Here is a 114,764-nt window from a genome sequence, read left to right as displayed (position 1 = left end):
CCGTCGCGCGTCCGTGTGCGCGTCCTGCGGCGCGGGAATAGCCCGGACCGGGTCGCCGTTGCACCAGTCAGAGAAGTTGAGTTGAAGCGGCTCAGGTTCTCTGCCACGATCCATCTCGCGCGACCGCCTGCGGCGATCGCGCCCACGAACTCTCCCGCACGTACTCGTCCCGGCCGGCACGGCCGGCCCACCAGGAGGTAGCAGCACATGGCTCGAGCAGTCGGTATCGACCTCGGCACCACCAACTCCGTCGTCGCCGTCCTCGAGGGCGGTGAGCCCACGGTCATCGCGAACGCCGAGGGTGCGCGCACGACCCCCTCGGTCGTCGCCTTCGCCAAGTCGGGCGAAGTCCTCGTCGGTGAGGTCGCGAAGCGTCAGGCGGTCACCAACGTCGACCGCACCATCCGCTCGGTCAAGCGCCACATGGGCACCGACTGGAAGACCTCGATCGACGACAAGTCGTTCACGCCGCAGCAGATCAGCGCGTTCGTGCTGCAGAAGCTCAAGCGCGACGCCGAGTCCTACCTCGGTGAGACCGTCACCGACGCCGTCATCACCGTCCCGGCGTACTTCTCCGACGCCCAGCGCCAGGCCACGAAGGAGGCGGGCGAGGTCGCCGGCCTCAACGTCTCGCGCATCGTCAACGAGCCGACCGCGGCGGCGCTGGCGTACGGCCTGGACAAGGGCGATGACCAGACCATCCTGGTCTTCGACCTCGGTGGCGGCACCTTCGACGTCTCCCTGCTCGAGATCGGCGACGGCGTCGTCGAGGTCAAGGCGACCTCCGGCGACAACGAGCTCGGCGGTGACGACTGGGACTCCCGCGTCGTCGAGTGGATGGTCAAGAAGTTCAAGAGCACCGACGGTGTCGACCTGAGCAAGGACAAGATCGCCCTGCAGCGGCTGCAGGAGGCCGCCGAGAAGGCGAAGATCGAGCTGTCCTCCTCCAGCGAGACCTCGATCCACCTGCCGTACATCACCCACGGCGAGTCCGGTCCGCTGCACTTCGAGCAGAAGCTGACCCGCTCGGAGTTCCAGAAGGAGACCTCCGACCTGCTCGAGCGCACCAAGGCGCCGTTCCGCAGCGTCGTCAAGGACGCCGGCGTCGACGTCAAGTCCATCGACCACGTGGTCCTCGTCGGCGGCTCGACCCGCATGCCGGCGGTCGCCGACGTCGTCCGCGAGCTGACCGGGCGCGAGCCCAACAAGGGTGTGAACCCCGACGAGGTCGTCGCGCTGGGCGCGGCGCTCCAGGCCGGTGTCCTCAAGGGCGAGGTCAAGGACGTCCTGCTCCTCGACGTCACCCCGCTGAGCCTCGGCATCGAGACCAAGGGCGGCGTCATGACCACCCTCATCGAGCGCAACACCACGATCCCGACCAAGCGCTCGGAAATCTTCACGACCGCTGACGACAACCAGCCGTCGGTGGAGATCAAGGTCGCGCAGGGTGAGCGTCAGATGTGGGCGCAGAACCAGCCGCTGGGCAACTTCGAGCTCACCGGTCTGCCCCCGGCCCCGCGCGGCATGCCGAAGATCGAGGTCACCTTCGACATCGACGCCAACGGCATCGTGCACGTGTCCGCGAAGGACCAGGGCACCGGCAAGGAGCAGTCGATGACCATCTCCGGCGGCAGCGCGCTCAGCAAGGACGACATCGAGAAGATGGTCAAGGACGCCGAGCAGTACGCCGAGGAGGACCGCAAGCGCCGCGAGGCCGTCGAGGTCCGCAACCAGGCGGACGGGCTCGTGTACTCAACGGAGAAGTTCCTCACCGACAACGACGACAAGCTGCCCGAGGACGTCAAGACCGAGGTCCGCACGGACGTCGACGCGCTGAAGGCCCTGCTCGAGGACGAGGAGGCCGACGCCGAGTCGATCCAGGCCGCCATCGCCAAGGTGGGCGAGTCCAGCCAGAAGATGGGCGCCGCGATGTACGCCGACGCCGAGGCCCAGAGCGCCGAGGGCGCAGCCGCCGGTGACGAGGGTGCAACCGCTGCCGACGACGACGTCGTCGACGCCGAGATCGTCGACGAGGACGAGGAGTCCAAGTGACCGACAAGCCGACCGGATCGGATCCCGCGGCACCGGGCTCGCCCGACGGCGTGGCCCACCCGGACACGGCCACGGGTCCCTCGGGCGACCCGCTGGCGGAGGCGGTCGACGCCGCCTCCGCCGGTGGCTCGGGGGCCGACGCGCAGAGCGCTGCTCCTGACGCGGCCGAGGCGCCGGTCGTCGACCCCGGTGCGCCCGCACCGGACGAGGACGGTGGCATCGACGAGCTCGTCGCGGCGCACGACCGCATCGCCGGACTGACCGGCGACCTGCAGCGGCTCCAGGCCGAGTACGTCAACTACAAGCGCCGGGTCGACCGCGACCGCGAGGCCAACAAGCAGCAGGCCACCGTCGCCGCGGCGACCGCGCTGCTGCCCGTGCTGGACGACATCGACCGGGCCCGCGAGCACGGTGAGGTCGTCGGCGGCTTCAAGCACGTGGCCGACTCGCTGGTCCGCGTCGTCGGACAGCTCGGCCTCGAGCGTTTCGGGGAGCCGGGCGAGGAGTTCGACCCGACCCTGCACGAGGCCATCAGCCAGCGCACCAGCGACGACGTCACCACCACGACCGTCGAGCACGTCGCGCAGGCCGGCTACAGGGCAGGGGACCGCGTGGTCCGGGCAGCCATGGTCGTGGTGGTCAGCCCCGGCTGACCCACGCCGGACCCGCCGCACCACCGACTCCGAGACCGCTGAGAGGGGGATCCCGCATGGCCGTCAGTGCCGACTGGGCCGAGAAGGACTTCTACAAGACGCTCGGCGTGGCCAAGGACGCCGCTGCCGCCGACATCAAGAAGGCGTACCGCAGGATCGCGCGGGACAACCACCCTGACACCAAGCCGGGGGACACGGCCGCCGAGACGCGCTTCAAGGCCGCGTCGGAGGCGTACCACGTGCTCTCCGACACCGAGCGACGCAGCGAGTACGACCAGTTCCGCGCTGCCGTCGCCGGTGGTGGCATGGGGGGCATGGGCGGCATGGGTGGCGGCTTCCCCGGGGGACGGCGGCCGACGTCGGGCCCGGGTCAGCAGGGCCAGCCGTTCGACCTCGACGACCTGCTCCGCCAGGGCGGAGGAGCCGGCCCAGGAGGACTCGGCGACATGTTCGGCGACCTCTTCGGAGGCGGTGGTCAGCGTCGCGCACGGCGTACGCCGACCAAGGGCGCCGACGTGACCGCCAGCGCCAGCATCGGGTTCCTGGAGTCGTTGGCCGGCACGACCATCACCCTGCGGTTGCGTGCCGACGGGGCGTGCTCGACCTGCAACGGCACCGGTGGCAAGCCGGGCACCTCACCGAAGGTCTGCTCGGTCTGCGACGGGGCGGGGGAGGTCGTCGACTCCTCCGGTGGCGCGTTCGCCATGCGTGAGGTGTGCCCGAAGTGCCGGGGACGCCAGCTCGTCTACGACACCCCGTGCCCGACGTGCATGGGCTCGGGGCGCACCACCGACTCCCGCACCGTCTCCGCCCGGCTCCCCGCGGGCGTCAAGGACGGCCAGCGCATCCGGCTCACGGGCAAGGGCGCCCCGGGTGAGGACGGTGGACCGGCGGGCGACCTGCTCGTCAACGTCAAGGTGGCGGCGCATCCCGTCTTCTCCCGTGACGGCGACAACGTCGTGGTGGACCTGCCGGTGACCTTCGACGAGGCGGCGCTCGGCGCGACCGTGAAGGCGCCGACCCCGGGTGGGCAGCCCGTCAGCCTGAAGATCGCGCCCGGCACCGGGTCGGGTCGTCGCCTCAGGGTGCGTGGCAAGGGTGCCCCGCGTCGCGACGGCAGCCGGGGTGACCTGCTGGTCACGGTGCAGGTGCAGGTGCCGGCGGCGCTCTCCGACGAGGCGCGCACGGCCGTGGAGGCCTATCGGCGGGCGACCGGGGGCGCCGACGTGCGCGCCGAGGTGCTGGCGGACGGATCCCGCTGATGGCCGGCCGCGCGGGTCAGGGCGGCAGGGGCCGCGCACCGTCGGCGCCCGGCCCCGACGTGCCCGTGTACGTCATCTCCGTCGCCGCGGAGCTGACCGGGCTGCACCCGCAGACCCTGCGCACGTACGACCGCATCGGACTCGTGTCCCCCGGGCGCACGGGAGGGGGCGGGCGTCGCTACTCGCTGCGCGACCTGGAGGTGCTGCGCGAGGTCGCCGAGCTCACCGCCGCCGGCATCGGGCTGGAGGGGGTCAAGCGCATCCTCGACCTCGAGAACCAGGTGCTCGCCCTGCGCAGTCGCAACACCGAGCTCCGCCGCCGTCTCGCCGAGGTCGAGACCGAGCTGGTGGATGCCGCCGACGTGGTCACCCGACTGGCCGGGGAGCTGCGTGCGTCGGAGGAGGAGTCGACCAGCCGGCTCCCGGTGCTGCGCACCCGGACGGTGCTCACGCGCTACCAGGGGCCGTTCCCGGAGCTGTGACCCGGTGCGCGGGAGCCGGTCTCGCACGGGCTTGATATGCACACGTGCGCATGTAACGATGTCTGCATGAGCAGAGAGGTCGGGGGCCCCGACGGCTACGCGGCCGTCGCGGAGGTCTTCGCCGCTCTCGCCTCACCCGTACGCGCAGCCATCGTGCACCGCCTCACCGAGCGCGGATGGACGGTGGGAGAGCTCGCCGCCGAGCTCGAGGTGAGCCAGCCGCTGGTCAGCCAGCACCTGCGGGTGCTGCGCTCGGCCCACCTGGTCACCCCCACGCGCACCGGCCGTACGAGCACGTACCAGCTGGTCGACGAGCACGTGGCCCACGTGTTCCTCGACGCCTTCCACCACACCGAGGAGTCCCACGCATGACCACCGCCACCGAGCACCGCACCGCCGAGGACCACCACCACACCCACGGTCCGGGCTGCGGCCACGTCGCCGTCGTCCACGAGGACCACGTCGACTACCTCCACGACGGTCACGTCCACCGCGAGCACGACGGTCACTACGACGAGTGCCTGACGTGCGAGTGCAGCAACTGCTCGGACTCCTGCGCGACGTGCACCTGTGCCGACTGCACGTGCTCGACCTGCAACCACGCGGTGTGCAGCTGCGACGCGTGCGGTGGTGAGCCCTGCGTCTCGTGCGTGTGCGCCGACTGCAGCTGCGAGACCTGCAACCACGCCGCCTGAGCGACGCGCCTCACGCCCCGAGAGGCCGGCCGCACCCGGAGGGGTGCGGTCCGGTCTCGATCGGGTGACGACCACCTTTCCCCGCGGGTGATGACCTCGCGGCGGGGCAGGCACCACGGAGCGGTTGTCTTCGCCACCATGACCTGAGCGGTCCGGCCGTCCGGTGCCGCGCCGGCCGGACCGACCCGCCTGGTCGGCGACGGTCTACTTGTCGCCGTCGGGCGAGACCGCTCCGGCGGGCGTCTGGTGCTCCGGAAGGTCGCCCCGCGCGGCCGCGTCCGGGGTCAGCACCGCGACGCAGAAGTCGTGGCCGAAGGGCGTGAGGTGGATCGAGCGCCGCACCACCTTCGCGAACTTCACCGAGCGCATGGCCTCCAGCACGGCTGGCTGGGCCTCCAGCACCTGGTACGGCTTGGGCGAGCGCAGCGCCTCGCGGCTGAACCAGACCATGCCCAGGCGGTAGAGGTTGTTGAGGTAGCTGGGCACGAAGTCCTCGTAGCGCACCCCGGCGCGCGGGCCGATCATGTTCAGGCCCGGCGCGAGCAGCTCGGAGGAGACCATGCCGACCGGGCCGCCGGTGCGGACGTCGACGCTCGGCTGCGGACCCTCCTTGCACATCAGCACCAGGATCCGCGCCTCGTCGGGCGCGAGCTCGTCGAGGATGCGGGCGTACGCAGGGTGCGCCGTCTCGTTGGACCACACGTCGCGTGAGCGACGCAGCAGCGCCTGACCCTTGGTGCGCAGGTCCTCGGCGTTGACCTGCGTCTGCAGCGTCGCCTCGCTGCGTCCGTTGACCTCTTCGCGGTCCGGCGCGGTGAGCTCGGTCAGCGCTTGCTGCAGGGACATGCCGGTGGCGAGCTGCCTGCCGAGCTCGCCGATGGTGCCGACCGTGACGCCGAGCTCGTGTGCGAGCAGCTGGGCCTCCTCCGGCGAGGTGGCGGCACGGATGAGGCGCCGGGCGACCTTGAGGTAGGTGCGCAGCGACCAGGTGGCGGTGTTGAAGGCGGCCTCCGCGGCCACCCGGGCGACGCCGGGCGCCGAGCGGGTCATGCGGGCGACGAGCATCGGCGACAGCGGGACCGGGGTCAGCGCACCGTCGTCGGCGCCGCCGTCCTCCAGCCTGGCGATGCGCTTCTCGGCCTCTCGCACCGAGGCCTCGCTCGCCTCGGTCACCGGCTCGGTGCGGCCGCGCGTACGCCCCGCGTTCATGCGGCGCCGGGCCGAGGTGAGCTGGCCGTGCTCGCCCACGCCGCCGGGGCCCGGCTCGAGGCCCGGCTCGACGTACGCGTCCTCGGTGCGGCTCACGGCCATGTCCCTACCCCGCTTTCGGCGCGCATGCTCATCCTCACGTGCACGGTGGTGCTCATGCGCTGCTCGCGCCGACGCCGAAGATCAGCAGGTGGAGGAAGCCGCCGGCGAGTCCCATCACGGCGCCGTGGGCGTAGAGCAGCCACTCGTCCTCCTCGATCGCCGACCGCATCATGTCGACGAAGTCGGTGGCCGGCAGCTCCTTGGTGCGGTCGGAGATCAGCTTGCGGATCTTCTCCGCCTGCTGCTCGCCGAACTCCTCGTCCTGGAACGGTGCGATGGTGCGGTCGACGGCCTCCAGGGTGACCGACTCCCGGATCGCGTCGAACTCGCGCTCGCCGACCGCGACGCGCACGGCGCCGCGCAGCGGACCCGCGGCACGGTCGATGGCCGGGCGCAGGGCGGAGGCCATCATCTGCTTCGTGCGGTCGCTGCGCGGCCCCTCGGTGATGAAGCGGCCGATGTTCTCGAGGTTGATGACGTCCTCGGCGATGATCTCGGCGTACACCTCGGCGGCCTCGTCCTGCCGCTTGGGGAACAACCCCTGGAAGGTGAAGGGCCCCACCTTCGTCTTCTCCGCAGGGGAGTAGATCAGCCACATGCCGAGCTTGTTGGTCACCCACCCGATCACCACGCCGAAGACGGGCAGGATCCACCACTGGTGGAACCAGTGGTCGACCACCGCGAGCGGGATGCCGAGGAGGAACCCGAAGATGAAGCCGAAGTTCACCATCAGGTTGAGCTCGCGCTGACCGAAGTCGCGGAAGATGCGCACCACGAGGTCGGGGTTCTTCTCGAAGTGGTCGATGACCATGAGCTTCGGGTCGAGCAGCTGATCGATGTGGATGCCGATCTCGTCGGTCACCTTGCCGATGACCTGCGGCAGCTGCGCCTGCACCCGGTGGTAGACCGCGCGCTTCGCCGGTGTCGGCAGGTCACGCCACAGGTCGGGCCGCTCCCGGCTCATCACCTGGTCGACGATCTCGGGCACCTGGGGGTGGAAGGTCTCCACGATGTGCGCGGCGATCTGGTCGGGCTCGAGCTGCTGGTAGAACTCTGCCGGCGTGCCCAGCTTCGCGATCGCCTTGTCCACGGCGATGGAGCCCATCTTCGCGGCGCGCGCCGGGATGATGCCCTGCCAGCCGAGACCGCCCTGCATGATGCCCGGCACCTCCTGCACCTTGCGGGGCAGCACGCTGGCGAGCTGGCGCATGCCGGGGACGCGCTTGCCGTGGAAGGTCAGCGGGCTGAAGAGCATGATCAGCCCGGTCCAGTTGATGAGCCACCCGACGGTGCCGGTGAACAGCGGCACGGTCCAGAAGAGCAGCCAGTTGACGTCCTGGAAGAACCAGTCGATCGCCAGCACGCTCACGGGGCCCACCGCCTTCCTGGCTCGTCACGGCCGGCCGACCCGGTTGCGCGTCCAGGACAGACGGTAGTGGCCACGGCCACAGTGCGATAGCGCTTTGAGAGGTCCGCGACGGTATCTGCGACGCGATGTCCGACACATGTGTGCTCTCAGCCGTGGACGAGCAGCAGCGCCGCGGTGCCGGCGGACACCGCGAGCGAGGCCACGACCGCTCCCTCGCCGGCCAGCCGGCCGAGCTCACGCAGGCCCAGGCGTACGCCGTGGGCGCGGCAGACGCGCAGCCACAGCAGGGTGGCCACCGATGCCCACGGGGTGACCAGTGGGCCGGCGTCCACCCCGACCAGCAGGGCCGTACGGCTCACGTCGTCGTGCGCAAGCGGCGCCAGGGCGAGGTAGGCGGGGAGGTTGTCGACGGTGTTGGCCAGGAGGGCCCCGCCGGCCGCGAGGGAGACGACGTCGCCGCGGGAGCCGGAGAACGCCTCGCGGACGAACGGCGCCGCCGCGGCGGCGCAGCAGAACAGGCCGAGGGCCAGGGCTGCGGTCGCCCAGGGGGCCGTACGTACGACCAGGGCGGGCCTCGGACGCGTCGGCGACGCCAGCGACGTCCTCACCACCACGACACCGACCCACGCGGGTACCCCGACGACGACCGCAGGCCCCAGAGCGAGGACCACGGCAGCGGAGACGGCGAGCGCCCCGCGCGGGCGAGGTGGTCGCGGTGGGGGCGCGTACCAGCATCCCCGGGGCCGTCGGGGTCAGAGCATCGCCATCCCGGGGTCCTCGAGGACCGCGGCGGTGTCGGCCAGCACCTGGGAGGCCTCGGCACCGTCGACCACGCGGTGGTCGAAGGAGAGCGACAGCTGCATCACCGACCGCGGCTCGAGGCGCTCGTGCGAACCGTCCGGGTCGGTGACCACCCACGGTCGGCGACGCACCGCGCCCACGGCCAGGATCGAGGTCTCCCCGGGGTTGAGGATCGGCGTGCCGCCGTCGATGCCGAAGACGCCCACGTTCGTGATCGTCGCCGTCCCCCCGGTCATGGCCTCGGGAGGCGTACGCCCCGCCCTGGCGGTCGCGGTCAGTTCCCCGATGGCTGAGGCCAGCGCGGGCAGCGCGAGGGTGTCGGCCTGCCTGAGCACCGGCACCACGAGTCCGCGCGGGGTCGCCGCGGCGATGCCGAGGTGCACGTGCGGAGGCTGCACGATCTCCGCCGACCCGTCCTCGAGATCCACCCACCGGGCGTGGGCGACCGGGGTACGGGTCAGGGCGCGCAGGTAGGCGCGAGCCACGAACACCAGCGGGCTCAGCGGGGCCCCGCCGATCTCGGGACGCCGCCGCAGTCGCTCGCGCAGGTCCATCGTCGCGGTGGCGTCCACGGTCGTGAAGAGCGTCGCGTGCGGGGCCGTGAACGCCGAGGCGACCATCGCCGCCGCGGTGTGCTTGCGGACCCCCGCGACCGGCGTCCGCACCTCGCGAGAGGGCACTTCCCGCGAGGGGTCACTTCTCGCGGCGTGCCGCTCGACGTCCTCCCGGGTGGTCACGCGGTCGGGGCCGGTGGCGACGACCTCGCCCAGGTCGACGCCCAGGTCGGCGGCCAGACGGCGTACGGGGGGCTTGGCTCGCGGACGCTCCCCGGCCGCGTCCGGCGCGCCGTGGTCTGGGGTCTGGGGGTGGGTCCCGGGACGGGTCCCGGGACGGGTCCCGGGACGGCGTCGTCGACCGCGCGAGCTCTCGGGCCGCGCGCCGTAGCCGACCAGCGGCTTGGGCTCCCGGGGCTCCCGGGGCTCCCGGGGCTCCTCGGGCTCCTGGAGCTGCGGGCCCGCGTGGCTCGTCCCGGTCGCCGCGCCGATCCGGATGATCGGCGTGCCGACCTCGACGGTGTCGCCTTCGGCGGCCAGGAGCTCGAGGACCTCGCCGGCGTACGGGCTCGGCAGCTCGACCACCGACTTGGCCGTCTCGATGTCGACGAGCGTCTGGTTCTCCTCCACGACGTCGCCCACGGCGACGTGCCAGGTGACGACGTCGGCCTCGGTGAGCCCCTCACCGACGTCGGGCAGACGGAACTCCCGGGCGGTCCCGGTCGCAGTGGTCATCGCTGTGGTCATCGCTGTGGTCACGCTGTGGTCATCGCTGTGGTCATGCCGGTCCTCCCTCTCAGAAGGCGAGCGCGACGTCGCAGGCGTCGAGCAGACGGTCGAGGTTCGGCAGCCAGTCGTGCTCGAGCCGGCTCGGCGGGTAGGGGGTGTCGTGGCCCGTCACGCGCTGCACCGGTGCCTCCAGGTCGTAGAAGGCGTCGGCCTGCACGCGGGCGGCGAGCTCGGCGCCGATGCCGCCGGACTGCGACGCCTCGTGGGCGACCACGAGCCGCCCCGTACGCCGCACCGACTCCACGACGGTGACGTGGTCGAGGGGCGCGAGGGTGCGCAGGTCGATCACCTCGGCCTCGATGCCGCCGCCGGGACCGCCGGGCCCTCCGGGACCGTCGGTGCCATCGGTGGCCAGTCCTGCAGCGGCCTTCAGGGCCGTGGGCACGAGCGCCCCGTACGTCGCGATCGTCAGGTGCCGGCCCGGCCGCACGACGCGGGCCCGGTCCAGCTCGACCGGGTCGGCGGCGCCTGCCGCGGTGTCGACCTCGCCCTTGGCCCAGTAGCTCTTCTTGGGCTCGAGGAAGACGACCGGGTCCTGGGAGCGGATCGCGGCGCGGAGCAGGGCGTACGCCTCGGCCGGCGTCGAGGGGCAGAGCACCCGCAGACCGGGGGTGTGGGCGAAGTACGCCTCGGGCGACTCGCTGTGGTGCTCGACCGCGCCGATGCCGCCACCCACCGGGATGCGGACGACCACGGGCAGCGAGAGGCGACCGTCGGAGCGGTGGCGGTACTTCGCGAGCTGGGTGACCAGCTGGTTCATCGCCGGGAACACGAAGCCGTCGAACTGGATCTCCACCACCGGCCGGTAGCCCGCCAGCGCCATGCCGACGGCGCTGCCGACGATGCCGGCCTCGCCCAGGGGGGAGGTGATGACGCGGTGGGTCCCGAAGTCCTTGGCCAGACGGTCGGTCACCCGGAAGACGCCCCCGAGCTCTCCGATGTCCAGACCCGACAGCACGACCTTCTCATCGGCCTCGAGCTCGGCGCGGAGCGCGGCGTTCAGGGCGCCGACCATGGACATCTGCTCGGTCATGACCGCTCCTCGGACCGGTCGGCCCCGTCGATCCCGTCGGCCCCCGCGACGAAGGCGAGGTGCGCCTCCCGTTGCCGGGCCAGCTCGGGCGTCATCGCGGTGAGCGTGTGGAGGAACGGCTGGTCCGGCGGCGGCGGTGGCAGCTCGCGGCAGCCGCGGCGTACGCGCGCCCCCAGGGTGCGCTCGGCGGCGGCGAGCTCCTCGAGCCACTCGTCGTCGAGGGCACCGAGACCCTCGAGGTGGGAGCGCAGGCGGCTGATGGGGTCGAGTGCCGTCCAGTGGTCGTTCTCGGCGGCGTGGCGGTAGCGCCCGTCGTCGTCGGAGGTGGTGTGGGGGTTGCGGCGGTAGGTGACGGCCTCGATCAGCGTGGGTCCGCCGCCGGCGTGGGCACGGGCCACCGCCTTGGCGGTCACGGCGTGGCAGGCGATGACGTCGTTGCCGTCGACGCGTACGCCCGGGAACCCGAACCCGGCCGCGCGCTGGGCGGCGGGCACGCGGCTCTGGGTGGAGAACGGGGCCGAGATCGCCCACTGGTTGTTCTGGCAGAAGAAGACGACCGGCAGGTCCATCGCCGCCGCCCACACGAAGGCCTCGTTGGTCTCGCCCTCGCTGAGCGCCCCGTCGCCGAGGAACACGATCACGGCGCGGTCGCGCTCGGGGTCGCCGTGTCCGACGTCGCCGTCGCGGACGACCCCCATCGCGTAGCCGACCCCGTGCAGGGTGTGGGCTCCGATGACGAGCGTGTAGAGCTGCACCCCGGTCGCCGCGGGGTCCCAGCCGCCCATGGTCGTGCCGCGGAAGAGGCCGAGCAGGTCCACCGGGTCGATGCCCCGGCAGCCCGCCACGGCGTGCTCGCGGTAGGTCGGGAAGACGACGTCGCGTACGCCCAGCGCCGAGGCGGCGCCGACCTGAGCGGCCTCCTGACCGAGCAGGGAGGGCCACAGGCCCAGCTCTCCCTGCCGTTGCAGGGCGACCGCCTCGGTGTCGAGCCGGCGCGCCAGGGTCATCTGCAGCAGCGCCTGCTTCAGGTCGAGCGGGGCGACGCCCGCCGGCAGCTCGGGCTCGGTGTGCAGGTGCCCGGTGGTGTCCAGGCAGGAGAGCAGCCGGTCGGTGGGGCGAGCGGCGTCAGCGTGGGTGGCTGTGCGCGAGCGGCTCATGGGGACCTCCCGTGGTGTGCGGTGCGGTCACCTGAGCGTGCGGGCCGGCGCGGAGCCGGTCAACGACCGCGATCCGACGACGCGTCAGAACGCGTCGACGTGGCAGAGTGACCCAGCACACAGCACTGGATCATGCGGGCGAGCGCACGATCTCGCCGCGGACGGAGACCGTATGGACGCCATCGACGAGCAGATCCTCGACCTTTTGCGCCGCAACGCACGGATGCCCACGAGCGACATCGCGCGAGCCGTGGGTCTGTCGGCCGCCCCCGTGGGTCGCCGGATCGCGCGGATGGAGGCCGAGGGCACGATCCGCGGCTACGCGGCGATCGTCGACGAGACGGCCGCCGAGGGACTGGAGGCGTTCACGGAGATCCGGCTGACCGGGGCGACGGACACCCACGAGCTCGAGGACATCGTGCGCGGGCTGCCCGAGGTGCAGCAGTTCTTCACGATCTCGGGCGACCCCGACGGCTTGCTGCGCATCCGCGTCCGCAACGTCGACCACCTGCAACGCGTGGTGAACGACCTGCGGCGTACGGGGCTGGTCTCCGGCACCAAGACGCTCATCGTGATGTCGACGTGGGACCGGGCGACCGACGTCTGAGGTCGCTCAGGTGCCGCCGGCCCTCACCGCGCCGGCGCGGTGCAGGGGAGTCCCTCGGTCTCCGGCGACAGGGCCACCGAGGCCGGCTGCTCAGGGGCCACGGTGACGTCCTCCCCGCGGACGCAGACCGTCACGGGCCCCGGTCCGTCCTCCACGACGAGCTCGAGCGCGTCGCTGCGCACGGTGGCGCGTACGCGGGTCCCGCGGAAGGTCAGCCGGAAGGTCAGGGACTCCCAGCCCTCGGGCAGCCGTGGGTCGAAGGTCCAGCGGCCGTACCCGTGGTCGCGGAAGCCGCCGAAGCCGCAGACCAGCGCGTTCCAGGTGCCGCCGGTGGAAGCGACGTGCACGCCGTCGGCGGTGTTGCCGTGCCGGTCGGCGAGGTCGACGAAGAGGGCGGCGTAGAAGTAGCGCAGCGCCAGCTCGGGGTAGCCGACCTCGGCGGCGACGATCGACTGCACGACCGCCGAGAGCGTGGAGTCCCCGGTGGTGATGGGGTCGTAGTAGTCGAAGTCGGCCTTCTTCTGCTCGCGGCTGAACTCCTCGCCCTGCAGGAACAACGCGAGCACCACGTCGGCCTGCTTGAGCACCTGGTAGCGGTAGATCACCAGCGGGTGGTAGTGCAGCAGCAGCGGACGCTTCGAGACCGGGGTGCTCTCCAGGTCCCACATCTCACGGGTCAGGAAGTGTGCGTCCTGCGGGTGGATGCCGAGCCGCTCGTCGAACGGGATCGCCATGCCGGCCGCGCAGCGGTCCCACTCGGCCCACTCCTCCTCGACGAGCCCGACGCGGTTGCGCATCCGCTCGTACGCCCCGGGGCGCCGCTCGCGGAGGAACCGGACGGCCTCGGAGGCCCGGCGCAGGTTGAAGCGGGCCATCACGTTGGTGAAGAGGTTGTCGTCGACGACCGTCGTGTACTCGTCGGGGCCGGTCACCCCGTGGATGTGGAAGGCCGGCTCGCTGTCACCGGTGAGGCCGCCCCGGTCGCTCCAGAATCCCAGGTCGGCCCACAGGCGCGCCGTCTCGACCAGGATGTCGACGGCCTGCTCGTCGAGGAACTCCTCGTCGCCGGTCGCGCCGACGTACTGGCTCAGGGCGTAGGAGACGTCGGCGTCGATGTGGTACTGCGCCGTGCCGGCCGCGTAGTACGCCGAGGCCTCCTGCCCGTTGATCGTGCGCCAGGGGAACAGTGCACCCTTCTGCGCGACCTCCTCGGCACGGTCGCAGGCGGAGTCCAGCAGCCGATGGCGGAAGCGCAGGGCGTTGCGGGCCGCCTGGGGACTCGTGTACGTGAGGAACGGCATCACGTAGATCTCGGTGTCCCAGAAGTAGTGCCCGTTGTAGCCCGACCCGCTGACGCCCTTCGCGGGGATGCCGAGGCCGTCCGCGCGGGCGGCCGCCTGGGCGAGGGCGAAGAGGTTCCACCGCACCGCCTGCTGCACGGCGGGCTGACCGGGGACCTCCACGTCGGAGCGCGCCCAGTAGTCCGCGAGCCACGCCCGCTGGTCGTCGAGCTGTTTCTCGACGCCCTCGACCGCGACGCGGTCCAGCGTGCGGGCGCAGCGGTCGAGCAGCTCGCGGGAGGGCACGACCTCGGCGGTGTGGTAGCTGACGGTCTTCGTCAGCTCGACGGGGACACCGGCCAACGCGTCGACGCGGTAGATCCGCTTGGCCATGTCGCCGTTGAGCTCGTCGTCGTGGACCGCCGCGTTCTCGGTCGTCATCGTGTGGTCGACCGCGACGGCCATGGTCATGCCGCTGCGCGCGCACTTGTAGCGCAGGGAGATGCGCCCGTCGGGCAGCTCGCCGGCCTCCCCCTCGGGCTCGAGCACGCGGCGCGCGAAGCGTTCGCTGCGCCGGGGGTCGAGCTCCTCGATCTGGCGGGCGAGCTCGACGGCCGCCCCACGGTCCGCGTCCTGGCGGTTGAGCAGCTGGGAGGAGATGACGATCGGCGCGTCGCCGTCAAGCATCGTCACCGTCAGCGTCAGCACCGCCAGGTGGCGCTGGGTGAAGGAGACCATGCGGCTGCTCTCGACCAGCACGCGCTTGCCGGCCGGCGTACGCCACAGCACGCGACGTCGCAGGATGCCGTCGCGGAAGTCCAGGGACCGCTCGTAGTCGACGAGGTCGGCGGTCGAGAGCTCGAGCGGCACGTCGTCGACGTAGAGCCGGATGATCTTCGCGTCGGGGGCGTTGACGATCGTCTGGCCGACCTTCGCGAACCCGAAGGCGTCCTCGGCGTGCTGGATCGGCCAGGTCTCGTGGAACCCGTTGACGTAGGTGCCGTTGGCCGAGAAGTCGCGGCTCTCCTCGTAGTTGCCGCGCATCCCCAGGTAGCCGTTGCCGACGGCGAACAGGGTCTCGGTGCGCCCGAGGTCGTCACCCTCGAACCGGGTCTCGGTCAGCCGCCACTCCTCGGCGGGGAACCTGGTGCGGTCCAACGGGTCCTCGGCGGGCGGGGCGACGTGGCTGGCTCCGTGGGGACGCGCGTGCACGTCGGTCTCGTCGGGCCTCACCGGTCGGCCCCCTCGAGGTCGGCCAGCTGCGCGAGATCGGTCACGACCACCTCCGCGCCGTGGGCGCGCAGCGTCTGCTCGCCGGCCCCACGGTCGACACCGACGACGTACGCGAAGTCCCCGGCGGCTCCGGCGGCGACGCCGCTGGTGGCGTCCTCGACGACGACGCAGCGCTGCTCGGCGACGCCGAGGTCGGCGGCGGCGGCCTGGTAGGTGTCGGGCGCCGGTTTGCCCGCGATGCCGCGCTCGCTCGCGACCCCGCCGTGGATGACGACGGGGAAGAAGCGCTCGACGTCGGCGGCGGCGAGCACCTTCGGTGCGTTGCGCGAGGAGCTCACGATCGCCATGGCCGTGCCACGATCGGCCAGCCACTCGACCAGGGCCAGGGAGCCCGGATACGGGTCGACGCCGTCGCGCTCGAGGGCCGCGGCGAAGGCGGCGTCCTTGCGGTTGCCGAGGCCCTTGACGGTCTCCTCGCCGGCCGGCTGGTCACCGGGGTCGTCGTCGGTGCCCTCGGGCAGCTCGATGCCGCGCGAGGCGAGCATGTCGCGGACGCCGTCGTAGCGCGGCTTGCCGTCGACGTGCTCGAAGTAGTCGGCGTCGGAGTAGGGCTCCACACCCTCGCGTCCGTCCAGCACGGAGGAGAAGAGGTCGGCCCAGGCGCGCATGTGCACCTCGGCCGTCGGCGTGATGACGCCGTCGAGGTCGAAGAGGACCGCGTCGACGCGGTCCCAGTCGAGGGCCGGCTCGGCTGCGGACGGGTCGGAGGCCATGCGCCACACCCTAGGAGGTGGTCGTCGTCACGACCGTCTTACGTCTGCCCTCCGGGCGTGATTCTCTGCCCTCTCGGCGGAAGGGGCCGCGAGTGCAGAGTTGAGCGGAATAGACTCAACTTTGCCGAGGTTGATCCGGGTGAGCCTCCCGACCGAGGAGGTCCGGGCACACGAGCTTGCGAGGAGAATCCGTGGACGCATCGAAGTTCACCAGCCGCAGCGTCGAGGTGATCAACGCTGCCCAGACCCTGGCCGTCACCACCGGCAACCCGCAGACCGAGCCGGTCCACCTGCTGGTGGCGCTGCTGCGGCAGGGCCGGGACCCCGAGAAGGGTGTCGCCCCGCGCCTGCTCGAGAAGGCCGGGGCCGACGTACGCGCCCTGGAGCGCGCCGCGGACACCGCACTGGCCGCGCTGCCCGCGGTCTCCGGCTCGACCGTCTCCGGTGGCGCCCCCGCGGGCAACCAGCTGACGAAGACGCTGGCGAAGTCGATCGAGTTCGCCGAGGGCATGAAGGACGACTTCGCCGCCACCGAGCACCTGCTCATCGGCCTGGTGCAGGTCGAGTCACCTGCCCAGAAGCTGTTGGTCGACGCCGGCGTCACCGCCGAGTCCCTGCTCGCGGCCGTCGCCGAGGTGCGCGGGGACCGCCGCGTGACCAGCCAGGACGCCGAGGCCTCCTACGAGGCCTTGGAGAAGTACGCCGTCGACCTCACCGAGCGTGCCCGCGAGGGCGGGCTGGACCCGGTGATCGGCCGCGACGAGGAGATCCGCCGCGTCATCCAGGTGCTGAGCCGACGCACGAAGAACAACCCGGTTCTGATCGGCGAGCCCGGTGTCGGCAAGACCGCCGTCGTCGAGGGCCTCGCGCAACGCGTCGTCGACGGCGACGTCCCCGACTCCCTCAAGGGGCGCCGGGTGCTCAGCCTGGACCTCGGCGCGATGCTCGCCGGCGCGAAGTACCGCGGCGAGTTCGAGGAGCGCCTCAAGGCCGTGCTCGACGAGATCAAGAGCTCCGCGGGTCAGGTCGTCACCTTCATCGACGAGCTCCACACGGTCGTCGGCGCAGGCGCCGGTGGCGATTCGGCCATGGACGCCGGCAACATGCTCAAGCCGATGCTGGCCCGTGGCGAGCTGCGCATGATCGGCGCGACGACGCTCGACGAGTTCCGCGAGCGCATCGAGAAGGACCCGGCGCTGGAGCGCCGGTTCCAGCAGGTGTACGTCGGCGAGCCGAGCGTCACCGACACCGTCGCGATCCTGCGCGGCCTGCAGGAGAAGTACGAGGCCCACCACGGCGTCACCATCACCGACCAGGCGCTGGTCGCCGCGGCGATGCTCAGCGACCGCTACATCACCGGCCGTCAGCTGCCCGACAAGGCGATCGACCTCGTCGACGAGGCCGCCAGCCGGCTGCGCATGGAGATCGAGTCCAGCCCGGTCGAGATCGACCAGCTGCGTCGCGCGGTCGACCGGATGCGCATGGAGGAGCTCGCGCTCGAGCGCGAGACCGACGACGCGAGCGTCGACCGGCTCGAACGGCTGAGGGTCGACCTCGCCGACCGCGAGGAGGAGCTGCGCGCGCTCGAGCAGCGCTGGGAGGCCGAGAAGGCGTCGCTCGAAGGCGTCGGCGACCTGCGCAAGCAGCTCGACGAGCTGCGGATGACCGCCGAGCGCCTGCAGCGCGAGGGTGACCTCGCGGGTGCCTCGGAGGTGCTCTACGGGCAGATCCCGATGTTGGAGCGCCAGATCAGCGCGGGCGCCGCCGCCGAGCAGGAGGTCGCCGACGACGACCGCATGGTCGGCGACAAGGTCGGCGCCGGCGAGATCGCCGCAGTCGTGGAGGCCTGGACAGGAATCCCGACTGGCCGCTTGCTCGAGGGCGAGACCGCCAAGCTGCTGCGCATGGAGGAGGTCATCGGTGAGCGCCTGATCGGCCAGGAGGACGCGGTCGCGGCGGTGAGCGACGCCGTACGCCGGTCCCGGGCCGGCATCGCCGACCCCGACCGCCCGGTCGGCTCGTTCCTGTTCCTCGGTCCGACCGGAGTCGGCAAGACCGAGCTGGCGAAGAGCCTCGCCGACTTCCTCTTCGACGACGAGCGCGCGATGGTGCGCATCGACATGAGCGAGTACGCCGAGAAGCACGCCGTCGCCCGCCTGGTCGGCGCGCCGCCGGGATACGTCGGCTACGACCAGGGTGGCCAGCTCACCGAGGCCGTACGCCGCCGTCCGTACTCCGTGGTCTTGCTCGACGAGGTCGAGAAGGCCCACCCCGAGGTCTTCGACGTGCTGCTGCAGGTGCTCGACGACGGCCGTCTCACCGACGGGCAGGGCCGCACGGTCGACTTCCGCAACACGATCCTCGTGCTCACCTCGAACCTCGGCTCCGGGTACCTCGTCGACCCGACGCTCGACGCGGAGAAGAAGCGCGACGCGGTGATGGCCGTGGTCCGGCAGGCCTTCAAGCCCGAGTTCCTGAACCGGCTCGACGAGACCGTCCTCTTCGAGGCCCTGGGCCCCGAGCAGCTGGCGCCCATCGTCGACCTGCAGCTCGCTGACCTCCAGCGCCGGCTCGACGTACGCCGCATCACCCTCGACGTCGACGCCGCGGCGCGCGACTGGCTCGCCCGCACCGGCTACGACCCGGCGTACGGCGCCCGACCGTTGCGTCGCCTGGTGCAGCAGGCCATCGGTGACCCGCTCGCCCGGCTGCTGATCGGTGGGGAGGTGCTCGACGGGTCCACCGTCGAGGTGAGCGTGCCGACCGAGCCGGTGCCCGGGCAGCCGCTGCAGCTCACGCCGCGCGGCTGACCCCGCCCCGGCGCCGGAGGCGGGAACGATGTGGGGCGCCGTCTGGTGGAATGAGCCGCATGACTCCGGACGTCGCCCAACGCCCGCGACCTGTCCTGATCGGGGGCGTCCTGGCCGCCTTCGGCGGCGTCCTCCTGCTGCTGGGGCTCTGGGACGCGCTGGGAGCGACCGCCTCGGCCGAGGTGCGCCGCCAGCTCGCGGAGCAGCTCGCCGAGCCACCGGCCAGCGGTCTGGGGCTCGACGTCGACCAGGCCGTCACGGCCATGAGGGTCCTGATCCGGGTGCTCGCGGTCGTCGGCGGCCTGTCGGTCGTGCTCGCGGTCTTCACGGTGCTGGGCGATCGTCGTGCGCGCTGGGGCCTCCTCGCGTGCGCCGTGATCGTCTTCATCGGCTCACCCGTCGCCGGGGTCGGCCTGCTCGGGCTCGGGGTCACCCTGGGCACGATCCTGGTCTTCTCCGGGCCGGGGCGCGACTGGTTCGCGGGGCGGCCGATCCGTACGCCCCCGGAGCGTCCGGGCGCGGACACGCGCGGCAGCGCGTCGGGCTCCTCGGACCGGACAGGCACGTCGCCGTCGGTCTTCACCAGCCCGAAGGGCTCACCGCTGGCCACGCCCTCGCCGTCGATCGGCGCCGTCCGGGACCGCACGGCGGAAGCCACGCCTCGTCCCCGCGCGGTGAGTGAGGCCTGCGTGGCGACGTGGATCGGCTGCCTCGCGGGTTTCCTGCTGAGCCTGGTGGTGGTGCTCGGCGCCGTCCTGTTCCGCGACGTCGCCGTCGAGCAGCTCGGTGACGAACCCCAGTTGGCGCAGCTGGGCATCGGCGTCGACCAGGCGCTGGACGGGCTGACCGTGCTCGGGGGGCTGGCGCTGGTCTGGTCGATCGCCGCGGGAGGGCTCGCGGCCGGTGTCTGGCGGGGGAACGAGGTGGCGCAGATCCTGCTGGTGGTCTCGGCCGGCTTCACGATCGTCGCGGGCCTGCTGACACTGCCTCTCGGTCTGGTGAACGCCGGTCTCGCCGCCTTCGTGCTGGCACGGCTGCTGCGCGGCGACGCTCGTGCCTGGGCAAAGGATCGCCCGAACTCCTGACGCGGCCCGGGCCGAAGGACCATGATCGGTGCAAACGATTCCTGAGTGGTCCGAATCGGCGGTGAGGGGTGGAGCACGTGTGGGCTCCCGTGGCGCTGTGCTTCGGGACGGCCGCGCCCGCGAGCCTCGTGCTGCACGGGATCCACCACTCGCTCACCGTCGTCGGCGTGCTCGCGGTGCTGTGGCTGCTCGCGCCGGCCTCCTGGGTGCGGCGCGTCCGTCAGGCCGTAGGCGGGCCCGACCACCGCGCCGTCACCGTCTGGGTCACCGTGGCCGTCACGGCCTCGGTGGCCGCGGCGCTCGTCCACGCCCTCGTCGTCCCGGGGCACCTGCGGCCCGAGGCGGGTGCGGTGCTCGCCCCTGCCTTCGCCGTCGTGGCGGCTCTCCAGGCGGGATGGGCGTACGCGGTCGCCCGGTCGACGAGGAGCGCGGCGACCGTCCCGGCGGCCCTGCTCGTCACAGGCCTGGCTCTCCACGGTGGCGCGCTCGGCATCTGGCTCATGAGTCGTACGTGGGGCCTGCCGACCGCGATCTACCCCGGCCCCGTGCCGGCGTTCGGTGCGCCGGACCTGCTGGCCGCCGTGTGGCAGCTGCTCACCGTCGTCGCCGTCGCGGTCCTGCTGCACGGAACGCGGCGGACGACCGTGCCCGCGGACGCCACTCCGGTCGGCACCCGGGTGGACCGGTGGACGTCGTGGCCCCCGGCGTCGCGGCTGGTCGCCGTTGCGGCGGGGGGCAGCCTCGTCGCGCTGGTCACCGCGGGAGGCCTGCTGTGAGCTGGCAGATCGGCATGGCCGCGAACTCCGTCATCGCCGTCGCCTACTTCGCGATCACCGTCGCCATCGTGCGTCCGCTCATCCGCTCGGGTCAGCTCCGCTCGAACCCGCTCGGCGCCGCGACCGCCGCGATCTTCCTGACCTGCGCCGTGCACCACGGGTCCCACGCGGTGCACATGCTGATGCCTGCGTTCGGGGTCGATGAGGCGACCGGCGGAGCGATGCGGGCAGCCTGGACGCCGGCCCTGGCCGTGTGGGACCTGGTCAGCGCGTTCGTCGCCGTCTACTACCTGACGTTGCGGCGCACGTACTCCTCGCTCATGGCGGGAGCCCAGCTGTTCGAGGACTACCGCAGCCGCGAGCGCCAGGCACTCGAGCTGAACGACAACATCCTCCAGGCGCTCGTGGTCGTACGCATGGCCGTCGAGGTGGGCGACGAGAAACGGGCGCTCGCGAGCCTCGACACGGCCATCGGCTCGGCCAGCGGCATGATCACCGGCCTGCTGGAGTCGGGCGCCGACACCCGGGGACTGCTGCGTCGCACCTCAGCGATCCTCGACGCCCAGAGCAGCAGAGCTGCGGCCGGACGGTCGACAGGTGATTCCGTGCACGACACCGACGGGACGACGGCGTGACCACCGGGACGCAGCTGCTCGACCGCGACGACCTGTCCGAGGGCGCCGGCTCGCCGGCGCTGCGCGTGGTCATCGTCGACGACACACCGGACCTGCGCGAGCTGCTCAGCCTGGCCCTGCGCCGCCGGCAGGTCTTCGAGATCGTCGGCGAGGCCGGCGACGGAGCACGCGGAATCGAGGTCGTCGAGAGCACCCGGCCCGACGTCGTCGTGCTGGACCTGGCCATGCCGGTGATGGACGGGCTCGAGGCGCTCCCCGCGATCAAGCGTCTCGTGCCCGAGGCCGTCATCCTCGTGCTGTCCGGCTTCGGCGCCGACGCGCTCACCGAGCAGGCGCTGGCCGCCGGCGCGGCCGACTACATCCAGAAGGGCATCCCGCTCTTCGACATCGTCGACCGCATCCTCGAGCTCTGCGACGACCGCGGGATGCGCGAGACGCTCGCATCGAGGACCTCGACGCCGTGGTCCGGGGAGGCCCGGGGGGCCCGGGAGGCCCGGGGGGCCCGAGAGGCCCGAGACGCCCGGTCCCCGGCCGAGCCCGAAGCGCCCTTGCTGCCGTTCCCGGACGACGTGGACCCCGCTGCCATCCTGGCCGGGTCCGGAGCGTGCGTGCTCGTCCTCGACGACGACGACGAGGCCTGTGTCCGCTGGTTCAACCCGGCGGCCGCGCAGGTCTGGCACGGTCGCCTGTCGGTCGGCGCCCCGCTGGCCCAGGAGGCCCCTGAGCTCGCACGTCTGGCGCGAGCCCACCGCGACGGCGCCCACGCCTTCGACACGCCGGTCGGGCACCCGTCGCGTCCGGGCACGGCCATGGCGCGCGTCCAGGACGGCCACCTGGTGGTCCTCGCCCGCGGCGCCGACTCCGACAGCGACTCCCACCGCCTGCGTCGCGCCATCGCCACGACCGCCCACGAGATCCGCAACCCCGTCACCGTGCTCGCCGGCGTCTGTGAGGCCTTCGAGGACGACGCCGACCTGCCGCCCGCGTTCCAGAAGCGGTTGCTGGACTCCGTACGCCGCCAGGCCCGCCTGCTCGAGTCCATCACGGCCGACCTGCTCGCCGCGGCACAGGCGGACCGCGGCACCCTGCGGGTCGACCCGCGCGAGCTCGACGTCGAGAGCACCGTCCGCGACATCCTCGCGCCGCACCCCGAGATCCGCCTCGTGGCCGGACGACGCGCTCGCATGTGCGCGGACCCCTACCGCTTCGAGCAGATGCTCTCCAACCTGGTCTCCAACGCCCAGAAGTACGGCGCCCCACCGATCGTCGTCAAGGTCGACGTCACCGCCGACCACGTCGCCATCGCCGTCGAGGACTCCGGCGACGGCGTCCCCGACGCCTTCCGCGACCGACTCTTCACCGAGTACGCCCGCGCCGAGGGCACCGAGGCGCGGGGCACCGGCCTCGGCCTGTTCGTCGTCCGGCAGCTCGCCGAGGCACAAGGCGGGGGCGTCGACTACCAGCCGAGCGTGCTCGGCGGGAGCTGCTTCACCCTGAGGTTGCCCACTGCGTGACGTCAGCCGGGCGCGGGTCCGCCCGGCGAGCACTCCAGGCGGCCCGCCGCGTACGCCTCCGTCAGGCGCCGCACCCCCTCGGCGACCGTCGCCTCGTCCTTGCAGAACGCCCATCGCACGAGGTGCCGCCCGGGTGAGTCCGCGCCGTGCTCGTAGAACGCCTGGGCCGGGATCGCCACCACACCCGCGCGCTCCGGCAGGGCCTCGCAGAACGACCGCCCGTCCTGCCAGCCCCAGGCCGAGACGTCGGTGAGCACGAAGTACGAGCCCTCGGCGCTCCGCACGTGCAGACCGAGTTCGCCCAACCCCGCCACCAGCAGGTCCCGCCGCGACGCCAACGACCGTGCCAGGTCCTCGTGGAACCCGTCGTGGTCGGTCAGGGCCAACGCCACGGCCGGCTGCAACGGCGCGGCGGAGGAGAACGTCAGCCACTGTTTCGCCGCGAAGACCGCGTCGACCAGGTGCGCCGGGCCCGTGGCCCAGCCGACCTTCCACCCCGTCACGTTGAAGGTCTTGCCGGCCGAGCTGATCGACACCGTCCGCTCCGCCATCCCCGGGAGCGACGCCGGCGCCACGTGCTCGCGGCCGTCGAAGACCAGGTGCTCGTACACCTCGTCGGTCACCACGACCACGTCGTGCGCGACCGCCACCCGGGCGATGTCCTCGAGCTCCGCACGCGTCAGCACCGTCCCGGTGGGGTTGTGCGGGGTGTTCAGCAGGATCAGACGCGTCCGGTCGGTCACCGCGGCCTCCAGCGCCGCCACGTCCAGCCGGAAGTCCGGCGCCGCCAACGTCACCGGCACCCGGACCCCGCCCGCCAGGTCGACCGCCGCACGGTAGGAGTCGTAGTACGGCTCGAGCAGCACGACCTCGTCGCCCGGCTCCACCAGCCCGAGCACCGCGGCCGCCACCGCCTCCGTCGCGCCGGTCGTGACCACCACCTGGGTGACGGGGTCCAGCTCGACACCGTGGTGACGGTGCTGATGATCCGCGACCGCCCGCTGCAACGCGGGCACGCCCCGGCCGGGCGCGTACTGGTTGGCCCCCTGGCGCAAGGCCGTCACCGCAGCCTCCAACACCTCCGGAGGTCCGTCGGCATCAGGGAACCCCTGGCCCAGGTTCACCGCGCCCGTGCGCACCGCCAGCGCCGACATCTCGGTGAAGATCGTCGTCGCCGGCACGTCGCGGAGCCGCGACGCGAGCGCGGACGCCACCTGGTCCTCCACCTCGTCCGTCACACCGTTTCGCATGCGTTGGACCGTACGGGGAGAATGCAGGTCATGGGTGACGCGGGCACGACCGACCGACCGCCAGGCACGCGCTCGCGCGGCAGCCGGCTCACCTTCCTCGCCGGCCTGTCGATGCTGCTCGTGGGGGTAGGTCTGCTCGGATACGTCGGCTGGCAGCTCTTCGGCACCACCTACGTCTCGCAGCGGGCCCAGGACGACCTCGTCGAGCAGCTGGAGCGCGACTGGTCGCGCCCGGCCCCGGACCCGCAGGACGGGGGCACCCTCCAGGCGGTCGCGTCCGGCGACGACGGGCCGGCGATCCTGCGCATCCCGGCGCTCGGCGGCGAGTACGCCGTGCCGATCCTCGACGGCGTCGACGAGGCCACCCTCACCGAGGGCCTCGGGCACTTCCCGACCAGCGCAGCCCCGGGCGAGGTCGGCAACTACGCCCTGGCCGGCCACCGCATCACCCACGGCGAGCCCTTCCGACGGCTCCCGGAGCTGCGACCGGGCGACCGTGTGATCGTGGAGACGCGCGAGACCCGTTACGTCTACGAGCTCCTCACCGACCCCAACGACCTCGTCGTGGACTTCAGCCAGGTCTGGGTCGTCGACCCGCTCCCGACCAACCCCTCACCCGGCGGTGTGCAGCCGCCGCAGGCGGACGACCAGCGGTTGATCACGCTGACCACCTGCTCGGAGCTGTTCCACACCGACAACCGCATGATCGCGTTCGGCGAGCTGGTCCGCACGGTCGACAAGGCGTAGGCCCGCGCGGAGTCGTCTCCTAGGCTCCGCTCATGGCCGACCCGCAGACCCGTGACCGCGACCACCTGATCAGCCAGATCGACGCGAAAGCCGTCGTGCGCGGCCGCGTCACCCTCTCCTCGGGCGCGGAGGCCGACTACTACGTCGACATGCGACGCGTGACGCTCGACGCCGACGCGGCGCCGGTGCTGGGCCGCGTGATGCTCGACCTCGTCGCGGACCTGGAGTTCGACGCCGTCGGGGGCCTCACCCTCGGTGCGGACCCGGTGGCCCTGGCGATGCTGCACGCGGCAGCAGCCGCAGGTCGCCGGGTCGACTCCTTCGTCGTGCGCAAGGAGGCGAAGACGCACGGGATGCAGCGGCGCATCGAAGGTCCCGACGTGACCGGCCGGCGCGTGCTCGCCGTGGAGGACACCTCCACGACCGGCGGCTCGGTGCTCGAGGCCGTGGCCGCGCTGCGTGAGGCCGGTGCCGAGGTCGTCGCGGTCGCCGTGGTCGTGGACCGCGGCACCGGGGCCGCGGAGCGCGTCGCCGAGGCCGGGCTGGACTACCGTCACGCGGTCGGACTCGGCGACCTGTCGGTCTGAGCCGACCGTGCATCCCCTCCGGGGGGTCAGTCGCGACGCTCGGTTGCCGGCTGGGCGTGAGCCTGGCGCCGGTGCCGCCACCACTCGATGCTGGCGGGCACAGCCCCGACGAGCAGGATCGCGAGGATCGCGTAGTCGATGTTCTCGCCGATGATCGGGAACTCGCGACCGAGGAAGTACCCCAGCAGCATGATCGAGAGAACCCACACCACGGCTCCGATGCCCGACCACAGCATGAACCGGGCACGGCCCATCCGGGTCACGCCGGCCACCACGGTGATGTAGGTGCGTACGAACGGCACGAAACGGCCGATGACGAGTGCCTTGTTGCCGTGGCGGTCGAAGAACGCCTCGGTCTGATCGAGGTACTTGCGCTTGATGACCCTGCCGTCGCGCGCGTAGAGCCGGGGTCCCAGCAGGCTGCCGAACTCGTATCCGACGACGTTGCCCGCGAACGCGGAGAGGCTCAGGAGCACGGTCGCGGTGAGCAGGTCCAGCTCCATGGGCCCCGGGACGACCGAGTCCTGCGAGGCTGCGAAGATGCCGATCGCGAACAGCAGGGTGTCGCCGGGCAGGAACGGGAAGAACAGCCCGCACTCGACGAACACGATCAGGATCGAGATCCAGAAGAACGCGGACCCGAACTGGTCGAGCAGCCACTGCGGGTCCATCCACCTCAGCCCGTCGATCCCGAGGATCAGCGGCGCCAGGAGAGGCTCGAGCAGGTCCACGCACCGAGGGTAGCCCTCGACCGTACGCATCTGCCGTCGCGTCTAGGCTCAGGGGCGTGCCCGAGGACGAGCGCGCGCCGTACGACCCCATGCCGTACGGGCCGACCGAGGTCGGTGTCGGCCCCTGGCCCGGCGGCGAGGCAGCATGGCCGACGGGACCCGGGTCACAGGTGTACGACCCCGAGCTGCTGGCCGCCGGCGACCGTCGCAACGTGGTGGACCGCTACCGCTACTGGCGGATGGACGCGATCGTCGCCGACCTCGACACCCGCCGACACCCCTTCCACGTCGCGATCGAGAACTGGCAGCACGACTTCAACATCGGGACGATCGTGCGCACGGCCAACGCGTTCCTCGCCGCGGAGGTGCACATCGTCGGCAACCGGCGGTGGAACCGCCGCGGCGCCATGGTCACCGACCGCTACCAGCACGTACGCCACCACGCCGGGGTCCCGGACCTGGCCCGCGACCTCCACGAGCGCGCGGAGCCGGTGACGCTGCTCGGCATCGACAACCTCCCCGACTCGGCCCCGATCGAGGCGCTCGAGCTGCCGCGCCACGTGTGCCTGTTGTTCGGTCAGGAGGGGCCGGGGCTCTCGGCGCAGGCCCGCGAGGCCGTCGACGGCACCTTCTCTATCACCCAGTTCGGGTCGACCCGCTCGATCAACGCCTCCGCGGCGGCAGCGATCGCGATGCACACCTGGGTCAGGCAGCACGCGGACCTGTCCGCCGCCGACGCCTGGCGCGGCTGAGACCGGGCACTAGGGTGGCGGACGACTGCCCAGACATCCCGTACGCCGCTAGGAGCACCGCCGCATGCCCATCGCCACACCCGAGAAGTACGCCGAGATGCTCGACACCGCGAAGCAGAAGAACTTCGCGTTCCCGGCGATCAACGTGACCAGCTCGCAGACCTTCAACGCCGCCATCAAGGGCTTCGCCGACGCCGGCTCCGACGGCATCATCCAGGTCTCCACCGGCGGTTCGGAGTTCTTCTCCGGTCAGGGCGTGAAGAACATGGTGGCGGGCTCGGCTGCCTTCGCCGCGCACGCGCACGAGATCGCGAAGCACTACGACATCCACGTCGCCCTGCACACCGACCACTGCCCCAAGGACAAGCTCGACGGGTTCGTACGCCCGCTGCTCGACATCTCCGCCGACCGAGTGAAGAACGGTCAGCTGCCGCTGTTCCAGAGCCACATGTGGGACGGCTCCGCGGTCGAGCTGGAGGAGAACCTCGAGATCGCGAAGGAGCTGCTGGCCAAGGCACACGCCGCGCAGATCGTCCTCGAGGTCGAGATCGGCGTGGTCGGCGGCGAGGAGGACGGCGTCGACAACGAGGTCAACGAGAAGCTGTACACGACGCCCGAGGACGCCATCGCCACCGTCGAGGCGCTCGGCAACGGCGAGAACGGCCGCTACATGACCGCCCTGACCTTCGGCAACGTGCACGGGGCGTACAAGCCCGGGCACGTGAAGCTGCGGCCGGAGATCCTGAAGAAGGCGCAGGAGGCCGTGGTCTCCCACCTCGGCCTCGAGTCGGGCTCGCGGCCCTTCGACCTGGTCTTCCACGGCGGCTCGGGCTCCAGCGAGCAGGAGATCAGCGACGCGGTCGACTACGGCGTGGTCAAGATGAACATCGACACCGACACCCAGTACGCGTTCACCCGCCCGGTCGTGGACCACATGATGAAGAACTACGACGGGGTACTGAAGATCGACGGCGAGGTCGGCAACAAGAAGGTCTACGACCCGCGCAGCTGGGGCAAGGCCGCCGAGAACTCCATGACCGCCCGCGTCGTCGAGGCCTGCGAGCACCTCCGCTCGGTCGGGAACTCGGTCAAGTGACCCCCGGCCCGGACCTGATGGCCGGCCCTCCGGCCACCCACCTGCCCGAGGACCCGGCAGCGGCCGAGCTCGCGGCCGGCGAGCAGCCGACCGAGGTGGTGCGGGAGTTCCCCGCCTCGCCGTTCGCGTGGGCCGAGCTCGCCGAGCGGGCCCTGGCCGACGACTCGATCGACGACGTGACGGCGTACGCGTACGCCCGCACCGGCTACCACCGCTCGCTGGACCTGCTCCGCCGCAACGGCTGGAAGGGCCACGGGCCGGTCCCGTGGGACCACGAGCCGAACCGCGGCTTCCTCCGCGCGCTGGCCGCCCTGGCGACCGCGGCCCACCGCATCGGCGAGGACCCCGAGGCGCAGCGCTGCCGCGACTTCCTCCGCGACTCCAGCCCCGCGGCGTACGAGGCCCTGCTCGACTCCTGACGGCCTGGCCCACCGGGCCCCTCGAACTGCCACGGGGCACGCGTTGCAGCGCGTGCCCCGTGGCAGTTGCGGCAGCCGAGCTGTGGACGAGGCCCTTCTCCACCGGTGTCGGTTCGCGCGATCGCGAAGACAGGCTTCCCACAGCACGATTCCGCGCATGGACCTCGCACCGGCCGACCTCCTGACGCGCAAGCGCGCCCTCGACCTCGGACTGACCGACGCGCGCCTCCGATCCCTCTCACGGCAAGGCGGACCGTGGATCGCGGTGCGACGCGGCGTGTACGCATGCCGCGCCACCTGGCAGGCGTCCGGTGTGGTCGATCGACACCGCATCATGGTCCGAGCCGCTCTGCTCGGCCGCGACGGCGAGCAGTCCGCCAGCCACGGCAGCGGGGCGGTCGTGCAGGGGCTCGCGGTGCTGCACGCGTCCATCAAGGACGTCCACCTGACGAGCCCCGCTGCCGAACGTACGCGCGCCTCGGCCGGCGTCAGAGTGCACCGCGGCACCATCGACGTGCGCGAGCTGCGCCGTGTCGACGGCGTGCCCGTCCTCTCGGTCGCACGAGTCGTCGCCGACGTGGCTCGCACGGATGGACGAATCCCCGGACTCGTCGTCGCCGATCAGGCGCTCCGCTCAGGGACGACTCGCGCCGAGCTGTCCGACGCCGCCGCGCGACAGTCGGGGTGGCCGGGTGCGGCCTGTCTGACGAGCGTCGTCCGGGACGCCGACGGGCGTGCTGAGAATCCGGGTGAGACGCTGCTGCGAGCACTCGCGCTCGAACTGGATCTCGGCGACGTCGAGTCGCAGTTCCACGTCAGCGACGGCACACGCACCGCCTATGCCGACCTGCGAATCGGCCGCGTCCTCATCGAGTTCGACGGCAGGGTCAAGTACGGGCGTGAGTTCCGACGGCCGGGCGAATCCCCCGAGGACGTGCTGTGGCGCGAGAAGAAGCGTGAGGACTGGCTGCGATCACTTGGTTTCGTCGTCGTGAGAGTGACCTGGGACGAGCTGTGGGGCCGCAGGCGTCAGGAGACGGCGGCGAGACTGCGCGCTGCGATCCTGGGCAGCTCATAGTCGACCGGACCGCTGTCATCGTCGCCGGGCAGAGGTTGCAGCGTGTGCCCAGTACACGATCGAGCGGCCCAGCGGGCGTACGCGTCAGTCGTCCCGCAGGTGCGCCAGCTGGCTGAACGGGCTCCGCGGCCCCCACCCGGCGCCGGCGCCGGTGTCGCGGTCGGGGTCGAGGTGCATCGGGATCGCCCGGCGGTGCAGCCTCCACGTGCGCGAGGTGTACGGGCCGCTGATCTCGCCGTCGGCGGAGATGTAGAACTTGTCGCCGGCGACCGTGACCTCGCGCCCCTCGAGGTAGTCGACGTCGCGGCGCGTGCGGTGCTTGCGACGCACCATGTCCCAGACCATCGCCAGACGGGTGATGCGTCCGATCGAGTGCGACACCATCACGTCGAGGGTGCCGTCCTCGGGGTCGGCGTCGGGGGTGACCTGGTTGCCGCCTCCGACCGAGGGGCCGTTGCCGACCGCCACCATCAGCACGTGGCTGGAACGGTCGGCCACCTGCTCGCCGTCGACGGTCACGTCGAGCCGCAGGATCGGCGGGTTGAGCGCGGAGATGGCGGCGCCGACCGGGTACCCGAAGATGCCGAGCCTCACCTTGCCGAGGCGGGACTTCCAGTCGGCGGCCTTGCGTGAGGCGTGGGCCGAGGCGCCGAGGTGCACCGCGTTGACGACGACGTGGGAGTCGTCGTCGACGATCACGTCGACGGGTGTCGGCTCGGTCTCGACGATGAGACGCGCGGCCTCGTCCGGCTCGAGCGGTACACCGACCCCGCGGGCGAAGTCGTTGCCGGTGCCCAACGGGAGGAGGCCGACAGGGCCGTCGCCGAGCTCGCCACGGGCGTGCAGCCGGTCGATCACGGCGTGGAGGCTGCCGTCGCCGCCGGCGATCACGATGGTGCGTCCGTCGCGGTCGGCGAGCACGTCGTCCAGCTCCTCGGGCGAGGAGGTGCTGACGACCTGTGCCTCACCGGCCGCGGTCAGCACCTCGAGCGCCAGACGCAGCGCGTGCCCGTCGTCGTCGGAGCCTGCGGTGTCGTTCGTGATGACGAGGTAGCGGACCATCCTCTTCATCTTCCCCCGGCCTCCCTGGCGGAACCGATGCGGCGGACGACGTCTGTCACACCGGTCCGGCGCTTGCTAGGGTGCGTTCGCAAGAGCCCGGTGCTGTTGCGCCCGGGCTCTCGTGCTGTCCGGTCGCGGGCAGGTCCGGGCCGACCTGCCGCCTCCTCGAGGAGACAACCAGACATGCCAGCCATCGTCGTGCTCGGCGCCCAGTGGGGCGACGAGGGCAAGGGCAAGGCCACCGACCTGCTCGCCACCTCCGAGACCATCGACTACGTCGTACGCACCTCCGGCGGTCACAACGCCGGCCACACCATCGTCGTGAACGGCGAGAAGTTCGCCACCCACCTCCTGCCGTCGGGCATCCTCACGCCGGGTGCGACCTCGGTCATCGCGAACGGTGTGGTCGTCAGCCCCGAGGCGCTGTTCCGTGAGCTCGACGGCCTCATCGAGCGCGGTGTCGACGGCGTCGAGGAGCGGCTGGTGGTCTCGGCCAACGCGCACGTGATCGCCGACTACCACTCCACGATCGACAAGGTCGCCGAGCGCTTCCTCGGCAACAACAAGATCGGCACCACCGGGCGCGGCATCGGGCCCGCGTACGCCGACAAGGTCAACCGCGTCGGCATCCGCGTCTCCGACCTGTTCGACGCCGCGCTGCTGACCGAGAAGGTCGAGGGTGCGCTCGACATCCGCAACCAGCTGCTCACGAAGGTCTACAACCGCCGCGCGATCGAGGTCGAGCAGGTCGTCGAGGAGCTCACCTCCTACGCCGAGCGGCTGAGGCCCATGGTGGCCGACACCTCGCTGCTGCTGAACCAGGCGCTGGACCGCGGCGACACCGTGCTCTTCGAGGGCGCCCAGGCGACGATGCTCGACGTCGACCACGGCACCTACCCGTTCGTCACGTCCTCCTCGCCGGTCGCGGGCGGGGTCTGCATCGGTGCCGGGGTGGGCCCCACGCGCATCGACCGGGTCATCGGCGTGGTCAAGGCGTACACGACCCGGGTCGGCTCGGGACCGTTCCCGACCGAGCTGTTCGACGAGAACGGCACCGAGCTGCAGCGCATCGGCGGCGAGATCGGCGTCTCGACCGGGCGTACGCGCCGCTGCGGCTGGTACGACGCGGTCATCGCGCGCTACGCCGCCCGCGTCAACGGTTTGACGGACTTCTACCTCACCAAGCTCGACGTGCTCGACAGCTGGGAGTCGATCCCCGTGTGCGTCGCGTACGAGATCGACGGCGTCCGGCACGACGAGATGCCGATGACGCAGGCGGACTTCGCGCGGGCGACGCCGGTGTACGAGCACTTCGAGGGCTGGGGCACCGACATCTCGGGCGTCCGCCGGTTCTCCGACCTTCCGAAGAACGCCCAGTCGTACGTGCTGGCGTTGGAGGAGATGAGTGGGGCACCCTTCTGGGCACTCGGGGTCGGCCCCGGGCGCGACCAGACTGTCGTCCTACGAGAAGGCTGAGCAGATGAAGACACTCGTCCTCGGTTCCGGTGGCCGCGAGCACGCCCTGTGCCTCGCCCTGACGCGGGACCCGGGGGTGAGTGAGGTGCACGCCGCACCGGGCAACCCGGGCATGGCCGAGTGCGCCACGGTGCACGCCGTCGACATGTGCGACGGCGAGGCGGTGGTGGCCCTCGCGAGGCAGGTCGCCGCGGACCTGGTCGTCATCGGCCCCGAGGCGCCGCTGGTCGCCGGTGTCGCCGACGTGGTGCGTGACGCGGGCATCGCGTGCTTCGGACCCTCGGGAGAGGCGGCGCAGCTGGAGGGCTCGAAGGCGTTCGCCAAGGACGTCATGGCCTCGGCCGGTGTGCCGACGGCCCGGGCGGCCCTGTGCACCTCGCCCGACGAGGTGGAGCTCGCGCTCGACCAGCTCGGGTGCCCGTACGTCGTGAAGGACGACGGCCTGGCCGGCGGCAAGGGGGTCGTGGTCACCGAGCTGCACTCGGAGGCCATGGCGCACGCGGCTGCCTGCTCGCGGGTGGTGGTCGAGGAGTTCCTCGACGGTCCCGAGGTGTCGTTGTTCGCGGTCACCGACGGCGAGACGGTCTACCCGCTGCAGCCCGCGCAGGACTTCAAGCGCATCTTCGACGGCGGCGAGGGCCCCAACACGGGCGGCATGGGGGCGTACACCCCGCTCCCGTGGGCGCCCGGCGGGCTCGTCGAGGAGGTGCTCGAGACCGTGCTGCAGCCGACCGTCGACGAGATGAGGCGTCGGGGCACGCCCTTCACGGGGCTCCTGTACGCCGGTCTCGCCCTGACCTCGGCCGGCGTGAAGGTGATCGAGTTCAACGCCCGCTTCGGCGACCCCGAGACGCAGCCGCTGCTCGCGCTGCTGGACTCGCCGCTGGGCTCGCTGCTGCACGCGGCCGCCGTGGGCGAGCTGGCCAACGAGCCGGCTCCGGTGTGGAAGCCGGGCGCTGCGGTGGGGGTCGTGATGGCCGCCGCGGGTTACCCCGGGCAGGTGCGTACGGGCGACCTGATCGGTGGCCTGTACGGCGAGCGCAGCCTCGAGCAGCTCGACGGCGTCGAGGTGATCCAGGCCGGCACGCGCACCGACGGCGACCACCTGCTCACCGCCGGTGGACGTGTCCTGTGCGTGACCGCCGTGGGCGACTCGGTCAAGGACGCCCGGGCGAAGGCGTACGCGGGCGTCGAACGCATCGAGTTCGACGGGGCGCAGTGGCGCTCCGACATCGCCGCCGACGCCTGACGCCCAGAGGGCACACCATCACGCCGAGAGGGCACACAATCACGCCGAGAGGGCACACAATCACGCGGCGATGACGCACCGTAGGCCTCGTCGTGCCGTCTCGCAGCGATCCCGTGGTTTCCCAACGGCCCGAGACAATGGAGTCGGACCCGGCTGGGACAATGCCGCCGTGACCGTCCCCAACGTCCTCGCCACCCGCTACGCCGGAGCCGACCTGGCCGAGATCTGGAGCCCCGAGCACAAGATCGTCCTCGAGCGGCGGCTGTGGATCGCCGTGCTGAAGGCCCAGAAGGACCTCGGCGTCGACGTGCCCGACGGGGCGGTCGAGGCGTACGAGCAGGTCGTCGACTCCGTCGACCTGGCCTCCATCGCCGCCCGCGAGCGGGTGACCCGGCACGACGTGAAGGCGCGCATCGAGGAGTTCAGCGCGCTCGCCGGGCACGAGCAGATCCACAAGGGCATGACCAGCCGCGACCTGACGGAGAACGTCGAGCAGCTGCAGGTGCTCAGCTCGCTGGCGTTGATCCGCCAGCGGGTCGTCGCGACGCTGGCGCGACTCGCGCAGCTGGCCGCCGACCACGACGACATGGTCATGGCGGGCCGCAGCCACAACGTCGCCGCGCAGGCCACGACGATGGGCAAGCGGTTCGCCTCGGCCGCCCAGGAGCTGCTGGTCGCGCTCGAACGCCTCGACGAGCTGACGGTGCGCTACCCCCTGCGCGGCATCAAGGGCCCCATGGGCACCGCCCAGGACATGCTCGACCTGCTCGGCGGCGACGCGTCCAAGTTGGACGACCTCGAGCAGCGGGTCGCCACGCACCTCGGGTTCACCCGGGTGCTCAGCAGCGTCGGTCAGGTCTATCCGCGCTCGTTGGACTTCGACGTGGTCTCGACGCTCGTGCAGATCGCATCCGGACCCTCCAGCCTCGCGACCACCATCCGCCTCATGGCCGGCAACGAGCTCGTCACCGAGGGGTTCAAGGAGGGCCAGGTGGGCTCCTCGGCGATGCCCCACAAGATGAACACCCGCTCGTGCGAGCGCGTCAACGGTCTGGCCGTGGTGCTCCGGGGCCAGCTGTCGATGGTGGGTGAGCTCGCCGGCTCGCAGTGGAACGAGGGTGACGTCTACTGCTCGGTCGTACGCCGCGTCGCCCTCCCCGACGCTTTCTTCGCCCTCGACGGGCTCTTCCAGACCTTCCTCACCGTGCTCGACGAGTTCGGCGTCTTCCCCGCGGTGGTGCAGCGTGAGCTCGACCGCTACCTGCCGTTCCTCACCACGACCAAGGTGCTGATGACGGCCGTACGCAACGGCGTCGGCCGCGAGGCCGCGCACGAGGCGATCAAGGAGCACGCGGTCGCCGTCGCACTGGAGATGCGGCAGGGGTTGGAACGCAACGACCTGTACGACCGGCTCGCCGCCGACCCCCGCCTCGGCCTCGACGCCGAGCAGGTGGAGCGACTGGTCGCCGAGCCGCTGGAGTTCACCGGCGCGGCGGTCTCGCAGGTGCGGGAGGTCGTACGCCAGGTCGAGGCGCACGTCGCGCAGGACCCGGCAGCAGCGTCGTACACCCCCGGGGCGATCCTGTGACGGGCGACCCGAACATCCCCGCCGCCACCCCGATCGAGGGCTGCACGCACCTGCACTCGGGCAAGGTGCGCGACCTCTACCGGATCGAGGCGGGTGAGCACGCCGGCCGGCTGCTGATGGTCGCCTCCGACCGCATCTCGGCGTTCGACTTCGTGCTCGACACGACGATCCCCGACAAGGGCGAGATCCTCACGCGCATGTCGCTGTGGTGGTTCGACCAGCTCGACAGCCTCGTGCCGGGCCATGTCGTGTCGCGCGACCTGCCGCACGGCGTCCCGGCCGAGCTGCGCGGCCGAGCCGTGGTGTGCGAGTCGCTCGAGATGTTCCCCGTCGAGTGCGTCGCGCGCGGCTACCTGACCGGCTCGGGCCTCCTCGACTACCGCGAGACCGGCGAGGTCTGCGGCGTGCCGCTGCCCGAGGGCCTCGTCGACGGCGACCGGCTGGACCAGCCGATCTTCACGCCCGCGACCAAGGCGGCGGTCGGCGACCACGACGAGAACGTCAGCTACGACGTCGTCGCCCGACGGCTCGGCGACGGACTCGCGGCCCAGCTGCGCGACCTCACCCTCGAGGTGTACGCCACCGCCGAGGCCATGGCGCGGCAGCGCGGCATCATCCTGGCCGACACGAAGCTCGAGTTCGGGGCGCGTGAGGACGGCACGATCGTGCTGGGCGACGAGGTGCTCACCCCGGACTCGAGCCGCTTCTGGCCCGGCGACGACTGGCGGCCGGGGCAGCCGCAGCCCTCGTACGACAAGCAGGTCGTCCGCAACTGGCTGCTCTCGCCGGAGTCGGGCTGGGACCGCAGCTCCGGCGCGCGTCCGCCGGCCCTGCCCGAGGAGGTCGTGGCGCGTACGCGTGCTCGCTACGTCGAGGCGTACGAGCGTCTCACCGGGGAGACCTTCTAGTCATGGACCTGCCCCCGATCACGTTCTCGGTCGACATCGCCGCCCCCCGCGAGGAGGTCTTCGCCTACTTCGCCGACCCCCGGCACCGCGCCGACTGGCAGTCCTCGCTCAAGCGCGTGGAGATGCTGGACCGGGGGGAGCCCCGGGTCGGCATCCGGTGGAAGGACCACACGAAGGTCGGCGTGGTCGCCGAGCTGGAGACCACCGTGCAGGAGCAGCCCGAACGCTGGGCCGAGACCGGGTCCTGGCGCGGGGTCCGCGCAGACCTGTCGATGATCTTCGAGTCCTTGGCCGACGGCGGCACTCGGGCGCACGTCGAGGCGGTCATCGCGGGGGAGAAGACGTACGTCGTGCTCGCCCTCGCGGCGTGGCCGGCCATGCCCGTGGCGCTGCGGATGGACGTACGCCACGCCGGACGGATCATCGAGGGTCGTTCCGGCTGAGGTCCGCCGCCACCGGCGAGGCCGCGCGAGACGAGGTTGCAGGACGCGGGATCATGGGGTGTGGCCACCTTCGACCCCCAGACCGCGCTCTACGCCGCCGGGTACGACCCTCACGGGGCCGACGTGGTCGCGTCCACCGTGCGCGGAGAGTACGCATCCGCCCTCGTCGAGAGCCGCGACGACGGCCTCGGGACGCGCCTCGAGCTCTACCGGCGCACCACCGAGGGCTGGCACCGTGTCGCCAGCGGCAACGCCGAGGGCGTCGCCGACGGCATCGCCATCGCCGTCTGGGACGAGCAGGACCACCGCATCGTCCTGGGATACATGAATCCCGAGTCCGAGCCCGGCCCGGCGCCGATCGCCAAGAAGCGGGCCTACCGCGACACCAGTCTCTTCTGGCTGGCCGTGCTCGGCGTGCTGCTGTGGCCCGCCGTGGCTGGGCAGTACGTGTGGACGGGCCCGCAGCCCGGCCTCGTCTTCCTCTCCTTCCAGGCCGTGCTCATCACCGGCATCGCCGTGCTGATCCTGCGACAGTTGCTGCGGTTGTGGCGCGATCCGTCGGAGACGCCGACGAGGGCGTACGTGCTGGCGCTGCTCGGTGTCGCGGCGATCTTCCTCGGGCTGGCTGCCAACCAGCTCGTCTTCGACGACGGGCTGCCGGGCGTCCCGGTCGGGGCGATGAGCCTGTTCCTGGCCGCCAACTGCCTTCTGCTGGCGGTGCGCGAGGGCGTACGCATGGTGCGGCGGCGACGCGCCGCACCGGCTGCACGGACCGCCTCGACGAGCTGACCTGGCGGCCGTGACCCTGCCCGGGTCGCAGCATGGTTGTGTAGCGCAATGACCTCCGCACCTCTCGTCGCGACCAGCAGCGCCGGCGCGGTCGCGGCCGCCGACCACCGCGCGGCGGACGTCGGCGCCCGCATCCTGGCCGCTGGCGGCACCGCCGCCGACGCGGCCGTCGCGACGAACGCCGTCATGGCCGTCTTGGCGCCCCACCTGTGCGGCATGGGCGGTGACCTGTTCGCGCTCGTGCACGAGCCCGGCCGGCCGACCCCGTCGTGCGTCTTCGCCGCCGGACGCGCCGGGTCAGGCGCCGACGCGGCGGCCATGCGGGCCGAGGGACTCACCGCCATGCCGCTCACCGGGGACCTTCGCTCCGTCACGGTGCCGGCTGCCGTCGACGGGTGGCTCCTGCTGCACCGCGAGCACGGCCGCCTCCCGCTCGCCGATCTCCTGGAGCCCGCTGCGGAGCTGGCCGAACAGGGCTTCGGCGTCTCGCCGCTGATGGCGCCGTCCGCTCCGCGCGTCGCGGCGTTGCGCGGGGGCGAGGACTTCGCCGGGATCACCGCGGCAGCTCAGACGATGCGGCGGCCCGGGGTGGCCCGTACGCTCCGCGCCCTCGCCGCCGAGGGCCGCGACGGCTTCTACGGCGGCGAGTTCGGGGCGGGGCTGCTCGCGCTGGGCCAGGAGCTCGAGGCGCCTCTCTTCGACGAGGCCGACCTCGCCACCCCGCTGGCAGAGCTCGTCGACCCCCTGCGCGTACGCGTCGCCGGCCACGACGTCTGGTCGACACCGGCGCCCACGCAGGGTTACCTGCTGCTGTTGGGGCTCGCGGTCGCCGACGCGGCCAGCGGAGGACTCGGTGCCCTGCCGCAGCCTGGCGACCCGGCCTGGGCGCACCTCCTGGCGGAGGCGGCGCGGATCGCGGCGTACGACCGCGTCGACCGCCTCCACGACACCGCCGACCTGGCGGCGCTGCTGGCCGACACCGATGACCTCGCCCGGCGTGCCGGGATGGTCGGTCCGACGGCGCGGCTGGACCTCCCGGGGGCCGCCCGCGACGGCGACACCACCTACCTCTGCGCCGTCGACGGCGAGGGACGGGGCGTCTCGCTGATCCAGTCCAACGCCCTCGGCTACGGCGCGCTGCTGATGGAGCCCTCGACCGGCATCAACCTGCACAACCGTGGCATCGGGTTCTCACTCACCGAGGGGCACCCCGCCGAGCTGCGCCCCGGCGCCCGCCCGCCGCACACGCTCACCCCGGCGCTGGTGACGCGCGCCGACGGCTCGTTGCGTGCCGTCACCGGCACCATGGGCGGCGACGCGCAGCCGCAGATCATGCTCCAGCTGATCAGTCGCATGCTGGGAAGTCAGGACGCCGGGGAGGCCATGGCGGCGGCCCGCTTCCGCTTCGGTGTCGAGGGCTCGGGGTTCGACACCTGGCTCGACCCGCACGCCGTACGCCTCGAGCTCGAGACCGGTCATCCACAGGCCTGGCGTACGGGCCTCGAGGCGCTCGGTCACCCGGTCGTCGAGGCCGACTTCGGCGGCGGGTTCGGGCACGCGGCGACCATCGAGGTCGACGAGCACGGCGTACGCCACGCGGCGGCCGACCCCCGTGCCGTCGTCGGCGGGGTCGCGACGACCTGAGGACCCGGCACCTCCCAGGACGCCGGCGACCTCAGGCGTCGGCGTACGTCAGGTCCTGCGCCTCCGCCGCCGATCCCCGTGCGTCGGTCCCGTGGTCGTCGAGCTCGTCGACGGCGCGCAGGTGTGCCCGACCCGCGACCAGCACCGTGACGGCGGCGAGCACGGCCACGGCTCCCATCCAGAACGGCAGCGCCACCGCGATGTCGCCGAGGGTGCCGGCGAGGAACGGTGCGAGGGCACCTCCGGAGAACCGGACGAAGCTGTACGCCGCGCTGGCCACCCCTCGCTCGACGGGGGAGACCTTCATGACGGCCTCGGTGATGAGCGTGTTGTTCAGGCCGAGGAACGCGCCGGCGACGACCACACCGACCACCAGCACGGTCTTGGAGCCCGAGCCGAGCGCCATGACGGCCAGCACGACGGCGAAGGAGGTGAGCGCCAGCACGATCCCCGCGTACGTGCCCACCCGTCGCTGCACGCGGGGAGCCACCACCACCGAGGCGAACGCCAGCATCAGGCCCCAGCCGAAGAACACCAGCCCGGTGCCCGCAGCCGAGAAGTCCAGCGGGAACGGCGTGAAGGCCAGCAGCGTGAAGAACCCGACGTTGTAGAGCAGGGCGGCGACGCCCAACGTCAGCAGTCCACCGTGGGCCAGCGCCCTGATCGGCGCGGAGATCGGCGTCGGGTCGCCCGCAGGGCCGGCATCGGGCAGCAGCCAGGCCGTCGCGGCGAGCGCGACCGACATCAGGATGGCGACGCCGTAGAAGGGCCAGTGGTAGGAGATCGACCCGAGCGCGCCGCCGAGCAGCGGGCCGGCGGCGATGCCCAGCCCCAGCGCGGCCTCGTACAGGATGATCGCCTGGCCCACCGACCCGCGCGCGGCGCCGACGATCGCCGACAGGGCGGTGGCGATGAAGAGCGCGTTGCCGAGACCCCACACGGCGCGGAAGCCGACGATGCCGGTGACCGAGTCCTGGGTGCCCGCCAGTCCGGCGCCGGCGATGATGATGACCAGTCCGAGCAGCAGGGTGCGTTTCGCGCCGATGCGGGAGCTGACCCAGCCCGTCCCCAGCATCGCGACGCCCATGACCGCGAGGTAGCTGGTGAAGAGCAGCGAGACCTGGGCGGCCGAGGCGTCGAGCTCGTCGGCGATGGGCTTGAGGATGGGATCGACCAGGCCGATGCCCATGAAGGCGACGACACAGGCGAACGCCACGCTCCAGACGGTCTTCGGTTGACGCCACATGAGGGACCCCTTCGTCTCGACTACGACTCAATAGTTGCTCATAACAACTAGCGTGGCCAGCAGAGGTGACGCCGTCGTGAGCGAGATCATGCCGCCGCGCGACGGGCGGCGCAGGCCTGTCCGCCCCCTGGGGTGGCCCGATAGTTTGGGCCCCCCGTGACGTAGGACACGCTGTATCCAGCGGTCTTCACCAGCCCGTGTACGTAACCCACGCCAGGAGGCACTGTGCTCAACCTGTCCATCTTCCTCGAGGACTCCGCCCGCAAGTACCCGGAGCGTGAGGCTGTCGTCCTGGGTGACACCCGACTGACGTACGCCCAGGTGAACGGTGCCGCCAACCAGGTCGCGAACCTGCTCGTCTCCCGCGGCATCCAGCCCGGCGACAAGGTCGCCCTCTCGTGCGCGAACACGCCGCACTTCCCGATCGTCTACTACGGCATCCTCAAGGCCGGCGGTGTGGTGGTGCCGCTCAACGTGCTGCTGAAGGCACGCGAGGTCGCCTACCACCTCACCGATTCAGAGGCGAAGGCCTACTTCTGCTTCCAGGGCACCCCCGACCTCGACATCGGCGTGCAGGGACACAAGGGCTTCAGCGAGGTCGACGGCTGCGAGCACTTCTTCATGATCACGGCCGACCCGTCCGCGGACTCCCCGGTCGAGGGCACCGAGACCATGGCGCAGGCGACCAAGGACCAGTCGCCGCAGTTCGAGTCGGTGCTCCGCCAGGAGAACGACGGCGCGGTCATCCTCTACACCTCCGGCACCACCGGTCAGCCGAAGGGTGCGCTGCTGAGCCACAACAACCTCGTGCTCAACGCCCTGACCGGCAACCGGCTCTTCGACTCCAAGCCCGCGACCGACAAGCACCTGGTCACGCTGCCGCTGTTCCACTCCTTCGGCTCCTCGGTGCAGATGAACGCCGGCTTCTCGATGGCCGCGACGCTGGTGCTGCTGCCCCGCTTCGACGCCGAGCAGGCGGTCGGCCTGATGCAGAAGGAGGAGATCACCTTCTTCGCGGGCGTCCCGACCATGTGGTGGGGACTGCTCGGGGCCCTCGACGGCGCCGACACCGAGAAGATCGCCGGCAACCTGCGCGTGGCCTGCTCCGGTGGCGCCAGCCTCCCGGTCGAGATCATCAAGAAGGCCCAGTCGCAGCTCGGTGTGCAGATCCTCGAGGGCTACGGCCTGTCCGAGACCGCGCCCGTCGCGACCTTCTCCGACCCCGACCGCGACCCGCGGCCGGGCTCGATCGGTGTGCCGATCTGGGGCATCGAGGTGAAGCTGCTCAAGCCCGAGACCTGGGAGGAGCTGCAGCCCGACGGCGGCTCCACCGGCGACGAGGTGGGCGAGATCGCCATCCGCGGCCACAACATCATGCTCGGCTACTACAACCGTCCCGAGCAGACCGACGAGGTGATGAAGGACGGCTGGTTCCGCACCGGTGACCTCGGCCGCCGCGACGAGGACGGCTTCTACTACATCGTCGACCGCGCCAAGGACATGATCATCCGCGGCGGCTACAACGTGTACCCGCGTGAGATCGAGGAGGTGCTGATGAGCCACGAGGGCGTCTCGCTCGCCGCGGTCGTCGGCATCCCGCACGAGAGCCACGGCGAGGAGATCAAGGCGTTCCTGATCCCCGAGGACGGCGCCGACCTCGACTCCGACGAGATGGTCGCGTGGTGCAAGGAGCAGATGGCGGCCTACAAGTACCCGCGGGTCATCGAGGTCGTCAAGGACCTCCCGATGACCGCCACGGGCAAGATCCTCAAGCGCGAGCTCGTCGACGGCTGAGGTCCCTCGACGCGCTCACGGCGCCCCACCTCCGCGGAGGTGGGGCGCCGTGCTGCGTGCGTGGGTCGCCCGCTTGCTCAGGCGGGCCGAGACCTGGTCAGGACTGCTGACCGGCCGTGAACGGGTCCGGCCGTCCGCCCGGCAGCTGCGCGATCAGCTCGCGCGCCTGCTGGGCGTGCTTGTGCTCGCACAGGACCTCGTAGCGCGTGGCGACGACCTGGCTGATCGAGGAGAAGTCGCGCCGACCCCGGGTCGCGGCGTAGCCGACCAGGGCCCAGATGACACCGAAGGCCAGACCGAACAGCGCCGTGGACAGGATCGTGCTCAGCGCCTCGGCCTCCGCGAACAGCGAGATCACCAGACCCACGAACAGACCGAGCCACAGCCCCGACATGGCGCCGCCGGCGGCGACGCGACCGGTGGTGAGCCGGCCGGTGATGCGCTCGACCTGCTTCAGGTCGGTGCCGACGATCATGCAGTGCTGCACCGGGAAGCCCTCGTCGGAGAGGTGGTCCACGGCGCGCTGGGCGCCGCTGTAGTCGTCGTAGACGCCCAGTGACTGCGGGAACTCCAGCCGCATCGAGGCGGCTGCGCTTGCTCGTACGTTGCTCATGACCCGACGATTCCCGCGTACGCCCGGGTCATCCGCCCCGGGGACCCGGCGCACCGGACTCTTCGCGGACTCTCAGCGAAGCAGCTTGCTGGCGAGCACCGCGGCCTGCGTACGCCGCTCGAGGCCCAGCTTCGACAGGATCGAGGAGACGTAGTTCTTCACCGTCTTCTCCGCGAGGTGCAGCTCGACGCCGATCTGCCGGTTCGTCATGCCCTCGGCGACCAGGCTGAGGATGCGCCGCTCCTGCTCGGTGAGCTGCTCCAGCTCGGGCTTGCGGGCGGGGCCGCTGCGTACGCGCTCCAGCACCCGCGCCGTCAGCGACGGGTCGAGCAGCGACTGGCCCGCGGAGACCCGACGGACCGCGTCGGTGAGGTCGTTGGCGGCGATCTGCTTGAGCAGGTAGCCGGCGGCGCCGGCGAGGATCGCTGCGAACAGCGCCTCGTCGTCGTCGTAGGAGGTGAGGATGAGCGCCTTGATGTCGCTGTTGGCCGATCGCACGTCACGGCACACCTCGATGCCGGACCCGTCGGGGAGCCGGCCGTCGAGCACGGCGACGTCGGGCGCCAGGCGGAGGATCTCCGTCGTGCCCTCCGCGACGGTGCCGGCCTCGCCGACCACCTCGATGTCGCCCTCGGCCTCGAGCAGCTCCCGCAGGCCCCGGCGCACGATCTCGTGGTCGTCGAGCAGGAAGACGCGGATGGAGGGGCTCATGTGCCCATCTAACCCTCTGCAACCGGCGCTGTCTCGGTTCCGCCGGGGCGGTCGCAGGTCGGCGGCTGGCAGGATCGACGCCGTGCCCGACCCCAGCCCTCCGGAGAGCCGAGCCGGGACGCCCGCGCAGCCCGGCCCCGACGGTCGTCCCCGTTGCCCGTGGGCGCTCTCGCAGCCCGACCTGCGCGACTACCACGACCAGGAGTGGGGCGATCCGGTCCACGGCGAGACCGCGCTCTTCGAACGCATCAGCCTGGAGGCGTTCCAGTCCGGCCTGTCCTGGCTGACGATCCTGCGCCGCCGTGAGGGGTTCCGGGCCGCGTTCGACGGCTTCGACCCCGAGGCCGTGGCCGCGTACGACGAGGACCGCGCCGCCGCCCTCCTCGCCGACACCCGCATCATCCGCAACCGCGCCAAGGTGCACGCCACGATCGGCAACGCCCGCGCCGTACTCGTCCTGCGGGAGCGCGGGGGCCTGGACGAGCTGGTCTGGAGCCATCGCCCCGAGGTCTCGCCGGCGCCGCGCGTGGTCGAGGACGTCCCCACCACCTCCACGGCCTCCCGTGAGCTCGCCCGCGACCTGAAGCGTCACGGCCTCACCTTCGTCGGACCCACCACGGCCCACGCCCTGATGGAGGCGTGCGGGCTCGTCGACACCCACCTGCTGGGCTGCTTCCGGCGCGGATCGGCCTCGTGATCCTCGGGCTGCTGGGGCTGCTCGCGTGTCAGCTCGTGGGGGAGGTCCTGGTCGCCGTGACGGGTCTTCCCGTCCCCGGGCCCGTCGTCGGCCTCGTGGTGCTCCTGGCGTGGCTGACCTGGCGCCGACCGGGTGCGGACCACCCTGTGGTGCGTACGGGTGACGGCCTCCTGCGTCACCTCCAGCTGCTCTTCGTGCCCGCGGGGGTCGGGGTCGTCGCGCAGGCGGCGGTCATCGGCGGATCGGTGGCGGCGATCGCCGCGGGGTTGGTGGTGTCGTGGTTCGCCGGGTTGGCGGTCACCGGGGGCGTCGCCGTGCTGCTCCTGCGCCTCACCACCGCGCGTGAGGGGTCGCCGTGAGCGTGCTGGAGTCCCTGCGGGAGACACTGGCCGGTCCGCTCGCCGGGGTGGTGATGACCCTCGGCGCGTACGAGGTCGGACGATGGCTGCAGCGACGCACCGGCGGCCACGCCCTGGCGCAGCCGGTGCTCGTGGCCATCGTTCTCGTCGGCGCCGTGCTGCTGCTCACCGGCACCTCCTACGACGACTACCTCTCCGGCGCCTCGTTGATCGCCTTCCTGCTGGGACCGGCGACCGTGGCCCTCGCCCTGCCGCTGCACCGTGAGATGGCCCGCGTACGCCGCGCCGCCCCCGCCGTGCTCTGTGCCGTGGCCGCCGGCGCCGTGACCAGCGTCGTCACCGCCATCCTGGTGACCCAGTTGCTCGGTGCCCCCCAGGAGGTGGCCGCGGCCGCGTCTGCCAAGGCCACCACCACCCCCGTCGCGATCGCCCTGTCGGCGGAGGTCGGCGGCATCCCCGCGCTGGCGGCGGTGCTCGCCATCACCGCCGGCATCATGGGCGCGGTCGCCGCACCGGCGCTCCTGACGCTCCTGCGCATCCGCGACGCCCGTGCGCGAGGCCTCGCGATGGGCGCGGTCTCGCACGGCATCGGCACCTCCCGCTCGCTCGCGGAAGGACGCACCGAAGGCGCCTTCAGCGGACTCTCGATGGGCCTCACCGCGCTGGCGACGGCAGCCGTGCTGCCGCCTCTCGCCGGGCTGCTGCTGCGGTGACCCGCACCGGTTTCGCGCGAGGCGGGGGGCCTGTGTATGGTTCTTCTCCGCACGCCCCTTTAGCTCAGTCGGCAGAGCGTCTCCATGGTAAGGAGAAGGTCTACGGTTCGATTCCGTAAAGGGGCTCTGGTGATGTCCACGGGGCCCACGGGCCGCGAGACGTCTCCCTGTGGCGGGGTAGCTCAGGTGGTTAGAGCACACGGCTCATAATCGTGGTGTCGCGGGTTCGAGTCCCGCCCCCGCTACTCCTCATCCGTTTGATCCACCGGCGCCACCAGCGCCACACCGACCTGCGAAAGCCGAGGCACCCGTGGCCAGCAAGAGCTCCGACGTCCGCCCGAAGATCACGCTCGCCTGCACCGAGTGCAAGGAGCGCAACTACATCACCAAGAAGAACCGGCGCAACGACCCGGACCGCCTGGAGATGAGCAAGTTCTGCCCGCGCTGCCGCACGCACCAGCCGCACCGCGAGACGCGCTGAGCGCGCACGCCGACCACCGACAGGCGGTCTCCCCGACCCGGGGGGACCGCCTGTCGTCGTCTCCCGCAGATGCGCCTGGTCCCGCCGGTAACGTCGCCACCGTGTCCGAGCACGAGGCGCCGCGGCTGGCGCACCTGACGACCCTGCGGGTGGGTGGGCCGGCGCGACGACACATACGCGCCGAGACGGTCGACGAGCTCGTCGCGGCGGTCCGCGAGGCCGACGATGCCGGTGAGCCCGTGCTGGTCCTCGGCGGGGGCAGCAACCTGCTCGTCGCGGACGAGGGCGTGCCCGGTGTCGTCGTGCAGGTCGCGACCAGCGGCGTACGCCCCGACCCCGAGAGCCTCTCGGACCTGTGCGGCGGCGTCATGGTGACGGTCGCCGCAGGTGAGTCCTGGGACGCCTTCGTCGAGGTCGCGGTGACGCTGGGCTGGGTCGGGGTCGAGGCCCTGAGCGGCATCCCCGGGTCCGTCGGCGCGACGCCGGTGCAGAACGTCGGCGCGTACGGCCAGGAGGTCTCCGACACCGTCGCGAGGGTGCGCACGTGGGACCGCGTCGAGGGACGCGAGCGCACGTTCGCCGCCGCGGACTGCGGCTTCGGCTACCGCACCAGCAGGTTCAAGAGGGAGCCCGGGCGCTGGGTGGTGCTCGAGGTGACCTTCCAGCTCGAGGTGGGTGACCTCGGACGTCCGGTGCGGTACGGGGAGCTCGCCCGCCGGCTCGGGGTGGAGGCCCAGCAGCGCCCGCCGCTGGCCGACGTCCGCGAGGCGGTGCTGGCGCTGCGCGCGGGCAAGGGCATGGTGCTGGACGACGACGACCCCGACACCTGGTCGGCGGGCTCGTTCTTCACCAACCCGGTGCTCGAGGCCGACGAGGCGGCCCGGCTGCCCGAGGACGCCCCGCGGTTCGAGCAGCCCGATGGCACCGTGAAGACCTCGGCTGCCTGGCTGATCGAGCACGCCGGCTTCGCCAAGGGCTGGGGTGGTCACCTCACCGAGGGACGTGCCTCGCTGTCGACGAAGCACACGCTGGCGCTCACCAACCGCGACGAGGCGACGGCCGCGGACCTGCTGACCGTCGCGGGCGCCGTCCGCGACGGCGTGCGCGAGGCGTACGGCATCACGCTGGTCAACGAGCCGGTGCTCGTCGGCTGCGAACTCCCTGGCTGAGGCGCACAGTCGTGCTCAGGAGAAGCCGAACGAGGCGATGAGGCCGAAGAAGAGCACGATCGCGATGATGCCGAGCGCCAAGAGCACCACGCCGATGATGCCCATGACGTAGCCGGCCATGGCCTGCCCGCGCCCGCCCAGCCGGCCGCCGCTGGCGTCGATCTCCCGGACGGCCTTGCGTCCGATGACCAACGCGAACGGGGAGGCCAGGAGCGGGACGCCGCACACGAGCCCGCCGATCAGGCTCACGAGACCGAGCACCAGGGCCACGGTCGCCCGGCCGTGGTCCGGCGGCGCGTACCCGCCGTACTGTCCTGGTTGGCCGTAGGGGCCCTGCTGCTGCGGCTGCTGACCGTACTGCTGACCCGGCTGTTGCGCGTGCGAGCTCTCCCAGGACGCGCGCGCCGGGTCCTGCGGCTGCTGGCCCCAGCCCCAGCCGCTCGGCTGGGAGCCCTGCGCGTCGCCGCCGGCCGGCCGGCCACGGCCCTCGTCGTCGTCCCGGCCCGACTGGGGCGGGCGGAAGGGGTCGTCGTCGCCGGTGCTGCTCATCGTGTCCTCACGGCAGAACTGTGCCACGCGCGAGTCCCGCGCGGGCGGATCACGACAGGAGTGGGTGAGATCAGGACGGTGGGGCGGCGAGCCAGGCGTCGATGTCCGCGTACGCCGTCCGCCTGCGCTCCTGCGACGCCCGCGAGGCACGCCAGGACATCCGGGCCAGCTCGGCGAGCGTGGCGTCGTCGAGGTCGTGGGCGGCACGCATGGTGGCGTACTGCGCGGCCAACCGCGACCCGAAGAGAAGCGGGTCGTCCGCGCCGAGCGCGACCGTGGCGCCTGCCTCGAGCAGCATCGGCAGCGGCACGGAGGTGAGGTCGGAGTAGACGCCGAGCGCGACATTGCTGGTGGGGCACACCTCGAACGCGACGCCACGCTCGACGGCCCGGGCGAGCAGGGCCGGGTCCTCGACGGTGCGTACGCCGTGCCCCAGTCGGTCGGCGCCCAGCTCCTCGAGGGCCACGCGGACGCTGGCCGGCCCGACGAGCTCGCCCGCGTGCGGCATCGCTGCGAGTCCCGCCCGCTCGGCGATGGCGAAGGCCGGCGCGAAGTCGACGGTGACGCCTCGCCGCTCGTCGTTGGACAGGCCGAAGCCGACCACCCCGTGCCCGACGTACTGACCGGCGAGGCGGGCCAGCGTCCGCGCGTCCAGCGGGTGCCGGGTGCGGTTCGCGGCGATGACGACCGCGACCTCGCACCCCGTCGCGGCGTACGCCGCACGCGCCGCGTCGAGCACCAGCTCGGTGAAGGCGGTGATTCCCCCGAACAGCGCGGCGTAACCGGACGGGTCGACCTGGATCTCCAGCCACTCACCGCCGTCGGCCGCGTCGTCCTCGGCGGCCTCCACCAGCAGCCGGTACACGTCCTCGCGACGCTGCAGCACCGACCTGGCGACGTCGTAGAGACGCTGGAACCGGAACCACCCGCGCTCGTCGGTGGCGATGAGCTGCGGCGGCCACTCCTCGGTCAGGGCCGGCGGCAGCCGGATGCCCTCCCGCTCAGCCAGCTCGAGCAGCGTGGCGTGCCGCATCGACCCCGTGAAGTGCAGGTGCAGGTGCGCCTTGGGCAGCGTCTCCAGCGGCCTGCGCCCGGGGGGAGCCGGTGGGGGTGGCGCCAGCAGGTCGGGCGCGGGACGGTCCGGTGCGGCGCCCACGGACCTCAGCCCAGCAGCTTCTGCAGGCGGCCCACGCCCTCCTCGAGGTCGGCGTCACCCAGGGCGTACGACAGGCGCAGGTAGCCCGGCGAGCCGAAGGCCTCGCCCGGCACGACGGCGACCTCCGCCTTCTCCAGGATGATCTCGGCCAGCTCCGCGGTGGTCGAGGCGGTCGATCCGTCGATGTCGCGGCCCAGGAGTCCCTTGACGTCGGGGTAGGCGTAGAACGCGCCCAGCGGTGTCGGGCACTCGACGCCGTCGATCTCGTTGAGCATCCGCACGATCGTCCGCCGACGGCGGTCGAACGCGGTCTTCATCTCCTCGACCGCGTCGAGGTCGCCCTCGACCGCGGTCAGCGCGGCGACCTGGGAGACGTTGGCGACGTTGGAGGTCGCGTGGCTCTGCAGGTTCGCGGCGGCCTTCACCACATCGGTGGGGGCGATGATCCAACCCACGCGCCAGCCGGTCATGGCGTACGTCTTGGCCACCCCGTTGACGATGATGCAGCGCTCGCGCAGCTCGGGACAGATCACCGGCAGCGACGCGGTCTCGACGCCGTCGTAGAGCAGGTGCTCGTAGATCTCGTCGGTCAGCACCCACAGCCCGTGGGAGTCGGCCCACTGCCCGATGGCGCGCAGCTCCTCGGTGGTGTATACGGCGCCGGTGGGGTTGGAGGGGGAGTTGACCAGCAGCACCTTGGTCTTCTCGGTGCGCGCGGCCTCGAGCTGGTCGACGGTGACCTTGTAGTCCTGGTCGGCCTCGGCCAGCACCTCGACCGCCACGCCGCCGGCGAGACGGATCGACTCGGGGTAGGTCGTCCAGTACGGCGCGGGCACGATGACCTCGTCGCCGGGGTCGAGAACGGTCGCGAACGCCTCCTGGATGGCCTGCTTGCCGCCGTTGGTCACGAGCACCTCGGCGGCGGTGACCTTCAGCCCGGAGTCGCGCTCGGTCTTCGCGGCGATCGCCTGGCGCAGCTCGGGGAGCCCGCCGGCGGGGGTGTAGCGGTGGTTGCGCGGGTCGCGGCAGGCGTCGGCGGCGGCGTCCACGACGTACGACGGGGTCGGGAAGTCCGGTTCGCCCGCACCGAAGCCGATGACGGGCCGTCCCTCGGCCTTGAGCGCCTTGGCCTTGGCGTCGACCTTGAGGGTCGCCGACTCCGAGATGCCGCCGACGAGGGCGGAGACCCGGGCGCGTGAGGTGCTGGACGAGGCGGAGCTGGAGGTCATGGACCCATCGTAGGGTGGTCACTGCCGGGCGGGAGGCCGGTGCCGGGTCGGCGCGGATTGGCCTGCGCACGTCGCGACGCGTAGACTCCGCCACGGTGGCGACCACCGTTGGTCGCCATGCCCGGAGCGCACCGCCAGCACGTGCGGCGCGACCCGACCTAGGGCACTAGCTCAACTGGCAGAGCATCGGTCTCCAAAACCGAAGGTTGGGGGTTCAAGTCCCTCGTGCCCTGCAAGGACCAGCAAGCGGGCTCCGCCGGAGCCCGCACGCGCCGCACCGGCGCGTGATCCAGACCCGAGCAGGAGATGACCCGGCCCCCGGCCGGTGAGGAGGCAGGAGTCGTGTCGGACACCCGTACGCCGGACGCCCGCGCCGAGGAGCCCCGCACCACCCCCGCCACCTTCTTGCGACAGGTGGTCGCCGAGCTCCGCAAGGTCGTCTACCCGACCCAGGCGCAGCTGGTCACCTACTTCATCGTCGTCATGGTCTTCGTGGTCGTGGTGATGACGCTGGTGGCGCTGCTGGACCTGGGATTCGGACGGGCCGCGTTCGCGATCTTCGCCTGATCCACCCGTCGGACCGGGGCCCGGCCCCGTCCGACGTCGTCACCAGCACCCGCCGTCGCGGGTCGTACCGCCCAGCAACCGAGGGGAACATCCAGTGTCCGAGCAGCCCGAGGAGACCAGCCCGTCCACCGAGACGGCGTCGATCGAAGACGAGGTCGCTGGTCAGTCCGCGCTCGAGGCCACCGAGGTCATGGACCTCGACGAGGCCCGCGGGGCCTCCGACGTCGACGAGCCGGCCGAGGCCGTCGTCGACGCCGTGGAGGAGGCCGAGGAGGACGCCGAGGTCGACCCGCTCGAGGCCTTCCGCGAGGAGCTCATGGCCAAGCCCGGCGACTGGTTCGTCGTGCACACCTACTCCGGCATGGAGAACCGGGTGAAGGCCAACCTGGAGAACCGCACCACCTCGCTGAACATGGAGGACTACATCCACGAGGTCGTGGTCCCCACCGAGGAGGTCGCCGAGATCAAGAACGGCCAGCGCAAGATGGTCAAGCGCACCGTTCTCCCCGGCTACGTGCTGGTGCGCATGGACCTGACCGACGAGTCCTGGGCGGCCGTACGCCACACCCCGTCGGTCACCGGCTTCGTCGGCCACAGCCACCAGCCGGTGCCGCTGTCGCTGCGCGAGGTCGAGAACATGCTGGCCCCCACCGTCGTGGCCGCCGCCGAGTCGGCGCGTGCCGCCGCGGCTCCGGCCGGCTCCGCCGCAGCCACGCCGGCCCGCAAGCCGGTCGAGGTCGTCGACTTCGCGGTGCAGGACTCCGTCATGGTCGTCGACGGACCGTTCGCGACGCTCCACGCCACGATCACCGAGATCAACGCCGACACCCAGCGGGTGAAGGCCCTGGTCGAGATCTTCGGCCGGGAGACCCCGGTCGAGCTCAGCTTCAACCAGATCCAGAAGGTCTGAGCGGCTGGGCCCGGGTCGGCGTCACCAGCCGGCGACGACCCGCTCATCCATTCGAGCAACACACGTAAGGACCCCGCATGCCCCCCAAGAAGAAGAAGATCGCTGCCCTGGTGAAGGTGCAGCTGCAGGCCGGCGCGGCCACGCCGGCCCCGCCCGTCGGTACGGCCCTCGGCCCCCACGGCGTGAACATCATGGAGTTCTGCAAGGCCTACAACGCCGCCACCGAGCAGATGCGCGGCAACGTGATCCCGGTCGAGATCACGATCTACGAGGACCGCTCCTTCAGCTTCGTCACCAAGACGCCGCCGGCGGCCGAGCTGATCAAGAAGGCCGCAGGCCTGTCCAAGGGCTCCTCGGTGCCCAACAAGGACAAGGTCGGCAAGCTGACCTCGGACCAGATCCGTGAGATCGCCACCACCAAGATGCCGGACCTGAACGCCAACGACATCGACCAGGCGATGAAGATCGTCGCGGGCACCGCCCGCTCGATGGGCATCACGACCGACTGAGAAACCCCCAGTGGGAGGGCCGCGCTGGCCCACACCACGACTGGCACACCTGACACGAGCAGACAGAGAAGAGACCAGACATGCAGCGCAGCAAGGGCTACCGCAAGGCAGCGGAGCAGTTCGACGCCGACGAGCTCCACACCCCCCTGAAGGCGATCACCGTCGCCAAGACGGGCGCGTCGAAGAAGTTCGACGAGACCGTGGACGTCGCCATGCGGCTCGGCGTCGACCCCCGCAAGGCGGACCAGATGGTCCGCGGCACCGTCAACCTGCCGCACGGCACCGGCAAGACCGCCAGGGTCCTGGTCTTCGCCGTCGCCGACAAGGCAGACGCCGCACGGGAGGCGGGCGCCGACTTCGTCGGTGGCGACGAGATGATCGAGCGGGTGTCGGGCGGCTGGCTCGACTTCGACGCCGTCGTCGCGACCCCGGACATGATGGGCAAGGTCGGTCGCCTCGGTCGCGTCCTCGGCCCGCGCGGCCTGATGCCGAACCCGAAGACGGGCACGGTGACCCCGGACCCGGCCAAGGCCGTGACCGACATCAAGGGCGGCAAGATCGAGTTCCGCGTCGACCGCCACGCCAACCTGCACTTCATCATCGGCAAGTCCTCCTTCTCCGAGGCCCAGCTCGCCGAGAACTACGCGGTGGCTCTCGAGGAGGTCCTGCGTCTGAAGCCGGCCAGCTCCAAGGGCCGCTACCTGCGCAAGGTGACCTTCTCGACGACCATGGGCCCCGGCATCCAGGTCGACCCGAACCGCACGCGCAACGTCGCCTCCGACGAGGACGTCGCCTCGGCCTGAGGCGTACGCACCGTCGCGACCGCACCGAGCCCGTCCCGCTGGTGCAGCGGGGCGGGCTCGTGTGGTCCACGGCGCAGCATGTGCCCGGAGGCCCGGGGGTAGCCAACAGGCATGTCCTCAGGTCGGCTGGAGCGCGCACTCTTCGACCGGCTCGTCGAGGACCCGGATCGCGACGGGGGCCTGGACGAGACGGCACGCGCCGCGGAGCCGGCCAACTTCCTGCGACACGGGGGGTCGCTGGCCTCGACGAAGCTCGCTGACGGCCTGCTCGACCCCAAGCTCGTCCTCAGCTGGCTCGTGACCAACCTCGGTGCCTCCGGGGTGCTGGTCGGCCTCCTGGTGCCGATCCGCGAGGCCGGCGCCCTGCTCCCGCAGCTGGTCACCGCTCCGCGGATCCACGCGATGGCCCGCCGCAAGTGGGCGTGGGCCGGCGGCTCCTTCGTGCAGGGCCTGGCCGCCGTGGGCATCGCCGTGGCGGCGTTGACCCTCGAGGGCGACGCCGCCGGCGTCGCGATCTGCGTGCTGCTCGGCGTCCTGGCGATTGCTCGGTCGGTCTGCTCGGTCAGCCACAAGGACGTGCTCGGCAAGACCGTGGGGTCCTCGCGCCGCGGGTCGGTGACGGGGTTCGCCTCCTCGGTCGCCTCGGCCGGTGTGGTGGTCTTCGCGATCGTGCTGCTGGTCGGCACGCTCGACCGCTTCGCGGTCGTCGTCGTCGCGCTCGTGCTGGCCGCGGCCGGGTGGCTGTTCGCAGCCGCCTTCTTCGCCACGATCACCGAGGAGCCGACGCCGCGCGAGCACGGCGGCACACCGTGGGGACAGCTGCGGCTGCTGAGGCAGGATCCCCAGCTGGTCCGGATGATCGTCGTCCGCGGCCTGCTGACGGCCACGGCACTCGCCCCGCCGTACCTGGTGCTGCTCGGCTCCTCCGACGCCGAGGACCTGGCCAACCTCGGAGGTCTCGTCCTCGCCTCCGCCGCGGCGTCCCTGCTCAGCTCCTACGTGTGGGGTCGCCTCTCGGACCACTCCAGCCGTGCCGTGCTCGAGCGGTCCGGTCTCGCGGCCGCGGTGGCCCTCGTGGCGGCGCTCGCGCTCCAGGCAGCCGGGCTGGCGACCACGGTGTGGGCGATGCCGGTGGCGCTCTTCGGACTCATGATCAGCTACCACGGCGTACGCGTGGGTCGGTCCACCTACCTGGTCGACATGGCGCCGGAGGACCAGCGCCCGGCGTACACGGCGGTCGCGAACACCGTGATCGGCGTGATCCTGCTGGTCGTCGGTGCGCTGGGAGCGGCCTTCGCCGCCATCGGCGCGGCCGCGACCATCGGCATCTTCGCCGGCATGTGCGTCCTCGCAGCAGTCCTGAGCCGCGGGCTCGACGAGGTCGAGGTGCTCGCCCCCGAGGCCCGCTCGGCCTGATTTGGTGCGGAGCGCCCACCCCGCGTACGCTGACCAGCTGTAACCACAGACCGCTGGTCTCCGGAGCTCCGGACGAAGGTCTGCCGCCCGGCGACGGGCAGCAGCAGCCAGCGCAGGTGACAGTCGGTCGGACCGTCCACACACGTGGACGTCATCCTCACGCCTCTGCGCCTGCGCAGGGGCGTTTCTTCGTCTCGGGCCCCGGTGCACCGAGGTCGAGGCGCCTCCCACCGGGCGGCGCCTGGTTCCGAACCGACCGAGAAGGAGACCCATGGCGCGGCCAGACAAGCAAGCCGCCGTGAAGGAGATCGCGGACTCGTTCGCGGACTCCTCGGGCGCCGTGCTGACCGAGTACCGCGGGCTCACCGTGTCGCAGCTGCAGCAGCTGCGACGGAGCCTGGGCGAGCACGCCTCGTACGCCGTGGTCAAGAACACGCTCACCAAGATCGCCGCCCGTGAGGCCGGGGTCGACGGTGTCGACGACCTGCTCACCGGCCCGACCGCCATCGCCTTCATCAACGGCGACCTGGTCGAGGCGGCGAAGGGTCTGCGTGACTTCGCGAAGGAGAACCCGGCTCTCGTCATCAAGGGCGGCGTCATCGACGGCGCCCCGGTGGACGCGGCCGAGCTCGCCAAGATCGCCGACCTGGAGAGCCGCGAGGTCCTCCTGGGCAAGATGGCCGGCGCCATGCTGGCGTCGCTGAGCCAGGCGGTCTACCTCATCAACGCCCCGCTCGCGCAGACCGCGCGTCTCGCGGCGGCGCTGCAGGCCAAGGCCGAGGCGGACCCGTCCGTCCTCGCCGGAGGCGCTGGCGAGGCGACCGACGCGGAGTGACCAGCCGGGTCCCCCCGGACCCGCCGGTCCTCGTGACCACCTGCACCACCACTGACCGACCCGTCGGGCCGACCGGACCGACGGCATGTTCCACGACATGGAAGGAGCCGCCACCATGGCGAAGCTCAGCAACGACGAGCTCCTCGACGCGTTCAAGGAGATGACCCTTCTCGAGCTCAGCGAGTTCGTGAAGCAGTTCGAGGAGACCTTCGGCGTCACCGCGGCCGCCCCCGTGGCCGCCGCTGCCGCCCCGGCCGCCGGTGGCGGCGACGCCGGTGGCGCGGCCGCCGAGGAGCAGGACGAGTTCGACGTCGTCCTCGAGGCCGCCGGTGACAAGAAGATCAACGTCATCAAGGAGGTGCGCGCCCTCACCTCGCTCGGCCTGAAGGAGGCCAAGGAGCTGGTGGAGTCCGCCCCCAAGGCGATCCTGGAGAAGGTCGCCAAGGACGCGGCCGACAAGGCCAAGGAGCAGCTCGAGGGTGCCGGCGCGACCGTCACCGTCAAGTGACCTCTGCCTGACCTGCACCACCTCGCACGACGGCGCGACGGCCGACCCCCGACCGGGGGTCGGCCGTCGCTCGTTTTGTCTCGATTTGCCCCCGGCTAGCAGATCGTGCGGCGTACGTCACAGGTGGCCTGTACCATTCCTCACCTGGGCTTCGAGATCACGCCGAGGTGTCGAACGGGTCAGTTCCTCGCGAAGGGATGACGACGTCGCCGCTTTGTCGTAACTTTCTCGAAGCACTTACCCGCGGGTAGGGCGGGTCCGCGCGGGGTGCGCGGCTCAGCCGTGCTCGAGCACGTCCGAATCGGAAGGGGTCCCGCATGGGCACCGAGATCCAGGTCAACCACCTGACCAAGTCCTTCGGCAAGCAGCTGATCTGGGGCGACGTGACCCTGACGATCCCCGCCGGGGAGATCTGCGTGATGCTCGGCCCCTCCGGCACGGGCAAGTCCGTGTTCCTCAAGACGCTGATCGGCCTGCTGAAGCCCGACCGCGGCGAGATCATCATCCAGGGCACCGACATCGCGTCCTGTCCCGAGGACGAGCTGTACGAGATCCGCAAGCTCTTCGGCGTGCTGTTCCAGGACGGCGCGATGTTCGGCTCGATGAACCTCTACGACAACATCGCCTTCCCCCTGCGCGAGCACACGAAGAAGTCCGAGTCCGAGGTCCGCGACATCGTCATGGAGAAGCTCGACCTCGTCGGCCTCATCGGCACCGAGGACAAGCTGCCGGGCGAGATCTCCGGCGGCATGCGCAAGCGGGCCGGCCTGGCGCGCGCACTGGTGCTTGACCCCGAGATCGTCCTCTTCGACGAGCCGGACTCCGGCCTCGACCCGGTGCGCTCGGCCTTCCTCAACCAGCTGATCGTCGACCTCAACGCCCAGATCGACGCGACGTTCCTGATCGTGACCCACGACATCAACACCGCGCGCACCGTGCCCGACAACATCGGCCTGCTCTACCACAAGCACCTCGCGATGTTCGGGCCCCGCGAGATGCTCCTGAGCTCCGAGGAGCCTGTCGTCAGGCAGTTCCTGAACGCTCAGCGCATCGGTCCGATCGGCATGTCCGAGGAGAAGGACGACGACGAGCTCGAGGCCGAGTCCGGCCAGGAGCTCCCGCCCCTGCCCCCGATCCCCGTGCAGCTCGAGCCCTCCAACGGCATCCGTCGTCGGTCGCAGCGCGACCCCGGCGCCTGGTGCGCGGCGAATGGCGTCACGCCGCCTCCCGGCTCCTTCGAGCCGAACATGACGATGGTGAACTGAGTTGGCCTCGACCGCCACCCGCGTCCTGGCGCCCGTCGGGACCGCGGGCAAGCTCTTCGCCTTCGGGCTGGACGTGACCCGCAACATCTTCAAGCGGCCCTTCCAGCTGCGTGAGTTCCTGCAGCAGGCGTGGTTCATCGCCTCGGTGACGATCATCCCGACGGCGCTGGTCGCCATCCCCTTCGGCGCGGTCATCGCGTTGCAGGTGGGTGGCCTGATCAAGCAGTTCGGAGCCCAGTCGTTCACGGGTTCGGCGGCGGTGCTCGCGGTGGTGCGAGAAGCCGGGCCCATCGCGACAGCCCTCCTCGTGGCGGGCGCGGGAGGGTCGGCCATCGCCGCCGACCTCGGCGCTCGCAAGATCCGCGAGGAGCTCGACGCGATGATGGTGCTCGGCATCGACCCCATCCAGCGGCTCGTCGTCCCCCGGGTGCTCGCCGCGGTCATGGTCGCGGTCTTCCTGAACGGCCTCGTCAGCGTCGTCGGCATCGCCGGCGGATACGTCTTCAACGTGGTGCTCCAGGACGGCACGCCGGGCGCCTACCTCGCGAGCTTCACCGCGCTGGCGCAGCTGCCCGACCTGTACCAGGGCTTCATCAAGGCGATCTTCTTCGGCTTCATCGCTGCGATCGTCGCCGCGTACAAGGGCATGAACGCGGCCGGCGGGCCGAAGGGTGTCGGTGACGCGGTGAACGAGTCGGTGGTCATCACCTTCATGCTGCTGTTCGTCGTGAACTTCATCCTGTCCGCCGTGTACTTCCAGCTCGTCCCACCGAAGACAGGGTGACGTCGTGGCAAGCGTGAAGGCCGTCTACCAGAAGCCGCTCGGGGTGCTCGACAACCTCGGTGCGGAGCTCAGCTTCTTCATCCGCGCGCTCGCGTGGAGCCCGCGCACGATCCGCCGGTACAAGAAGGAGATCATGCGGCTCCTGGCCGAGGTGACCCTCGGCTCGGGGGCGCTGTCGGTCATCGGCGGCACCGTCGGTGTGATCACCGGTCTCGCGTTCTTCACCGGCACCGAGGTCGGCCTGCAGGGGTATGCCGCGCTGAACCAGATCGGCACCTCGGCCTTCACCGGGTTCGTCTCGGCGTACTTCAACACCCGGGAGATCGCCCCGCTGGTCGCCGGCATCGCCCTGGCGGCGACCGTCGGCTGCGGTTTCACCGCCCAGCTCGGCGCGATGCGCATCTCCGAGGAGATCGACGCCCTGGAGGTCATGGCGATCCCCTCGATCCCCTTCCTCGTGACCTCCCGCATCCTGGCGGGTCTGGTCGCCGTCGTCCCCCTGTACGTCGTGGGCCTGATGTCCTCGTACTTCGCGACGCGACTCACCGTGACGCAGTTCTTCGGGCAGAGCGCGGGCACCTACGACCACTACTTCAACCAGTTCCTGCCACCCGGCGACGTGCTGTGGTCCTTCGGCAAGGTGCTGGTCTTCGCCGTCGTCGTGATCCTCGTGCACTGCTACTACGGCTACACCGCCTCGGGCGGTCCCGCAGGTGTGGGCATCGCCGTGGGCAGCGCAGTCCGACTGTCGATCGTCGCGATCAACGTCATCGACCTGTTCCTCTCCATGGCGATCTGGGGAGCGAGCACCACCGTGAGGTTGGCGGGATGAAGTCATTCTTCGGCAAGATCTTCGGCAACCGCGTCCTCGGCGCGGCGTACATCCTGGCGCTCGTGGCGGGCGTCTACCTGACGTACGCGATCTTCACCAAGCAGTTCACCGCCTACGACGAGGTGACGCTGAAGGCGGAGAGCGCCGGTCTGCAGCTCCCGAGCCGGGCGGACGTCAAGCTGCGTGGCAAGTTCGTCGGTGAAGTCCTCGAGGTCAAGGGCACGAACGAGGGCGCCACCATCACCCTCGGCATGTACCCGGACGAGATCGACAAGGTCCCGGCCGACGTGCAGGGGGCGCTCCTCCCGAAGACGCTGTTCGGCGAGAAGTTCGTCGACCTGCAGGTCACCGACGGTCTCGGTGGCCCGTCGCTGCAGGCGGGCGACACCATCCAGCAGGCGAAGCTGCCCACCGAGATCGAGGACGTCCTCGAGTCGGTGTTCCCGCTGCTGCGCACCGTCGAGCCCGCGCAGATCAACTTCACCCTCAACGCGCTGGCCACGGCCCTGGAGGGTCGTGGCGAGATGATCGGCGAGGGTCTGGTCACCGCGAACACCTACCTGACCCGCCTGAACCCCGAGTTGCCCCAGGCCATCGAGGACCTCCGGCTCCTCGACGGCACGGCCGACGTGTACGCCGGCATCGCGCCCCAGCTGGGCACCATCCTGCGCAACACGGTCCTCACGACGGGCACCCTCGAGGAGCGCGAGCAGCAGCTGCAGGCGACCTTGGACCAGGTGGCCGAGCTCTCCGGCACGACGCGCACCTTCCTCGACGAGAACGGCGAGAACCTCATCACGACGGCTCGTCTGGGCCGTCGCCAGACCGACCTGCTCGCGTTCTACTCGCCCGAGTTCCAGTGCCTGCTGCGAGGGCTCACCAAGCAGACGCCGATGCTCGGCGAGGCGTTCCGCAACAACACCCTGCACATCAACCTCGAGCTGCTGCCGAACCAGCCGCGGGGCTACACCACGGGCGACCGCGCGACCTTCGGAGCTCGCCAGAAGCCGACGCCCGACGTGATCCAGCTGTGCAACCGGGCTGTCGACGGCGCGTTCTCCCAGTCCAACCTGATCCCGCGCAGCCAGATCCCCGACTTCGACGACGGCGTGAACGACGCGTCGCTCGGCAAGCGCGCCGCGGTGTCGTTCCAGGAGCGCTTCAACTCCTCCTCGGACCTCGCGGAGCTATGGGACGTCCCCCTGTCTCGAGGCGGTTCGTGATGACGTCCACCAACCGCGGAGACGTGCAGGTCGTCCCGCCCGTCCTCGTCCCGGCCGTCACGGAGGTGAGCTGAGTGAAGCTCGACAAGGCGACACTCGCCGACCTGGTCAAGCTCCTGATCTTCATGATCGTGACGATCCTGGCGACCGGTCTGCTGGCTGTCACGATCGGCAACATCAGCTTCCGTGACACCCGGGAGTTCAAGGCCGTCTTCGAGGACGTCACCGGCGTCGTGAGCGGTGACGACGTCCGCATCGCGGGCGTCCGTGTCGGCACGGTCTCGGGCACCGAGATCATCGACCGCGACAAGGCCCTGGTCACCTTCAGCGTCGCCAAGACCGCGCCGATGACCGACACCACCAACGTCCAGATCCGGTACCGCACGCTCGTCGGCCAGCGCTACATCGCGCTGACCAAGGGGTCGGACGCAGGGCAGCCGCTCGAGGCCGGGTCGACGGTGCCGATGTCCCGCACCTCGCCCGCTCTCGACCTGACGGTGCTCTTCAACGGCTTCAAGCCGCTGTTCGCGGCGCTGAACCCCGACGACGTGAACGAGCTGTCGATGAACGTCATCCAGGTGCTCCAGGGTGAGGGCGGCACGGTCGAGAGCCTGTTGAGCAACACCGCCGGCATCACCAACGAGCTGGCCTCACGCGACCAGCTCATCGGTGACCTCATCGCGAACCTCAACGAGACCCTGCGCACCGTCGGTGACCGAGACCAGCAGCTCGACAACCTGCTCACGCGGCTGCGCGAGCTCGTGACGGGACTGAACTCCGACAAGCAAGCCATCCTCGGCTCGCTGAACTCGATCTCCGACCTCACCGACGAGACCGCCGACCTGGTCACGGGCATCCGGCAGCCGCTGATCGCCGACGTCAAGCAGCTGCGCGGTCTCGCGGCCACTCTCCGACGCAACTCCGGCGAGATCGACCGCACCCTGCAGGTGATGCCGATCAAGCTGCAGAAGATCGGGCGTACGGCGATCTACGGCTCCTTCTTCAACTTCTACCTCTGCCGCTTCACCGGCAACGTGAAGCTGCCCGGCAACAACGCCGTGCCGATCGACTACAACATCAACGCGGAGAGGTGTGACCTCTGATGGCCAAGCCCTTCCGGCAGCGCAATCCCGTCACCATCGGGGCGATCTCCATCGCGGTGCTCCTCGCGCTGATGATCACCGCCTTCAACGCCAACAAGCTGCCCCTGGTGGGCGGTGGCGACGTCTACTACGCCGACTTCACCGAGGCGGGCGGCCTCAGCTCCGGCGACGAGGTCCGCGTCGCGGGCGTCCGGGTCGGCAAGGTCACCGGCATCGAGCTCATGGGTGACCGTGTCCGGGCCGAGTTCCGCGTCGACAGCTCCTCGGGCTTCGGTCAGCAGACCGGCGCCGAGATACGCGTGAAGACCTTGCTCGGCGCGACCTTCATGATGCTGACCCCCGAGGGCTCGGGCGAGCTCGCGACCGACGCCGTCATCCCCGTCACGCGCACCTCGTCGCCCTACAACATCATCGAGGCGTTCGAGGGTCTGGCCGAGACCTCGGAGGCGATCGACCGCGACAACCTCGCGGAGTCGCTGACCACGCTCGCGCAGGTCACCGAGGACACGCCCGAGGAGTTCCGCAGCGCGCTGGACGGGCTCTCCGCGCTGTCGATCAACGTGGCGAAGCGAGACGAGGAGCTCAACGCGCTGCTCAACAACCTCGACGAGGTATCCACCGTCCTGGCCAACCAGGGCGACAACCTCATCACGCTGATGGAGGAGGGCGATGAGCTCTTCCGCGCGCTCGTCCGCCGGCGCGAGGCCATCAACCGGCTGCTCGTCTCCACCACCCAGTTCTCCCAGGAGCTGACGATCCTGGTGCGTCAGTCGCGCGCCGACCTGAAGCCGGCGCTGGACAACCTCGACGCCGTGGTCCGCAACCTCCTCGAGAACCAGGGCAACCTCGAGCGCACCCTGCGGCTGATGGAGCCGTTCTACCGGGTGTTCGGCAACACGCTGGGCAGCGGACCGTGGTTCGACACGATCATCCAGAACTTCCCGCTGGCGGTGCCTTCGATCGAGGGCACGATCGGCGAGATCCTCGGGAGGCAGAACCGATGAAGCTCCCCAACCTCTCGACGCTGCTCACCGGTGCGATCGCGCTGGCGGTCGTGGCGGGTCTCGCGGTCTTCCTCCTGGGCGGCGAGGGCACCAAGACGGCGACGCTGTCCTTCGACCGCGCCATCTCGGTCTACAAGGGTTCCGACATCCGCGTGCTCGGTGTCCCGGTCGGGTCCGTCGACTCCGTCGAACCCAACGGCACGACGGTCAAGGTCGAGGTGTCCTACCCCGAGTCGGTCAAGCTCCCCGAGGACGCGACCGCGGTGATCGTGACCCCGGCCGTCGTCGGCGACCGCTTCATCCAGATGATCCCCGCGTACGACGGCTCCGGTCCGGTGCTGGCCGACGGCGCCCAGCTGGGTGTCGACCGCACCGCCGAGCCGCTCGAGCTCGACGACGTCTACCAGGGCATCGACGACCTGCTCGTCGCCATCGGCCCGCAGGGGGCGAACGCTCCCGGACCGGACGGCGAGGGCCCCCTGTCGAAGCTGCTCGCCAACACGGCCGACAACCTCGCCGGCAACGGCCGCAAGATCAACCAGACCATCACCGACATCACCGGTCTGACCACCACGCTGGACAACAACAAGGACGCGCTCTTCGACACCGTCACGCAGGTGCAGCGGTTCGTGAAGATCCTGGCCGACAACGACGAGACGGTGCGTCAGTTCAACGACTCGCTCCAGGGCGCGGCGGACCTGCTCGAGGGAGAGCGCGACGACCTCGCCGCCACCCTCGACAACCTGGGCACCGCGCTGGTCGAGGTGCGCCGATTCGTGCAGGACAACCGCGGGTCGCTGTCGAGCAACATCGACAGCCTCCAGCGACTGACGCGGATCCTGGTCAACGAGCGGGAGTCCCTGGACTCGATCCTCACCGACGCCCCCCTGGCGCTGAACAACCTGTACCTCGTCTACAACCCCGCGGCAGGGACGCTCGACACGCGCGCCAACCTGACCCAGCCGTTCAAGATGCTGCTGAACAACCCGATCCAAGGCCTCTGCGGGATCTTGCGCGAGCAGCCCGGCGGGGACCAGCTCTGCAACTCGATCAAGGGGCCGTTGAGCCAGGTGACGGACGCGCTGCCCCTCGACGACGTGTCGCAGCTGCTGCCCCGGGCCGGCGTGGCCGCGCCGGATCGGCCCGACCAGTACGGCGACGCCACGCTCGCCGGGATCATCGGAGGTGGACAGTGAGCGCACGTCCCACACGGAACCGTCGCGGTGTGCGGCGAGGTCTCCGCTCGCTCGCCGTCGGTGCCGCCCTGGCGGTCGGGCTCTCGAGCTGCGGCTTCTCGATCTACGAGGTGCCCCTGCCCGGTGGTGCGGACACCGGCGAGGACCCCATCACCGTCGACGTCGAGTTCCGCGACGCCCTCGACCTGGTGCCGCAGTCCTCTGTCAAGGTCGCCGACATCACCGTCGGCAAGGTCAAGGCCGTCGAGCTGAACGACTGGACCGCCACCGTGACCGTGGAGATCCGCAGGGACACCGACCTCCCCGACAACGCCCTCGGTGAGATCCGACAGACCAGCCTGCTCGGCGAGAAATTCGTCTCGTTGGCTCCGCCGCCGGAGGGTGCGCAGGGCGAACTCGAGACCGGCGACACGATCCCGCTGTCGCAGACCGGTCGCAATCCCGAGGTCGAGGAGGTGCTCGGCGCGCTGTCGCTGATCCTCAACGGCGGTGGAGTCGGACAGCTCAAGACGATCTTCAGCGAGCTGAACATCGCGATGGACGGTCGCCAGCCCCAGATCAAGCAGCTGCTGAGCACCTTCGACCAGTTCGTGGGTCAGCTCAACGATAACCGCGACGACATCGTCACCGCGCTGGAGTCGGTGAACCAGCTCGCCATCTCGCTGAACCAGCAGAAGCCCGCCATCATCAACGCGCTCGAGGAGCTGCCGGCCTCGCTGAACTCGCTCGACGGACAGCGCGACGACATCGTCCGCGTGCTCGAGGCGCTCGACCGCCTCAGCGACGTGGGCGTCCGCGTGATCAACCAGTCGAAGGCCGGCACGATCGCGACCTTGAGGAATCTGCGTCCGGTGCTGACCCAGCTCCGCAAGTCCGGCGACGACTTCCCGCAGGCCATCTCGACAGCGCTGACGTATCCCTTCGTCGACGGGCTCGTGGGACGCAACCCCGCCCAAGCGCGGTCGATCGCATTCGGCGACTACGTCAACCTCGACATCCAGCTCGACCTGGACTACTCCAACCTCGTGGTCCCGGACCTCCCGCCGACGGGCGTGCCCGAGATCGACGAGCCCGTCTCCGAGGTCGTGGCCTGTCTGCAGAGCGGCCTCCTCAGCGGGGGTGGCCTCTCCGAAGCTTGCGCCGATCTCGGCCCGAACCAGATCGACAGGGTCTGTGAGCGGGTCGGTGGGCGCGACAACCCCCTGTGCGCGACTCTTCGCGGCATCGGCGACGGGCTCGGCGATGTCCTGGAGGACCCGGGCGGTGCCGTGAACGAGACCCTCAGCCCGATCCGTCGCTGCATCCGCAACGGCGACCCGACCTCCCGCGCGTGTGAGGACCTGGCACCCAAGCAGATCCGCAAGATCTGCAACCGTGTGTCCGGCCCCAACGGCAACGGTTCCCGCAACCCGCTGTGCGCCGGCCTGCTCCAGCTGTTCCAGCAGGACAACGACGGCGGCATCCCCGGGATCCTGTCCGGCCTGCTCGGTGGCGGCGGCAACGGCGGCGGCAACGGTGGCGGCGGCAACGGCGGTGGCGGACTCGGCGGCGTGGTCGGTGGACTGCTGCCGCGCGCGGCGACCGGCAGCGTCGACACCGACCCCACGCCACAGTCCGACCTGGCGTTCCTTCTGATGTGGGGAGTGGACAACCCGTGATCACCCAGCGCACCAAGGTCCAGCTCTTGATCTTCGTGATCATCTCGCTGCTGGGCGTGACCTTCGTCGGCGCCCGCTACGCGCAGCTCGACCGGCTGTTCATGACGACCACCTACCCGGTGACCGCACACTTCGCGGACTCCGGGGGCGCCTTCGAGGGCGCCGAGGTGACCTACCGCGGTGTGACCATCGGCGATGTCAAGGCCATGAACCTGGTGCCCGGCGGCATCGACATCGTGCTCGACATCGAAGACGGTTACGACGACATCCCGGCGAACTCACGTGCCCTGATCGGCAGCCGCTCCGCAGTCGGCGAGCAGTACGTCGAGCTGCAGCCGCAGTCCGACGGCGGACCGTTCCTGGAGGCCGGGTCGGAGATCCCCCGCGCCATGACCGCGCTGCCCATCTCGACCACGAAGCTCCTCGAGGACGTCGTCACCACGGTCGACAGCGTCGACAAACAGGACCTCCGCCAGACGGTCATGGAGGCAGGTGACGCCTTCGAGGGGACCGGACCGGACCTCGGCCGGATCATCGAGACGTCCTCGTCCTTCATCGACACCGCGAACGCCAACTTCGAGGTCACCCGCGCGCTGATCAACACCTCCGACACGGTGCTGTCCACGCAGATCGACAAGCGGTCGGCGATCCGGTCCTTCGCGAACGACCTCGCCGCCTTCTCCACCACCCTGGCGGACTCCGACGACGACCTGCGTCAGGTCATCAACAACGGCTCGGCCACCTCGAGGCAGTTGCGCACGTTCATCGAGAACAACCAGCAGCAGCTCGGCCAGCTGCTGAACAACCTGGTGACGACCGGACGCACCGTCGTGCAGAACATCGACGGGGTCGAGCAGCTCCTCGTAATCTTCCCCTACGTCGTGGCGGGCGGCTTCACCGTCGTCGAGGAGGACCCCAACTCCGGTCTGAGCGACGCTCACTTCGGGCTCGTCCTGACACAGCAGTCGCCCGTCTGCGAGCAGGGCTACAACGCCCGCGTCCGGGCGCCCCAGGAGGTCGGCGACGCCCCCATGGACTTCAACGCGCGGTGCTCGGCGCCCCCGTCCGTCAACCCTCGCGGCACCCAGAACGCGCCGCGTGCGGCGTTCGCCGGCGAGCGGTCGCCGGTCATCGGGTCGTTCAACAGCGAGACCGGAGAGCTCACCATGGGCGACGAGATGTCGGACCGGACCCCGAAGAGCGTCCCCGTCGACCAGCGCTCGGACCTGCAGAGCCTGCTGTCCTGGCCCGTGGGTCAGTGAGGCGCCGCCCGAGGAAGGGGACCAGCCCGACGACGCCGGAGACCGACCGAGGTCCCCGTGTTGCGCGCTGGCCCTGGATCCTGGCGTTCGGGGTGGTCGCCGTCGCCCTGGTCGTCGGAGCGACCGTCGCGGTGCTGTCGTTCCGCACCGTCTCGCAGGTCGAGGAGATCGCCGCGGGTCGGGAGGCGTCCTCGCAGGTCGCCACCCAGTTCGTCCGCCGGGCCAACAACTTCTCCAGCGACCGGTCCCAGGCGTACGAGGCCTCGGTGGTCCCGCTGCTGACCACCTCCTACGCCCAGGAGTGGCGCGGCCGGGTGGCCGAGCTCGAGGCGTACCAGCAGGAGGACGCCGTGGTGACCTCCGAGGCACAGGTCACCGGCACCGCGGTGGTGACCGGTGACGCGGACTCCGCAACGGTGCTCGTCGTCGCCGACACCTCGGTGGAGGTCGTCGGCTCACCGCTGCTCGGCGCCCTGCGCTGGGAGGTGGACCTGTTCGAGGTCGACGGCGAGTGGCGCGTCAACGACTACCGTCGCGTCGGCCCCGGCGGGGTGGTCTCGTGAGGAGGCGCGCCAACGCCGCGGAGCCGACCCGGGACGCGTACGACGTGCTGGACGTGCCGCGCTCCGCGACGCCCGAGGAGGTCCGGGCGGCCTGGTCCTCCCGCGTCACGGCCCTGGACCCCTCGAAGGACAGCGCCACCCTGGTCGAGCTGAACGCTGCGGCCGAGACGCTGCTCGACCCGACGCGCCGCGCGACGCTCGACCGCGAGCTCGAGGCGCGCGAGGCGGCAGAGACGGCCGCGGCAGCCGCGGCGCAGGACCCGGCCACGGAGCCGTCGGGGAAGCAGGCCGCGCGCCGTCCCAGGCGCCGTCTCCTCGGCACGGGCGCCGGGCTGGTGCTGCTGGTGGCGCTCAGTGTCGCTGCGACGGTGGCGCTGGTCCTCGCGGTGCTGCTCGGGCAGCAGGCGGAGGACGCGCAGGCGCTCGAGGAAGCCTGGGAGGTCGTGCCCGCCACCGCGACGCAGGCGGCCGAGGCGGTGCTCGGCTACGACTACGAGCAGCTCGACGCCGATGCACAGGCGGCCCGCCAGTGGCTGACGCCCGCCTACCGCCGCGAGTACGACGCGCAGTTCCAGCAGCTGGAGGAGTCGGCCGTCGAGCAGGAGGTGCGGGTGGCGGCCCAGGCGTACGCGGCGGGCATCGTCGCCATCACACCGCTCGAGGACGGCGCCCCGCAGGAGGCGTCCGTGCTGCTGTTCGTCGACCAGACCCGCACCGTCGCCGGCGAGGAGGAGCTGCCCGTCGCCAACCGTGTGCGCTTCGACATGGTGCAGCGCGACGGACGCTGGCTGATCGACGACATCGTGACGCTGGACAACCTGTAGGCCCCGCGGCGCCGTCGAACGCCGCGTCGTGAGGGGTGTGGACACGGCGGGCCGGGGCAGGGTGCTTGACGCGGACCCGCCCCGCACGCATCCTTGAGCGAGGACGAGCTTCTGCGGCGTTGATTTATGCTGCGCTCGTGCGTTAGGTTGTGTCTTTGCGCCCTCCCTCAAATGCTCTCCTGTCTGTCAGGTGACGGGACTGTGGTGGGTCGGCGCCTCTCGAGCATTCCTCTGGAAGGTTTCTCTTGGCCGCGTCGCGTCTCAACGCCCAGAACACCACCCGACTCTCCTTCGCGAAGATCAGCGAGCCCCTCGAGGTCCCGCAGCTCCTCGACCTGCAGACGACCAGCTTCGACTGGTTGATCGGCAACGAGGCCTGGGACGAGCAGGTCCAGCAGCGCGTCGACGCGGGTGAGGACGTCAGCCCCAAGTCCGGTCTACAGGAGATCTTCGAGGAGATCTCCCCGATCGAGGACTTCAACGGCACCATGTCGCTGTCGTTCAACGACCCGACGTTCCTCGAGTCGAAGTACTCCGTGGAGGAGTGCAAGGAGAAGGACTTCACCTACTCCGCGCCGCTGTACGTCTCCGCCGAGTTCACCAACAACGAGACCGGCGAGATCAAGGGCCAGACGGTCTTCATGGGCGACTTCCCCCTGATGACCAACAAGGGCACGTTCGTCATCAACGGCACCGAGCGCGTGGTCGTCTCGCAGCTCGTCCGTTCCCCGGGCGTCTACTTCGAGCGCAGCGTCGACAAGACCTCCGACAAGGACATCTTCACCGCGAAGGTCATCCCGAGCCGCGGTGCGTGGCTCGAGCTCGAGGTCGACAAGCGCGACCTGGTGGGCGTACGCCTCGACCGCAAGCGCAAGCAGAACGTCACCGTGCTGCTGAAGGCGCTCGGCTGGACCAACGAGCAGATCCTCGAGGAGCTCGGCCAGTACGACTCGATCCGCGCCACCCTGGAGAAGGACAACACCCAGGGCCAGGACGACGCCCTCCTCGACATCTACCGCAAGCTGCGTCCCGGCGAACCGCCGACGCGCGAGGCGGCGCAGACGCTGCTCGACAACTACTACTTCAACCCCAAGCGCTACGACCTCGCGAAGGTCGGCCGCTACAAGATCAACAAGAAGCTGGGCACCGCCCAGGCGTTCGACCAGCAGACGCTGACCGTCGACGACATCGTCGCCACGATCAAGTACATCGTCGCCCTGCACGCCGGCGAGACCGGCCTGGAGATGCCGGGCGGAGCGATGGAGGTCGCGGCCGACGACATCGACCACTTCGGCAACCGTCGCATGCGTACGGTCGGCGAGCTCATCCAGAACCAGCTCCGCACCGGCCTGGCCCGCATGGAGCGCGTGGTGCGCGAGCGCATGACGACCCAGGACGTCGAGGCGATCACGCCCCAGTCGCTGATCAACATCCGCCCGGTGGTCGCGGCGCTGAAGGAGTTCTTCGGCACCAGCCAGCTGAGCCAGTTCATGGACCAGACCAACCCCATCGCCGGGCTGACGCACAAGCGTCGCCTCTCCGCGCTGGGCCCGGGTGGTCTCTCCCGTGACCGCGCCGGCTTCGAGGTGCGCGACGTGCACACCTCGCACTACGGCCGCATGTGCCCGATCGAGACGCCCGAGGGCCCCAACATCGGCCTGATCGGCTCGCTCGCGACGTACGGGCGCATCAACCCCTTCGGCTTCGTCGAGACCCCCTACCGCAAGGTGGAGGAGGGTCGGGTCACCGACAAGATCGACCACCTCACCGCCGACGAGGAGGACCGGTTCGTCATCGCTCAGGCCAACGCGCGCCTGACCGAGGAGAACACCTTCGCCGACGAGCGCGTGCTGGTCCGCACCCGCGGCGGCGAGACGACCGACATCCCGCAGGGCGAGGTCGACTACATGGACGTCTCCCCGCGCCAGATGGTGTCGGTCGCGACGGCCCTGATCCCGTTCCTCGAGCACGACGACGCCAACCGCGCGCTCATGGGCGCCAACATGCAGCGTCAGGCCGTGCCGCTCATCCGCAGCGACGCGCCGCTGGTCGGCACGGGCATGGAGTACCGCGCCGCCGTCGACGCCGGTGACGTCGTGACCGCCGAGGCCGCCGGTGTCGTCCAGTCCGTCACGGCCGAGGCCGTGGAGGTCATGGGCGACGACGGCACGTACCAGACGTACAAGATGTCGAAGTTCGTGCGGTCCAACCAGGGCACCTGCATCAACCAGCGCCCGCTCGTCTCCGAGGGCGACCGTCTCGAGGTCGGCTCGCCGATCGCGGACGGTCCCTGCACCGACGAGGGCGAGATGGCGCTCGGCACGAACCTCCTCGTGGCCTTCATGCCGTGGCACGGCCACAACTACGAGGACGCGATCATCCTGTCCCAGCGCCTCGTGCAGGAGGACGTGCTCACCTCGATCCACATCGAGGAGCACGAGGTCGACGCCCGCGACACCAAGCTCGGCCCCGAGGAGATCACCCGCGACATCCCCAACGTCGGCGAGGAGACCCTGGCCGACCTCGACGAGCGCGGCATCATCCGCATCGGCGCCGAGGTCACCACGGGCGACATCCTGGTCGGCAAGGTGACGCCGAAGGGTGAGACCGAGCTGACGCCGGAGGAGCGCCTCCTCCGCGCGATCTTCGGTGAGAAGGCGCGCGAGGTGCGCGACACCTCGATGAAGGTCCCGCACGGCGAGTCCGGCACCGTCATCGGCGTCCGTGTCTTCGACCGCGAGGACGGCGACGAGCTGCCCCCGGGCGTCAACCAGCTGGTGCGCGTCTACGTCGCGCAGAAGCGCAAGATCTCGGTCGGCGACAAGCTCGCCGGGCGCCACGGCAACAAGGGCGTCATCTCCAAGATCCTGCCGGTCGAGGACATGCCGTTCCTCGAGGACGGCACGCCGGTCGACGTCGTGCTCAACCCGCTCGGCGTCCCCGGTCGCATGAACATCGGCCAGATCCTCGAGATCCACCTCGGCTGGCTGGCGAAGACCGGCTGGGAGGTCGAGGGCGACGACGAGGACTGGAAGCAGCGCCTCATCTCGATCGCCGCGAACTCCTCCGAGCCGGACTCCAACGTCGCGACCCCGGTCTTCGACGGTGCGCGCGAGGACGAGATCACCGGTCTGCTGGCCTCGACCCTGCCCAACCGTGACGGCAACCGCATGGTCAAGGGCAACGGCAAGGCGATGCTGATGGACGGTCGCTCCGGCGAGCCGTTCCCCGACCCGGTGTCGGTGGGCTACATGTACATCCTGAAGCTCCACCACCTCATCGACGACAAGATCCACGCGCGGTCCACGGGCCCGTACTCGATGATCACCCAGCAGCCGCTCGGCGGTAAGGCCCAGTTCGGTGGCCAGCGCTTCGGTGAGATGGAGGTCTGGGCGATGGAGGCGTACGGCGCCGCGTACGCCCTGCAGGAGCTGCTGACCATCAAGTCCGACGACGTGCCGGGCCGCGTGAAGGTCTACGAGGCCGTGGTGAAGGGCGAGAACATCCCCGACTCGGGCATCCCTGAGTCGTTCAAGGTGCTCGTCAAGGAGATGCAGTCGCTCTGCCTCAACGTCGAGGTGCTGTCCACCGACGGCACCGCGATCGAGATGCGCGACGCGGAGGAGGACGTCTTCCGTGCCGCCGAGGAGCTCGGCATCGACCTGTCGCGCCGCGAGCCCAGCAGCGTCGAAGAGGTGTGAGGTCCGCGGCCGGCGGCCCAGGGCGTCGCCGGCCCGGCACCACCCCGCGGGGGACCACCCCCACCCTCACTTTTCACACAGCAGGACCTAACGAAGGGTTGCAGCCACCGTGCTCGACGTGAACTTCTTCGATCAGCTCAAGATCGGCCTGGCCACGGCCGACGACATCCGTACGTGGTCCAAGGGCGAGGTCAAGAAGCCCGAGACCATCAACTACCGCACGCTCAAGCCCGAGCGTGACGGCCTCTTCTGCGAGAAGATCTTCGGTCCCACCCGGGACTGGGAGTGCTACTGCGGCAAGTACAAGCGCGTGCGCTTCAAGGGCATCATCTGCGAGCGCTGCGGCGTCGAGGTGACCCGTTCCAAGGTGCGCCGCGAGCGCATGGGCCACATCGAGCTCGCCGCACCGGTGACCCACATCTGGTACTTCAAGGGTGTCCCGAGCCGGCTCGGCTACCTGCTCGACCTGGCCCCGAAGGACCTCGAGAAGGTCATCTACTTCGCGGCGTACATGATCACGCACGTCGACGAGGACGCCCGTCACCGCGACCTGGCCTCGCTCGAGGGCAAGGTCGGCATGGAGCGCGAGCGGCTCGAGAAGCGTCGCGACAACGCCCTGAACACCCGCCAGGAGAAGCTCGAGGCCGACCTGGCCGAGCTCGAGGCCGAGGGCGCCAAGTCCGACGCCAAGCGCAAGGTCAAGGACGCCGCCGAGCGTGAGCTCAAGCAGATCCGTGACCGCGGGCAGCGCGAGATCGACCGTCTCGACGAGGTGTGGAACCGCTTCAAGAACCTCAAGGTCCAGGACCTCGAGGGCGACGAGATGCTCTACCGCGAGATGACCGCGTGGTTCGGCAAGTACTTCGAGGGCCACATGGGCGCCGCGGCGATCCAGAAGCGCCTGGAGACCTTCGATATCGAGGCCGAGGTGGAGTCGCTGCGCGACACCATCGCCAACGGCAAGGGCCAGAAGAAGGTCCGCGCGCTCAAGCGCCTCAAGGTCGTCGACGCCTTCCGCAAGACCGGCAACAGCCCGCGCGGCATGGTGCTCGACGCCGTCCCCGTCATCCCCCCGGACCTGCGTCCCATGGTGCAGCTGGACGGTGGCCGCTTCGCGACCTCCGACCTCAACGACCTGTACCGCCGCGTCATCAACCGCAACAACCGCCTCAAGCGGCTGCTCGACCTCGGTGCGCCCGAGATCATCGTCAACAACGAGAAGCGGATGCTCCAGGAGGCCGTCGACTCGCTGTTCGACAACGGCCGCCGCGGTCGTCCCGTCACCGGGCCGGGCAACCGGCCGCTGAAGTCGCTGTCCGACATGCTCAAGGGCAAGCAGGGTCGTTTCCGCCAGAACCTGCTCGGCAAGCGCGTCGACTACTCGGGCCGTTCGGTCATCGTGGTCGGTCCGCAGCTGAAGCTGCACCAGTGCGGTCTGCCCAAGCAGATGGCGCTCGAGCTGTTCAAGCCGTTCGTCATGAAGCGGCTCGTGGACCTCTCCCACGCGCAGAACATCAAGTCCGCCAAGCGCATGGTCGAGCGTGCCCGCCCCGTGGTGTGGGACGTACTCGAAGAGGTCATCGCGGAGCACCCGGTGCTGCTCAACCGCGCACCCACGCTCCACCGCCTCGGCATCCAGGCCTTCGAGCCGCAGCTGATCGAGGGCAAGGCCATCCAGATCCACCCGCTCGTCTGCTCGGCGTTCAACGCCGACTTCGACGGCGACCAGATGGCGGTGCACCTGCCGCTGTCCGCGGAGGCCCAGGCCGAGGCGCGCATCCTGATGCTGTCGACGAACAACATCCTGAAGCCGTCCGACGGCCGTCCGGTCACGATGCCGACGCAGGACATGATCATCGGCATCTACTTCCTCACCCTCGACCGCGACGGGCAGCCCGGTGAGGGCCGCTCCTTCGGGTCGACGGCCGAGGCGATCATGGCCTTCGACCGCGGCGAGATCTCGCTTCAGTCCAAGGTCTCCATCCGCCTCGACCAGGTGGTGCCGCGCGCCGACATGGCCACGCCCGAGGGCTGGGAGGTCGGTCGGCCGCTGATCGTGCAGACCACGCTGGGTCGCGCCCTGTTCAACGAGGCCCTGCCGGCGGACTACCCGTTCGTCGACTTCGAGGTCGGCAAGAAGCAGCTGGGCGTCATCGTCAACGACCTCGCGGAGCGGTACGGCAAGGTCGAGGTCGCCGCGTCTCTGGACGCCCTGAAGGACACCGGCTTCGGCTGGGCCACCCGCTCCGGCGTCACGGTCTCGATCGAGGACGTCACCACACCGGAGAACAAGTACGAGGTGCTCGCCTCGTTCGAGACCCGGGCGGCGAAGGTCCAGCAGCAGTACGAGCGAGGCCTCATCACCGACGACGAGCGTCGTCAGGACCTCATCGAGATCTGGACCCAGGCCTCCAACGACGTCGCCGCCGCGATGGCAGCGAACCTGGACAAGGACAACCCGATCGCCATGATGGTGACCTCGGGCGCCCGAGGGAACATGATGCAGGTGCGGCAGATCGCGGCCATGCGTGGCCTCGTGGCCAACCCGAAGGGCGACATCATCCCGCGTCCCATCAAGGCGAACTTCCGCGAGGGCCTCTCGGTCCTGGAGTACTTCATCGCCACCCACGGTGCGCGCAAGGGTCTCGCCGACACCGCCCTGCGTACGGCCGACTCGGGCTACCTGACGCGTCGACTCGTCGACGTGTCCCAGGACGTCATCATCCGTGAGGACGACTGCGGCACCGAGCGTGGTCTGCCCAAGCGCATCGGCGTCAAGGGTGAGGACGGCGTCGTCCGCAAGGACGACAACGCCGAGACCGCGGCGTACGCCCGCACCGCCGCCGGCGAGATCACCCACCCCGAGTCCGGCGAGACCCTCGCCGCCCCGGGGGAGGACCTCGGCGACGTGAAGATCGACGAGCTCGTCGCCGCCGGCATCGAGACCGTCAAGGTGCGCTCCGTGCTGACCTGCGACGCCAAGACCGGCACGTGCGCCAAGTGCTACGGCCGCTCGCTGGCCACCGGCAAGCTCGTCGACATCGGCGAGGCCGTCGGCATCATCGCGGCCCAGTCGATCGGTGAGCCCGGCACGCAGCTCACGATGCGTACGTTCCACACCGGCGGTGTGGCCTCCGCGGACGACATCACGCAGGGTCTGCCCCGTGTGGTCGAGCTCTTCGAGGCCCGCCAGCCCAAGGGACGCTCGCCGATCTCCGAGTCCGCCGGTCGGGTGGAGATCGAGGACGGCGACAAGGCACGCAAGATCATCGTCACCCCCGACGACGGATCGGAGCCGCAGGAGTTCCCCGTCAGCAAGCGCTCGCGCCTGCTGGTCGAGGACGGTGGACGGGTCGAGGTCGGCCAGCAGCTCACCCAGGGCACCCCGGACCCGCAGGACGTGCTCCGCGTCCTCGGTGTCCGACGGGCCCAGGAGCACCTGGTCTCCGAGGTCCAGCAGGTCTACCGCAGCCAGGGCGTGGCGATCCACGACAAGCACATCGAGATCATCGTGCGGCAGATGCTTCGTCGCGTGACGGTCATCGAGTCCGGCGACACCAAGCTGCTCCCCTCGGACCTCGTGGACCGCGTCGTCTACGAGACCGAGAACCGCCGCGTGGTCTCCGAGGGCGGCACCCCCGCCTCGGGTCGCCCCGTGCTGATGGGCATCACCAAGGCCTCCCTGGCCACGGACTCCTGGCTCTCGGCCGCCTCCTTCCAGGAGACGACCCGCGTGCTCACCGACGCGGCGATCCACGCCAAGTCGGACTCCCTGATGGGTCTGAAGGAGAACGTGATCATCGGAAAGCTCATCCCGGCCGGAACCGGCCTGGAGCGCTACCGCAACGTCAAGGTCGAGCCGACCGAGGAGGCCCGCAGCAACGCCTACGCGGTCACCGGGTACGACTACGACTACGACTTCAGCGGGTCCGGGTCCGTGGCGATGGACGACTTCGACTTCGGGTCGTTCCAGAACTGAGGCTGTGCTGATGGTCGGGACTCCGTCCCGACTGTCCGGGGGCTCTGATCCCTCGCCTTCCTCCGTGCGCGCGTGAGCCCGCCGGGGCGACCTCCAGGTCGCCCCGGCGGGCTCACGTGCTCCTACGTCCAGGCGAGGGCGCCCCCGGACCCCGTGGTCGCGGCGCCGGGCGCGCGGCTGGACCGGGGCCCCTCGAGGAGCGTCAAGCGGCTTGGCCGCGGCGCGGCCCGTCGGTCGTGACCCCTGCTGTCGCTGTGGCCGCGACGCGCCGCCGCAGCGACGGAGGGGCTCCGGGGAGGACGGGTGTCCGGGGGCGCGGCCCCCTCCGTGCGGGCCTCGCGGGCAGTGACCGCGCGTGACCGTCCATCGGCCAGAATGGGGGCGTGAGCGCTGCTGAGGTCCCTGCGAAGACCGACGTCCTCGTCGTCGGGGCCGGTCCTGCCGGGTCGGCTGCAGCTGCGTGGGCCGCGCGAGCGGGCCTCGACGTGGTGCTCGCCGACGCCGCGACCTTCCCGCGCGACAAGACCTGCGGTGACGGCCTGACCCCGCGGGCGGTGCACGAGCTGCGCCGCCTCGGCCTGGGGGACTGGCTCGCCGAGCACCCCGTCAACCAGGGGCTCCGCGCCCACGGGTTCGGGCAGGTGCTCCACCTCCCCTGGCCCGGGGGCACACTCCCCGAGACCGGCTCCGCCGTGCCCCGCACCGAGCTCGACGACCGCATCCGGGAGGTCGCCGTGGCCGACGGCGCCACGATGGTCGAGCAGGCCCGCGCCGTCGACGCCCGGACCGAGGGCGGACGCGTACGCGCCGTCGTCTTCGAGCGCCGCACCGGCCGGGGCCGCGACCGCACCACCGAGACGTTCGAGATCGCCTGCGACCGGCTCGTCGTCGCCGACGGGGTCCGGTCGCCGCTGGGCAAGGCCCTGGGCCGGGAATGGCACCGCGACACCGTCTACGGCGTGGCCGGGCGCTGCTACGTCGACACCGACACGCACGCCGACGACCCGTGGATCTCCTCCCACCTCGAGCTGCGCGACGTCGACGGCGAGATCCTGTCCGGCTACGGCTGGATCTTCCCGCTCGGCAAGGGACAGGTGAACCTCGGCGTCGGGACGCTCGCGACGGCCAGACGCCCCGCCGACATCGCGCTGCGCCCCCTCATGCAGCACTACCTCGACGAGCGCCGGGCGGGCTTCGGCCTGGTCGGGGACATGCGCGCCCCCACCTCGGCCCTGCTGCCGATGGGAGGCGCGGTCTCCGGTGTCGCCGGCCCGAACTGGGCGCTCGTCGGCGACGCCGCCGGCTGCGTCAACCCGCTGAACGGCGAGGGCATCGACTACGGGCTGGAGACCGGCCGCCTCGTCGCGGACCTGCTCGTCGAAGGCATCGAGCTGCAGCGTGTCTGGCCCGAGACCCTGCGCCGCGAGTACGGCGAGGCGTTCTCCGTCGCCCGCCGCCTCGCCGGGCTCACGACGGTGCCCGGGTTGCTCCCGACCCTCGGCCCTGCCGGCATGCGCTCGACCTGGCTGATGACGCTCGCGCTGCGGTGGATGGGCAACCTCGTCACCGAGCACGACAAGGACCGGGCCGCTCGCGTGTGGCGTTGGGCGGGCCGGCGTTCCGTCGCCCTGGACACCCGCCCGCCCTTCAGCTGAGCCGGCACGGACCGTGCCCGCCTCCGAGCTGACCTACCGCGCCGCCAACCGCCTCGGTCTGGCCGGCCTCGCCGCTTTCGGCGTCCGCGTCCGGTTGCACGGCACCGAGCACGTGCCCACGACCGGACCCGCCGTGCTGGCCGGCAACCACGTCTCCTACCTCGACTTCCTGCTGGTGGAGTACGCCGCCCGGACCCGAGGTCGCTTCGTGCGGTTCCTGTGCCGCGGCGACATCTGGGACGTCCACCCGGCGCTCGCACGTGCCATGGACGCCATGGGACACGTGCCGGTGCACCGCGAGGTCGGGGCGTACGCGCTGCTCCGTGCCCGCGACGCCCTGGAGGCGGGGGAGGTCGTGGGGGCCTTCCCCGAGGCCGGGCTGAGCCCGAGCCTCACGGTGCGTGACCTGATGCCGGGCCCGGCGGCGCTGGCGGTGACCACGGGAGCCCCGCTGCTCCCGGTGGTCGTGTGGGGCACCCAGCGCCTCGCCACCGTCGACCACGTCGCGGCGCGTCGCGGCCGGCTGGTCGACGTGCTCGTCGGAGCCCCGCTGACACCCTCCGAGCACGAGACCGTGGACGCCCTCACGGGCCGTCTCGGCACGCGTCTGCAGGGGATGCTCGACGACGTGCAGCGGCGCCCCGAGCACGCGCCGGGCGACGGGACGTACGCGTGGTGGCATCCCCGCCACCTGGGCGGACACGCGTACGACACGCGGGCGGGGAGGCGACGCAATCCAGCCCCGGCGAGCGCTCGCGAACCCGTCTGGCGACCGCGCGGCTCCTAGAGTGGGACGCATGGACGCCGTACCGCACCCGCCGCCGCGTCCGCCCGAGCCCGGCCCACGACCCGACCGCGGCACCGGTCAGGCACCGCCCGCGGCCGCCGCGCACGAGTCCTCCGAGGGCGGTCGTCGTCGGCGGCAGCGCCTGGCGGCGTACGCCGTGATCTGCCGTCCCGGGGCCATCCTGCTGGTGCGGCTCGCGAAGCGCGTCAGCCCCCAGCCGCGCTGGACGCTGCCCGGTGGCGGTGTGGAGTTCGGCGAGCACCCCCGCGAGACCGTGGCCCGCGAGATGGTCGAGGAGACCGGCCTGTCGGCGGTCGTGGGTGAGACGGCGCGCGTGTACACGGGGTCGGGCACGGTGCTCGACGGGTTGGTCGACCAGCACAGCGTGCGGCTCGTGTACGACGCCTGGGTGCCGCTCGACGCCCCGACGCCCCGCACGGTCGAGGTCGACGGGTCCACGGTCGAGGCCCGCTGGGTCCCGTGGGACGACATCGACTCCGGCGCGGTGACGTTGGTGGCGTGGGTGCGTGAGGCGGTCGCGGAGCACCGGCCCGTGCGCAAGCAGCGGCTCTCGGCGTACGCGCTGGCGACCCGTGAGCACGCGGGGGCGACGCAGGTGCTGCTGGCCCGCATCGGTGAGTCGATCCGCCATGGCGGCGGTCTGTGGACGCTGCCCGGGGGCGGCATCGAGCACGGGGAGAATCCCGTGGACGCCGTACGCCGCGAGGTCGCCGAGGAGTGCGGTGTCGGCGTCGAGGTCGGGGAGCTCCGTGAGGTGCGCGACCACCACGTGACCGGCACGGCCCCCGACGGCAGGTTCGAGGACTTTCACGGCGTCCAGCTCGTCTTCGCCGCCCGCGTGTCGCCCGGCGCGGACCTGCGTCCCGGCAGCGAGGACGAGGTCGTGGAGGCGGCGTGGGTGGACGTCGCACGGCTCCGTCGTGGCGAGCTGCCCACCACCGAGCTCGTCACCGCCGTCGTCAAGGACTGAGCGACGGGGCTGCCGACCGCTGCCGACCGCTGCCGACCGCTGCCGACCGCGGCCGAACTAGGCTGCCCACATGGCTGAGTCGGTCTTCACCTATGGCGCTCCCTCCCTCAAGTTCGGGCCCGGTGCCTCGGACGAGGTCGGACACGACCTCGGCGAGCTCGGCGTCTCGCGCGCGCTGCTGGTCACCGACGCCGGGGTCGCGGCGACCGGGCACCCCGAGCGCATCGCGGACCAGATCCGTGCGGCCGGCGTCGAGGTCGCCGTCTTCGACCGCGTCCAGGTCGAGCCGACCGACGTGAGCCTCGAGGCGGCGATCTCCTGGGCCCGCGAGCACGGTCCCTTCGACGGCTTCGTCGCCGTGGGTGGTGGGTCGTGCATCGACACGGCCAAGGCCGTCAACCTGCTGCTGACCAACCCGGGTGAGCTGATCGACTACGTCAACGCCCCCGTGGGCGGCGGCCGGAACCCCGTCAACGTGCTGCACCCCCTCGTCGCGGTGCCGACGACGACCGGGACCGGCTCAGAGTCGACCACCATCTGCGTGCTCGACGTGCTCGAGCAGCACGTGAAGTCCGGCATCAGCCACGCCCGGCTGCGGCCGGTGCTCGCGGTCGTGGACCCTGACCTGACCATGACGCAGCCGGCGGGCGTGACCGCAGCTGCAGGCATGGACATCCTCTGCCACGCGCTGGAGTCGTGGACCGCCCGGCCCTACACGAGCTACGAGCGCAAGCGGCCCGAGCAGCGTGTGCCCTACTGCGGCTCCAACCCCGTGGCGGACCTGTGGTCCGAGCGTGCGATGACGCTGCTGGCCGGCTCCTTCCGCACCGCCGTCGCCCACGGCGAGGACGCGCAGGCCCGCGAGCAGATGGCGCTGGCCGCCACGTTCGCGGGGCTCGGGTTCGGCAACGCCGGCGTCCACATCCCCCACGCCAACGCCTACCCCGTCGCGGGCCAGGTGCGTGACTTCCGACCGGCGGGCTACGACGCCGACCACGCGATGGTGCCCCACGGCATGGCGGTCTCCCTGACCGCACCCGAGGCATTCCGGTTCACCTTCGACTCCGACCCGCAACGGCACCTGCAGGCCGCCGAGCTGCTGGCGCCCGGCCACGACCACGGCCGCGACGCCGACACCCTCCCGAGGGTGCTCGCCGACCTGATGCGCGACATCGGCATCCCCAACGGTCTCGGCGAGGTGGGGTACGCCGAGGGTGACGTCGACGCGCTCGTCGAGGGGACCCTCAAGCAGCAGCGCCTGCTCGCGACGGCGCCGCGCGAGGTCACCGCCGAGGACGCGGCGGCCATTCTGACGGCCTCGCTGGAGATCTGGTGACGAGCACCGTCGAGCAGACACCCCCCGGGGCGGCTCGGGCCGACGTCGTCGCCGCCCTGCGACGTCACGGCGTCCGCGAGGTCGACGACTCCACGCTGCGGCGCGGCCTCATGTCGACCGACGCGAGCCTCTACCGCGTCGTGCCCCAGGTGGTGGTGAGCCCCCGCGACGCCGAGGAGGTCGCGGCCACGCTCGCGGCAGCACGCGAGACCGGCACCCCGCTGACGATGCGTGGCGCCGGCACGTCCATCGCGGGCAACGCCATGGGCCCGGGGATCGTGCTCGACACGCGCAGCCACCTGACCCAGGTGCTCGAGCTCGACCCCGAGGCGGGCCACGCACGCGTGCAGCCCGGCCTGGTCCACGCCGACCTGCAGCGTGCGGCGGGCCCGCACGGGTGGCGCTTCGGCCCCGACCCCTCGACGCACACCCGCTGCACCATCGGCGGCATGATCGGCAACAACGCCTGCGGGTCGCGGGCGCTCGGCTACGGGCGTACGAGCGACAACATCGTCTCCGCCCGGCTGCTGCTGGCTGACGGGACGGTGGTCGACACCTCCCGCGACCTCGCCTCGCAGGGGGCGCAGGCCGAGGCCCTCGCCGAGCGCCTCGGCGCCTTCGTCGGTGACCGGCTCGGCGAGATCCGGCCCCGCTTCGGCCAGTTCGGTCGTCAGGTCTCGGGGTACGCGCTCGAGCAGCTGCTGCCGGAGAACGGTCGCCGCCTCGACCGCTTCATCGCCGGGTCCGAGGGCACGTTGGCGGTCGTGCTCGACGCGACGATGTCACTCGTGCGCGAGCCGGTGGCGCGGGCGGTCGCGGTCCTCGGGTACGCCGACATGGCCGACGCCGCCGACGCCGTGCCCGCGCTCCTCCAGCACGACCTGGTGGCCTGCGAAGGCCTCGGACAGGGCATCGTCGACGTGGTCCGGTCTCGGCCCGGGGCGTCGGTGCCCGAGCTGCCGCCCGGCGGAGGATGGCTGATCGCCGAGGTGGTCGGCGACTCCCGCGAGGCCGCGCACGCCGCGGCCCAGGCCGTGGCCGCCACCGCCGGCGTGCCCCACCGCGTCGTCTCCGACGTCGCCGAGCAGGCGGCGCTGTGGCGGATCCGCGAGGACGGGGCCGGGCTGGCCGCACGGTCGCTCGACCGCCCGTGCCACGCCGGCTGGGAGGACGCGGCGGTGCCGCCGGCGCGGCTGGGCACCTACCTGCGCGAGTTCGACACGCTGCTCGACGCCCACGGCCTGGGCGGGGTGCCCTACGGCCACTTCGGCGAGGGCTGCGTGCACGTACGCATCGACTTCCCGCTGGCCGAGGACGGCGGGCGTGGCGACTACCGACGCTTCGTGGAGGAGGCCGCCGACCTCGTCGCCTCCCACGGCGGGAGCCTCTCCGGCGAGCACGGCGACGGTCGCGCCCGTTCGGAGCTGCTGCCCCGCATGTACGACGAGACCGCCATGGCCATGTTCCGTGGCGTCAAGCACCTGATGGACCCCGACGCCCTGCTCAACCCCGGCGTGCTCGTCGACCCCGATCCGCTCGACGCCGCGATCAGGGTGGGCGGCCACCGGGCCGCACTGCCGCGGACCCGCCTGCGGCTGGTCGAGGACGGTGGATCCATCGACCGGGCCGCGCACCGCTGCACCGGCGTCGGCAAGTGCGTCGCGGTCACCCAGGGCACCGGGGTCATGTGTCCCTCCTACGACGCCACGCGCAACGAGCGGGACTCCACGCGTGGCCGAGCCCGGGTGCTGCAGGAGATGCTCGACGGTCGTCTCGTCGACGGCGGGTGGGACTCCCCGGAGGTCCACGAGGCGCTCGACCTGTGCCTGTCGTGCAAGGGCTGCGCCAGCGACTGCCCGACCGGTGTGGACATGGCGGCGTACAAGGCCGAGGCGTTGCACCAGCGCTTCAAGGGACGACGCCGGCCCCGCAGCCACTACGTGCTCGGGCGGCTCCCGCTGTGGGCGCGGCTGACGGCCCCGGTCGCACCGCTTGCCAACGCCTCGCTGAAGGTGCCGGCCCTGGCCCGGGCCGCGCGGACGGTCGCCGGCGTGGACCAGCGGCGCTCGCTGCCGCGCTTCGCGACCTGGACGCTGCGACGGATGGCTCCGCGTCTGCCCACGGACGCCCGCCCCGACGTGTGGGTGTGGGCCGACTCCTTCACCGACCACTTCTCACCCGACGGGGGCGTCGCCGCGGTGCGGTTGCTGGAGTCGGTCGGTCTGACGGTCGGGGTCATCCCCGAGCGCGCCTGCTGCGGGTTGACGTGGATCTCCACGGGCCAGCTCGACGCGGCCGCCCGCATCGTCGGCGACGCGGTCGCCACGCTGCACCCGTACGTCGCCTCCGGCGTGCCCGTGCTCGGACTCGAGCCCTCGTGCCTGGCGACGCTGCGGACCGAGGCCGAGCAGCTGGTCGACGACCCGCGCGTCGCCGAGGTGGCCGCCGGGGTCAAGACCCTCGCGGAGCTGCTCGCCGACGTGCCCGCCTGGACCCCGCCCGACCTCACGGGCACCACCGTGGTGGTGCAGCCGCACTGCCACCACCACAGCGTGCTGGGGTGGAAGGCGGACGAGGCCCTGCTCCGGAGCACCGGGGCCGAGGTCGTCAGGGTCGGCGGGTGCTGCGGCCTGGCGGGCAACTTCGGGGTCGAGGAGGGCCACTACGAGGTGTCGGTCGCGGTGGCCGAGCAGCAGCTGCTGCCCGCCGTACGCCAGGCTCCGCCCGGTGCGGTGGTGCTCGCCGACGGCTTCTCCTGCCGCACCCAGCTCGACGACCTCGCCGACGTCCGGGCCCTGCACCTCGCCGAGCTCCTGGCGGCCGCACGGTGAGGCGGCGACGCCGTTTTGACCCTGTCGTACGCCCCCGGTAGTCTCGGACTTCGTGCCTGGGGTGACCCAGGCTCTCTGCGTGCCCAGAAGGGCCACGCGGTGCGACACCGCCACGGAGCCGCCCGCGTCATCCCGCGCCACCCGGCGCTCCGAGCACGCTCCTCCGCGCGTCGTCCGGCGCGCTGACCCGAGAGACGAAGGGGAACCACGCGGTGCCCACCATCCAGCAGCTGGTCCGCAAGGGCCGGCAGGACAAGGTGTCCAAGAACAAGACGCCGGCGCTGAAGGGTTCTCCCCAGCGTCGCGGCGTGTGCACGCGGGTGTACACGACCACTCCGAAGAAGCCGAACTCCGCCCTGCGCAAGGTCGCGCGCGTGCGCCTGTCCAGCGGCGTCGAGGTCACCGCCTACATCCCCGGTGTCGGCCACAACCTGCAGGAGCACTCGATCGTGCTGGTGCGCGGCGGTCGTGTGAAGGACCTGCCCGGCGTGCGCTACAAGATCATCCGCGGCTCGCTCGACACCCAGGGTGTCAAGAACCGCAAGCAGGCTCGCAGCCGTTACGGCGCGAAGAAGGAGAAGAGCTGACATGCCTCGCAAGGGTCCCGCCCCCAAGCGCCCGGTCGACGTCGACCCGGTCTACGGCTCGCAGGTCGTCTCGCAGCTGGTGAGCAAGGTGCTCATGGACGGCAAGAAGCAGGTCGCCCAGCGCATCGTCTACACCGCCCTCGAGGGCTGCCGCGAGAAGACCGGCACCGACCCGGTCGTCACGCTCAAGCGCGCGCTCGACAACGTCAAGCCGGCCATCGAGGTCAAGTCCCGCCGCGTCGGCGGCGCGACCTACCAGGTGCCGATCGAGGTCAAGGCCGGTCGCTCCACCACGCTGGCGCTGCGCTGGCTCGTCGGCTACGCCCAGGACCGTCGCGAGAAGACGATGTCCGAGCGGCTGATGAACGAGATCCTCGACGCCTCCAACGGCCTCGGTGCCGCGGTGAAGAAGCGCGAGGACACGCACAAGATGGCCGAGTCCAACCGCGCCTTCGCCCACTACCGCTGGTGACGCCGTGCGGTGCGTCCGCTCCCTGAGCGGGCGCACTGCCGGGCGCCGCCGCCCACTTCTTCCACACCACCGACCCACACCAGACTTCGAGGGGACACCCGACAGTGGCAGTCGACATCACCACGGACCTCACCAAGGTCCGCAACATCGGCATCATGGCGCACATCGATGCCGGCAAGACCACCACCACCGAGCGGATCCTGTTCTACACCGGCATCTCCTACAAGATCGGTGAGGTCCACGACGGCGCTGCCACGATGGACTGGATGGAGCAGGAGCAGGAGCGTGGCATCACGATCACGTCCGCTGCGACCACGTGCTGGTGGAAGGACCGCCAGATCAACATCATCGACACGCCCGGGCACGTCGACTTCACGGTCGAGGTGGAGCGCTCGCTCCGCGTGCTCGACGGTGCCGTCGCCGTCTTCGACGGCGTGGCCGGCGTCGAGCCGCAGTCGATGACCGTGTGGCGTCAGGCCAACAAGTACCGCGTGCCGCGCATGTGCTTCATCAACAAGCTCGACCGCACCGGTGCGAACTTCTTCTACTGCGTCGACACGATCGTGGAGCGGCTCAAGGCCACCCCGCTGGTCATGCAGCTGCCGATCGGTGCCGAGTCCGACTTCCTCGGAGTGGTCGACCTCGTCGGCATGCGCGCCCTCACCTGGCGCGGGGAGACCGCGCTGGGCGAGGACTACGACGTCGAGGAGATCCCGGCCGAGCTCGCCGAGCAGGCCGCGGAGTACCGCGAGAAGTTCCTCGAGACGCTGGCCGAGGCCGACGACGACATCATGGAGAAGTACCTCGAGGGCGAGGACCTCTCCGTGGAGGAGATCGAGGCGGCCGTCCGCCGCGCGACCCTGGCCGACAAGCTCGTCCCGGTCTTCTGCGGCACCGCGTTCAAGAACAAGGGCGTGCAGCCCCTGCTCGACGCGGTCATCAAGTACCTGCCCTCGCCGCTGGACGTCGACTCGATCGTGGGCCACGACCCCCGCGACGAGGAGAAGGAGGTGCTCCGTCGCCCGAGCGAGGAGGAGCCCTTCGCAGCACTCGCGTTCAAGATCGCCGCGGACCCGCACCTGGGCAAGCTGACCTTCATCCGCGTCTACTCGGGCCGCCTCGAGGCGGGCTCGACCGTGCTCAACCCGGTCTCGGGCAAGCGCGAGCGGATCGGCAAGATCTACCAGATGCACGCCAACAAGCGTGAGGAGATCGCCTCGGTGGGCGCCGGCCAGATCGTGGCCGTGATGGGCCTCAAGGACACCACCACGGGTCAGACCCTGTGCGACGAGAAGAACGGCGTCGTGCTGGAGTCCATGACCTTCCCGGCCCCGGTGATCTCGGTCGCCATCGAGCCGAAGACCAAGTCCGACCAGGAGAAGCTCGGCATGGCGATCCAGCGTCTCGCCGAGGAGGACCCCACCTTCCAGGTCAAGACGGACGAGGAGACCGGCCAGACCGTCATCTCCGGCATGGGCGAGCTGCACCTCGACATCCTGGTCGACCGCATGAAGCGCGAGTTCCGCGTGGAGGCGACCGTCGGCAAGCCGCAGGTCGCCTACCGCGAGACGATCAAGCGCAAGGTCGAGAACCACTCCTACACGCACAAGAAGCAGACCGGTGGCTCCGGCCAGTTCGCGAAGGTCATCATCTCCGTCGAGCCCAGCATCGACGAGGAGACCGGCACCGGTGCGGGCTACGAGTTCGTCAACAACGTCACCGGCGGCCGTGTGCCGAAGGAGTACATCCCCTCGGTCGACCAGGGCGCGCAGGAGGGCATGCAGTTCGGCACGCTCGCCGGCTACCCCATGGTCGACGTGAAGGTCTCGCTCGAGGACGGCGCCTACCACGACGTCGACTCCTCCGAGCTGGCCTTCAAGATCGCCGGCAACCAGGCCTTCAAGGAGGCCTGCCGCATGGCCAAGCCCGTGCTGCTCGAGCCGATGTTCGCCGTGGAGGTGACGACGCCGGAGAACTACCTCGGTGACGTCATCGGTGACATCAACTCCCGCCGCGGCCAGGTCGGCGCGATGTTCGAGCGTGGTGGCGAGCGCGTCGTCGAGGCGCTCGTGCCGCTGTCGGAGATGTTCGGCTACGTCGGGGACCTGCGGTCGAAGACCTCGGGTCAGGCGTCGTACGCGATGGAGTTCGACTCCTACGCCGAGGTGCCCTCGAACGTCGCCGAGGAGATCGTCGCCAAGGTGCGCGGCGAGTGACCCGCCGGCGGGCCCCAGCACCCTGACGGTCCGCCCCCCGCGCTCGCCTGCGAGCATGAGCACACCCCAGATCACCCAGAGTCAGAGACAACAACCAGGAGGAGCCAGCAATGGCTAAGGCGAAGTTCGAGCGGACAAAGCCGCACATGAACATCGGCACCGTCGGTCACATCGACCACGGCAAGACCACGCTCACCGCGGCGATCACGCAGGTCCTGCACAAGCAGTTCCCGGACCTGAACCAGGCTTCCGCCTTCGACATGATCGACAAGGCCCCCGAGGAGCGTCAGCGCGGCATCACGATCTCGATCGCGCACGTCGAGTACCAGACGGAGAACCGTCACTACGCCCACGTCGACTGCCCCGGTCACGCGGACTACATCAAGAACATGATCACCGGCGCGGCCCAGATGGACGGCGCGATCCTCGTGGTCGCCGCCACCGACGGCCCGATGCCGCAGACCCGTGAGCACGTGCTGCTCGCCCGCCAGGTCGGCGTGCCGGCCCTGGTCGTGGCGCTCAACAAGTGCGACATGGTCGACGACGAGGAGCTCATCGAGCTCGTCGAGATGGAGGTGCGCGAGCTCCTCTCCGAGTACGACTTCCCGGGCGACGACGTCCCGGTCGTACGCGTGGCCGCCTTCCCGGCGCTGAACGGCGACGAGAAGTGGTCCGAGTCGATCATGGAGCTCATGAACGCGGTCGACGAGTACCTCCCGCAGCCGGAGCGCGAGACCGACAAGCCGTTCCTGATGCCCGTCGAGGACGTCTTCACCATCACCGGTCGCGGCACGGTCATCACCGGCCGCATCGAGCGCGGCATCGTGAAGGTCAACGAGGAGGTCGAGATCGTCGGCATCCGTCCGGGCTCGCAGAAGTCCACGGTCACCGGCATCGAGATGTTCCGCAAGCTGCTCGACACCGGCGAGGCGGGCGAGAACGTCGGCCTGCTGCTCCGCGGCACCAAGCGCGAGGACGTCGAGCGCGGCATGGTCGTCATCAAGCCGGGCACCAACACCCCGCACACGAACTTCGAGGCCAGCGTCTACATCCTCTCCAAGGAGGAGGGCGGCCGTCACACGCCGTTCTTCGACAACTACCGCCCGCAGTTCTACTTCCGCACCACGGACGTGACCGGCGTGGTGACCCTTCCCGAGGGCACCGAGATGGTCATGCCCGGTGACACCACCGACATGAGCGTCGAGCTGATCCAGCCGATCGCCATGGAGGACGGTCTGCGGTTCGCGATCCGCGAGGGCGGTCGCACCGTCGGCGCCGGCCGCGTCACCAAGGTCACCCAGTGATCTGAGGCCCTGAGCCTCCGACCGCCTCGGCGGTCCCCAGCAGAGCCGACAGGCCCCGTCCCTCGCCAGGGGGACGGGGCCTGTCGTGTCGTCGGAACCGATCAGGAGAGTCCGTGACCAAGCCGCACGCCGGGCGTACGACCTCGGCCAGACCGCACACCCGTCTGACCGAGGACGGTCGTCGGGTGCGGGAGGTGCTCTCCTACTCCCGTCGTGGGGCCCGGCTCACCGAGAAGCAGCACCGAGCCTGGAGCCGTCGGGCCGATGAGTGGGTGGTGCCGACGGAGTCCGTCGAGGACGGACGCGTGAGCTGGTCCGACGTCTTCGGCCGAAAGGCGCCGCTGGTCGTCGAGGTCGGGTCCGGTGTCGGGGAGACCGCAGCGGCGTACGCGGCGGCACACCCCGAGCACGACGTGCTCGCCCTCGAGGTCTGGCAGCCCGGCATGGCCGAGCTGCTGCACCGAGCGGACGAGGCCGGGGCCCACAACGTCCGGGTGCTCGGCCTGGACGCGGTGTGGGCGCTGGACCATCTCTTCGAGCCCGGGTCCGTGCACGAGCTGTGGACCTTCTTCCCCGACCCGTGGCCCAAGGCGCGGCACCACAAGCGCCGGATCGTCACCCCCGCCTTCACCGGGAGGGTGGCCACGGTGCTGCGACCGGGCGGCACGTGGCGGCTGGCGACGGACTGGCCGCCCTATGCCGAGTGGATGACCGAGGTCATCGGCGAGGAGCCCCGGCTCCGCGGTGGGGTCGTGGAGCGCTGGACCGAGCGGCCCGCCACGAAGTTCGAGCGTCGCGGTCGGGCGGCGGAGCGACCCGTCGTCGACCTGGCCTACGTCGTGGAAGACTCCCGCGCATGACCGAGGAGCCTCGCTGGGTCGGCTACGGCGACCCACCGACCCACCCCCGGGCCGGCACCGTGCTGGTGCTGGGGCTGCTCGGGGTCGTGCTGTGCGGCGTGCTGGCGCCGTTCGCGTGGGTGACGGGCAACCGTACGCTCCGCGAGATCGACGCCCAGCCCGGCCGGTGGGGCGGGCGCGACCAGGTGCAGGTCGGCCGGGTGCTCGGCATCGTCGGCAGCGTGTTGCTGGGCGCGGCGGTGCTGTTCCTCCTGGTGCTGCTCGCGCTCTTCCTCGCGGGAGCGATCGCGGTCTTCGGTGTCGCCGGCCTCTGAGCAGGGTCCTGACTCGGGTCCCGACCAGGGCGCCGTCGCCGTCAGCGGCAGGGGAGGGCGACCGGTGGGCTCCGACGCTGGTCGACGACGTCTCCACGGCTGACCGTCATCACCGCCGAGACGGGCTCGACGTCGCCGGCGCGGCAATCGGTGGCGATCTCGACGACGACCGCCACGACGAGTCCGCGGCCGGCCGGCACCTCCCGCCCGACGGCCAGCAGCGTGTCCTGGGTGTCCTCGTCCGCGGCGTCCTCCACCGCCTCGACCGGTGGCAGCGACAGGGTGTCCCCGTCGACGGCGCCCCCGAGCAGACGACGCCCCGTGCCCCCGCCGTCGGGGCCGAGGGCCGGCAGCACGAGGCGATCCAGGCGTACGGACCCGCGGGGCGCCGACACCCGCCAGGCGACGTTGCACCACCGGCCGAGGCAGGAGACCACGGCGGCGGGACCGCCGAACGCCGTCGCCTCCGTGCGATCCACCTCGACCGCGGCGACGGCCCGGCTCTCACGGACGGCGCCGACCCCACCGACCACCAGCGTCACGAGCACGATTAGGGCACAGAGTCCCACCGCGTACGCCGCGACGCGCGGAGACCTCCACTCGGTGCGGGTCACGAGGACGCCAGGCGCTGCCGCTGTGCCTGCTGCCGGGCGAGCCGCTCGCCGTCGCGTCGGCGACGCTCGGCGGACACGGCGGCCAGGAAGTCCGGGGCGGTCGTTCCCGCCGGCGGCGCGGGACTGACCAGTGGCCTGACCTGCTCGGCGAGCTCGGCGGCCAGCAGGTCGCGCTGACCGGGGGCGAGGCTGCCGTCGCGCTGCAGCAGACCCCGGATCGCGAGGGCCGTGCCGTCGGGCAGCGGCGCGAGGTCGGCGGCAGAGGCCCACGCGGCGAGGTGCGGCGGCATCGCCGGCGGCGGCGACAGTCGCAACCGGAACCGGTCGCGGACGACGTAGGTACCGGCCGCGACGTCGCCGACCCGCTTGCCGCGGGGGTGGAGGAGTGCGGTGAGCAGGGCGGGCACACCGGAGAGGACCCAGATCTCGGCGACGCCCACGAGGTGCCGGGTGAAGACGTGGTGGAAGGAGACGGGCCCCCCGTCGTCGCGCACCGTGCGCAGTCCCAGCGCGGCCTTGCCGGCGGAACGACCGCGGGTCGCGGTCTCGACGGTGACCGGGAGGACGAGGAACGCCAGCACCAGGCTCAGCACGCCGCCGACCCCGGCCAGCGCATCCGTCGGGGCGGTGAAGGCCGTCATCGTCAGGCCTCCCGCGAGCAGGACCACGGCCAGGAGCACGTCGATGAGACCGGACAGCAGCCGGGTCGCGACCGAGGCGGCCGCGAGGTCCAGGGTGACGGCGTCCCCGGTCACCGTCGTCTCGGCCGCTGCGCCTGCGTAGATGTCCGACACCCGGCCAGGGTAGGCGGGGGTTCCGTCACCGGTGCCGGGCACGGTCAAGGTTGACCGGAAACGCCCCGCCCGTCCCGACTCGTTCCTACCCTTGAGCCGTGACGGACGTCTTCGGTGCGCCCGGGGTCCACTGGACGCCGGTGTCGTGGCAGCTGCGGGTGATGCGGCGTCTCGGCGTGCTCTGGGCCGTCGACCTCGCCCTGGTCGCGTGGGCCGTCGCGGTGAGCCTGCTCCCCGCCCTCGAGCCGTGGCGGGTCGAGGTCGCCGCGACGGTGCTCGTGCTCGGCGTCCTGGCCTGGTGGCTCGTCGGTCGCGGTGCCCGTGCCTGGGCGTACGCCGAGGAGGAGGACGACCTCTACATCAAGCGGGGCACCCTGGTGCGTCACGTGATCGCGGTGCCGTACGGACGGATGCAGTTCGTCGAGGTGACCGCCGGTCCCCTGCAGCAGGCCTTCCGCCTCGCCACGGTGCGGCTGAACACCGCCTCGCCGCGGTCGCGCGGTCGGATCGTGGGTGTCACGCCGCGTGAGGCGGCCCGTCTGCGCGACCGGCTCACCGAGCTCGGCCAGACCCGCAGCTCGGGTCTGTGACCGGCGGCCCCGATGCGCTCGGACCGGATCCCGTGGGAGACCCCCCACCGTCGCCTCTCGCCCGGCACCCCGCTGGCGCGCGGGTTGATCTTCGTGCTCTTCGGCCTGGGCCTGGCGCAGGACGAGCTGCTGCGCGGCGAGGTCGGCCTGGTCGCAGGTCTGGTGCTGGGACTGATCGCCGCGGGGCTGGCTTACGGGGCCGTGGGCTGGTGGCTGACGAAGTGGTGGCTGACGCCGTACGAGCTGCGCATCGATGCGGGTGTCCTGCGTCGCACCTCCCGCCGCATCCGGATCGACCGCATCCAGGAGATCGACCTGGTCAAGCCCCTGGGGGCGCGCCTGCTCGGCCTGTCCGAGGTCAGGCTGGACGTGGCGGGCTCCCAGGACAGCGACTCGCTCGCGTTCCTCGGCGGCGCCGACGCCGCGGAGCTCAAGGAGGCTCTGCTCGCCCGCCGGGAGCTGGCGCCGACAGGCACCCCGACCCATCAGGGCGTCGAGGTCACGCCCGGGGCCGTCGTGCCGCACCCGCACGGGTCGGACGGACCGCGCCCGGCTGAGGTCGAGCTGGCCCGGGTCCCGCTCACCCGCCAGATCGCCGTGCAGGCCGCCTCCCACGCCGCGATCGGACTGCTCGTGCTCACGCCGGTGTGGGCCTGGGCCGCGGGCGGGCCCGACGGTCGTCGACTGCTCGCCGCGGTGACCGTGCCCCTCATCGGTGCCCTCGCGCTGGTCGTGATGCGCGACCTCTCCGAGAACTGGGGCTTCGTGCTGACCGAGGACCACCTGGGGCTGCACGTGCGCCGCGGCCTCGTCAACGTCTCCCACCAGACCATCGCCACCCACCGTCTGCAGGGGTTGAAGATTACCGAGCCGCTGCTGTGGCGTGCCGCGGGATGGGCGCGGCTCGACGTCGCCACGGCCGGGGCGCTCGGCGTCGGCGCCGCCGGGCCGGACGCCTCCACCGTGCTGTCGGTGGGCGGCCGCGACGAGGTGTACGCGCTCGCCTCCCGCCTGCTCGCGCGCGACGTCGAGGCGATCTCGATGTCTGCGCCTCCCGTCCGCGCCCACCTGCTGAGCCCGCTGGTCGCGCGGACGTTCGGCTTCTCCGTGGACGAGGCCCTGGTCGCGTCCCGTGCCGGGTGGTGGGTCAGGCGCACCCAGGTCGTGCCGCACGGCCGCGTCCAGTCCGTCCGCATGACGCAGGGCCCACTGCAGCGCCGGCTCGCCCTCGCCACCGTGCGCGTGGACTCCCCGGAGGGGCCCGTCCGCGTCACCGCGCGCCACCGTCCCGTCGCCCAGGCGAGGACCCTGTTGGACGCGGAGGTGGCGGCCTCGCGCACGGCCAGGCTCGACGCACTGCCGCGCGGGTGACCAGACCCACCCTCCCGACGGCTTCGCCGGGGCCCGGGCAGGGCCTACCGTTGACATGGACCAGCCTGCGGGAACACGGCGGGTGACGGTCGAGTTCCGGTGAGGAGACCACCACGACCAGCCCCGCACGGCCGGGGCACCGACCAGCGGAAGCGAGCGCACGATGAGGCACGCCGGAGGGCAGCTGCGCCTCGGCGTCGTGGGCGCCGGACGCGTCGGCGCGGTGCTGGCGGCGGCTTGGCGGCAGGCGGGCGCCGAGGTGGTGGCGGTCTCCGGCGAGTCCGACGCCTCACGGCACAGGGCCGCGACGCTGCTGCCCGGAGTGCCGGTGGTGAAGCCGAGCGCGGTCGCGCGGGCCTGCGACGTGCTGGTGCTGGCGGTGCCCGACGACATGCTCGGCAACGTCGCGCGCCAGCTCGCCGGTGCCGGGGCGCTGACGCGGGAGCCGGGGGAGGCGCAGCCGACGGTGGTGCACCTGTCGGGTCGACACGGCCTGGGGGTGCTCGACCCGGCGGCGGAGGTCGGCGCGGCACGTCTCGCGCTGCACCCCGCCATGACGTTCACGGGCACCGTGCGCGACCTGTCGCGACTGCCGCGATGCGCGTACGCCATGACCTCGGACGGCCCGGAGACCGCAGCCCTGGGGACACGTCTGGTCTCGGCGGTCGACGGCTCGGTCGTCGAGGTCGTCGAGGAGCACCGCGCGCTCTACCACGCGGCGCTCGCCCACGGCGCGAACCACCTGGTCACCCTGGTGGCCCAGGCGAGGGAGATGCTGGCGGCCGCGGGGGCCGACGACCCGTCCGCGACACTGCGGCCCCTGCTCGAGGCCGCCCTCGGCAACGCGCTGGAGGTCGGGGACTCCGCGCTGACCGGCCCGATCGTGCGCGGTGACGTCGAGACCGTCCGCGCCCACGTGCTCGACCTGCTCGCGCACCAGCCGCTCGCGGTGCCGTCCTACGTCGCGCTCGCCCGCGACACGGCGTCGCGTGCCACCCTCGACGGGCGGCTGGTCCCGGTGCGCGCCGCCGCCGTCGAGCGCGTGCTGGCCCTCGCCGAGGACGGCCGTACGGACCTGCTGCGCCTCGGCGCCGCCCTCAAGTCCGCGGAGCAGGGCTCATGAGCGCCGACGTGCTCCGCCGTCCCGGCGTCGCCACGACACGGGAGGAGCTGGCGCAGACCGTCGCCACCGCCCGGGCCGGGGGCGCCACGGTGGCGCTGGTCCCGACGATGGGAGCCCTCCACGAGGGACATCTGGCGTTGGTCGACGCCGCCCGCGACCGCGTGGGCGAGCACGGCTTCGTCGTCGTGTCCGTGTTCGTCAACCCGCTGCAGTTCGGTCCCGGAGAGGACCTCGACGCCTACCCGCGCACCCTCGAGGCGGATGTCGACGCGTGTGCGGAGCATGGCGTGGACCTGGTCTGGACGCCTTCCGAGCAGGACGTCTACCCCGACCCTGCAGCCGGCATCGCGGTGGAGCCCGGCCCGCTCGGCGCCGAGCTCGAGGGCGCCGTCCGGCCCACCCACTTCCGCGGTGTGCTCACCGTGGTCGCCACCCTGCTGGGCGTCGTCGGTCCGGACGTGCTCGTCATGGGCGAGAAGGACTACCAGCAGCTCGTGCTCGTCCGCAGCATGGTGCGGAACCTGGCCCTGGACGTCGAGGTGGTCGGGGTGGCCACCGACCGCGAGCACGACGGCCTCGCGAGGTCCTCGCGCAACCGCTACCTCGACGGGGCCCAGCGCGACCTCGCCGCCGCGTTGCCGCGGGCCCTCGCCGCCGGCGCCGCTGCGGCGGAGCGTGGCGGTGCCGCGGTCGTCGCGGAGGCGCACGAGGCCCTCGACGTGGCGGGAGTGTCCGTCGACTACGTGGCGCTGCGTACGCCCGACCTGCGCGCCGACGCCGGCCACGACGCCGCCGGGGGCGAGGCGCGGCTGCTCGTCGCTGCGCGGGTGGGCGCCACCCGTCTCATCGACAACCGTGTCGTGCAGCTGCCCGCGGCGCCGGCGCCGACGTCCGGCGCGCGCCCCACCCGAGACCAGCCACAGGACCAGGAGAACCCGTGCTTCGCACCCTGATGAACGGCAAGATCCACCGAGCCACCGTCACCCAGGCAGACCTGCACTACGTCGGCTCGGTGACGGTCGACGAGGACCTGCTCGACGCAGCCGACATCCTGCCGGGCGAGCTGGTGCACATCGTCGACATCACCAACGGCGCCAGGCTGGAGACGTACACGATCGCGGGCGACCGCGGCTCCGGCGTGCTCGGCATCAACGGGGCCGCGGCCCACCTGGTGCACCCGGGTGACCTCGTCATCCTCATCGCCTACGCCCAGCTCGAGGACGCCGAGGCGCGTACGCACACCCCGCACGTCGTCTTCGTCGATGCCGACAACCGCATCGTCGACGTCGGCGAGGACGCGGCGCACGCCGTCGAGGGCTCCGGTCTGGCCCGCGGGGACTCGCTCGTCACGGGCGCGGCGGCCGACCTGGACGCCGAGCAGCGCGCCACCGTGCTCGCCGCGGGCAGCCGCTAGTCTCCGGGCGTGTCCCCTCCCCGTCGGCTGCTCGCGCCCGAGCCCGGCTGGACCTCCTTCACCGACGTCGTCGTCGTCGGGTCCGGCGTCGCCGGGCTCACGGCCGCGCTGCGCATCGACGCCCTGCTGGCCCGGACGGCCGGCCCGGACGGCGTACGCCCCTCGGTCACGGTCGTGACCAAGGACGACCTCTCGGCGGGGTCGACGACGTGGGCGCAGGGCGGCATCGCCGCGGCGCTGGGCCCCGGGGACAGTCCTCAGGAGCACCTGGACGACACGCTCGAGGCCGGCGCGGGGCTGTGCGACGTGGCGGCCGTCCGCGCCCTGGTCACCGAGGGTCCGGACCGGGTCCGTGAGCTCGTGGCGCTGGGCACCCGCTTCGACCAGTCGCCGGTCGGCGAGCTGCTGCTGACCCGGGAGGGTGGGCACCACCGCGACCGCATCGCCCACGCCGGCGGCGACGCGACGGGCCGCGAGATCCAGCGAGCACTCGTCGCGGCGGTGCGGGCGGCCCCGACCATCGAGGTCGTCGAGCACGCGCTCGCCGTCGACCTGCTGCTCGCCGACGGCTCGGGCGGCGTGCCGGCGGTGGCCGGCGTGACCCTGCACGTGATGGGTGAGGGGCAGCGCGACGGTGTCGGCGCCCTGCACTGTCGTGCCGTCGTGCTCGCCTCGGGGGGTCTCGGCCAGCTGTTCGCCGCGACGACGAACCCGCCGGTCGCCACCGGCGACGGCACCGCGTTGGCCTACCGGGCGGGCGCGACGATCCGAGACCTGGAGTTCGTGCAGTTCCACCCCACCGTCATGTGGCTCGGCGAGGACTCCCGCGGTCAGCAGCCCCTGATCTCGGAGGCCGTGCGTGGCGAGGGCGCGGTGCTGCTGGACCACGAGGGTCGCCGGGTCACCGAGGGTGTCCACCCGATGGGCGACCTGGCACCCCGCGACGTCGTGGCGAAGGCGATCAACCGGCGCATGCGGGAGACGGGGCAGCCCCACGTCTGGCTCGACGCGACCGCGTTCGGGGCACGGCGTTGGGAGGAGCGGTTCCCGACCATCCTGACCTCGGCGCGGTCCCACGGTGTCGACCCGGTGACCGACCTGATCCCGGTGGTGCCGGCCTGCCACTACGCCTCGGGCGGGGTCGCCACCGACCTCGACGGTCAGACCGACGTGCCGGGTCTCTTCGCGTGCGGCGAGGTCGCCTGCTCCGGCGTGCACGGCGCGAACCGGCTGGCGTCGAACTCGCTGCTCGAGGGGCTGGTCTTCGGCCACCGCATCGCCTCGCGCCTGGCCGCGGACCTGCCGCCGCGGCGTACGCCCGGGCCTGACCCGAGGGTGGCGGGTCTGGCGCACCGCGACCGCCTCGGCGAGGTGCAGCAGACCATGACCGCGTACGCCGGAGTGCTGCGCTCGGCCGCCGGCCTGCACCGGGCTCGGGCGGACCTCGCGGCGATGTGGGACTCCGGTGACGCCGCCCCCGGCACGCGTCACTGGGAGACCTCGAACCTGGTGACCGTCGGCCAGCTGCTGGTGGACGCGGCGCTCCGGCGCGAGGAGACCCGGGGCTCGCACTGGCGCGAGGACTTCCCGGAGGCCGACGACGCGTCCTGGTGCTGCCACGTCGACGCCCGGGCGGGCGCGGACGGTCCGCAGCAGAGTCTGAGCCCGCTGGGGCCCACCGACGAGGAGGTCCGATGAGCAGCGCGCCGCGGGAGCTCGCGAGGTCGCCGCTCGGCGACGTGCCCCCCGGGCTGGTCGCCGAGCTCGAGGGAATGGGACTCGACGCCGCCGAGGTGCACGCGGTGGTCGGCAGGGCGTACGCCGAGGACTGTCCGACCGAGGACGTCACCTCCTGGCCGACGCTGCCGCTGGGCGACGCCGCCGGCGACCTCGTGGCCCGGGCCGACGGTGTCGTCGCGGGTCTGGCCGTGGCCGAGCTCGCCTTCCGGTACGCGCTCGGCCCCGCCGTGACGGTCGAGCGTGGCGCCCGCGACGGCGACCGCGTACGCCGCGGGCAGGTGTTGCTGACCGCCACCGGCGACGTCGGCCTGCTGCTGACCGCCGAGCGCACCGCGCTGAACCTGCTGTGCCACCTCTCCGGGGTCGCGACCGCGACCGCGGCGTGGGAGGAGGCCATGGCCGGCACCGGGTGCCGGGTGCGTGACACCCGCAAGACCACGCCGGGGCTGCGGCACCTGGAGAAGTACGCCGTCCGCGCCGGTGGCGGTCTCAACCACCGCACGTCGCTCTCGGACCAGGGACTGGTCAAGGACAACCACGTGCTCGCCTGCGGCGGCGTCGTGCCGGCGTACGAGGCCGTGGTGACCGCCCACCCCGGGCTGCCGGTGCAGGTGGAGGTGACCACGCTGGAACAGCTCGAGGAGCTGCTCGAGGTCGGGGCCCCCGACATCCTGCTCGACAACATGTCGCTGGAGCAGATGACCGAGGCCGTCACGCGTACGGACGGTCGAGCTCGACTCGAGGCCTCGGGCGGGCTGACGCTCGAGCGGGCCGTCGCCGTCGCGCGGACCGGTGTGGACACCATCGCCGTGGGCGCGCTCACGCACTCGGCACCGGTGTTGGACGTCGCGATGGACCTGCGCCCGGGGAGCTGAGGAGCCGGGCGCCAGCCGGGCGTCCCGAAACCGCCGATACGCTGACCCGTCGTGACCGACGCACCCGAGCCGACAGACGCCGCCGCCGACGGGCCCTCCGAGGAGGCCGTCGCCGCCGCGCGTGAGATCTCCGAGCAGCAGCAGGTGCGCCGCGACAAGCGCGAGCGCCTGCTCGAGTCCGGGGTCGACCCGTACCCGGCCGAGATCGCCCGCACCCACACGCTGGCGGACCTGCGTGCCACCTACGACGGCCCGGACGGTCCCGCGCTGGACCCCGACACCCGCACGGGGCAGACCGTGAGCGTCGTCGGCCGGGTCGTGCACCTGCGCAACACGGGCAAGCTCTGCTTCGTGCGTCTGCGCGAGGGCGCGGGGGCGGAGCTGCAGGCGATGCTGTCGCTGGCCGAGGTCGGCGAGGAGCGGCTCGCGGCCTTCAAGAGCGACGTCGACCTCGGTGACCTGCTCGCGGTGACCGGTGAGGTCATCACCTCGCGCCGCGGTGAGCTGTCGGTCGCCGCCACCGAGTGGACCCTGGCGGCGAAGACCCTGAGGCCGCTGCCGAACGAGCACCGACCGCTCTCGGACGAGGCCCGCATCCGGCTGCGCTACGTCGACATGATGCTGCGTCCCGAGCCGAGGGAGATGGTGCGGACGAAGGCGACCGTGCTGCGCAGCCTGCGCGAGACCCTGCACGGGGAGGACTACGTCGAGGTCGAGACGCCGATCCTCCAGCTCACCAACGGCGGCGCGGCGGCGCGGCCCTTCCGTACGCACCTCAACGCACTCGACCAGCCGATGCTGCTGCGCATCGCGCTCGAGCTGGACCTCAAGCGCGCCATGATCGGCGGCGTCGAGAAGGTGTACGAGATCGGTCGCACCTTCCGCAACGAGGGCCTGGACTCCACGCACGCGGCGGAGTTCTCGATGCTCGAGGCCTACCAGGCCTACGGCGACCAGTTCACGATGATGGAGCTGACCCGGCAGCTGGTGCTCGACGCTGCCCGTGCAGTGGGCCGCACGGTCGTGCCGGGCCGCGACGGCTCCGAGATCGACCTGGAGCAGCCGTGGCGACGGGCCGCGATCCACGATCTCGTCTCCGAGGCACTGAACGAGGAGGTCACGGCGCAGACACCGGTCGAGGTGCTGCGTCGCCACGCCGATGCCCGCGACGTCGAGCTGCAGCCCTCCTGGGGTGCCGCCGAGGTGCTGGTGGAGCTGTACGAGCAGCTGTGCGAGGACGACCTGATCCAGCCGACGTTCGTCATGGACTACCCCGCCGAGGTCAAGCCGCTGGCGAAGTCGCACCGCGAGAAGGTCGGCATCAACGAGGCGTGGGACCTGATCATCAACGGCGTGGAGCTGGCCCCGGCCTACACCGAGCTCAACGACCCGGTGGTGCAGCGGGAACGCCTGGAGGCGCAGGCGCTGCTGGCCGCGGCGGGCGACCCCGAGGCGATGGAGGTCGACGAGGTGTTCCTGCGCGCGATGGAGCACGGCATGCCGCCCGCGGGTGGCATGGGTCTGGGGGTGGACCGGCTCGTCATGCTGCTCACCGGAGCCGGCATCAGGGAGACGATCCTTTTCCCGCTGTTGCGCCCGGAATGACCGGCGACTGAATTCCTGCGGTCTCCGTCACGCGTTTGCGGTGATTCGAGTTTCACCGTGGTGCGAAATCGTGCATGATATTCACGGGCATCGCCAACGGGTGATTATCACCCACCCGTCCGGCCTGATCTCGGGCCCGAGCACCCGATGCAACAGATGCGCGACGAGAAATCGCGAAAGAAAGGCGCCGCAGTCATGGCACAGAAGGTGAACATCGTCCTGGTCGACGACCTCGACCAGTCCGAGGCCGATGAGACCGTGAAGTTCGGTCTCGACGGCACCGACTACGAGATGGACCTGACCACCGAGCACGCCGAGGAGCTCCGCGAGAAGCTCGCGCCGTACGTGGCGCACGCCCGCAAGGCCGAGGGCGGACGGCGCCGTTCCGCGCGCTCGTCCTCCACCGCGGCGAGCTCCGGCCCCAGTGCCAAGGAGATCCGTGAGTGGGCGCGGGAGAACGGCTGGGAGGTCCCGGAGCGCGGCCGGGTCGCCGCCGACGTGCGCGAGGCGTACGACGCGGCTCACTGAGCCACGGACAGTCGTCCTCGCGAGAGCGCATCCCGGCGACGGGGTGCGCTCTCGCTGCGTCAGGACCTGGGCCGGGCGTCCGTTCGCCGAGAGCAGACAGCTCCGTCGCCGGGAACACGTACGCTGGCGAGCAGGTTGGGAAAAGCGTAGGAGACGCTCACGACGCACCAGACCACGGGCGGCACGAGCGAGACGCGACGAGGAGAGATGCACTGATGTTCGAGCGGTTCACCGATCGTGCACGCCGGGTGGTCGTGCTGGCCCAGGAAGAGGCCCGCATGCTCTCCCACAACTACATCGGGACCGAGCACATCCTGCTCGGTCTCATCCACGAGGGCGAGGGCGTCGCCGCCAAGGCCCTGGAGAGCCTCGGCATCTCGCTCGAGGCCGTGCGCGCGCAGGTCGAGGAGATCATCGGCCAGGGCCAGCAGGCCCCCAGCGGGCACATCCCCTTCACCCCCCGCGCCAAGAAGGTGCTGGAGCTGAGCCTGCGCGAGGCGCTGCAGCTCGGCCACAACTACATCGGCACCGAGCACATCCTGCTCGGCCTGATCCGCGAGGGCGAGGGCGTCGCCGCCCAGGTGCTCGTGAAGCTGGGCGCCGACCTGAACTCCGTGCGCCAGCAGGTCATCCAGCTGCTGAGCGGATTCCAGGGCAAGGAGACCGCCGCGACCGGCGCGTCCTCCCGCGAGGAGGGCACCCCGTCGAGCTCGCTGGTGCTCGACCAGTTCGGTCGCAACCTCACCCAGGCCGCACGCGAGGGCAAGCTCGACCCCGTCATCGGACGCTCGACGGAGATCGAGCGCGTGATGCAGGTGCTGAGCCGGCGCACGAAGAACAACCCCGTCCTCATCGGCGAGCCGGGCGTCGGCAAGACGACCGTCGTCGAGGGCCTGGCCCAGGACATCGTCAAGGGCGAGGTCCCCGAGACGCTGAAGGACAAGCACATCTACACCCTCGACCTGGGTGCGCTGGTCGCGGGCTCGCGCTACCGCGGTGACTTCGAGGAGCGCCTGAAGAAGGTGCTCAAGGAGATCAAGAGCCGCGGCGACATCGTGCTGTTCATCGACGAGATCCACACGCTCGTCGGCGCCGGTGCGGCGGAGGGCGCCATCGACGCGGCCTCGATCCTGAAGCCCATGCTGGCCCGCGGTGAGCTGCAGACCATCGGCGCCACCACGCTGGACGAGTACCGCAAGCACCTGGAGAAGGACGCCGCGCTCGAGCGCCGCTTCCAGCCGATCCAGGTCAACGAGCCCTCGATCGCCCACACGATCGAGATGCTCAAGGGCCTGCGGGACCGCTACGAGGCGCACCACCGCGTGACGATCACCGACGAGGCCCTCGTGAGCGCCGCGACGCTCGCCGACCGCTACATCTCCGACAGGTTCCTGCCCGACAAGGCGATCGACCTGATCGACGAGGCCGGTTCCCGCCTGCGCATCCGCCGCATGACGGCTCCGCCGGACCTGCGCGAGTTCGACGACAAGATCGCCGAGGTGCGCAAGGAGAAGGAGGCCGCGATCGACGGTCAGGACTTCGAGGCCGCCGCCTCGCTGCGTGACCGCGAGAAGCAGCTGATCCTGGCCAAGGCCGAGCGCGAGAAGCAGTGGAAGGCCGGCGACATGGACGTCGTCGCCGAGGTCGACGAGGAGCTGATCGCCGAGGTGCTGGCGATCGCCACGGGCATCCCGATCGTGAAGCTGAGCGAGGAGGAGTCCACCCGTCTGCTCAAGATGGAGGACGAGCTCCACAAGCGCGTCATCGGTCAGGACGAGGCCGTGCGTGCCCTGTCGCGGGCGATCCGGCGTACGCGTGCGGGTCTGAAGGACCCCAAGCGCCCCGGTGGGTCGTTCATCTTCGCCGGGCCCTCGGGTGTCGGCAAGACGTGGTTGTCCAAGACGCTCGCCGAATTCCTCTTCGGCGACGAGGACTCGCTGATCCAGCTCGACATGAGCGAATTCTCCGAGAAGCACACGGTGTCGCGACTCTTCGGTTCGCCCCCCGGCTACGTCGGTTACGAAGAGGGCGGTCAGCTCACCGAGAAGGTGCGGCGCAAGCCGTTCTCCGTCGTCCTCTTCGACGAGGTGGAGAAAGCGCACCCCGACATCTTCAACTCGCTGCTGCAGATCCTGGAGGAAGGTCGCCTGACCGACTCCCAGGGCCGGTTGGTGGACTTCAAGAACACCGTCATCATCATGACCACCAACCTCGGCACGCGTGACATCGCCAAGGGCGTGAGCCTGGGCTTCAACCAGTCCGGTGACGCCGAGGGGTCCTACGACCGCATGAAGGCGAAGGTCTCCGAGGAGCTGAAGGTGCACTTCCGGCCCGAGTTCCTGAACCGCGTCGACGAGATCATCGTGTTCCCGCCGCTGAGCCGGGAGCAGATCGTCACCATGGTCGACAACATGATCGCTGCGGTCGAGGAGCGGCTGAAGGACCGCGACATGTCGATCGAGCTCACGCAGCCGGCCAAGGATCTGCTCGCGGCCCGCGGGTTCGACCCGGTGCTGGGGGCGCGGCCGTTGCGTCGCACGGTGCAGCGCGAGATCGAGGACGTGCTGGCCGAGAAGATGCTCTTCGGCGAGGTCGGCCCCGGTCAGATCGTGCTGGTCGACGTCGAGGGCGAGGGCCCCGAGGCGACCTTCACCTTCGCGGGCAACGCCAAGAGCGAGGTGCCCGACGTGGCACCGGTCGAGATCGCAGGCACGGCGGGCGGCGAGGGTTCCTCCGAGGAGGCCTGACCACCCGCACCCGGGTCACCGACGGGGCGCTCACCGCATCGCGGTGGGCGCCCCGTCGTCGTTCAGGGGAGTGCGTACGCCTCGCCGACGCGGACGACGAGACCGTCGGCGACCAGGGTGTCCAGGCAGCGTTCGCGCTGGCCCGTGCTGGGCCAGACGGTCTCGAGCCGCGAGGCGGGCACCGGCCCTGAGGCCTCACGGAGCACCGCGAGCAACCGGCCCCGGCACTGCCGGTCGGTGCCGTCGTAGTCCTGCGTACGCCTGGCGGGTCCGGTGTACGCGGGCTTGCCGGCCGCCCGCCAGACGCAGAGCTCCCGCACGGGGCACACCGCGCAGCGTGGCTCCCGTGCGGTGCAGACGAGGGCGCCGAGCTCCATCGTCGCCACGGCCCAGGTCGCCGAGACCTGGTCGCCGAGCGCGGCGGCGGGCAGGTAGGCGGTCGCGCGGTCGCGTTCGGCGCGGTTCACCGAGGGGCGCGGGAGGGCCTCGCCGCCGACGGCACGGGCCAGCACCCGTCGTACGTTCGTGTCGAGCACGACGTGACGGCGCCCGAAGGCGAAGGAGGCGACGGCCGCGGCGGTGTAGTCCCCGACGCCCGGCAGGGCGATCAGCTCCTCGTACGAGGCCGGCACCTCGCCCCCGTGCCGCTCGACGAGCGCGGCCGCCGCCGCATGCAGCCGCAACGCCCGTCGCGGGTAGCCCAGCCGGCCCCAGGCGCGGACCGCCTCGCCCGCCGGCTCGGCGGCCAGGTCCGCCGGTGCCGGCCACCGGGCGAGCCACGCGGTGTGCACCGGCAGCACCCGGGACACCGGTGTCTGCTGCAGCATCAGCTCCGAGACGAGGACCGACCACGCAGAGGCGTCCTGCCCCCGCCAGGGCAGCTCCCGGGCGTGCTGGGCGTACCAGGCCAGGATCGGTTCGTGCAGGTCCTCGGGCTGTGGGGGCTCGGGAGGCACGACGGAGGTCACCTGCCGAGCATCCCAGCCGCGCGCGGCGGCACCGGCTGCGGTCCTGCCGGTGCGCCTGACCCGCTGTGCGGCTCGTGGCACCTAGCGTTGGTGCGTGAGTTCGCTGACCAGCCCCCGAGGACGCCTTCCCTCCCGCGTCTACTGGGTACGCCGCGGTGTCGCGTTCGTCGTGGTGGCACTCGTCTCGGCGCTCGTGGTGCTGGGACTGACCGCCCTGCTCGGCACCGACAGCGGTGGCCCGGTCGCGGCGCGGCAGGTGGCAGGAGAGCCCACTGGTGGACCCCAGGGCCCCGGAGCCGCCCCCACGGCGACACCTGCCCCCTCACCAGGTGCGACGTCCAGCGCAACGACGGCGCCGCAGACCAGGAAGGAACGCCGCGAGGCACGCCGAGCCGCCCGGCGCGAGGCCGCCCAGGCCGAGGCGGCCGCTGCCCTGCCCCCGACGCCGCAGGGTGCGTGCGAGCCGCGTGCCGTTCGCATCAGCTCGCGGGTTCAGGACGCGTTCGCGGCCACCGACATCGAGGTCCCGCTCGACGTGGTGACCCTTGGCGCGGAGCCGTGCTCGTGGACCTTCTCCGCCTCGACGGTCGCCCTGGACATCACCTCCGGCGACGACCGCGTGTGGACCTCCGTCCAGTGCCCCGGCCAGCTGCCCGAGGAGGAGCTCGTGCTCGTGCCCGGCCGCACCTCCCAGGTGACCTTCACGTGGAACAGCCGCCGCAGCGACGTCGACTGCTCCCGCGCGGCCGACTTCGCCTACCCCGGCTGGTACCACGTGCTCGTGGCAGCAGAGGGCGGGGAGCCCTGGGACCAGCAGTTCGAGCTCACCCTCGCCCCGGCGACGGTCGAGACCAAGACGCTGCAGCCGAAGCCGCGGCGGGACGCCGAGGAGTCCTCACAGGCCGAGGCGCAGACCCAGGGCGACCCGGAGGGGCGTACGGAGTCCTCCGGTCGCGCCGGCGACTGAGGGCCCGACTCAGTAGCGGTCGAGGATGCTGCTCTCGGCCAGGCGCGAGAGGCCCTCACGCACCGACCGGGCGCGCTGCTCGCCGACGCCGTCGACGCCCAGCAGCTGCTCGGTGCTCGCGGTGAGCAGGTCCTGCAGCGTGCCGAACTGCTCGACCAGCCGGCTGACCACGGCGGCGGGCAGGCGAGGCACCCGGGCGAGCAGACGGTAGCCGCGCGCCGAGAGCGGGTGGTCGAGGCGGGAGGCGTCACCGATGCCGAGCGCCCGGGCCACGGCGCCGACGTCGACGAGGTCGCTGGCCGCGAGGGACTCCAGGGACTCCAGGGTCTCCGTGGGCTCGACAGGCGCGTCGTCGGGCCGGTAGTCGCGCACCACGAGGGCACGCTCCTCCATGACCCCGCTGACGAGCTCGTCGAGCTGCAGCGACAGCAGACGGCCGTCGGTGCCGAGCTCGCGTACGTGGTTCTCCACCTCGCGGGCGATGCGCGTGACCATCTCCTGCCGCTGGGCCACGACGGCGACGTCGCGCACGGTCACGAGGTCCTCGATCTCCAGGGCGGAGAGACCGGCGGTGACCTCGTCGAGCCGGGTGCGGTAGCGCTCGAGCGTCGCGACGGCCTGGTTGGCGCGGGCGAGCACCTGCTCACTGCCCTCGACGACGTGACGCCGGCCCTCGACGTACACGGCGATGAGCTGCATGGACTGCGACACGGTCACCACGGGGAAGCCGGTCTGCTGGGCGACGCGGTCGGCGGTGCGGTGCCGTGTGCCGGTCTCGCTCGAGCCGATGCGCTGGTCGGGCATCAGGTGGGTCGCGGCCCGCACGATGCGCCCCTCAGCCGGGGCGAGGACGATCGCGCCGTCCATCTTGGCCAGCTCGCGCAGCGCCGTGGGTGTGAAGGGCACGTCGATCTCGAACCCGCCGGTCGACAGGTCGTCCACGACCTCGTCGTGCCCGAGGACGATCAGGGCGCCGGTGCGCCCGCGCAGGATCCGCTCGAGGCCGTCACGGAGGCTCGTGCCCGGCGCGATGCGTGCGAGCACGTCGGCGAGCGTGTCGTCGGCCGGCACACGCGTCTCCTCTCCGCTGGACCGGCGTCAGTCTAGGAGTTCTCGCGGCGGGGGAGCACTCGCAACGCCTCGCCGAGCGAGGCGGCCTCGACGAGGCGCACGCGGTGCGCGCCGCCCCCGCCGCGGGTCGGGCGCTGCTCGGTGCCCGGCGGGACGATCACGGTGCCGTAGCCCAACCGTGCTGCCTCGGCGACCCGGGAGGTCATTCCGGGCACGGGACGCACCTCACCGGAGAGCGTGACCTCGCCGATCGCCGCGACGTCCGCCGGCAGCGGCCTGTCGGTGATCGCGGAAGCGAGCGCGAGGCACACCGCGAGGTCGGAACCGGGGTCGCGCAGCTTGATGCCGCCGACGGTGGCCGCGAAGAGGTCGCTCTCCTTCAGCGGCAACCGCCCGTGGCGCTCGGTGACGGCGGTGAGCATCGCGACGCGGGCGGAGTCCAGACCGGAGACCGCTCGACGCGGGGACGGCAGGGACGAGGGGACCACCAGGCACTGCACCTCGGCCAGCAGGGGACGACGTCCCTCGACGGTGACCGTCACGCACGTGCCCGGGACGGGGGCGTCGCGCTGGCCACGGAAGAGCGCCGAGGGGTCGGGGATCTCGCGCAGGCCGTCGTCGGCCTGCTCGAAGCAGGCGACCTCGTCGGCGGGGCCGTAGCGGTTCTTCACCGCTCGAAGCAGACGCAACGCCGTGTGGGGGTCGCCCTCCATCGACAGCGTGGTGTCGACCGTGTGCTCCAGCGCGCGGGGACCGGCGACGGTCGACTCCTTGGTGACCTGACCGACCAGGCAGGTGGGCAGCCCCCGCTGCTTGGCGTTGCGCACCAGCACCTGGGCGACCTCCATCACCTGCGCGACGCCGCCGGCGCGCCCCTCCACCTCGGGGCTCGCGATCGTCTGCACCGAGTCGACGATCAGCAGCGCCAGGTCGTCGGCGTGGGTCTCGACGTGCCCGAGCACCGCACCGAGATCGGTGTCGTCGGAGACCAGCAGCCGCTCGTGCAGCGCCCCCACGCGTCGGGCGCGCACGGCGATCTGGTGCACCGACTCCTCGCCCGAGCAGTAGAGGACCGTGCGCCCCGAGGCTCGTGCCACGGCGTCGGCGACCATCAGCAGCAACGTCGACTTGCCGGCACCGGGCTCGCCCGCGAGCAGCAGCACCTGGCCGGGGACGAGACCGCCGCCGAGGACCCGGTCGAACTCACCGACCCCGGTCGGCAGCCGCCGAGGGGACCCGCTGGCGTCGACGTCGGCGACCGCCCGCGCCGCCCGGGCCGGGCGGGTGCCGGCGAGCGCGGTGCGCGTGCCCGCGGCCTTGGCGGTGCCCCCGGCCGGAGCGAGCTCGACGACCGTGCCGAACTCCTTGCACCGGTTGCAGCGCCCGACCCATCGGGGGGCGTGGGCACCGCAGGCCTCGCAGGCGTACGTCGTGTGGGTCTTGGCCATGTGCCGACGCTAGCCGCGACCACCGACGGTCCCGGGTCGCCCCCGGACGCCCGCTTGACCAGCGAGGACGGACGCCGGACCATGAGGGTGATTGGATCGTTCAAGGAGGCATCGAGCGGAGGGGCGGCAGTGTCGGAGCACCGCACGCAGAGCACCCCGACGCTGGCGACGGTCGCGCGCCTCGCCGGGGTCTCGCGGCAGACCGTGAGCAACGCCCTGAACTCACCGGACCTGCTGCGTCCGGAGACGCTCGCGCGCGTGCAGCAGGTGATCAGCGAAGTGGGCTACGCCCCGAACCGTGCCGCCCGCAACCTGCGTACGCGCCGGGCCCGGCTGGTCGGCATGCGCTTCGAGCCGGGACCCGAGCACACCGCGGACGCCCTCCTCGACCGGTTCGTGCACACCCTGGTCGACCGCAGTGCCGACGCCGGCCTGCACGTGCTGCTGTTCTCGGGGCGTACGCCGCCCGACGGCGAGCACCCGGGCGAGGAGGAGGCCGTCGCGGGCTACGCCGAGCTGTGGCGCACGGGGGCGGTCGACGCGTTCGTGCTGACCGACACCTACCGCGGCAACCCGCAGGCGCCCTGGCTGGAGGGGCAGCGCGCACCGTTCGTCGCCTTCGGTCGCCCCTGGGACGAACCGACCGCGACGCACCCCTGGGTCGACGTCGACGGGGCGGCCGGCACCAGGGCCGCCACCGCCCACCTGATCGAGCGCGGACACCGACGCGTCGCCTGGATGGACCTCGAACCCGGGTCCCGCATCACCGCGGACCGCCGCGAGGGCTGGCGTGGCGCCATGGAGTCCGCCGGGCTCGACGTCGCCGGCCTGGAGCTGCGCGCCGACCCGACGGTCGCCGGCGGTCGCGAGACCACGCGACGGCTGCTCGACCTGCCCGCGCACGAGCGGCCCGAGGCCGTGGTGGCCGTGAGCGACACCGTGGCCCTGGGGGTCGTGCAGGCGTTGTACGAGCGCGGGCTCACCCCCGGGCGCGACCTCGCGGTGACCGGCTTCGACGACTCCCAGAGCGCCCAGCTGCTCCCCGGAGGGCTGACGACGGTGCGTCAACCCCTGGAGCTCGTCGCCGTCGCGCTCGTGGAGGCACTCGCCAGGTTGCTCGACCCCGACGTCACGGGGCCCGCCCAGCCCGACGGCGGCGTGCTGCTCGAGCCCACGCTCGTGGTGCGGGGCTCCTCCGGCGGCTGAGTCGGCCCCGGTCGGGCGCGGTCGGGTCAGAAGCGGCGCCACCAGAGCGCGACGGCGTAGTCGACCTCGAGACCCTCGTGCTCGGCGAGCACCTGCTCGGCGACGTCGGACGGCAGCTCGATGCCTGTCACGGCCTCGAGGTCGGCCCGCTCCTCGAACCGCCAGCGGATGTCGACGGGCACGTGCTGCCACCCCTGCCGCGTCCAGAAGTCGTGGACGGCGGCCGCGTCGTGCCGGGGGTACCCGCGGCGGAACCAGTCCGAGAACGTCGAGGGTCGCAGCGGGTCGTTGTCGACGACGAAGGCGTGGCCGCCGGGGCGTACGACCCGCTGCAGCTCGGCCAGCCCCGGTTCGCACCCGGGACCGAAGAAGTAGGCCCACCGCGCCTGCACCCAGTCGACGCAGGCATCGGCCAGGGGCAGCTCGGTCGCACTGCCGAGGAGCACCGTCACGGTGTCGAGGCGCCGCGTGCGCCGGGTCGCCATCGCGGCGAGGTCGGGGTGCGGCTCGACGCCGGTCACCGTCCGGGCACGCTCGGCCCAGCGGGGCAGGTGGAACCCCGTGCCGCAGCCGACGTCGAGCACGTCGAGACCGGTCCAGTCGGCCACCTCGGTCATGGCCGTCTCGAGTGCCCGGTCGGGGTCGACGGCAGCGTTCTCGAGCTCGTACGTGGCCGGGTGCTGCCAGATGTTGGGGCTCGGCACCGCTCCCGCGGCGACCCCGGCGGGCAGCCGGTCGGGCAGGTGGTCCCGGGGGCCGGCGGAGCTGCGCTCGCTCAGATGCGCACCGGGCCGAGCGGGGTGTGGAACTTCGCCGCGACGATGCCCGGGGTGCCGTTGGGTGCCACCCAGTCGACCTCCATGCTGCCCAGCGGGTCGCTGACCGAGCGGCCGAGCCAGTCGCTGACCCGGCCGGGGTCGCCGGCGATCTCGAGGCAGCACAGCGTCACGTCGGTTTCAGCCATGCGGGAGGGGTGCTCGGACTCCGGGCTGATCCACTCGACGAAGAACGGCAGCTGCGGGTCGGACTGCAGGCCCTTCACGCCGATCTGGCGCCACAGCAGCTCCGTGCCGTCGGGGCGGTGCCGGTTGCCGTTGACCGCGTCGCGGCCGAGACGCTGCTCGACCTCGGTGAGGTCGTCGACCGCGATGACCCAGCCGAGCCAGCCACCGCCGGCCTCGCTGCGTGCGCGGACGGCCTGACCGAACGGGGCCTTGTCGCTCGCGGGGTGGTCGAGCACGCCGACGACCTCGAGGTACTGGCCGCCACCGAGGCTGAGCACCCGGTTCACGGTGCCGAAGCGGGGGTGGATGCCGCCGTCGACGAAGGTCGCGCCCAGCAGGTCGCCGAGTCGGGCGGCGGTGCTGTCGAGGCCGTCGGGTCCTGCTGCGAAGGAGAGGTGGTCCAGGCGCATGTCGCCATTCTCACCCGACTACTTGTGGAATCGACCACCGGGGTCATGACAGCGGCGCCGTCGGTGAGGTAAAGAGGGCGGCCGCCCCCTGGCGCGGCGGCCCGTACGCCCGGCTCAGCGGGGTGAGGCCGGGTGCAGCGCGAGCGCCGAGCGCGAGCGCACGTGGGCGTCGGCGAGGTCGACGAGCACGGCGTACGCCTGCGCCCCCATCAGCTCGGTGAGCTCGGCGGCGTGGGTGAGGTAGAGCGGCTCCGGCGCGACGTGCGCCTCGGTGTTGCCGGTGCAGTACCAGTCGAACTCGTGGCCCCCGGGCCCCCAGTCGCGGCGCTGGTACTCGGTGATCGTCACCTCGGTGTACGCCTCGCCGTCGGCCGGCTCGACCTCGCGGAAGTCGCGCCGGATCGGGAGCTGCCAGCACACGTCGGGCTTCGTCTCGAGCGGCTCACGGCCGGTCCGGAGGGCGAGCGCGTGCAGGGCGCAGCCTGCGCCGCCGGCGAACCCGGGACGGTTGGCGAACACGCACGCGCCGTCGACCACGGCGGTCGCGCGGTCGCCGTCCTCGTCGGTGCGCACCCACCCCTCGCGTACGCCGACGTCACGGTGCTGCCAGTCCTCGGCGGTGAGCTCGGCGACGGACGCCGCGACGCGCTCCTCGTCGGCCTCGTCGGCGAAGTGCGCACCGAGCGCGCAGCACCCGACGTCCGGGCGGGAGGCATAGATGCCCTCGCAGCCGGCGCCGAAGATGCAGGTGTAGGCGGATGTCAGCCAGGTCAGGTCGCAGCGCAGGCGCTGGGACGCATCGGCCGGGTCGTCGAACTCGACCCAGGCGCGGGGGAAGACGGGGTTCACCTCGGGCACGCGTCCCACCCTAGGCAGCAGCCGACGGCGGGTAGCGTCGGTCCCATGCGCCTGGGCGTCCTCGACATCGGCTCCAACACCGGTCACCTCCTGGTGGTCGACGCGGTGGCCGGTGGTGCGCCCGTGCCGGCGTACTCCCACAAGGCGCCGCTGCGGCTCGCCGAGCACCTCGACGCCGCCGGCGACCTGAGCGAGGTGGGCATCGATGCCCTGGCCGGGTTCGTCGGCGAGGCGCTCGCCGTCGCCGACGACAAGGGCTGCAAGGAGACGCTCGCCTTCGCGACGTCGGCGGTGCGTGAGGCCGGCAACGGTCAGCACGTGCTCGACGTGGTGCGCGAGCGCACCGGCATCGAGGTCGCGGTGCTCCCCGGCGAGGACGAGGCGCGGCTGACGTTCCTGGCCGTACGCCGCTGGTTCGGCTGGTCCTCCCACCGCCTGGCGGTCTTCGACATCGGCGGTGGCTCCCTCGAGCTGGCCGCCGGGTCCGCCGAGGCCCCCGAGGCGGCCCTCTCGGTGCCGCTCGGAGCCGGACGGCTCACCCGCGACTTCCTCCCCGCCGGCCTGGAGGGCCTCACCGGCGTCGACGACGAGCGGGTGCGGGCGCTGCGCAAGCACGTGCGGACCACGGTCGCCGACACCGTCGGCGTGCTGCGCAGCAACGGCGTCCCGACCCACGCCGTCGCGACGTCGAAGACCTTCCGGTCGCTGGCGCGCATCTGCGGGGCGGCGCCCTCGGCCGACGGCCCGTACGTGCGCCGCGTCCTCCCGGCTGCGGAGCTGACCTCCTGGATCCCGAAGCTCGCCGCGATGAGCCCTGCCGAGGTGGCCGAGCTGCCCGGTGTCTCGGCCAGCCGCGCCCACCAGATGCTCGCCGGGGCGCTGGTCGCCGACGCGGTCTGTGACCTCTACGAGGTCGACCAGCTCGAGATGTGCCCGTGGGCGCTGCGCGAGGGCGTCATCCTCGAACGCCTGGACCACCTGAGCGTCGTCTCGTGACCGACCCCGCCGGACGCGGGGAGAGCCCGACCGGCGACGGCGAGGTGCCGGCGCCGGGCGAGGCCCCGGCGGTACCGGTGGCGCTGTCGACGGCGTCGGTGTTCCCGCAGACGACGGCAGAGGCCTTCGAGCTCGGCGCACGCGTCGGGTACGACGGCATCGAGGTGATGGTCAGCATCGAGCCGACCAGCCAGGACCCCGACGCCTGCCGCCACCTCAGCGACTACCACGAGATCCCTGTCGTCGCCGTGCACGCGCCCACCCTGCTCGTCACGCAGCGCGTCTGGGGCACCGACCCGTGGGAGAAGCTCGAGCGCTCCGCGGAGATGGCCCACGAGCTCGGCGCGGGCACCGTGGTCGTGCACCCGCCGTTCCGGTGGCAGCGGTCCTACGGCCGCGACTTCGTCGCCGGCATCGCCCGGCTCGAGCGCACCACCGGTCTGGCGTTCGCCGTGGAGAACATGTATCCCTGGCGCTCGGGCGTCGGTCTCGCCGCCGACGCGTACGCGCCGGGGTGGGACCCCTCCGAGCAGCCGTACGCCCACACGACCGTCGACCTCAGCCACTGCGCGACCGCCCAGGCCGACCCCTTGGAGATGGCGCTGCGCCTGGGCACCCGGCTGCACCACGTGCACCTCACCGACGGCCTCGGCTCGCCCAAGGACGAGCACCTGGTGCCCGGGCGCGGGGCCATGCCCTGCAAGGAGTTCCTCGCCCACCTGGCGGGATCGGGGTTCGACGGGTCGGTGGTGCTGGAGATCAACACGCGCCGGTCCGACCGTCGGGAGACCATCCGGGACCTGGAGGAGTCGCTGGAGTTCACGCGCGAGCACATGGTGGCGCCCGGACCCGCCGAGGGCCTCGCGCACTGAGGCGTACGGTCGGACCCACCAGCCGACCCCGGGAGGCCCCGTGCTGCTCCGTCAACCCCTGCTCCTGCTCGCCCGCAGCGACTCCGCGCGCAAGCTCACCGAGACGCTGCCGCCGACGCAGGCGCTCGTCGACCGCTTCGTCGCGGGCGAGACCGTGCCCGACGCGGTCGCGACGGCCCGCGAGCTGTCGGCCGCCGGTCTGCTGGTCACGATCGACTACCTCGGCGAGGACGTGGAGGACGTCGAGACCGCCGAGCAGAACGTCGCGGTGTACGAGCAGCTGCTCGCCGCCCTCGGTGAGGCCGGGTTGGCGGCCACGTGCGAGGTGTCGCTCAAGCTGTCCGCCATCGGTCAGGCGCTGACCGGCTCGGGCGAGGGCACGAAGCAGGGTGATGACCTGGCACTGGAGAACGCCCGCCGCGTCTGCCGTGCCGCCCGCAACGCCGGCACCACGGTCACCATCGACATGGAGGACCACACCACCACCGACCGCACCCTGCAGGCCGTCCGCGACCTGCGCCAGGACTTCCCGGAGACCGGCGCCGTGGTGCAGTCCCAGCTCAAGCGCACGGAGAAGGACCTGCAGCGCCTGGTCTCCTCGACCTCACGCGTACGCCTGTGCAAGGGCGCCTACGCCGAGCCCGAGGGCGGCATCGGTCACGCGACCGGCATCGACAACGACCTGGCGTACGTACGCTGCCTGAAGACCCTCATGACGGGCGACGGCTACCCCATGGTCGCCACGCACGACCCGCGGCTGATCGAGATCGCCCAGCGGCTGGCTCATCGCGAGGGCCGCAGCCGGGAGTCCTACGAGATCCAGATGCTCCTCGGCGTACGCCCCGAGGAGCAGAAGCGGCTCGCCGCGCAGGGCGAGCAGGTGCGCGTGTACGTGCCCTTCGGCGAGGCCTGGTACGGCTACCTGGTGCGTCGACTCGCGGAGCGCCCCGCGAACCTGGCACTGTTCCTGCGCGCCCTGGTCTCCCGCGACTGAGCGCCTCCCGTCCGCCGCAGTCAGGAATCGTGATGACACCGCCCGCCACCTCAGCGCAGGACTCCCGCACCGTCGCCGTCATCGGCGCGGGGGTGATGGGGGAGACCGTGCTGTCCGGCCTCATCCGCGCCGGCCGCCGTCCCGAGACGCTCGTCGTGGGCGAGCGGCGCGAGGAGCGGGCCGCCGAGCTCGTCGACCGCTACGGGGTCGAGGTCGTCTCCAACGCCGAGGCCGCCCGCCGCGCCGACGTGGTGCTGCTGGTGGTCAAGCCGCAGGACATGGGAGAGGTGCTCGAGGACATCGCCATCGAGCTGCGCGAGGGGCAGCTGCTCGCCAGCCTCGCGGCCGGCATCACCACCGCCTACGTCGAGGAGCGCGTGCCCACCGGCGTCTCGGTCGTGCGCGTCATGCCCAACACCCCGGCGCTGGTGGACGAGGGCATGGCGACGATCAGCCGCGGGTCCCACTGCACCGAGGCCGACCTCGACACGGTCACCTCGCTGCTCTCGACCACCGGCAAGGTCGCGCGGGTCCCCGAGCGGCAGCAGGACGCCGTGACCGCCATCAGCGGGTCCGGCCCGGCGTACATCTTCTTCGTGGTCGAGTCGATGATCGAGGCCGGTGTGCACCTCGGGCTGCCCCGCTCGACCGCCACCGACCTGGTGGTGCAGACGGTCTTCGGCTCCGCGACGCTGCTGCGCGAGACCGGCGAGCACCCGACCGTGCTGCGGGAGCAGGTCACCTCCCCCGGCGGCACCACCGCGGCCGCCGTCCGCCAGCTCGAGGACCACAAGGTGCGCGCCGCCTTCCTCACCGCGATGGAGGCGGCACGCGACCGTTCCCGCGCGCTCTCCGGGGAGAACTGACCCGTGCTGGAGCCGGGGGTCACCGCCTCGGAGCGCACCTGCCGCGCCTGCGTGGTGCACGAGGAGTCCTTCACCGACTACGACTTCGGTCCCTCCCACCCGATGACACCCGTCCGTGTCGACCTCACGGTGCGTCTCGCGCGGGACCTCGGGGTGCTGGACACCGCGGCGCTGCCGGTCGTCGGGGCGACCCCGGCCACGGACGACCTCCTCGCGACCGTGCACTCGGGTGCGCTGATCGAGGCGGTCCAGCGCGTCTCCGCGGACCCCACGCGCAGCGACCTCGGCTTCGGTCTCGGTACCGCGGACAACCCCGTCTTCGCCGGCATGCACGAGGCGTCGGCCCACGTGGTGGGTGCCTCGGTCGAGGCTGCCCGCCGTGTGTGGTCCGGCGAGGTCGACCACGCCGTCAACGTCTCCGGCGGCCTGCACCACGCCATGCCGGGGCTCGCCTCCGGCTTCTGCGTCTACAACGACGCGGCCGTCGCGATCCGCTCCCTGCTCGAGCAGGGTGTCGAGCGGGTGGCGTACGTCGACGTCGACGTGCACCACGGCGACGGTGTGGAGCGGGTGTTCTGGGACGACCCGCGGGTGCTGACCGTCTCCCTGCACGAGACCGGCCAGGTGCTCTTCCCGGGCACCGGCTTCGCGCAGGACCTCGGCGGGCCCGACGCCGCCGGCTCGGCGGTGAACGTGCCGCTCCCCCCCGGCACCGCCGACGCGGGCTGGCTGCGCGCCTTCCACGCGGTCGTGCCCCCGCTCCTGCGGGAGTTCGCACCGCAGGTGCTCGTCACCCAGCACGGCTGCGACTCCCACGTCGAGGACCCGCTCGCGCACCTGGCGCTCACCGTCGACGGGCAGCGCGCCTCCTACCTCGCCCTGCACGAGCTCGCCCACGAGGTGGCGGACGGCAAGTGGCTCGCCCTCGGCGGCGGCGGCTACGAGGTCGTCGGCGTCGTCCCCCGGTCGTGGACCCACCTCATGGCCATCGCGACCGGTCGACCGCTGGACCCGACCACCGCGACGCCGGGGGACTGGCGCGAGCACGTGCGTACGCGGCTGGGCCGCCCCACGCCGTTCCGCATGACCGACGGCCGCAACCCCTCGTGGCGGCCGTGGAGCCAGGGGTACGACCCCGAGACGTGGTTGGACCGCTCGATCCACGGCACCCGCACGGCGGCGTTCCCGCTGCACGGGCTCGACCCGTCCGCCTACTGACTCTCCCCGCTGGTCAAGACGACACGCCGCCGTCCGGGTCGTAAGGCAACGATTCCGTCACCACTTCCGTCTACTGCGTCACCATGAGCCCCAGGAGACCCCTACAGTCTCGTTCGACGCAGTCCGAGGACGCACGGCAGGGGACGTCGTGGACGAGGCTGCTCGACAATCGCAGAAAGCGCGGTCCGACATGGTGCCTGCCGAGTCCGAGGGTCCCGAGGGTCCCCTGGGTCAGAGTGACTCCTCCCTCCTCACCATCGCCGAGGTGGCGGCCGCCATGCGGGTCTCCAAGATGACCGTGTACAGGCAGGTCCACGCGGGCGAGCTGCGCGCCGTGCGCGTCGGGCGGTCCTTCCGCGTCTCGCGCAGCGACCTCGACGACTACCTGCGCCAGCGCTTCTACGACGCCGGTTGAGCTGTCTGGTTCGTCCGATTTCCAGGCGCTGACCGGCGCGGGATAGGGTGGCCGTTCGCACCCCGCGACCGCGGTGTGCCACAGACCTGCCGCACCGGTCGCCCGGGGTCTCTCCGGGCGGCGCGCGGCGTACGCAGCCGTCATCGGAGGAATCGCCCATGGGTTCTGTCATCAAGAAGCGTCGTAAGCGCATGGCCAAGAAGAAGCACCGCAAGCTGCTGAAGAAGACGCGCGTGCAGCGTCGTCGTCTCGGCAAGTGACCCACTGATCCTCAGCTGAGCGGAGCGTCTCTTGGGTCGGGTCGTCCTGGTCACGGGGGTGTCGCGCGAGCTCGGTCGGCGCTTCGCCACCGCGCTCTCGACGCGCCC

107 protein-coding genes and 3 tRNA genes (1 of these 110 cut by a window edge) are annotated in these 114,764 nt (G+C 71.6%); 85 read left to right on the top strand and 25 right to left on the bottom strand.

The genetic code is table 11. The annotated features are described in order from the left end of the window. Positions 1-207: 207 nt before the first annotated feature. The 6 genes from dnaK (at position 208) to KLP28_05625 (ending at position 5,144) form a co-directional block, all read left to right on the top strand. Positions 208-2,052, top strand: coding sequence for a molecular chaperone DnaK (gene dnaK, locus KLP28_05650; GenBank protein QWC86188.1), 1,845 nt, complete (start codon positions 208-210; stop codon positions 2,050-2,052). Positions 2,053-2,102: 50 nt separating this feature from the next. Continuing rightward, a complete protein-coding gene (grpE, locus tag KLP28_05645) occupies positions 2,103-2,705 on the top strand; it encodes a nucleotide exchange factor GrpE (GenBank protein ID QWC86830.1) in 603 nt (200 codons plus the stop codon). 56 nt (positions 2,706-2,761) lie between these two features. Continuing rightward, the gene (locus tag KLP28_05640; protein ID QWC86187.1) at positions 2,762-3,967 is read left to right on the top strand and encodes a DnaJ domain-containing protein; all 1,206 of its coding nucleotides are present in this window, start codon (positions 2,762-2,764) and stop codon (positions 3,965-3,967) included. Then, positions 3,967-4,449, top strand: coding sequence for a MerR family transcriptional regulator (locus KLP28_05635; GenBank protein ID QWC86186.1), 483 nt, complete (start codon positions 3,967-3,969; stop codon positions 4,447-4,449). Before KLP28_05640 ends, KLP28_05635 begins: the two co-directional genes overlap by 1 nt. A gap of 66 nt (positions 4,450-4,515) precedes the next feature. Beyond that, positions 4,516-4,821 carry a metalloregulator ArsR/SmtB family transcription factor gene (locus KLP28_05630; GenBank protein QWC86185.1) on the top strand — a complete coding sequence of 102 codons (306 nt, stop codon included), beginning with the start codon at positions 4,516-4,518 and terminating at the stop codon, positions 4,819-4,821. Further along, the gene (locus KLP28_05625; protein ID QWC86184.1) at positions 4,818-5,144 is read left to right on the top strand and encodes a hypothetical protein; all 327 of its coding nucleotides are present in this window, start codon (positions 4,818-4,820) and stop codon (positions 5,142-5,144) included. The genes KLP28_05630 and KLP28_05625 overlap by 4 nt, the downstream gene beginning before the upstream one ends. A 204-nt stretch (positions 5,145-5,348) precedes the next feature. Here the strand turns inward: KLP28_05625 and KLP28_05620 are convergent, their stop codons facing one another. The 6 genes from KLP28_05620 to KLP28_05595 all read right to left on the bottom strand — a co-directional run bounded on the left by KLP28_05620 (position 5,349) and on the right by KLP28_05595 (position 12,158). Then, positions 5,349-6,209: a DUF4393 domain-containing protein gene (locus KLP28_05620; GenBank protein QWC86829.1), complete on the bottom strand. Its 861-nt coding sequence runs from the start codon at positions 6,207-6,209 to the stop codon at positions 5,349-5,351. A 298-nt stretch (positions 6,210-6,507) separates the two neighbouring features. Continuing rightward, a complete protein-coding gene (locus KLP28_05615; GenBank protein QWC86183.1) occupies positions 6,508-7,833 on the bottom strand; it encodes a hypothetical protein in 1,326 nt (441 codons plus the stop codon). 137 nt (positions 7,834-7,970) lie between these two features. Further along, a complete protein-coding gene (locus KLP28_05610) occupies positions 7,971-8,495 on the bottom strand; it encodes a hypothetical protein (GenBank protein ID QWC86182.1) in 525 nt (174 codons plus the stop codon). A gap of 81 nt (positions 8,496-8,576) precedes the next feature. Beyond that, positions 8,577-9,914, bottom strand: a complete 1,338-nt coding sequence (locus tag KLP28_05605; GenBank protein ID QWC86181.1) for a 2-oxo acid dehydrogenase subunit E2 — start codon at positions 9,912-9,914, stop codon at positions 8,577-8,579. A 61-nt stretch (positions 9,915-9,975) separates the two neighbouring features. Continuing rightward, entirely contained in the window at positions 9,976-11,001 is a 1,026-nt protein-coding gene (locus KLP28_05600) for an alpha-ketoacid dehydrogenase subunit beta (protein QWC86180.1), read from the bottom strand. After that, positions 10,998-12,158, bottom strand: a complete 1,161-nt coding sequence (locus tag KLP28_05595) for a pyruvate dehydrogenase (acetyl-transferring) E1 component subunit alpha (protein QWC86179.1) — start codon at positions 12,156-12,158, stop codon at positions 10,998-11,000. The genes KLP28_05600 and KLP28_05595 overlap by 4 nt, the downstream gene beginning before the upstream one ends. Positions 12,159-12,330: 172 nt before the next feature. Between KLP28_05595 and KLP28_05590 the strand changes: the two genes are divergently transcribed. Next, the gene (locus KLP28_05590) at positions 12,331-12,765 is read left to right on the top strand and encodes an Lrp/AsnC family transcriptional regulator (protein ID QWC86178.1); all 435 of its coding nucleotides are present in this window, start codon (positions 12,331-12,333) and stop codon (positions 12,763-12,765) included. A 23-nt stretch (positions 12,766-12,788) separates the two neighbouring features. Here the strand turns inward: KLP28_05590 and KLP28_05585 are convergent, their stop codons facing one another. Together KLP28_05585 and KLP28_05580 are read right to left on the bottom strand one after the other, a co-directional pair. Then, entirely contained in the window at positions 12,789-15,257 is a 2,469-nt protein-coding gene (locus KLP28_05585) for a glycoside hydrolase family 65 protein (protein ID QWC86828.1), read from the bottom strand. Between the two features lie 17 nt (positions 15,258-15,274). Next, complete coding sequence (locus KLP28_05580) at positions 15,275-16,051, bottom strand: HAD-IA family hydrolase (GenBank protein ID QWC86177.1); 777 nt, start codon at positions 16,049-16,051, stop codon at positions 15,275-15,277. A 191-nt stretch (positions 16,052-16,242) separates the two neighbouring features. Between KLP28_05580 and clpB the strand changes: the two genes are divergently transcribed. The 5 genes from clpB (at position 16,243) to KLP28_05555 (ending at position 22,871) form a co-directional block, all read left to right on the top strand. After that, positions 16,243-18,861 (top strand): ATP-dependent chaperone ClpB, encoded by a 2,619-nt coding sequence (gene clpB, locus KLP28_05575; protein ID QWC86176.1) that lies wholly within the window; start codon positions 16,243-16,245, stop codon positions 18,859-18,861. Positions 18,862-18,920: 59 nt separating this feature from the next. Next, positions 18,921-19,946: a hypothetical protein gene (locus tag KLP28_05570; protein ID QWC86175.1), complete on the top strand. Its 1,026-nt coding sequence runs from the start codon at positions 18,921-18,923 to the stop codon at positions 19,944-19,946. 77 nt (positions 19,947-20,023) lie between these two features. Next, positions 20,024-20,722 (top strand): hypothetical protein, encoded by a 699-nt coding sequence (locus KLP28_05565; protein QWC86174.1) that lies wholly within the window; start codon positions 20,024-20,026, stop codon positions 20,720-20,722. Then, on the top strand, positions 20,719-21,357 hold the full coding sequence (locus KLP28_05560) for a hypothetical protein (GenBank protein QWC86173.1): 639 nt from the start codon (positions 20,719-20,721) through the stop codon (positions 21,355-21,357). The genes KLP28_05565 and KLP28_05560 overlap by 4 nt, the downstream gene beginning before the upstream one ends. Next, complete coding sequence (locus KLP28_05555; GenBank protein QWC86172.1) at positions 21,354-22,871, top strand: response regulator; 1,518 nt, start codon at positions 21,354-21,356, stop codon at positions 22,869-22,871. Before KLP28_05560 ends, KLP28_05555 begins: the two co-directional genes overlap by 4 nt. 2 nt (positions 22,872-22,873) lie before the next feature. Here the strand turns inward: KLP28_05555 and KLP28_05550 are convergent, their stop codons facing one another. Continuing rightward, entirely contained in the window at positions 22,874-24,121 is a 1,248-nt protein-coding gene (locus tag KLP28_05550; protein QWC86171.1) for a pyridoxal phosphate-dependent aminotransferase, read from the bottom strand. 30 nt (positions 24,122-24,151) lie between these two features. Here KLP28_05550 and KLP28_05545 point away from each other — a divergent pair, with 30 nt between their 5' ends. Together KLP28_05545 and KLP28_05540 are read left to right on the top strand one after the other, a co-directional pair. Further along, a complete protein-coding gene (locus KLP28_05545; protein QWC86170.1) occupies positions 24,152-24,868 on the top strand; it encodes a class E sortase in 717 nt (238 codons plus the stop codon). Positions 24,869-24,900: 32 nt separating this feature from the next. Then, positions 24,901-25,455, top strand: coding sequence for an orotate phosphoribosyltransferase (locus KLP28_05540; GenBank protein QWC86169.1), 555 nt, complete (start codon positions 24,901-24,903; stop codon positions 25,453-25,455). A gap of 26 nt (positions 25,456-25,481) precedes the next feature. Here KLP28_05540 and KLP28_05535 read toward each other — a convergent pair whose 3' ends face one another. Continuing rightward, positions 25,482-26,216 (bottom strand): VTT domain-containing protein, encoded by a 735-nt coding sequence (locus KLP28_05535; protein ID QWC86168.1) that lies wholly within the window; start codon positions 26,214-26,216, stop codon positions 25,482-25,484. A gap of 59 nt (positions 26,217-26,275) precedes the next feature. On the opposite strand from KLP28_05535, the gene KLP28_05530 reads away from it, so the two are divergent. The 4 genes from KLP28_05530 to KLP28_05515 all read left to right on the top strand — a co-directional run bounded on the left by KLP28_05530 (position 26,276) and on the right by KLP28_05515 (position 29,531). Beyond that, a complete protein-coding gene (locus KLP28_05530) occupies positions 26,276-26,938 on the top strand; it encodes an rRNA methyltransferase (protein QWC86827.1) in 663 nt (220 codons plus the stop codon). A gap of 64 nt (positions 26,939-27,002) precedes the next feature. Next, positions 27,003-28,034 (top strand): class II fructose-bisphosphate aldolase, encoded by a 1,032-nt coding sequence (gene fbaA, locus KLP28_05525; GenBank protein ID QWC86167.1) that lies wholly within the window; start codon positions 27,003-27,005, stop codon positions 28,032-28,034. 17 nt (positions 28,035-28,051) lie between these two features. Further along, positions 28,052-28,453, top strand: a complete 402-nt coding sequence (locus KLP28_05520) for a DUF3151 domain-containing protein (protein ID QWC86826.1) — start codon at positions 28,052-28,054, stop codon at positions 28,451-28,453. Positions 28,454-28,610: 157 nt separating this feature from the next. Next, on the top strand, positions 28,611-29,531 hold the full coding sequence (locus KLP28_05515; protein QWC86166.1) for a hypothetical protein: 921 nt from the start codon (positions 28,611-28,613) through the stop codon (positions 29,529-29,531). An 84-nt stretch (positions 29,532-29,615) separates the two neighbouring features. On the opposite strand, the gene KLP28_05510 is transcribed toward KLP28_05515, so the two are convergent. After that, positions 29,616-30,593, bottom strand: coding sequence for a diacylglycerol kinase (locus KLP28_05510; GenBank protein ID QWC86825.1), 978 nt, complete (start codon positions 30,591-30,593; stop codon positions 29,616-29,618). Positions 30,594-30,776: 183 nt separating this feature from the next. On the opposite strand from KLP28_05510, the gene KLP28_05505 reads away from it, so the two are divergent. The 7 genes from KLP28_05505 to KLP28_05475 all read left to right on the top strand — a co-directional run bounded on the left by KLP28_05505 (position 30,777) and on the right by KLP28_05475 (position 38,690). Next, a complete protein-coding gene (locus tag KLP28_05505; protein ID QWC86165.1) occupies positions 30,777-32,069 on the top strand; it encodes an adenylosuccinate synthase in 1,293 nt (430 codons plus the stop codon). Positions 32,070-32,073: 4 nt separating this feature from the next. After that, complete coding sequence (gene purD, locus KLP28_05500; GenBank protein QWC86164.1) at positions 32,074-33,318, top strand: phosphoribosylamine--glycine ligase; 1,245 nt, start codon at positions 32,074-32,076, stop codon at positions 33,316-33,318. 70 nt (positions 33,319-33,388) lie between these two features. After that, entirely contained in the window at positions 33,389-34,906 is a 1,518-nt protein-coding gene (locus tag KLP28_05495) for an adenylosuccinate lyase (GenBank protein ID QWC86163.1), read from the top strand. Between the two features lie 14 nt (positions 34,907-34,920). Continuing rightward, a complete protein-coding gene (locus KLP28_05490; GenBank protein ID QWC86824.1) occupies positions 34,921-35,814 on the top strand; it encodes a phosphoribosylaminoimidazolesuccinocarboxamide synthase in 894 nt (297 codons plus the stop codon). A 2-nt stretch (positions 35,815-35,816) separates the two neighbouring features. Further along, the gene (locus KLP28_05485) at positions 35,817-36,257 is read left to right on the top strand and encodes an SRPBCC family protein (GenBank protein ID QWC86162.1); all 441 of its coding nucleotides are present in this window, start codon (positions 35,817-35,819) and stop codon (positions 36,255-36,257) included. A gap of 60 nt (positions 36,258-36,317) precedes the next feature. Further along, complete coding sequence (locus tag KLP28_05480; protein ID QWC86161.1) at positions 36,318-37,046, top strand: hypothetical protein; 729 nt, start codon at positions 36,318-36,320, stop codon at positions 37,044-37,046. A gap of 48 nt (positions 37,047-37,094) precedes the next feature. Then, positions 37,095-38,690, top strand: a complete 1,596-nt coding sequence (locus tag KLP28_05475) for a gamma-glutamyltransferase family protein (GenBank protein QWC86160.1) — start codon at positions 37,095-37,097, stop codon at positions 38,688-38,690. Between the two features lie 31 nt (positions 38,691-38,721). On the opposite strand, the gene KLP28_05470 is transcribed toward KLP28_05475, so the two are convergent. Next, positions 38,722-39,936: an MFS transporter gene (locus KLP28_05470; GenBank protein ID QWC86159.1), complete on the bottom strand. Its 1,215-nt coding sequence runs from the start codon at positions 39,934-39,936 to the stop codon at positions 38,722-38,724. 225 nt (positions 39,937-40,161) lie between these two features. Between KLP28_05470 and KLP28_05465 the strand changes: the two genes are divergently transcribed. Next, positions 40,162-41,730: a long-chain fatty acid--CoA ligase gene (locus tag KLP28_05465; protein QWC86158.1), complete on the top strand. Its 1,569-nt coding sequence runs from the start codon at positions 40,162-40,164 to the stop codon at positions 41,728-41,730. A gap of 97 nt (positions 41,731-41,827) precedes the next feature. Here KLP28_05465 and KLP28_05460 read toward each other — a convergent pair whose 3' ends face one another. Both KLP28_05460 and KLP28_05455 read right to left on the bottom strand, forming a co-directional pair. Further along, positions 41,828-42,343, bottom strand: a complete 516-nt coding sequence (locus KLP28_05460; GenBank protein ID QWC86157.1) for a hypothetical protein — start codon at positions 42,341-42,343, stop codon at positions 41,828-41,830. Positions 42,344-42,415: 72 nt separating this feature from the next. Beyond that, complete coding sequence (locus KLP28_05455) at positions 42,416-43,054, bottom strand: response regulator transcription factor (GenBank protein ID QWC86156.1); 639 nt, start codon at positions 43,052-43,054, stop codon at positions 42,416-42,418. On the opposite strand from KLP28_05455, the gene KLP28_05450 reads away from it, so the two are divergent. From KLP28_05450 to KLP28_05420, 7 genes are all read left to right on the top strand, one after another. Beyond that, positions 43,053-43,751 (top strand): DNA-3-methyladenine glycosylase I, encoded by a 699-nt coding sequence (locus KLP28_05450; protein QWC86155.1) that lies wholly within the window; start codon positions 43,053-43,055, stop codon positions 43,749-43,751. The two genes, KLP28_05455 and KLP28_05450, sit on opposite strands and share 2 nt — an antisense overlap. After that, entirely contained in the window at positions 43,748-44,110 is a 363-nt protein-coding gene (locus KLP28_05445; GenBank protein ID QWC86154.1) for a CidA/LrgA family protein, read from the top strand. The genes KLP28_05450 and KLP28_05445 overlap by 4 nt, the downstream gene beginning before the upstream one ends. Before the next feature lie 53 nt (positions 44,111-44,163). Further along, complete coding sequence (locus tag KLP28_05440) at positions 44,164-44,823, top strand: LrgB family protein (protein QWC86823.1); 660 nt, start codon at positions 44,164-44,166, stop codon at positions 44,821-44,823. Between the two features lie 53 nt (positions 44,824-44,876). Then, positions 44,877-44,949: transfer RNA gene (locus KLP28_05435), tRNA-Thr, on the top strand. Positions 44,950-44,994: 45 nt separating this feature from the next. Then, positions 44,995-45,068, top strand: a tRNA-Met gene (locus tag KLP28_05430). A gap of 65 nt (positions 45,069-45,133) precedes the next feature. Continuing rightward, positions 45,134-45,304, top strand: coding sequence for a 50S ribosomal protein L33 (gene rpmG, locus KLP28_05425; GenBank protein ID QWC86153.1), 171 nt, complete (start codon positions 45,134-45,136; stop codon positions 45,302-45,304). A 50-nt stretch (positions 45,305-45,354) separates the two neighbouring features. Beyond that, a complete protein-coding gene (locus tag KLP28_05420) occupies positions 45,355-46,473 on the top strand; it encodes a UDP-N-acetylmuramate dehydrogenase (GenBank protein QWC86822.1) in 1,119 nt (372 codons plus the stop codon). A gap of 15 nt (positions 46,474-46,488) precedes the next feature. On the opposite strand, the gene KLP28_05415 is transcribed toward KLP28_05420, so the two are convergent. The 3 genes from KLP28_05415 to KLP28_05405 form a co-directional block, all read right to left on the bottom strand. Further along, positions 46,489-47,022 carry a DUF4190 domain-containing protein gene (locus KLP28_05415; protein ID QWC86152.1) on the bottom strand — a complete coding sequence of 178 codons (534 nt, stop codon included), beginning with the start codon at positions 47,020-47,022 and terminating at the stop codon, positions 46,489-46,491. Positions 47,023-47,092: 70 nt separating this feature from the next. Further along, positions 47,093-48,103: an adenosine deaminase gene (locus KLP28_05410; protein ID QWC86821.1), complete on the bottom strand. Its 1,011-nt coding sequence runs from the start codon at positions 48,101-48,103 to the stop codon at positions 47,093-47,095. An 80-nt stretch (positions 48,104-48,183) separates the two neighbouring features. Beyond that, a complete protein-coding gene (locus KLP28_05405) occupies positions 48,184-49,407 on the bottom strand; it encodes a pyridoxal phosphate-dependent aminotransferase (GenBank protein QWC86151.1) in 1,224 nt (407 codons plus the stop codon). Positions 49,408-49,567: 160 nt separating this feature from the next. Between KLP28_05405 and KLP28_05400 the strand changes: the two genes are divergently transcribed. The 32 genes from KLP28_05400 to KLP28_05245 all read left to right on the top strand — a co-directional run bounded on the left by KLP28_05400 (position 49,568) and on the right by KLP28_05245 (position 87,702). Beyond that, positions 49,568-49,640: transfer RNA gene (locus KLP28_05400), tRNA-Trp, on the top strand. Between the two features lie 73 nt (positions 49,641-49,713). After that, positions 49,714-49,974 (top strand): preprotein translocase subunit SecE, encoded by a 261-nt coding sequence (secE, locus tag KLP28_05395; GenBank protein ID QWC86150.1) that lies wholly within the window; start codon positions 49,714-49,716, stop codon positions 49,972-49,974. A gap of 142 nt (positions 49,975-50,116) precedes the next feature. Further along, complete coding sequence (gene nusG, locus KLP28_05390; protein ID QWC86820.1) at positions 50,117-50,884, top strand: transcription termination/antitermination protein NusG; 768 nt, start codon at positions 50,117-50,119, stop codon at positions 50,882-50,884. A gap of 77 nt (positions 50,885-50,961) precedes the next feature. Further along, positions 50,962-51,393: a 50S ribosomal protein L11 gene (rplK, locus tag KLP28_05385; protein ID QWC86149.1), complete on the top strand. Its 432-nt coding sequence runs from the start codon at positions 50,962-50,964 to the stop codon at positions 51,391-51,393. Between the two features lie 80 nt (positions 51,394-51,473). Continuing rightward, a complete protein-coding gene (rplA, locus tag KLP28_05380; protein QWC86148.1) occupies positions 51,474-52,196 on the top strand; it encodes a 50S ribosomal protein L1 in 723 nt (240 codons plus the stop codon). A 111-nt stretch (positions 52,197-52,307) separates the two neighbouring features. Further along, on the top strand, positions 52,308-53,612 hold the full coding sequence (locus tag KLP28_05375) for a hypothetical protein (protein ID QWC86147.1): 1,305 nt from the start codon (positions 52,308-52,310) through the stop codon (positions 53,610-53,612). 271 nt (positions 53,613-53,883) lie between these two features. Further along, positions 53,884-54,447: a 50S ribosomal protein L10 gene (gene rplJ / locus KLP28_05370; protein ID QWC86146.1), complete on the top strand. Its 564-nt coding sequence runs from the start codon at positions 53,884-53,886 to the stop codon at positions 54,445-54,447. 115 nt (positions 54,448-54,562) lie between these two features. Then, positions 54,563-54,955: a 50S ribosomal protein L7/L12 gene (rplL, locus tag KLP28_05365; GenBank protein QWC86145.1), complete on the top strand. Its 393-nt coding sequence runs from the start codon at positions 54,563-54,565 to the stop codon at positions 54,953-54,955. Between the two features lie 317 nt (positions 54,956-55,272). Next, positions 55,273-56,220 carry an ATP-binding cassette domain-containing protein gene (locus tag KLP28_05360; protein QWC86144.1) on the top strand — a complete coding sequence of 316 codons (948 nt, stop codon included), beginning with the start codon at positions 55,273-55,275 and terminating at the stop codon, positions 56,218-56,220. 1 nt (position 56,221) lies between these two features. Continuing rightward, positions 56,222-57,004, top strand: coding sequence for an ABC transporter permease (locus tag KLP28_05355; GenBank protein QWC86143.1), 783 nt, complete (start codon positions 56,222-56,224; stop codon positions 57,002-57,004). Between the two features lie 4 nt (positions 57,005-57,008). Beyond that, on the top strand, positions 57,009-57,836 hold the full coding sequence (locus tag KLP28_05350; GenBank protein ID QWC86142.1) for an ABC transporter permease: 828 nt from the start codon (positions 57,009-57,011) through the stop codon (positions 57,834-57,836). Beyond that, positions 57,833-59,059 carry an MCE family protein gene (locus KLP28_05345; protein ID QWC86141.1) on the top strand — a complete coding sequence of 409 codons (1,227 nt, stop codon included), beginning with the start codon at positions 57,833-57,835 and terminating at the stop codon, positions 59,057-59,059. Before KLP28_05350 ends, KLP28_05345 begins: the two co-directional genes overlap by 4 nt. 74 nt (positions 59,060-59,133) lie before the next feature. Further along, positions 59,134-60,162, top strand: coding sequence for an MCE family protein (locus KLP28_05340; GenBank protein QWC86140.1), 1,029 nt, complete (start codon positions 59,134-59,136; stop codon positions 60,160-60,162). Continuing rightward, positions 60,162-61,166: an MCE family protein gene (locus KLP28_05335; protein QWC86139.1), complete on the top strand. Its 1,005-nt coding sequence runs from the start codon at positions 60,162-60,164 to the stop codon at positions 61,164-61,166. Before KLP28_05340 ends, KLP28_05335 begins: the two co-directional genes overlap by 1 nt. After that, positions 61,163-62,362, top strand: coding sequence for an MCE family protein (locus KLP28_05330; GenBank protein QWC86138.1), 1,200 nt, complete (start codon positions 61,163-61,165; stop codon positions 62,360-62,362). Before KLP28_05335 ends, KLP28_05330 begins: the two co-directional genes overlap by 4 nt. 29 nt (positions 62,363-62,391) lie before the next feature. Beyond that, a complete protein-coding gene (locus KLP28_05325) occupies positions 62,392-64,020 on the top strand; it encodes an MCE family protein (protein ID QWC86137.1) in 1,629 nt (542 codons plus the stop codon). Further along, positions 64,017-65,282 (top strand): MCE family protein, encoded by a 1,266-nt coding sequence (locus tag KLP28_05320; GenBank protein QWC86136.1) that lies wholly within the window; start codon positions 64,017-64,019, stop codon positions 65,280-65,282. The genes KLP28_05325 and KLP28_05320 overlap by 4 nt, the downstream gene beginning before the upstream one ends. A 92-nt stretch (positions 65,283-65,374) precedes the next feature. Continuing rightward, positions 65,375-65,845, top strand: a complete 471-nt coding sequence (locus KLP28_05315; GenBank protein QWC86135.1) for a hypothetical protein — start codon at positions 65,375-65,377, stop codon at positions 65,843-65,845. Continuing rightward, positions 65,842-66,669, top strand: a complete 828-nt coding sequence (locus KLP28_05310; GenBank protein QWC86134.1) for a hypothetical protein — start codon at positions 65,842-65,844, stop codon at positions 66,667-66,669. The genes KLP28_05315 and KLP28_05310 overlap by 4 nt, the downstream gene beginning before the upstream one ends. A gap of 245 nt (positions 66,670-66,914) precedes the next feature. Continuing rightward, positions 66,915-70,370: a DNA-directed RNA polymerase subunit beta gene (gene rpoB / locus KLP28_05305; GenBank protein QWC86133.1), complete on the top strand. Its 3,456-nt coding sequence runs from the start codon at positions 66,915-66,917 to the stop codon at positions 70,368-70,370. A gap of 109 nt (positions 70,371-70,479) precedes the next feature. Continuing rightward, a complete protein-coding gene (locus KLP28_05300) occupies positions 70,480-74,349 on the top strand; it encodes a DNA-directed RNA polymerase subunit beta' (protein QWC86132.1) in 3,870 nt (1,289 codons plus the stop codon). A gap of 383 nt (positions 74,350-74,732) precedes the next feature. Further along, on the top strand, positions 74,733-76,004 hold the full coding sequence (locus KLP28_05295; GenBank protein ID QWC86131.1) for a geranylgeranyl reductase family protein: 1,272 nt from the start codon (positions 74,733-74,735) through the stop codon (positions 76,002-76,004). A 13-nt stretch (positions 76,005-76,017) separates the two neighbouring features. After that, complete coding sequence (locus tag KLP28_05290; protein QWC86130.1) at positions 76,018-76,791, top strand: 1-acyl-sn-glycerol-3-phosphate acyltransferase; 774 nt, start codon at positions 76,018-76,020, stop codon at positions 76,789-76,791. 10 nt (positions 76,792-76,801) lie between these two features. Next, a complete protein-coding gene (locus KLP28_05285) occupies positions 76,802-77,782 on the top strand; it encodes an NUDIX domain-containing protein (GenBank protein ID QWC86129.1) in 981 nt (326 codons plus the stop codon). Positions 77,783-77,852: 70 nt separating this feature from the next. Then, positions 77,853-79,118, top strand: a complete 1,266-nt coding sequence (locus KLP28_05280; GenBank protein ID QWC86128.1) for an iron-containing alcohol dehydrogenase — start codon at positions 77,853-77,855, stop codon at positions 79,116-79,118. A gap of 110 nt (positions 79,119-79,228) precedes the next feature. Continuing rightward, entirely contained in the window at positions 79,229-81,949 is a 2,721-nt protein-coding gene (locus KLP28_05275; GenBank protein ID QWC86819.1) for an FAD-binding oxidoreductase, read from the top strand. A 212-nt stretch (positions 81,950-82,161) separates the two neighbouring features. Next, positions 82,162-82,536, top strand: a complete 375-nt coding sequence (gene rpsL, locus KLP28_05270; protein ID QWC86127.1) for a 30S ribosomal protein S12 — start codon at positions 82,162-82,164, stop codon at positions 82,534-82,536. Between the two features lies 1 nt (position 82,537). Next, a complete protein-coding gene (gene rpsG, locus KLP28_05265) occupies positions 82,538-83,008 on the top strand; it encodes a 30S ribosomal protein S7 (GenBank protein QWC86126.1) in 471 nt (156 codons plus the stop codon). Positions 83,009-83,124: 116 nt separating this feature from the next. Then, positions 83,125-85,224: an elongation factor G gene (gene fusA, locus KLP28_05260; protein ID QWC86818.1), complete on the top strand. Its 2,100-nt coding sequence runs from the start codon at positions 83,125-83,127 to the stop codon at positions 85,222-85,224. Positions 85,225-85,334: 110 nt separating this feature from the next. Further along, positions 85,335-86,528, top strand: a complete 1,194-nt coding sequence (tuf, locus tag KLP28_05255) for an elongation factor Tu (protein QWC86125.1) — start codon at positions 85,335-85,337, stop codon at positions 86,526-86,528. A gap of 113 nt (positions 86,529-86,641) precedes the next feature. After that, positions 86,642-87,388, top strand: a complete 747-nt coding sequence (trmB, locus tag KLP28_05250; protein ID QWC86124.1) for a tRNA (guanosine(46)-N7)-methyltransferase TrmB — start codon at positions 86,642-86,644, stop codon at positions 87,386-87,388. Next, complete coding sequence (locus tag KLP28_05245) at positions 87,385-87,702, top strand: hypothetical protein (protein QWC86123.1); 318 nt, start codon at positions 87,385-87,387, stop codon at positions 87,700-87,702. Before trmB ends, KLP28_05245 begins: the two co-directional genes overlap by 4 nt. Positions 87,703-87,743: 41 nt before the next feature. On the opposite strand, the gene KLP28_05240 is transcribed toward KLP28_05245, so the two are convergent. Together KLP28_05240 and KLP28_05235 are read right to left on the bottom strand one after the other, a co-directional pair. Continuing rightward, positions 87,744-88,316, bottom strand: a complete 573-nt coding sequence (locus KLP28_05240; protein ID QWC86122.1) for a hypothetical protein — start codon at positions 88,314-88,316, stop codon at positions 87,744-87,746. Beyond that, positions 88,313-89,110: an RDD family protein gene (locus tag KLP28_05235; GenBank protein ID QWC86121.1), complete on the bottom strand. Its 798-nt coding sequence runs from the start codon at positions 89,108-89,110 to the stop codon at positions 88,313-88,315. Before KLP28_05235 ends, KLP28_05240 begins: the two co-directional genes overlap by 4 nt. Before the next feature lie 98 nt (positions 89,111-89,208). Here KLP28_05235 and KLP28_05230 point away from each other — a divergent pair, with 98 nt between their 5' ends. From KLP28_05230 to KLP28_05185, 10 genes are all read left to right on the top strand, one after another. Further along, entirely contained in the window at positions 89,209-89,700 is a 492-nt protein-coding gene (locus KLP28_05230) for a PH domain-containing protein (GenBank protein ID QWC86120.1), read from the top strand. Between the two features lie 12 nt (positions 89,701-89,712). Beyond that, positions 89,713-91,071, top strand: coding sequence for a PH domain-containing protein (locus tag KLP28_05225; protein QWC86119.1), 1,359 nt, complete (start codon positions 89,713-89,715; stop codon positions 91,069-91,071). A 163-nt stretch (positions 91,072-91,234) separates the two neighbouring features. After that, complete coding sequence (locus KLP28_05220; GenBank protein QWC86118.1) at positions 91,235-92,194, top strand: DUF2520 domain-containing protein; 960 nt, start codon at positions 91,235-91,237, stop codon at positions 92,192-92,194. Further along, positions 92,191-93,147 carry a pantoate--beta-alanine ligase gene (panC, locus tag KLP28_05215; GenBank protein ID QWC86117.1) on the top strand — a complete coding sequence of 319 codons (957 nt, stop codon included), beginning with the start codon at positions 92,191-92,193 and terminating at the stop codon, positions 93,145-93,147. The genes KLP28_05220 and panC overlap by 4 nt, the downstream gene beginning before the upstream one ends. Continuing rightward, on the top strand, positions 93,132-93,608 hold the full coding sequence (locus KLP28_05210; protein ID QWC86116.1) for an aspartate 1-decarboxylase: 477 nt from the start codon (positions 93,132-93,134) through the stop codon (positions 93,606-93,608). Before panC ends, KLP28_05210 begins: the two co-directional genes overlap by 16 nt. 9 nt (positions 93,609-93,617) lie before the next feature. Next, positions 93,618-95,306, top strand: coding sequence for an L-aspartate oxidase (locus KLP28_05205; GenBank protein ID QWC86115.1), 1,689 nt, complete (start codon positions 93,618-93,620; stop codon positions 95,304-95,306). Then, on the top strand, positions 95,303-96,223 hold the full coding sequence (nadC, locus tag KLP28_05200) for a carboxylating nicotinate-nucleotide diphosphorylase (GenBank protein QWC86114.1): 921 nt from the start codon (positions 95,303-95,305) through the stop codon (positions 96,221-96,223). The genes KLP28_05205 and nadC overlap by 4 nt, the downstream gene beginning before the upstream one ends. A 51-nt stretch (positions 96,224-96,274) precedes the next feature. Further along, the gene (gene lysS, locus KLP28_05195; GenBank protein ID QWC86113.1) at positions 96,275-97,828 is read left to right on the top strand and encodes a lysine--tRNA ligase; all 1,554 of its coding nucleotides are present in this window, start codon (positions 96,275-96,277) and stop codon (positions 97,826-97,828) included. 195 nt (positions 97,829-98,023) lie between these two features. Continuing rightward, a complete protein-coding gene (locus tag KLP28_05190; protein ID QWC86112.1) occupies positions 98,024-98,356 on the top strand; it encodes an Lsr2 family protein in 333 nt (110 codons plus the stop codon). Positions 98,357-98,571: 215 nt separating this feature from the next. Continuing rightward, positions 98,572-101,103: an ATP-dependent Clp protease ATP-binding subunit gene (locus tag KLP28_05185; GenBank protein QWC86111.1), complete on the top strand. Its 2,532-nt coding sequence runs from the start codon at positions 98,572-98,574 to the stop codon at positions 101,101-101,103. Between the two features lie 62 nt (positions 101,104-101,165). On the opposite strand, the gene KLP28_05180 is transcribed toward KLP28_05185, so the two are convergent. Further along, entirely contained in the window at positions 101,166-102,029 is an 864-nt protein-coding gene (locus tag KLP28_05180; GenBank protein ID QWC86817.1) for an A/G-specific adenine glycosylase, read from the bottom strand. Positions 102,030-102,165: 136 nt separating this feature from the next. Between KLP28_05180 and KLP28_05175 the strand changes: the two genes are divergently transcribed. Next, complete coding sequence (locus tag KLP28_05175; protein ID QWC86110.1) at positions 102,166-103,038, top strand: hypothetical protein; 873 nt, start codon at positions 102,166-102,168, stop codon at positions 103,036-103,038. A gap of 9 nt (positions 103,039-103,047) precedes the next feature. Here the strand turns inward: KLP28_05175 and disA are convergent, their stop codons facing one another. After that, positions 103,048-104,109 (bottom strand): DNA integrity scanning diadenylate cyclase DisA, encoded by a 1,062-nt coding sequence (disA, locus tag KLP28_05170; GenBank protein QWC86109.1) that lies wholly within the window; start codon positions 104,107-104,109, stop codon positions 103,048-103,050. 32 nt (positions 104,110-104,141) lie between these two features. Further along, positions 104,142-105,557 carry a DNA repair protein RadA gene (gene radA / locus KLP28_05165; GenBank protein ID QWC86108.1) on the bottom strand — a complete coding sequence of 472 codons (1,416 nt, stop codon included), beginning with the start codon at positions 105,555-105,557 and terminating at the stop codon, positions 104,142-104,144. Positions 105,558-105,638: 81 nt separating this feature from the next. Between radA and KLP28_05160 the strand changes: the two genes are divergently transcribed. Further along, complete coding sequence (locus KLP28_05160) at positions 105,639-106,763, top strand: LacI family transcriptional regulator (protein QWC86107.1); 1,125 nt, start codon at positions 105,639-105,641, stop codon at positions 106,761-106,763. A 26-nt stretch (positions 106,764-106,789) separates the two neighbouring features. On the opposite strand, the gene KLP28_05155 is transcribed toward KLP28_05160, so the two are convergent. The 3 genes from KLP28_05155 to KLP28_05145 form a co-directional block, all read right to left on the bottom strand. After that, a complete protein-coding gene (locus KLP28_05155) occupies positions 106,790-107,494 on the bottom strand; it encodes a class I SAM-dependent methyltransferase (protein QWC86816.1) in 705 nt (234 codons plus the stop codon). 44 nt (positions 107,495-107,538) lie between these two features. Then, on the bottom strand, positions 107,539-108,177 hold the full coding sequence (locus KLP28_05150; protein QWC86106.1) for a VOC family protein: 639 nt from the start codon (positions 108,175-108,177) through the stop codon (positions 107,539-107,541). A 114-nt stretch (positions 108,178-108,291) separates the two neighbouring features. Next, entirely contained in the window at positions 108,292-109,035 is a 744-nt protein-coding gene (locus KLP28_05145; GenBank protein QWC86105.1) for a hypothetical protein, read from the bottom strand. Positions 109,036-109,080: 45 nt separating this feature from the next. On the opposite strand from KLP28_05145, the gene KLP28_05140 reads away from it, so the two are divergent. The 8 genes from KLP28_05140 to KLP28_05105 form a co-directional block, all read left to right on the top strand. Then, positions 109,081-110,031 (top strand): Ppx/GppA family phosphatase, encoded by a 951-nt coding sequence (locus KLP28_05140; protein QWC86104.1) that lies wholly within the window; start codon positions 109,081-109,083, stop codon positions 110,029-110,031. Positions 110,032-110,075: 44 nt separating this feature from the next. After that, positions 110,076-110,903 carry a sugar phosphate isomerase/epimerase gene (locus tag KLP28_05135; protein ID QWC86815.1) on the top strand — a complete coding sequence of 276 codons (828 nt, stop codon included), beginning with the start codon at positions 110,076-110,078 and terminating at the stop codon, positions 110,901-110,903. 43 nt (positions 110,904-110,946) lie between these two features. After that, positions 110,947-111,897, top strand: a complete 951-nt coding sequence (locus KLP28_05130; GenBank protein QWC86814.1) for a proline dehydrogenase family protein — start codon at positions 110,947-110,949, stop codon at positions 111,895-111,897. A 32-nt stretch (positions 111,898-111,929) separates the two neighbouring features. Beyond that, positions 111,930-112,763 carry a pyrroline-5-carboxylate reductase gene (gene proC / locus KLP28_05125; protein QWC86103.1) on the top strand — a complete coding sequence of 278 codons (834 nt, stop codon included), beginning with the start codon at positions 111,930-111,932 and terminating at the stop codon, positions 112,761-112,763. Positions 112,764-112,865: 102 nt separating this feature from the next. Further along, positions 112,866-113,981, top strand: coding sequence for an acetoin utilization protein AcuC (locus tag KLP28_05120; GenBank protein ID QWC86813.1), 1,116 nt, complete (start codon positions 112,866-112,868; stop codon positions 113,979-113,981). A gap of 190 nt (positions 113,982-114,171) precedes the next feature. Further along, positions 114,172-114,396, top strand: coding sequence for a helix-turn-helix domain-containing protein (locus KLP28_05115; GenBank protein ID QWC86102.1), 225 nt, complete (start codon positions 114,172-114,174; stop codon positions 114,394-114,396). A gap of 158 nt (positions 114,397-114,554) precedes the next feature. Then, a complete protein-coding gene (locus KLP28_05110; GenBank protein QWC86101.1) occupies positions 114,555-114,656 on the top strand; it encodes an AURKAIP1/COX24 domain-containing protein in 102 nt (33 codons plus the stop codon). Positions 114,657-114,702: 46 nt separating this feature from the next. Next, on the top strand, positions 114,703-114,764 hold the start of the coding sequence (locus KLP28_05105) for an NAD-dependent epimerase/dehydratase family protein (GenBank protein QWC86812.1). It continues 979 nt past the right edge of the window; the window shows 62 of its 1,041 coding nt (coding positions 1-62); the start codon lies at positions 114,703-114,705; its stop codon lies beyond the right edge, outside the window.

Source organism: Nocardioidaceae bacterium (genome assembly GCA_018672315.1).
GTDB lineage: Bacteria > Actinomycetota > Actinomycetes > Propionibacteriales > Nocardioidaceae > TYQ2.
Note: the sequence above shows the minus strand (reverse complement) of the source record. Positions and strands in the feature narration are given on the sequence as shown.

What these genes read in the sequence shown, in the direction of transcription:
- KLP28_05450 (QWC86155.1), top strand. Translation starts at nt 43,053, where the DNA reads ATGTGCCCATCTAACCCTCTGCAACCGGCGCTGTCTCGGTTCCGCCGG.
- KLP28_05285 (QWC86129.1), top strand. Translation starts at nt 76,802, where the DNA reads ATGGACGCCGTACCGCACCCGCCGCCGCGTCCGCCCGAGCCCGGCCCA.
- KLP28_05530 (QWC86827.1), top strand. Translation starts at nt 26,276, where the DNA reads ATGCCGTACGGGCCGACCGAGGTCGGTGTCGGCCCCTGGCCCGGCGGC.
- KLP28_05220 (QWC86118.1), top strand. Translation starts at nt 91,235, where the DNA reads ATGAGGCACGCCGGAGGGCAGCTGCGCCTCGGCGTCGTGGGCGCCGGA.
- KLP28_05455 (QWC86156.1), bottom strand. Translation starts at nt 43,054, where the DNA reads ATGAGCCCCTCCATCCGCGTCTTCCTGCTCGACGACCACGAGATCGTG.
- KLP28_05545 (QWC86170.1), top strand. Translation starts at nt 24,152, where the DNA reads ATGGGTGACGCGGGCACGACCGACCGACCGCCAGGCACGCGCTCGCGC.
- KLP28_05495 (QWC86163.1), top strand. Translation starts at nt 33,389, where the DNA reads ATGACGCACCGTAGGCCTCGTCGTGCCGTCTCGCAGCGATCCCGTGGT.
- KLP28_05405 (QWC86151.1), bottom strand. Translation starts at nt 49,407, where the DNA reads ATGACCTCCAGCTCCGCCTCGTCCAGCACCTCACGCGCCCGGGTCTCC.
- proC (QWC86103.1), top strand. Translation starts at nt 111,930, where the DNA reads ATGACACCGCCCGCCACCTCAGCGCAGGACTCCCGCACCGTCGCCGTC.
- KLP28_05515 (QWC86166.1), top strand. Translation starts at nt 28,611, where the DNA reads ATGGACCTCGCACCGGCCGACCTCCTGACGCGCAAGCGCGCCCTCGAC.
- KLP28_05280 (QWC86128.1), top strand. Translation starts at nt 77,853, where the DNA reads ATGGCTGAGTCGGTCTTCACCTATGGCGCTCCCTCCCTCAAGTTCGGG.
- KLP28_05120 (QWC86813.1), top strand. Translation starts at nt 112,866, where the DNA reads ATGACACCCGTCCGTGTCGACCTCACGGTGCGTCTCGCGCGGGACCTC.
- panC (QWC86117.1), top strand. Translation starts at nt 92,191, where the DNA reads ATGAGCGCCGACGTGCTCCGCCGTCCCGGCGTCGCCACGACACGGGAG.
- KLP28_05190 (QWC86112.1), top strand. Translation starts at nt 98,024, where the DNA reads ATGGCACAGAAGGTGAACATCGTCCTGGTCGACGACCTCGACCAGTCC.
- rplJ (QWC86146.1), top strand. Translation starts at nt 53,884, where the DNA reads ATGGCGCGGCCAGACAAGCAAGCCGCCGTGAAGGAGATCGCGGACTCG.
- KLP28_05460 (QWC86157.1), bottom strand. Translation starts at nt 42,343, where the DNA reads ATGAGCAACGTACGAGCAAGCGCAGCCGCCTCGATGCGGCTGGAGTTC.
- secE (QWC86150.1), top strand. Translation starts at nt 49,714, where the DNA reads ATGACCCGGCCCCCGGCCGGTGAGGAGGCAGGAGTCGTGTCGGACACC.
- KLP28_05360 (QWC86144.1), top strand. Translation starts at nt 55,273, where the DNA reads ATGGGCACCGAGATCCAGGTCAACCACCTGACCAAGTCCTTCGGCAAG.
- rplA (QWC86148.1), top strand. Translation starts at nt 51,474, where the DNA reads ATGCAGCGCAGCAAGGGCTACCGCAAGGCAGCGGAGCAGTTCGACGCC.
- KLP28_05140 (QWC86104.1), top strand. Translation starts at nt 109,081, where the DNA reads ATGCGCCTGGGCGTCCTCGACATCGGCTCCAACACCGGTCACCTCCTG.
- purD (QWC86164.1), top strand. Translation starts at nt 32,074, where the DNA reads ATGAAGACACTCGTCCTCGGTTCCGGTGGCCGCGAGCACGCCCTGTGC.
- tuf (QWC86125.1), top strand. Translation starts at nt 85,335, where the DNA reads ATGGCTAAGGCGAAGTTCGAGCGGACAAAGCCGCACATGAACATCGGC.
- KLP28_05245 (QWC86123.1), top strand. Translation starts at nt 87,385, where the DNA reads ATGACCGAGGAGCCTCGCTGGGTCGGCTACGGCGACCCACCGACCCAC.
- fbaA (QWC86167.1), top strand. Translation starts at nt 27,003, where the DNA reads ATGCCCATCGCCACACCCGAGAAGTACGCCGAGATGCTCGACACCGCG.
- KLP28_05330 (QWC86138.1), top strand. Translation starts at nt 61,163, where the DNA reads ATGAAGCTCCCCAACCTCTCGACGCTGCTCACCGGTGCGATCGCGCTG.
- KLP28_05150 (QWC86106.1), bottom strand. Translation starts at nt 108,177, where the DNA reads ATGCGCCTGGACCACCTCTCCTTCGCAGCAGGACCCGACGGCCTCGAC.
- KLP28_05535 (QWC86168.1), bottom strand. Translation starts at nt 26,216, where the DNA reads ATGCGTACGGTCGAGGGCTACCCTCGGTGCGTGGACCTGCTCGAGCCT.
- KLP28_05540 (QWC86169.1), top strand. Translation starts at nt 24,901, where the DNA reads ATGGCCGACCCGCAGACCCGTGACCGCGACCACCTGATCAGCCAGATC.
- KLP28_05470 (QWC86159.1), bottom strand. Translation starts at nt 39,936, where the DNA reads ATGTGGCGTCAACCGAAGACCGTCTGGAGCGTGGCGTTCGCCTGTGTC.
- KLP28_05570 (QWC86175.1), top strand. Translation starts at nt 18,921, where the DNA reads ATGACTCCGGACGTCGCCCAACGCCCGCGACCTGTCCTGATCGGGGGC.
- KLP28_05635 (QWC86186.1), top strand. Translation starts at nt 3,967, where the DNA reads ATGGCCGGCCGCGCGGGTCAGGGCGGCAGGGGCCGCGCACCGTCGGCG.
- rplL (QWC86145.1), top strand. Translation starts at nt 54,563, where the DNA reads ATGGCGAAGCTCAGCAACGACGAGCTCCTCGACGCGTTCAAGGAGATG.
- KLP28_05415 (QWC86152.1), bottom strand. Translation starts at nt 47,022, where the DNA reads ATGAGCAGCACCGGCGACGACGACCCCTTCCGCCCGCCCCAGTCGGGC.
- KLP28_05550 (QWC86171.1), bottom strand. Translation starts at nt 24,121, where the DNA reads ATGCGAAACGGTGTGACGGACGAGGTGGAGGACCAGGTGGCGTCCGCG.
- radA (QWC86108.1), bottom strand. Translation starts at nt 105,557, where the DNA reads ATGGCCAAGACCCACACGACGTACGCCTGCGAGGCCTGCGGTGCCCAC.
- KLP28_05520 (QWC86826.1), top strand. Translation starts at nt 28,052, where the DNA reads ATGGCCGGCCCTCCGGCCACCCACCTGCCCGAGGACCCGGCAGCGGCC.
- KLP28_05600 (QWC86180.1), bottom strand. Translation starts at nt 11,001, where the DNA reads ATGACCGAGCAGATGTCCATGGTCGGCGCCCTGAACGCCGCGCTCCGC.
- KLP28_05510 (QWC86825.1), bottom strand. Translation starts at nt 30,593, where the DNA reads ATGGTCCGCTACCTCGTCATCACGAACGACACCGCAGGCTCCGACGAC.
- KLP28_05110 (QWC86101.1), top strand. Translation starts at nt 114,555, where the DNA reads ATGGGTTCTGTCATCAAGAAGCGTCGTAAGCGCATGGCCAAGAAGAAG.
- KLP28_05275 (QWC86819.1), top strand. Translation starts at nt 79,229, where the DNA reads ATGTCGACCGACGCGAGCCTCTACCGCGTCGTGCCCCAGGTGGTGGTG.
- KLP28_05115 (QWC86102.1), top strand. Translation starts at nt 114,172, where the DNA reads ATGGTGCCTGCCGAGTCCGAGGGTCCCGAGGGTCCCCTGGGTCAGAGT.
- KLP28_05225 (QWC86119.1), top strand. Translation starts at nt 89,713, where the DNA reads ATGCGCTCGGACCGGATCCCGTGGGAGACCCCCCACCGTCGCCTCTCG.
- KLP28_05505 (QWC86165.1), top strand. Translation starts at nt 30,777, where the DNA reads ATGCCAGCCATCGTCGTGCTCGGCGCCCAGTGGGGCGACGAGGGCAAG.
- KLP28_05475 (QWC86160.1), top strand. Translation starts at nt 37,095, where the DNA reads ATGACCTCCGCACCTCTCGTCGCGACCAGCAGCGCCGGCGCGGTCGCG.
- KLP28_05375 (QWC86147.1), top strand. Translation starts at nt 52,308, where the DNA reads ATGTCCTCAGGTCGGCTGGAGCGCGCACTCTTCGACCGGCTCGTCGAG.
- KLP28_05440 (QWC86823.1), top strand. Translation starts at nt 44,164, where the DNA reads ATGACCCTCGGCGCGTACGAGGTCGGACGATGGCTGCAGCGACGCACC.
- KLP28_05485 (QWC86162.1), top strand. Translation starts at nt 35,817, where the DNA reads ATGGACCTGCCCCCGATCACGTTCTCGGTCGACATCGCCGCCCCCCGC.
- KLP28_05620 (QWC86829.1), bottom strand. Translation starts at nt 6,209, where the DNA reads ATGCTCGTCGCCCGCATGACCCGCTCGGCGCCCGGCGTCGCCCGGGTG.
- nadC (QWC86114.1), top strand. Translation starts at nt 95,303, where the DNA reads ATGAGCAGCGCGCCGCGGGAGCTCGCGAGGTCGCCGCTCGGCGACGTG.
- KLP28_05185 (QWC86111.1), top strand. Translation starts at nt 98,572, where the DNA reads ATGTTCGAGCGGTTCACCGATCGTGCACGCCGGGTGGTCGTGCTGGCC.
- dnaK (QWC86188.1), top strand. Translation starts at nt 208, where the DNA reads ATGGCTCGAGCAGTCGGTATCGACCTCGGCACCACCAACTCCGTCGTC.
- KLP28_05590 (QWC86178.1), top strand. Translation starts at nt 12,331, where the DNA reads ATGGACGCCATCGACGAGCAGATCCTCGACCTTTTGCGCCGCAACGCA.
- KLP28_05625 (QWC86184.1), top strand. Translation starts at nt 4,818, where the DNA reads ATGACCACCGCCACCGAGCACCGCACCGCCGAGGACCACCACCACACC.
- rplK (QWC86149.1), top strand. Translation starts at nt 50,962, where the DNA reads ATGCCCCCCAAGAAGAAGAAGATCGCTGCCCTGGTGAAGGTGCAGCTG.
- KLP28_05605 (QWC86181.1), bottom strand. Translation starts at nt 9,914, where the DNA reads ATGACCACTGCGACCGGGACCGCCCGGGAGTTCCGTCTGCCCGACGTC.
- KLP28_05160 (QWC86107.1), top strand. Translation starts at nt 105,639, where the DNA reads ATGAGGGTGATTGGATCGTTCAAGGAGGCATCGAGCGGAGGGGCGGCA.
- rpsG (QWC86126.1), top strand. Translation starts at nt 82,538, where the DNA reads ATGCCTCGCAAGGGTCCCGCCCCCAAGCGCCCGGTCGACGTCGACCCG.
- KLP28_05630 (QWC86185.1), top strand. Translation starts at nt 4,516, where the DNA reads ATGAGCAGAGAGGTCGGGGGCCCCGACGGCTACGCGGCCGTCGCGGAG.
- KLP28_05335 (QWC86139.1), top strand. Translation starts at nt 60,162, where the DNA reads ATGGCCAAGCCCTTCCGGCAGCGCAATCCCGTCACCATCGGGGCGATC.
- KLP28_05580 (QWC86177.1), bottom strand. Translation starts at nt 16,051, where the DNA reads ATGGCCTCCGACCCGTCCGCAGCCGAGCCGGCCCTCGACTGGGACCGC.
- KLP28_05595 (QWC86179.1), bottom strand. Translation starts at nt 12,158, where the DNA reads ATGAGCCGCTCGCGCACAGCCACCCACGCTGACGCCGCTCGCCCCACC.
- KLP28_05345 (QWC86141.1), top strand. Translation starts at nt 57,833, where the DNA reads ATGAAGTCATTCTTCGGCAAGATCTTCGGCAACCGCGTCCTCGGCGCG.
- KLP28_05640 (QWC86187.1), top strand. Translation starts at nt 2,762, where the DNA reads ATGGCCGTCAGTGCCGACTGGGCCGAGAAGGACTTCTACAAGACGCTC.